The sequence below is a fragment of the Antarctobacter heliothermus genome (assembly GCF_900188425.1).
GTDB classification, from domain to species: Bacteria; Pseudomonadota; Alphaproteobacteria; order Rhodobacterales; family Rhodobacteraceae; genus Antarctobacter; species Antarctobacter heliothermus.
Genome location: NZ_FZON01000018.1, coordinates 1 through 82,703, shown reverse-complemented (window position 1 = coordinate 82,703; position 82,703 = coordinate 1). Strand labels below are relative to the sequence as shown.

The 82,703-nt window shown below is 62.0% G+C and carries 87 protein-coding genes and 1 pseudogene; 46 read left to right on the top strand and 42 right to left on the bottom strand.

Features of this window, described 5'->3' with window-relative positions; all coding sequences use genetic code 11:
- The first annotated feature begins 93 nt into the window (after positions 1 to 93).
- Positions 94 to 1,140 (top strand): DUF2254 domain-containing protein, encoded by a 1,047-nt coding sequence (locus CHB90_RS11465; protein ID WP_170941047.1) that lies wholly within the window; start codon positions 94 to 96, stop codon positions 1,138 to 1,140.
- Between the two features lie 43 nt (positions 1,141 to 1,183).
- On the opposite strand, the gene CHB90_RS11460 is transcribed toward CHB90_RS11465, so the two are convergent.
- The 6 genes from CHB90_RS11460 to CHB90_RS11435 form a co-directional block, all read right to left on the bottom strand.
- A complete protein-coding gene (locus CHB90_RS11460; protein ID WP_089278008.1) occupies positions 1,184 to 2,206 on the bottom strand; it encodes an AI-2E family transporter in 1,023 nt (340 codons plus the stop codon).
- A 16-nt stretch (positions 2,207 to 2,222) separates the two neighbouring features.
- Positions 2,223 to 2,588, bottom strand: a complete 366-nt coding sequence (locus CHB90_RS11455; protein WP_089278007.1) for a hypothetical protein — start codon at positions 2,586 to 2,588, stop codon at positions 2,223 to 2,225.
- Positions 2,581 to 2,976 (bottom strand): phage holin family protein, encoded by a 396-nt coding sequence (locus CHB90_RS11450; RefSeq protein ID WP_089278006.1) that lies wholly within the window; start codon positions 2,974 to 2,976, stop codon positions 2,581 to 2,583. The genes CHB90_RS11455 and CHB90_RS11450 overlap by 8 nt, the downstream gene beginning before the upstream one ends.
- Positions 2,963 to 3,247, bottom strand: a complete 285-nt coding sequence (locus CHB90_RS11445) for a hypothetical protein (RefSeq protein WP_089278005.1) — start codon at positions 3,245 to 3,247, stop codon at positions 2,963 to 2,965. Before CHB90_RS11445 ends, CHB90_RS11450 begins: the two co-directional genes overlap by 14 nt.
- 153 nt (positions 3,248 to 3,400) lie before the next feature.
- Positions 3,401 to 3,673: a DUF883 family protein gene (locus CHB90_RS11440; protein ID WP_089278004.1), complete on the bottom strand. Its 273-nt coding sequence runs from the start codon at positions 3,671 to 3,673 to the stop codon at positions 3,401 to 3,403.
- 149 nt (positions 3,674 to 3,822) lie between these two features.
- Positions 3,823 to 3,984, bottom strand: a complete 162-nt coding sequence (locus CHB90_RS11435; RefSeq protein WP_089278003.1) for a DUF1328 domain-containing protein — start codon at positions 3,982 to 3,984, stop codon at positions 3,823 to 3,825.
- A gap of 215 nt (positions 3,985 to 4,199) precedes the next feature.
- Here CHB90_RS11435 and CHB90_RS11430 point away from each other — a divergent pair, with 215 nt between their 5' ends.
- The 6 genes from CHB90_RS11430 (at position 4,200) to CHB90_RS11405 (ending at position 9,842) form a co-directional block, all read left to right on the top strand.
- A complete protein-coding gene (locus CHB90_RS11430; RefSeq protein ID WP_089278002.1) occupies positions 4,200 to 5,354 on the top strand; it encodes a GAF domain-containing protein in 1,155 nt (384 codons plus the stop codon).
- A gap of 299 nt (positions 5,355 to 5,653) precedes the next feature.
- Positions 5,654 to 7,300 carry a sensor histidine kinase gene (locus tag CHB90_RS11425; RefSeq protein WP_212591591.1) on the top strand — a complete coding sequence of 549 codons (1,647 nt, stop codon included), beginning with the start codon at positions 5,654 to 5,656 and terminating at the stop codon, positions 7,298 to 7,300.
- A 13-nt stretch (positions 7,301 to 7,313) separates the two neighbouring features.
- On the top strand, positions 7,314 to 8,789 hold the full coding sequence (locus tag CHB90_RS11420; protein ID WP_089278000.1) for a phospholipase D family protein: 1,476 nt from the start codon (positions 7,314 to 7,316) through the stop codon (positions 8,787 to 8,789).
- Between the two features lie 93 nt (positions 8,790 to 8,882).
- Positions 8,883 to 9,095, top strand: a complete 213-nt coding sequence (locus CHB90_RS11415) for a hypothetical protein (protein WP_089277999.1) — start codon at positions 8,883 to 8,885, stop codon at positions 9,093 to 9,095.
- Complete coding sequence (locus tag CHB90_RS11410; protein ID WP_089277998.1) at positions 9,082 to 9,549, top strand: baeRF12 domain-containing protein; 468 nt, start codon at positions 9,082 to 9,084, stop codon at positions 9,547 to 9,549. Before CHB90_RS11415 ends, CHB90_RS11410 begins: the two co-directional genes overlap by 14 nt.
- 95 nt (positions 9,550 to 9,644) lie before the next feature.
- Positions 9,645 to 9,842: a CsbD family protein gene (locus tag CHB90_RS11405; protein WP_089277997.1), complete on the top strand. Its 198-nt coding sequence runs from the start codon at positions 9,645 to 9,647 to the stop codon at positions 9,840 to 9,842.
- A gap of 68 nt (positions 9,843 to 9,910) precedes the next feature.
- On the opposite strand, the gene CHB90_RS11400 is transcribed toward CHB90_RS11405, so the two are convergent.
- Entirely contained in the window at positions 9,911 to 10,612 is a 702-nt protein-coding gene (locus CHB90_RS11400; RefSeq protein ID WP_089277996.1) for a gamma-glutamyl-gamma-aminobutyrate hydrolase family protein, read from the bottom strand.
- Positions 10,609 to 11,571 carry an amidoligase family protein gene (locus tag CHB90_RS11395; RefSeq protein ID WP_089277995.1) on the bottom strand — a complete coding sequence of 321 codons (963 nt, stop codon included), beginning with the start codon at positions 11,569 to 11,571 and terminating at the stop codon, positions 10,609 to 10,611. Before CHB90_RS11395 ends, CHB90_RS11400 begins: the two co-directional genes overlap by 4 nt.
- 270 nt (positions 11,572 to 11,841) lie before the next feature.
- Here CHB90_RS11395 and CHB90_RS11390 point away from each other — a divergent pair, with 270 nt between their 5' ends.
- Both CHB90_RS11390 and CHB90_RS11385 read left to right on the top strand, forming a co-directional pair.
- Positions 11,842 to 12,030, top strand: coding sequence for a PLDc N-terminal domain-containing protein (locus CHB90_RS11390; protein WP_089278014.1), 189 nt, complete (start codon positions 11,842 to 11,844; stop codon positions 12,028 to 12,030).
- A 164-nt stretch (positions 12,031 to 12,194) separates the two neighbouring features.
- A complete protein-coding gene (locus CHB90_RS11385; protein ID WP_089277994.1) occupies positions 12,195 to 12,692 on the top strand; it encodes a Dps family protein in 498 nt (165 codons plus the stop codon).
- 72 nt (positions 12,693 to 12,764) lie between these two features.
- On the opposite strand, the gene CHB90_RS11380 is transcribed toward CHB90_RS11385, so the two are convergent.
- A complete protein-coding gene (locus CHB90_RS11380) occupies positions 12,765 to 13,577 on the bottom strand; it encodes a response regulator (RefSeq protein WP_089277993.1) in 813 nt (270 codons plus the stop codon).
- Between CHB90_RS11380 and CHB90_RS26975 the strand changes: the two genes are divergently transcribed.
- On the top strand, positions 13,576 to 13,848 hold the full coding sequence (locus CHB90_RS26975; protein ID WP_141135857.1) for a NepR family anti-sigma factor: 273 nt from the start codon (positions 13,576 to 13,578) through the stop codon (positions 13,846 to 13,848). The two genes, CHB90_RS11380 and CHB90_RS26975, sit on opposite strands and share 2 nt — an antisense overlap.
- Positions 13,841 to 14,386 (top strand): RNA polymerase sigma factor, encoded by a 546-nt coding sequence (locus CHB90_RS11375; protein ID WP_089277992.1) that lies wholly within the window; start codon positions 13,841 to 13,843, stop codon positions 14,384 to 14,386. The genes CHB90_RS26975 and CHB90_RS11375 overlap by 8 nt, the downstream gene beginning before the upstream one ends.
- A gap of 118 nt (positions 14,387 to 14,504) precedes the next feature.
- Here the strand turns inward: CHB90_RS11375 and CHB90_RS11370 are convergent, their stop codons facing one another.
- From CHB90_RS11370 to CHB90_RS11355, 4 genes are read right to left on the bottom strand one after another with little or no spacing between them, the layout of a single operon-like run.
- Positions 14,505 to 15,431 carry a metal ABC transporter permease gene (locus tag CHB90_RS11370; RefSeq protein ID WP_089277991.1) on the bottom strand — a complete coding sequence of 309 codons (927 nt, stop codon included), beginning with the start codon at positions 15,429 to 15,431 and terminating at the stop codon, positions 14,505 to 14,507.
- Positions 15,431 to 16,648, bottom strand: coding sequence for a metal ABC transporter permease (locus CHB90_RS11365; RefSeq protein ID WP_089277990.1), 1,218 nt, complete (start codon positions 16,646 to 16,648; stop codon positions 15,431 to 15,433). The genes CHB90_RS11370 and CHB90_RS11365 overlap by 1 nt, the downstream gene beginning before the upstream one ends.
- Complete coding sequence (locus CHB90_RS11360) at positions 16,645 to 17,463, bottom strand: metal ABC transporter ATP-binding protein (protein WP_089277989.1); 819 nt, start codon at positions 17,461 to 17,463, stop codon at positions 16,645 to 16,647. Before CHB90_RS11360 ends, CHB90_RS11365 begins: the two co-directional genes overlap by 4 nt.
- Positions 17,460 to 18,416: a metal ABC transporter solute-binding protein, Zn/Mn family gene (locus tag CHB90_RS11355; protein ID WP_089277988.1), complete on the bottom strand. Its 957-nt coding sequence runs from the start codon at positions 18,414 to 18,416 to the stop codon at positions 17,460 to 17,462. Before CHB90_RS11355 ends, CHB90_RS11360 begins: the two co-directional genes overlap by 4 nt.
- Positions 18,417 to 18,788: 372 nt before the next feature.
- On the opposite strand from CHB90_RS11355, the gene CHB90_RS11350 reads away from it, so the two are divergent.
- From CHB90_RS11350 to acpS, 4 genes are all read left to right on the top strand, one after another.
- The gene (locus tag CHB90_RS11350) at positions 18,789 to 19,541 is read left to right on the top strand and encodes a pyridoxine 5'-phosphate synthase (RefSeq protein WP_089277987.1); all 753 of its coding nucleotides are present in this window, start codon (positions 18,789 to 18,791) and stop codon (positions 19,539 to 19,541) included.
- Between the two features lie 87 nt (positions 19,542 to 19,628).
- Positions 19,629 to 20,462: a 2OG-Fe(II) oxygenase gene (locus CHB90_RS11345; protein ID WP_245823227.1), complete on the top strand. Its 834-nt coding sequence runs from the start codon at positions 19,629 to 19,631 to the stop codon at positions 20,460 to 20,462.
- Positions 20,463 to 20,547: 85 nt separating this feature from the next.
- Positions 20,548 to 21,009, top strand: coding sequence for a hypothetical protein (locus CHB90_RS11340; protein WP_089277986.1), 462 nt, complete (start codon positions 20,548 to 20,550; stop codon positions 21,007 to 21,009).
- A 26-nt stretch (positions 21,010 to 21,035) separates the two neighbouring features.
- A complete protein-coding gene (gene acpS, locus CHB90_RS11335) occupies positions 21,036 to 21,437 on the top strand; it encodes a holo-ACP synthase (protein WP_089277985.1) in 402 nt (133 codons plus the stop codon).
- Here acpS and CHB90_RS11330 read toward each other — a convergent pair whose 3' ends face one another.
- Positions 21,438 to 23,183, bottom strand: a complete 1,746-nt coding sequence (locus tag CHB90_RS11330; RefSeq protein WP_170941043.1) for a right-handed parallel beta-helix repeat-containing protein — start codon at positions 23,181 to 23,183, stop codon at positions 21,438 to 21,440.
- On the opposite strand from CHB90_RS11330, the gene CHB90_RS11325 reads away from it, so the two are divergent.
- The 4 genes from CHB90_RS11325 (at position 23,175) to rnc (ending at position 26,427) form a co-directional block, all read left to right on the top strand.
- On the top strand, positions 23,175 to 23,834 hold the full coding sequence (locus tag CHB90_RS11325) for a hypothetical protein (protein WP_170941042.1): 660 nt from the start codon (positions 23,175 to 23,177) through the stop codon (positions 23,832 to 23,834). The genes CHB90_RS11330 and CHB90_RS11325 overlap by 9 nt on opposite strands.
- A gap of 100 nt (positions 23,835 to 23,934) precedes the next feature.
- Positions 23,935 to 24,768 carry a signal peptidase I gene (lepB, locus tag CHB90_RS11320; RefSeq protein ID WP_089277982.1) on the top strand — a complete coding sequence of 278 codons (834 nt, stop codon included), beginning with the start codon at positions 23,935 to 23,937 and terminating at the stop codon, positions 24,766 to 24,768.
- Positions 24,769 to 24,778: 10 nt separating this feature from the next.
- Positions 24,779 to 25,747, top strand: a complete 969-nt coding sequence (gene lepB, locus CHB90_RS11315; protein ID WP_089277981.1) for a signal peptidase I — start codon at positions 24,779 to 24,781, stop codon at positions 25,745 to 25,747.
- Positions 25,744 to 26,427: a ribonuclease III gene (gene rnc, locus CHB90_RS11310; RefSeq protein ID WP_089277980.1), complete on the top strand. Its 684-nt coding sequence runs from the start codon at positions 25,744 to 25,746 to the stop codon at positions 26,425 to 26,427. The genes lepB (CHB90_RS11315) and rnc overlap by 4 nt, the downstream gene beginning before the upstream one ends.
- On the opposite strand, the gene CHB90_RS11305 is transcribed toward rnc, so the two are convergent.
- Positions 26,414 to 27,082, bottom strand: a complete 669-nt coding sequence (locus tag CHB90_RS11305) for a thermonuclease family protein (protein WP_089277979.1) — start codon at positions 27,080 to 27,082, stop codon at positions 26,414 to 26,416. The two genes, rnc and CHB90_RS11305, sit on opposite strands and share 14 nt — an antisense overlap.
- A 138-nt stretch (positions 27,083 to 27,220) precedes the next feature.
- Between CHB90_RS11305 and CHB90_RS11300 the strand changes: the two genes are divergently transcribed.
- From CHB90_RS11300 to recO, 4 genes are all read left to right on the top strand, one after another.
- A complete protein-coding gene (locus CHB90_RS11300) occupies positions 27,221 to 28,120 on the top strand; it encodes a DMT family transporter (protein WP_089277978.1) in 900 nt (299 codons plus the stop codon).
- Positions 28,121 to 28,191: 71 nt separating this feature from the next.
- On the top strand, positions 28,192 to 29,100 hold the full coding sequence (gene era, locus CHB90_RS11295; RefSeq protein ID WP_089277977.1) for a GTPase Era: 909 nt from the start codon (positions 28,192 to 28,194) through the stop codon (positions 29,098 to 29,100).
- Position 29,101: 1 nt separating this feature from the next.
- Positions 29,102 to 29,431, top strand: a complete 330-nt coding sequence (locus CHB90_RS11290) for a DUF1491 family protein (protein ID WP_089277976.1) — start codon at positions 29,102 to 29,104, stop codon at positions 29,429 to 29,431.
- A gap of 133 nt (positions 29,432 to 29,564) precedes the next feature.
- A complete protein-coding gene (recO, locus tag CHB90_RS11285; RefSeq protein ID WP_089277975.1) occupies positions 29,565 to 30,296 on the top strand; it encodes a DNA repair protein RecO in 732 nt (243 codons plus the stop codon).
- Here recO and CHB90_RS11280 read toward each other — a convergent pair.
- A complete protein-coding gene (locus CHB90_RS11280; protein ID WP_089277974.1) occupies positions 30,265 to 30,666 on the bottom strand; it encodes an META domain-containing protein in 402 nt (133 codons plus the stop codon). The genes recO and CHB90_RS11280 overlap by 32 nt on opposite strands.
- Before the next feature lie 92 nt (positions 30,667 to 30,758).
- Here CHB90_RS11280 and pgsA point away from each other — a divergent pair, with 92 nt between their 5' ends.
- From pgsA to CHB90_RS11260, 4 genes are read left to right on the top strand one after another with little or no spacing between them, the layout of a single operon-like run.
- Positions 30,759 to 31,424, top strand: a complete 666-nt coding sequence (pgsA, locus tag CHB90_RS11275; RefSeq protein ID WP_089277973.1) for a CDP-diacylglycerol--glycerol-3-phosphate 3-phosphatidyltransferase — start codon at positions 30,759 to 30,761, stop codon at positions 31,422 to 31,424.
- Positions 31,424 to 31,669 (top strand): molybdopterin converting factor subunit 1, encoded by a 246-nt coding sequence (moaD, locus tag CHB90_RS11270; protein ID WP_089277972.1) that lies wholly within the window; start codon positions 31,424 to 31,426, stop codon positions 31,667 to 31,669. Before pgsA ends, moaD begins: the two co-directional genes overlap by 1 nt.
- A gap of 3 nt (positions 31,670 to 31,672) precedes the next feature.
- Positions 31,673 to 32,116 carry a molybdenum cofactor biosynthesis protein MoaE gene (locus tag CHB90_RS11265; RefSeq protein ID WP_089277971.1) on the top strand — a complete coding sequence of 148 codons (444 nt, stop codon included), beginning with the start codon at positions 31,673 to 31,675 and terminating at the stop codon, positions 32,114 to 32,116.
- A gap of 48 nt (positions 32,117 to 32,164) precedes the next feature.
- Complete coding sequence (locus CHB90_RS11260; RefSeq protein WP_089277970.1) at positions 32,165 to 32,935, top strand: FCD domain-containing protein; 771 nt, start codon at positions 32,165 to 32,167, stop codon at positions 32,933 to 32,935.
- Between the two features lie 46 nt (positions 32,936 to 32,981).
- Here CHB90_RS11260 and CHB90_RS11255 read toward each other — a convergent pair whose 3' ends face one another.
- The 4 genes from CHB90_RS11255 to CHB90_RS11240 all read right to left on the bottom strand — a co-directional run bounded on the left by CHB90_RS11255 (position 32,982) and on the right by CHB90_RS11240 (position 35,649).
- A complete protein-coding gene (locus CHB90_RS11255; protein ID WP_089277969.1) occupies positions 32,982 to 33,413 on the bottom strand; it encodes a c-type cytochrome in 432 nt (143 codons plus the stop codon).
- Positions 33,414 to 33,468: 55 nt separating this feature from the next.
- Positions 33,469 to 33,774, bottom strand: coding sequence for a hypothetical protein (locus CHB90_RS26160; protein WP_141135854.1), 306 nt, complete (start codon positions 33,772 to 33,774; stop codon positions 33,469 to 33,471).
- 152 nt (positions 33,775 to 33,926) lie between these two features.
- Positions 33,927 to 35,282, bottom strand: coding sequence for an ammonium transporter (locus tag CHB90_RS11245; RefSeq protein ID WP_089277967.1), 1,356 nt, complete (start codon positions 35,280 to 35,282; stop codon positions 33,927 to 33,929).
- Between the two features lie 28 nt (positions 35,283 to 35,310).
- Complete coding sequence (locus tag CHB90_RS11240) at positions 35,311 to 35,649, bottom strand: P-II family nitrogen regulator (RefSeq protein ID WP_089277966.1); 339 nt, start codon at positions 35,647 to 35,649, stop codon at positions 35,311 to 35,313.
- A 255-nt stretch (positions 35,650 to 35,904) separates the two neighbouring features.
- Here CHB90_RS11240 and CHB90_RS11235 point away from each other — a divergent pair, with 255 nt between their 5' ends.
- Positions 35,905 to 38,061: a transglycosylase domain-containing protein gene (locus CHB90_RS11235; protein WP_089277965.1), complete on the top strand. Its 2,157-nt coding sequence runs from the start codon at positions 35,905 to 35,907 to the stop codon at positions 38,059 to 38,061.
- A 92-nt stretch (positions 38,062 to 38,153) separates the two neighbouring features.
- On the opposite strand, the gene CHB90_RS11230 is transcribed toward CHB90_RS11235, so the two are convergent.
- Together CHB90_RS11230 and CHB90_RS11225 are read right to left on the bottom strand one after the other, a co-directional pair.
- On the bottom strand, positions 38,154 to 38,741 hold the full coding sequence (locus CHB90_RS11230) for an MlaC/ttg2D family ABC transporter substrate-binding protein (RefSeq protein WP_089277964.1): 588 nt from the start codon (positions 38,739 to 38,741) through the stop codon (positions 38,154 to 38,156).
- A gap of 15 nt (positions 38,742 to 38,756) precedes the next feature.
- A complete protein-coding gene (locus CHB90_RS11225) occupies positions 38,757 to 39,503 on the bottom strand; it encodes an MlaA family lipoprotein (protein ID WP_089277963.1) in 747 nt (248 codons plus the stop codon).
- Between the two features lie 195 nt (positions 39,504 to 39,698).
- Between CHB90_RS11225 and CHB90_RS11220 the strand changes: the two genes are divergently transcribed.
- On the top strand, positions 39,699 to 41,429 hold the full coding sequence (locus CHB90_RS11220; protein WP_089277962.1) for a type I secretion system permease/ATPase: 1,731 nt from the start codon (positions 39,699 to 39,701) through the stop codon (positions 41,427 to 41,429).
- The gene (locus tag CHB90_RS11215; RefSeq protein ID WP_089277961.1) at positions 41,426 to 42,730 is read left to right on the top strand and encodes an HlyD family type I secretion periplasmic adaptor subunit; all 1,305 of its coding nucleotides are present in this window, start codon (positions 41,426 to 41,428) and stop codon (positions 42,728 to 42,730) included. Before CHB90_RS11220 ends, CHB90_RS11215 begins: the two co-directional genes overlap by 4 nt.
- A 424-nt stretch (positions 42,731 to 43,154) precedes the next feature.
- Here CHB90_RS11215 and CHB90_RS11210 read toward each other — a convergent pair whose 3' ends face one another.
- The 9 genes from CHB90_RS11210 to leuS form a co-directional block, all read right to left on the bottom strand.
- Positions 43,155 to 44,282 carry an ABC transporter permease gene (locus CHB90_RS11210; protein ID WP_089277960.1) on the bottom strand — a complete coding sequence of 376 codons (1,128 nt, stop codon included), beginning with the start codon at positions 44,280 to 44,282 and terminating at the stop codon, positions 43,155 to 43,157.
- A gap of 4 nt (positions 44,283 to 44,286) precedes the next feature.
- Positions 44,287 to 46,494: an ATP-binding cassette domain-containing protein gene (locus CHB90_RS11205; RefSeq protein ID WP_089277959.1), complete on the bottom strand. Its 2,208-nt coding sequence runs from the start codon at positions 46,492 to 46,494 to the stop codon at positions 44,287 to 44,289.
- Entirely contained in the window at positions 46,494 to 47,510 is a 1,017-nt protein-coding gene (locus tag CHB90_RS11200; RefSeq protein ID WP_089278012.1) for an HlyD family secretion protein, read from the bottom strand. The genes CHB90_RS11205 and CHB90_RS11200 overlap by 1 nt, the downstream gene beginning before the upstream one ends.
- Before the next feature lie 43 nt (positions 47,511 to 47,553).
- On the bottom strand, positions 47,554 to 49,284 hold the full coding sequence (locus CHB90_RS11195; protein WP_089277958.1) for a PHA/PHB synthase family protein: 1,731 nt from the start codon (positions 49,282 to 49,284) through the stop codon (positions 47,554 to 47,556).
- Between the two features lie 132 nt (positions 49,285 to 49,416).
- A complete protein-coding gene (locus CHB90_RS11190; RefSeq protein WP_089277957.1) occupies positions 49,417 to 49,824 on the bottom strand; it encodes a MarR family transcriptional regulator in 408 nt (135 codons plus the stop codon).
- Positions 49,825 to 50,114: 290 nt separating this feature from the next.
- A complete protein-coding gene (locus tag CHB90_RS11185) occupies positions 50,115 to 50,702 on the bottom strand; it encodes a glutathione S-transferase family protein (RefSeq protein ID WP_089277956.1) in 588 nt (195 codons plus the stop codon).
- Positions 50,703 to 50,720: 18 nt separating this feature from the next.
- Complete coding sequence (gene holA / locus CHB90_RS11180) at positions 50,721 to 51,746, bottom strand: DNA polymerase III subunit delta (protein ID WP_089277955.1); 1,026 nt, start codon at positions 51,744 to 51,746, stop codon at positions 50,721 to 50,723.
- The gene (gene lptE, locus CHB90_RS11175; RefSeq protein ID WP_245823226.1) at positions 51,743 to 52,204 is read right to left on the bottom strand and encodes an LPS assembly lipoprotein LptE; all 462 of its coding nucleotides are present in this window, start codon (positions 52,202 to 52,204) and stop codon (positions 51,743 to 51,745) included. Before lptE ends, holA begins: the two co-directional genes overlap by 4 nt.
- A gap of 13 nt (positions 52,205 to 52,217) precedes the next feature.
- Complete coding sequence (gene leuS, locus CHB90_RS11170; RefSeq protein WP_089277953.1) at positions 52,218 to 54,773, bottom strand: leucine--tRNA ligase; 2,556 nt, start codon at positions 54,771 to 54,773, stop codon at positions 52,218 to 52,220.
- 289 nt (positions 54,774 to 55,062) lie between these two features.
- Between leuS and CHB90_RS11165 the strand changes: the two genes are divergently transcribed.
- Complete coding sequence (locus CHB90_RS11165; protein WP_089277952.1) at positions 55,063 to 56,322, top strand: glycosyltransferase; 1,260 nt, start codon at positions 55,063 to 55,065, stop codon at positions 56,320 to 56,322.
- A gap of 85 nt (positions 56,323 to 56,407) precedes the next feature.
- Here CHB90_RS11165 and CHB90_RS11160 read toward each other — a convergent pair whose 3' ends face one another.
- A complete protein-coding gene (locus CHB90_RS11160; RefSeq protein WP_245823225.1) occupies positions 56,408 to 56,920 on the bottom strand; it encodes a DUF3576 domain-containing protein in 513 nt (170 codons plus the stop codon).
- 290 nt (positions 56,921 to 57,210) lie between these two features.
- Between CHB90_RS11160 and CHB90_RS11155 the strand changes: the two genes are divergently transcribed.
- The 9 genes from CHB90_RS11155 to CHB90_RS27460 all read left to right on the top strand — a co-directional run bounded on the left by CHB90_RS11155 (position 57,211) and on the right by CHB90_RS27460 (position 65,134).
- Positions 57,211 to 58,173: a porin gene (locus CHB90_RS11155; protein WP_089277951.1), complete on the top strand. Its 963-nt coding sequence runs from the start codon at positions 57,211 to 57,213 to the stop codon at positions 58,171 to 58,173.
- 93 nt (positions 58,174 to 58,266) lie between these two features.
- Entirely contained in the window at positions 58,267 to 59,727 is a 1,461-nt protein-coding gene (locus CHB90_RS11150; protein ID WP_089277950.1) for a tetratricopeptide repeat-containing sulfotransferase family protein, read from the top strand.
- A complete protein-coding gene (locus tag CHB90_RS11145; RefSeq protein ID WP_089277949.1) occupies positions 59,718 to 60,377 on the top strand; it encodes a YggS family pyridoxal phosphate-dependent enzyme in 660 nt (219 codons plus the stop codon). The genes CHB90_RS11150 and CHB90_RS11145 overlap by 10 nt, the downstream gene beginning before the upstream one ends.
- Before the next feature lie 119 nt (positions 60,378 to 60,496).
- A complete protein-coding gene (gene pdxR / locus CHB90_RS11140; protein WP_089277948.1) occupies positions 60,497 to 61,963 on the top strand; it encodes a MocR-like pyridoxine biosynthesis transcription factor PdxR in 1,467 nt (488 codons plus the stop codon).
- Between the two features lie 48 nt (positions 61,964 to 62,011).
- Positions 62,012 to 62,944 (top strand): bifunctional riboflavin kinase/FAD synthetase, encoded by a 933-nt coding sequence (locus CHB90_RS11135; RefSeq protein WP_089277947.1) that lies wholly within the window; start codon positions 62,012 to 62,014, stop codon positions 62,942 to 62,944.
- Positions 62,941 to 63,411 (top strand): YcgN family cysteine cluster protein, encoded by a 471-nt coding sequence (locus tag CHB90_RS11130; RefSeq protein ID WP_089277946.1) that lies wholly within the window; start codon positions 62,941 to 62,943, stop codon positions 63,409 to 63,411. Before CHB90_RS11135 ends, CHB90_RS11130 begins: the two co-directional genes overlap by 4 nt.
- Positions 63,408 to 64,475, top strand: coding sequence for a threonine aldolase family protein (locus CHB90_RS11125; RefSeq protein ID WP_089277945.1), 1,068 nt, complete (start codon positions 63,408 to 63,410; stop codon positions 64,473 to 64,475). The genes CHB90_RS11130 and CHB90_RS11125 overlap by 4 nt, the downstream gene beginning before the upstream one ends.
- A gap of 63 nt (positions 64,476 to 64,538) precedes the next feature.
- Positions 64,539 to 64,838: a DsbA family protein gene (locus CHB90_RS27465; RefSeq protein ID WP_342744954.1), complete on the top strand. Its 300-nt coding sequence runs from the start codon at positions 64,539 to 64,541 to the stop codon at positions 64,836 to 64,838.
- Positions 64,835 to 65,134, top strand: coding sequence for a DsbA family protein (locus tag CHB90_RS27460; protein ID WP_342744953.1), 300 nt, complete (start codon positions 64,835 to 64,837; stop codon positions 65,132 to 65,134). The genes CHB90_RS27465 and CHB90_RS27460 overlap by 4 nt, the downstream gene beginning before the upstream one ends.
- A gap of 35 nt (positions 65,135 to 65,169) precedes the next feature.
- Here CHB90_RS27460 and hspQ read toward each other — a convergent pair whose 3' ends face one another.
- A complete protein-coding gene (hspQ, locus tag CHB90_RS11115; protein WP_089277944.1) occupies positions 65,170 to 65,496 on the bottom strand; it encodes a heat shock protein HspQ in 327 nt (108 codons plus the stop codon).
- A 249-nt stretch (positions 65,497 to 65,745) separates the two neighbouring features.
- Between hspQ and CHB90_RS11110 the strand changes: the two genes are divergently transcribed.
- On the top strand, positions 65,746 to 66,342 hold the full coding sequence (locus CHB90_RS11110; RefSeq protein WP_089277943.1) for a transglycosylase SLT domain-containing protein: 597 nt from the start codon (positions 65,746 to 65,748) through the stop codon (positions 66,340 to 66,342).
- Between the two features lie 21 nt (positions 66,343 to 66,363).
- Here CHB90_RS11110 and CHB90_RS11105 read toward each other — a convergent pair whose 3' ends face one another.
- The 4 genes from CHB90_RS11105 to CHB90_RS11090 form a co-directional block, all read right to left on the bottom strand.
- The gene (locus CHB90_RS11105; RefSeq protein ID WP_089277942.1) at positions 66,364 to 66,957 is read right to left on the bottom strand and encodes a LolA family protein; all 594 of its coding nucleotides are present in this window, start codon (positions 66,955 to 66,957) and stop codon (positions 66,364 to 66,366) included.
- Between the two features lie 278 nt (positions 66,958 to 67,235).
- Positions 67,236 to 70,388, bottom strand: coding sequence for a DNA translocase FtsK (locus tag CHB90_RS11100; protein WP_089278010.1), 3,153 nt, complete (start codon positions 70,386 to 70,388; stop codon positions 67,236 to 67,238).
- 22 nt (positions 70,389 to 70,410) lie between these two features.
- On the bottom strand, positions 70,411 to 71,589 hold the full coding sequence (locus tag CHB90_RS11095; RefSeq protein ID WP_089277941.1) for an aminotransferase class I/II-fold pyridoxal phosphate-dependent enzyme: 1,179 nt from the start codon (positions 71,587 to 71,589) through the stop codon (positions 70,411 to 70,413).
- 143 nt (positions 71,590 to 71,732) lie between these two features.
- Entirely contained in the window at positions 71,733 to 73,061 is a 1,329-nt protein-coding gene (locus CHB90_RS11090; protein ID WP_089277940.1) for an amidase, read from the bottom strand.
- A 47-nt stretch (positions 73,062 to 73,108) separates the two neighbouring features.
- On the opposite strand from CHB90_RS11090, the gene CHB90_RS11085 reads away from it, so the two are divergent.
- Both CHB90_RS11085 and CHB90_RS11080 read left to right on the top strand, forming a co-directional pair.
- Positions 73,109 to 74,356, top strand: coding sequence for an FAD-dependent monooxygenase (locus CHB90_RS11085; protein ID WP_089277939.1), 1,248 nt, complete (start codon positions 73,109 to 73,111; stop codon positions 74,354 to 74,356).
- Between the two features lie 59 nt (positions 74,357 to 74,415).
- Positions 74,416 to 75,168: an SDR family NAD(P)-dependent oxidoreductase gene (locus CHB90_RS11080; protein WP_089277938.1), complete on the top strand. Its 753-nt coding sequence runs from the start codon at positions 74,416 to 74,418 to the stop codon at positions 75,166 to 75,168.
- Between the two features lie 72 nt (positions 75,169 to 75,240).
- Here the strand turns inward: CHB90_RS11080 and CHB90_RS11075 are convergent, their stop codons facing one another.
- On the bottom strand, positions 75,241 to 76,761 hold the full coding sequence (locus CHB90_RS11075; protein WP_089277937.1) for a DUF2125 domain-containing protein: 1,521 nt from the start codon (positions 76,759 to 76,761) through the stop codon (positions 75,241 to 75,243).
- A gap of 154 nt (positions 76,762 to 76,915) precedes the next feature.
- Here CHB90_RS11075 and CHB90_RS11070 point away from each other — a divergent pair, with 154 nt between their 5' ends.
- The gene (locus tag CHB90_RS11070) at positions 76,916 to 77,671 is read left to right on the top strand and encodes an SDR family oxidoreductase (RefSeq protein ID WP_089277936.1); all 756 of its coding nucleotides are present in this window, start codon (positions 76,916 to 76,918) and stop codon (positions 77,669 to 77,671) included.
- Entirely contained in the window at positions 77,668 to 78,276 is a 609-nt protein-coding gene (locus tag CHB90_RS11065) for an enoyl-CoA hydratase/isomerase family protein (protein ID WP_089277935.1), read from the top strand. The genes CHB90_RS11070 and CHB90_RS11065 overlap by 4 nt, the downstream gene beginning before the upstream one ends.
- A 77-nt stretch (positions 78,277 to 78,353) precedes the next feature.
- Here CHB90_RS11065 and choV read toward each other — a convergent pair whose 3' ends face one another.
- Entirely contained in the window at positions 78,354 to 79,355 is a 1,002-nt protein-coding gene (choV, locus tag CHB90_RS11060; RefSeq protein ID WP_089277934.1) for a choline ABC transporter ATP-binding protein, read from the bottom strand.
- Positions 79,352 to 80,182, bottom strand: a complete 831-nt coding sequence (gene choW, locus CHB90_RS11055) for a choline ABC transporter permease subunit (RefSeq protein WP_089277933.1) — start codon at positions 80,180 to 80,182, stop codon at positions 79,352 to 79,354. The genes choV and choW overlap by 4 nt, the downstream gene beginning before the upstream one ends.
- A gap of 127 nt (positions 80,183 to 80,309) precedes the next feature.
- Between choW and CHB90_RS11050 the strand changes: the two genes are divergently transcribed.
- The gene (locus CHB90_RS11050) at positions 80,310 to 80,930 is read left to right on the top strand and encodes a glutathione S-transferase family protein (protein WP_089277932.1); all 621 of its coding nucleotides are present in this window, start codon (positions 80,310 to 80,312) and stop codon (positions 80,928 to 80,930) included.
- Positions 80,931 to 81,014: 84 nt separating this feature from the next.
- On the opposite strand, the gene CHB90_RS11045 is transcribed toward CHB90_RS11050, so the two are convergent.
- A complete protein-coding gene (locus CHB90_RS11045) occupies positions 81,015 to 81,731 on the bottom strand; it encodes a hypothetical protein (protein WP_089277931.1) in 717 nt (238 codons plus the stop codon).
- 147 nt (positions 81,732 to 81,878) lie between these two features.
- Positions 81,879 to 82,610 (bottom strand): annotated as a pseudogene (locus tag CHB90_RS11040) (glycine betaine ABC transporter substrate-binding protein); the annotation flags it as partial.
- Between the last annotated feature and the right edge of the window lie 93 nt (positions 82,611 to 82,703).

Here is an 82,703-nt window from a genome sequence, read left to right as displayed (position 1 = left end):
ATGGCTACACCGCATCGGGCCAGCTACCCCTGCGCAAAATAAGGGGGTCATTTTTGGGCGCCGATAGGGGGTCAGGATTGCGTGCCGATTGACATGTTGGCAGTAGCGACCTTTTCGCTGGGCATCATGGTGTCGACCCACCGCACCCTGGCACAGCAATCGACGCCACGCATCCACCGGCTACTGATGGAGGACACCTCGACCCAGACCATGCTGGCGACCTTTATCGGCGCCTTCGTCTTTGCGCTGTCCTCGATCATCCTTTACCGGGCTGGGTACTATAGCGAGAGCGCCTCGGTGATTGTCTTTGCCGCAACCGTCCTGGTGGTCGCTGCCATCGTTGTGTCGCTGGTGCGCTGGATCGGGCAGTTGTCAAAGATCGGCAGCGTGGAATACGCGCTGTTGCGGGCCGAACAGACCGCAAGCGAGATCCTGCGCCAGCAACGGCATCTGCCACGTCTGGGAGGCCGCCCGCTGGATCAGGTCGAACCGGGACAGGCGACCAAGATCATCGCCCCCAGCTCTGGCTTTTTGCGACGCATCGACATGGATGAACTGCAAAGCTGCGCCGTTGCGTGTGACGCGGCCGTTTGCCTGGAGGTGCTGCCCGGCGCGATCGTGTTGCGCGAACAGGTTTTGGGAACGCTGCGGGGCAGCGCTGAAACCGAAGGGTTTGCCGACTGCTTCCTGATCGATCCCGAGCGGACCTATGAACAGGATCCGGGCTATGCGCTTCAGGCGCTGCGCGAGTCGGCCTCCAAGGCACTGTCGCCCGGCATCAACGACCCCAAGACCGCCATCGACGTGATTGCCCGGCTGGAGCGGTTGCTATGGGATTGGGCACTGGCCGATACAGAACCGGCGGACCCCGAGTATGATCGGGTCTTTCTGCGTGAGGTCGGGGCCGATGCCCTTGTCGAGGCCGCGTTCCGCGACCTGTCTCGCGATGCGGCGGGGTTTGGCGACGTGCTGGACGCGGTGGCCACGGCGTTGTCACATCTGCGCAGACGAATGCCGACCTCCGGCGTCGCCGTGATCGATGATCTGGCCGCCGACCTGCGCGCCCACGGCGACGCCGGGCTGATGACCGACCGCGAACGCGCGCGCCTGACAGACAAACTGGACGCGCTGGGGTTGTGACGCTTTTGTGACGCAGGGTGACGGACCTAATGTGGCGCGGGGATCAGCTTTCGGCCGGATGCAGCCTAGATGCGGATTTTGCCTCGTTCAGCATGTCGGGACGCATCAACACTTCGAACCACAACATGACCGGCAAGGCGACAATGGCCCCGACCGGCCCCCACAGCCAAAGCCCAAAGACAATCGCCACAAAGATCCCCAGCGGGTTCATGGCCAGTCGTTGGCCCACCACCCACGGCGTGACAAAGTTCGCCTCCGAGAAATTGAGTATCAGATAGGCGGCGGCCGGCAGCAAAGAGAAGGCGCCAGCGAACTGCAAAAGTCCGGAAATGATCAGCCCGCAGATGATCATGAACGGCCCAAGGTACAGCATGTAGTTCAGCACCGCCGCTGCAAGCCCCCAGAGCATCGCGTATTCCACGCCGATGGTCAGCATCACCAAGGCGGTAATCACCCCCAGACAGGCATTGACCAGCGTCACAGCGGCGAAATAGCGGGCCACGGCACGATCTGCCCTGCGCAGTTTCGGTTCCAGATGGCCGACAATGGCGTAAATCTCGTTCCGGGTGAGGACGAAGAAAAACAGCGTCCCGATAAAAATGAAGAACTGCGCGCCAAAGTTGGGGGCAAGCCACAGCGCATCGCGCACCGACGGCAGCGCACTTTTGGTGTCGCTTTCACCGCCCCCGTTGGCTGCCTCGATTTCCTTGCTGATGGTTTCAATGCCACGCAGAACCCCGGACAGGGTGTCGATCCAGCGCGCCGCCGCTGCCTTGAGGCGCGGCAATTGCTCGATCAGCATGTTCAGCAGCGGCTCAACCATCAGGACCAACAACCCGATCAGGCTGGTGGTGACCAGCAGCAGCAGAATGGCGATGCCGACGCGCGGAACGCCGATCGTGGCCAGCCGCTCTGCCAGCGGCGAGACCACTATCCCGACGACAAGCGCGAACACGATTGGCGCAATCACCGGCTTGCCCAGATACAGGCCGATGGGCACGGCGATCATGGTCAGAATAAGAAGCATGACCCGCTGCGCGCGGTCGCTGAGGAAGGTGGTCAACATGTCGAGACCTTTTCGATCACTTGGACGGTTTATCCCGGCGGGTCGCCGGATAGAGCGCGGCGGCCAGTGCGCCGATCCCAAGAGCAAGCGCTCCGACAGGAAAACCGGAACTGGAGCTGGCGGCCTGTCCATCGTCCTTGCCTCTCCCCGACCCGGTCGCAAACAACGCGACACCGATCCCGATCAGGGCGGCAGCCCCGGGATTGCGCCGCGCCGCGCCAAGTGCGCCGCGCGTGATCCTGCCTGCCTGATGTTGCGCCACACCCGCCAAGGGGCCGGTCACGGCACTGCCCCGGGTGCTGCCGCCCAGCGCCTCCAGCGCGATTTTCAGTCGGGCGCGATCCTCGGCGGCGCGCATCTCCAGCTCTTCTATCTCAGCCACGGCGCATCTCCTGCAAGGTTTCAAGGTCGCGTTTCACGTTGTTCAGGCTGCGTTTTGGCGTCAGCTTTTTCGCATTGATCCGTCGACGGCCCGCCCAAGCCAGAACACCGGCGACAACAAGCAGCGCACCGCCCGTCGCCCCCGCCGCCTGAACTGCCGTCAGCCCCTGCACGGCCAGCCAGGCGACAACGCCGGAAGCAAGCACGTTCAGCGCGACAATCGCCAGCACCAGCGCCGCGACGTAGAACGCGATGCCGGTCCGGGCCTGCGACAGGCTTTGAGTCATTTCCGCCTTTGCAAGGCGGAATTCGCTCTGCGCCAGAGATGTCACGCGCTGCGCGACTTCGGACAACAGGCGCGGCGCGTCGCGCAGGTCAGGACCGGGCATCGCCGTGTCCCTTGTTCAGATCTGCCATGACGGAGGTCTCCGCCGCCTCAGCCCGCGTCGTGTCTGGATTTCGGCGCAGTGCCGCGTACCCTGCAAACGCCGCAGCCCCCAGCGTCAGCACAGGGTTCCGACCGGCAAAACACAGGCCTCGAAACACCAGCCCGACCTGGGCGGCAATGCCGAACCGTGACACAACCAAGTGGGATGCGACCAGAAACCCGGCTCTGGCAAGGGCCGGATTCGCACTGCTGGTGTCTGCCTTGTGGGTCATTGCGGCGCTCCTTCTGAGTCTGCGGGTCCCTTCAGGAACATCTGACGCGGAGAAAGGTTCCCCTCACATGCAGCCCGTTTCAACCAAACTATTGATATAAAAAATAAAGGGCGCCGCATCTGCGACGCCCTTCGACCTGGTGAATGGCCCGGATCACCTGTTGCTGCGCAAGGCAAGCCCAACCAACACCCCGACACCAACCGCGCCGGCAATCGCCAGCAGCGGGTTGTCACGCACCACTTGGCCCGATCGTGCTGCTGCGCGCTCGAACTCGTGGCGTCCCTCGGCAAATGCCCGGTCGATGTGTTCCTGCGCCTCTTCCAGCCGCTCGCTGGCGGCTTCTCGGGCTGCGCGAGCATAGTTTGCGCCGGCTTCGGCGGCGTCGGCGGCACCATTGGCGACGCGATCCTTGCTGTTGTCGGTCATGTCAGAACTCCATTGCTTGCGCGCGTTGCGTCTGCTTGCGCGCGGCGAGTCGCGACGCCCACATGGACGTCAGGGGCGTGGCGGCCCGATCCCCACGCACTGGCGATCGGGCCGCTTGTCAGGTCTGACCAGGCCATCGGCCCGGTCTGTCATCCTCGGACAGCGCGTGCCACCAGCGACAGCACAAACAGCGCGAGGAAAACGAAGAAGAGGATCTGCGCGATCCCGGCGGACGCACCGGCAATACCACCAAATCCAAGCGCCGCCGCAATCAGAGCGACAATGAGAAAAGTCAGGGCCCAACCAAGCATGGGAAGTCTCCTTGATGTTGTTCCGAACGATTTTTGAACGCGCCGTCTGAGGCGCTGTGCAAAGGAAACGTGCGCCACGGACAAAGGTTCCCGCCTATCCTTGCAAACTCTGCCCATGCAGCGCGCAAAACGGCACAAACACGCCGCTTGTCCAATTGCCTTTCTCATGCGCAACATACTTACCTTAAGTGAACTATTGCCGTGTGAGTTGACCCATGAAAGATAGTCCCACGATTGGTCTCAAGGGAGACGCCCGCATGGACGACGGACGACTTGGGGATGCAGAGCGATTGAAGGCCCTGGCACGGACGGGACTTATGGATGGGCCTGGACCGGGGGCGCATCAGCGCGCGGCCCGTATCGCGGCGCGCCTGCTGGATGTTCCGGTCAGTCTTGTGTCCTTTGTCGATGACACCCGGCAGTATTTCTCGGCTCATGTCGGCCTTGAAGGTGACGTGGCGCGCGAAAGCGGCTCTGGTCTCAGCCACTCGCTATGCCAATATGTGGTGAAATCCCAAGAACCGCTGATTGTCACCGATGCCCGTCACGACCCGAGGGTTTGCGAAAACGGCGCGGTGCGCGATCTGGGCGTGGTGGCCTACCTGGGCGTGCCGATCCGGTCGCCGGACGGCCATGTGCTGGGTTCTTTCTGCGTGATCGACCGCAAGCCGCGAAATTGGAGCGAGGACGATGTCGAACATATGCTCGACATGGCCGCAATGATCGAATCCGACATCCGGCTGCGCGAAACGCTCGAAGAGCGCGACATCATTCTTCAGGAAATGAGTCACCGGGTAAGAAACCTCTTCACCATCATCAACAGCATGTTGCGGATGGAACGCAGGACGCATGACACCGCGGATGAGCTGGCCGAAAGCATGGGCGCGCGTCTGAAGGCGCTGAGTGACGCGCATGAGATGATCGTGCCTGTTGTCAACGCCCGCCGCACCACAGGCGCAACGACCACGCTGGACGCCCTGACCCGCAAGCTGCTGGCCCCCCACGGGGCCGAGAGCGAGACGCGCATATCGATCAGCGGAGAACATGTGCCAATCGGGGCAAAGGCGGCCGTTTACCTGACGCTGGCCCTGCATGAACTGGCGACCAATGCCGCGAAGTACGGCGGTCTTTCAGCCGATGGCGGACGGCTGGCGATCACTTGGCGCCAGACCGACGATGACATGGTCGAGATCAACTGGGAAGAAACCGGAATCGATTGGAAAGCCAACGCCGAGCCACGGACCGGCTTTGGCGCACGGTTGTTGTCCATCGCGGTCGAGGGCCAGCTTGCAGGTGAGATCAAGACGCAGATCGACTCCGGGCGTTTCCAGCGCAAACTGCACATTCCGTTGCAACGCCTTCAGACCTGACCGAAAATAGCACCTCCCCGACAGGGAACCATATCCCGGCTGATGTGTTCACGAGGTGGAGGAGGGCGTCTCGGACGAGGAAAAGGCATGAAGCTGGTGCTTTGCGGCCAGTCGGTTCTGCGTATTTTCAGGAATGGCGTTGCTGTTCGTGAGCGGTGTGTCGAACCTCAGGCTCTGTATTTCTGTATCCCGACGTTTTCCCAAGTACCACGTTCGAGGATCGACCACTTTTCATGAAAACGCGCCTGAAAAACCTGTCCCGCGCATCTCGCAGTCTTTCAGCGCGGATTGCAGTCCTGATGACCATTGCCATGCTGCCGGTGGGCCTGATCGCCGTTTACCAGACGCAGGCCGTGATCGACAGCGCCCGCCTGCAAAGCCGCAACTCGTTGATGTCACAGATCCGGTCCGAAGCCGCTGCAGAGCGTGAGTTGATCGAAAATGCTGTTGCCGCGTCAAACGGGCTTTCCGTGCTTATTGCCAAACTGGGAGAGGACAACTGTGAGGACATTCTGCGCGGTTTTGTCGAGGGCAATGAAAACTACATCTTTGCCGGCTTTGTGCGCTCTTCCGGCTGGCTGGCCTGCAGTTCTTCCGGGGACACCATGGACTTGTCCGGGCGGGACACCGTTCGCAGGGCAATAGACCGGGGCGGTGCCAGTGTGCAAGTGGTGCAGAGTGGGGCCATCACGGGGCGCAGTATCGTGATTGTCACGCAGCCCGTGCGCAATGACGATGAGATCATCGGCTTTGTATCGCTGTCGATCCCGCATGCCACCGTACTGCGCAAGCTGGAAGATCCGGAGACGGAAAGTGGCCTGCGTATCGCTGCAATCGACATCGAGGGAGACCTGATCGCCGCCTCTCTGGGACTGGAAGCGGCTGAGGATTTCTTGCCGCGCGATGTCGCCCTCTCCGATCTTGTTCAGAGCCGGAACAAGACCTTTCGCGGCCCAAGCGGCACGGGAGAGGACCGCTATTACGCGGTCACGCCGATGATCGAGGGCAAGGTCATGCTGGTGGGCAGTTGGCCGCTCTCGTCCGTGCCCGGCACCGACACCCGGTTGCAAACCTGGATTGCCATTGCCCTGCCCGTCCTCATGTGGGTTGCCGGCGTCGGCGTCGCGCTGTTCGGCATTCAACAACTGGTGATCCGTCACGTCGCCAAGCTGCGCTCAGCCATGCGGCGCTTTGCCTTGGGCGAGCGCGCGGAAACTTCGCTGGAACTGACCGATCCGCCAGCGGAACTGGAAGAGGCGCAGCGCGCCTTCAACCGCATGGCGCTGTTGGTCACCGACGGCGAGTTGCGCCGCGAACAGGATCTCAAGGACAAGGAAGTCCTGCTGCGCGAGGTCCACCACCGGGTCAAGAACAACCTGCAACTGATCGCCTCGATCATGAACATGCAGGCGCGTGAGCTGGAAACCGATGAGGCAAAACACGTCGTCTCCGAACTGCAACGACGGGTGCGGGGCATGGCTGTGCTGCATCGCACCTTGTACAACACCCCGACCAGCACAACCGTGGACGCCGCCGCGCTGGTGCGCGCCGTAGTCCGCGATGTGCAGGACCTTGTTGGGGTCAAACTGGCGCCCAAGATCGATACAGATCTGGAAGAGATCGCCCTCTACCCCGATCAGGCAATCCCGCTGTCGCTGTTTGTCGCCGAGACGCTGTACAATACGATCACTCAGGCCTGCGCCGACACCCCTTGCGACTGGATCAGCGTCCAGTTGTTCTCTGAATCAGACGAAGACGTCTGCCTGAACATCGACAGCCCCCCGGTGGACGACGTCCGCAACATTCCCGCCGAATGTCTTGATGGCATGGGCCGCAAGATGATCTCTGCTTTCTTGCTGCAATTGGGGGGAAGGATGGAAACCTCGACCGAGGATGGGCGTTACACCACAACGGTAAGGTTTCCGCGCGCCACTTATGGCGCCTGACAGGGGGTGCAGAATGGCGGGCGAGTTCGAGGTGATGGTCACGGCCGACGAAGCGTGGCCCGTCTTTGAACGCGCCGTACTGCGGGCGCAGAATCGCATCACTGCCGGTTTCCGGATCTTTGACATGTCGACGCGGTTGCGCAGCGCTGAGGCCCGGGCAGTGGGGGATGACTGGTTTGACCTGTTGGCCGATGCCCTGCGCCGGGGCGTCCACGTTGACCTGACGGTCAGCGATTTTGATCCCGTCATGCGGACGGGACTGCACGCACTGTGCTGGCGCACCGTGCGTCAGGGCATTGCCCTGTCCGAGGTCACCGGCGCAGGCCCGGACCGCTTGCAAGTCCGCGCCCACCTGCATCCCGCGCAGGCCGGGATGGTGCCCTGGATCGCGTTTCTGCCCGCCGTCCTGCGCAAACGGTGGGATGGCCTGCGCCAGACTACGTCCGTACAACGCCGGTTTCAGGCTGTGGGTCTGAACCGAAACACGCTGCCACGGCTGAACACGGTGTCGCATCACCAGAAGATTGCCGTGATTGACGACGACTGGCTGTACATCGGCGGTCTGGACATGAACGAGCGCCGGTACGACACGCCCGCCCACGCCCGCCCTGCCAGTCAGACATGGTCCGATGTGCAGGTCATGGTGCGCGGGCCAGAGGCGCGCGCCGCGCGGCGGCATCTGGAAACGATGCGGGATGTCACCTCGGGCCGCATGAAGCCACCCGATTGCCCCGGCCTGAAACGCACCCTGTCCGCTCCGCGACGGGTGCAATTGCCCTATCTGTCGCCCCGCACATTGGTGTCCGAGATCGAGGACGCCCATTTGAAGGCCTTCCGACAGGCGCGCCACCTGATCCACATCGAAACCCAGTTCCTCCGCTCCAGCCGGATTGCCGAAGGACTGGCCAAGGCGGCGCAACACAACCGCGACCTGACGGCCGTGCTGATCCTGCCCGCCCTGCCCGAGGACGTGGCCTTTGATTCGTCCGACAGCATTGATGTGCGTTTTGGCCTTGGCTTGCGCCGAAGGGCGGTCAGTGCGCTACGGGACGGTTTTGGTCGGCGCCTGACCATCGCAACGCCCGTCCGTCCCGTTCTGGCCGCAAGAGAGATCCCGGAGACGCTGGCGGGCTCGCCCTTGATCCATGTCCACAACAAGGTGCTGATCCGTGACGATGCCTACGCCCTGATCGGGTCTGCCAATCTCAACGGGCGTTCGATGCATTGGGATACGGAACTGGCACTGGACGTGACTGATCCTGCCCGTGTGGCAATAGCCCGTGGTCGGCTGCTGTCGCATTGGTGGCACGCGCCCCTGCCTCCAGTGGCCATGGCCCCCGAAACGCTACAGCCTTGGTGGGATGCGGAAATTCGCCGAAACGGCGTTGTTCTGCCAGAGAACCGCAAGGGCTTTCTCGTGCCGTTCGACCCGGACCAGGGGGCCGATCTGGCCCAGACTCTGCCCGGCGTCACCGAAGACATCGTCTGAGCCTTTCCCGGAACGCCTGCCCAGCATCCCGCGTTATCCCTTCAGGTGGCGCGGGCATTGCCTGCCCCCGCCCGAACGGAAAGGAGGCGCATCATGGCGCAACGACACCGATCCAAAGACGGACACCGTGAAACAGAGGACATTCTTGGCGCAGAGGGCACGATCCCGCATGGCGGGCGCGAAGGCGGTCGTCTGGCCCGTCGTGTCGGCAGCAAAGATGAGCTGAAACGGGCCTATGAGCGGCCCGCAGGGGCCACCCGCGTGACCAAATCCATCGAAGAGGAGACCGGCGATGATGAAAGCTAAGGGCGTGCCGCATGGCACATGGGTGCTGATCGCCGATGGCGAAAAGGCGTTGTATCTGGTCAACAAGGGCGATGAGGTGCATTTGAACCTGCAGGTCCGCGACCGCGCCGAACAGGACAATCCCAAAGCGCAGGACTGGGCCGAAAACCGGCCCGGTCGCCAGAGCGACGGACCCGGCCCGCAACGATCGGCTCTCGACGATACCGACTGGCATCAGCTGGAAAAGACCCGGTTTGCCAAGAGCATCGCGGAAGACCTCTACAAATCCGCGCACAAGGGCAAGTTCAACACCCTGGTGATCGCCGCAAGCCGCCCGGTGCTGAGCGCACTGCGCGACGAGATGCACGATGAGGTTATGTCAAAACTTGTGCTCGACCTGCCCAAGGTGCTGACAAACCACCCGCTGGATGAGATCGAGAGCGCAGTCAAACGTGCGCTGGAAGAGGTCGATTGAGCCGTCCAGCGCGGAACGATTTCACGGCCACGGCGTTTGTTTGACAGAGGCCAGCGGGAGGACCGCAGGCCAAACAGAGAACCGGGAGAAGACCGATGGATAACGACAGCATCGAAGGTAAATGGACCGAAATCAAAGGCCGTCTGCGCGAAGCATATGGTGCGCTCACCGATGATGAGCTGGAAGAGGCGCGCGGCAACCGCGAGCAACTGGAAGGCAAGTTGCAACAACGTCTTGGCAAGTCCAAGGACGAGGCCCGCGAGGCGCTGGACAACATCCTTGCCAAGGTGTGACGCGTGACAAGACGCCCAATCAAAGACCCGCCTTTTCAGGCGGGTCTTTTTTTGTCGGTGCCTTCCGATCAAACGGGCGCAAAGACCTGACGGCGTCCTTGTGCATAGGCTTGCGACGCCTCGGCGAGGGCGCGAAAAATCGCGCGCTGGCGGCGGGCATAAAACAGGTGTTCGGGGTGCCACTGGACCCCCAACGCAAAGGGATCGCGGCACCGTTCGATGGCCTGCACCATGCCGTTGGTGTCCCGCGCCGCCACGCGAAAATTCTGTCCCAGTACATTCACCGCCTGCGTATGCAGCGCGTTCACCTTCATCGGTTTGGTCCCCAGCCGCGCCGCCAGCAGCGACCCTTGCTCAACACAGACTTCACGCTTGGGCAGGATCGTCTTGATAGGCTGCGCATCCGGGTAGAGGGACCAGGCATCCTGATGCAGTGTCCCGCCGGCGGCGATGTTCAGCATCTGCGCGCCACGGCAGATGCCCAGCACCGGGATACCCTCTGCCAGCGCCTGCACCGCGATGTCGTGTTCCATCCTGTCCCGATCCGGGTCCAGACGCGCGGTCAACTCCAATGCACCGCCATACAGTTCGGGCGAGATGTCGTCACCGCCGCCGATGATCACGCCATCGACCCGGTCCAGATCAACATCGGACCGCGCGGTCCATCGCACGGCGCGCGCTCCGGCAAGCCAGAGATTGAACCGCACAAGCGGAAAGATCCGCCACCCCGACCGGGTCGAGGTGGTAACGCCAATCAAGGGTCTACTCATTTGAACAGTCCCTCTCCGTTCTGGCCGATGTGCTGCGACACAACACGGGTCCAGCCCGCTCCGTGACCCGCGCCGTTGCGCCAGGCCGCGCAGAGCGCGTCGAACCGCACCTCATCCGCCGCCAGTGCCTCGACCAGCCACCAACGGTCCCATTCGTCGGCAATACTCCACGCCGGTTCATCCAGGCGGCAATCCGGCAATCGCACATGAAAGGCCGGCCGGGCGCCGCTGGCCTCGGCGCCAAACATTACGTCAAAACCTTTGGGATCGTGGGCATGCAGGATCGGCAGCAGGTCCAGCCCATAGTTGCGCCCGCTGAGATGGCTGTGGACCAGTCCCGCCATCTTTGTCAGATCAAGTTCCGGTGCCAGCAAAAGCGCGTCAATGAAATGCGCGGGCCACGGATCGACAAAGGGCAGAATCCGGCGAGAGACGTTCAACGGACGCCATTCACGCAACCAGCCTTCGAGCAGGCCATAGGCGATGATTGTGCGGATCAGGAAAGGATCGTCAAAGCCGGTGATCTCAGGGTTGAAATGAATACCGAACCCGGCGAAGAGGCTGTCCGACGTGCCCTTGGCCCCGGCGTCGCGCAGCGCCGTGGTCAGGTCGATCACGCGGTCCCATTGCTCGGGTGGCAATGGCGCGGTGATGATCTCGACCGGGACAATGACCCGCGCTGCGTCCAGAACGCTTTCTGGCACTAACTGGTGACCGGGCTTGGCGTAACGTGTGTCCAACTCGACACCGATCGCCCCGATGTCCGTGTCCTCCACAGTATGAAGATGCGGACCCTTTTGCGAAACACGGCCCCCCAATGTGCGGGCAGTGATCTGCGCCGCAGACTCCTCATCCATGCCGGAAAACTCTATTTCGATACCGCAGCGCCGAGGCTGGCCAGCGCAGGTTTCAGGGCGGGGCAAATCGCGGAAACCGCGCTCGTCATTCAAATGATTCATGCGTGTGAAACGCGATGACCCCTGTCCCGGTTCCCATGGAAATTCGCGCCCCGAACCAGGGCCGCCATGGAACCCATTGCAGACTTACTGCGTTCACTTCCCAGATCACACGCACCGGAAAGGAGATGGACACTGTCCGACTGCCACAGCCGCGCAACCGCAGAACCGGCCCCCGCCAAACAACCGACCGGGGCCGAATGACCGCTGCGCCTGGCAGGCACCCTTTCCGATCCAGACCACCACCTTTCAAGAGGAGACATCACAATGGGAATTGAATTTGCAGGCATCGGCGGACTGATCCTTCTTGGTCTCGCCATTTGGGCCATCGTCAACATCGTCAACTCGAACGCCAGCACCGGCGGCAAGGTGATCTGGACACTGTTTGTGTTGCTGTTGCCCCTGCTGGGCTTCATCGTCTGGCTGATCGCCGGTCCGCGCTCTGGCCGCCGTCTGGCCTGACCAACCCGCGAATGACACCACCTAAGGAAACGCCCGCGCACCATTGCGCGGGCGTTTCCACATCTGCCCCGAGGCAAACGCAATGTGCCTATTCGTGACGTTTCACAGGAACGATTTGTCCGCCCCCCCGTTGACTATGTGAACAAGCAATCAGGAGGTTTTCCATGACCGACTCGCTCAAAGTCGTCCCAAGCACAGATTCAGTATCGACCGGAGTACGCGACATCGGACCGCTGGCCAGCGGCCTGTCGGACGTGCTGGCAGACACCTATCGCCTGCTTTTCAAGACCCACGCCATTCACTGGAATGTTGAAGGTCCGCTGTTCTTTTCGGTGCATAATCTGACCGAAGAACAGTATCAGGATCTGTTCACCGCCGCCGATGATCTGGCAGAGCGCATCCGCGCGTTGGGCCATCTTGCGCCGTCCCGCCTGGATGACATCACCAAACGGTCGCGCGTCGAAGACGTGACAGACGGCCTGAGCACCGCAGGCATGATCGAACAACTGGCCGCCGACCACGAAAAGCTGGCACATCGCCTGCATGCCCTGATCGAGATGGCCGGCAGCCGCAAGGATCCGGTGACTGAAGACCTGGCAACCGCCCGCAGCGCCTTTCATGAAAAGGCCGCGTGGATGTTGCGGGCACTGTCCAAAGGCTAAACCCACACATCCAGTCGATACAAAAAAGGCCCGCCAATCCGGCGGGCCTTTTCGTGGTCGGTGTGATGGGTCTCAGCGGATCAGCGTCTCGGTCGAGGCAAAGAACAGCGCCTGACTGACAGCGGAACGTACCTGGTTTTCGGAATACGGCTTGGAGATCAGGAAGGCCGGCTCTGGCCCCTCGCCGGTCAGCAACCGCTCGGGGAAGGCGGTAATAAAAATCACCGGGAGATCGCCATCACGTTCGATGATCCGGTTGACCGCGTCGATACCACTGGAATCGTCGGCCAGCTGGATGTCCGACAGGATCAGGTCCGGCCGTTCCTTGGTGACCAGATCAAGAGCATCTCCCTCGGTGCGGGCCACACCGGTCACCCGGTGACCCATGTCCATCACGATGCCTTCGAGATCCATGGCGATCACTGCCTCGTCCTCGATGATCATGATCTTGCCGGAAATCGCATCGCGCATTTCAAGGAAAGCGGTTTCAACGTATTGGCCGGCTTCGTCGCTGTCGACCTGCATGATCGTCGCCACCTCGTCGATGGAAAACTCTTCGATCGTGTGCAGCAGCAGCGCCTCACGCGTATTTTCTGTCAAGCGCGACAGATGCTGTTGCGCGCGCGCTGCCAGACCCACCTCACCGCCGTCCGCGACCGGCATGCCGGACGAACTCCAGATCGCGTGGAACACGCGGAACAGGGCCACCTTGTCGGACAAACTGGCATCATAGAGCTCTGGATCGTTCAGAATAGCCTCCAGCGCGGCCGCCGCATAGCGGTCCCCGCTGTCCTGCTGCCCGGTCAGGGCCCGCGCGTAGCGGCGCAGGTACGGAAGGTTGCCACCGATTGCGGATGTCATATCCGGGGAAGACGGGCCAGTCATGCTTGTCGCTCCAATTATTGACGTTAGTATGGAACCTAACGCAGGTTGCAGCGTTTTGGTTCCGTACCAAGGCGCTGCGAGGCAAAAGATGACAGAACAGATGACGCGGAAAAAGATCAATTCAAGGATTGCCGAGGAAATCGACCGCAACCTGCGGCAGGCTTTTGATGATATGGCAGAACAACCTGTCCCTGACCGCTTCACCGACCTTCTTGCCCAACTCAAAGCCGCCGAGTCTACGCGCAAGGGCGGGGGCGAAAAGGATGCCTGATCCCAGAGAGGAACTGACCGAGCATATCGGGTCGTTGCGCGCCTTTGCCCTCAGCCTGACCCGAAACTCGGCCACCGCCGATGACTTGGTGCAAGAGACACTGGTCAAGGCGTGGACCAACATCGAAAAGTTCGAGTCCGGCACCAACATGCGTGCATGGCTGTTCACCATCCTGCGCAACACCTTTTATTCCCTGCGCCGCAAGCGCAAGCGCGAGGTCGAGGATGCGGACGGCACGATGGGCGAAAGCCTTGCCACCAAGCCGGACCATGATGGCCGTCTGAACCTGCGCGACTTCAAGGTGGCCTTTGACCAATTGCCCGACACCCAACGCGAGGCGCTGGTTCTGGTCGGTGCGCAGGGTCTGGCCTATGACGAGGCGGCAGAGGTCTGCGGCGTGGCCGTCGGCACCATCAAGAGCCGCGTTGGACGCGCCCGTGCTCGGCTGGCCGAACTGATGCATCTGTCCGAGAACGAAACACTGGAGATTACCGATGCGGTGACTGTCGGTGTGGTCGGTGCCCGCCCGGCAGCCTGAACTGGCAACCTGAACCGGCGATCCTGCTACGACGCGGATCACTCTGTAAGTATCACACAGCGCCGTATCGCCTTTGCGATACGGCGCTGTCTTTTGATAGGATGAAATCAGGCTGCCGTCACGCCTCGGCTTGGGCGCCCACACGCGACCGATGTGGACCAAACAGACACGCCAATGCAAGAATCGCGCCCGATACAGTGGCAATCATGCCTGCCGCGCTGACCGCATCCTCTGCACCAAGCCACAGCGGTCCATACCCCGCCAGCACATACCCCGCCACAGCCGATACGACGGCAAACAGCACCGACCACAAGACCTGTCGTTCCAGCCCGTTGGTCATCAGCCGCGCTGCGGCAGGCGGGCAAATGAACATGGCAATCACGATGATAGAGCCAACCGCGTCAAAAGCCGCAACCGCCGCAACCGCCGCCGTGATCACCAGCCCCATGCCGATCATCCCCACCGGCAAGCCCAGGGCCTGCGCAAATCCCTCATCAAAGGTCGAAATCTTCAGCCAGCGCCAGAACACCAGCGTCAGCAGGATCACCGCGAAACAGACCACCGCGATGCGCGGCAGTTCCTCAGGCAAACCGGCCAGCGCCCATGGGTCCATCAACGATGACCAATCCGTCGCCCGCAACCAGACCAGTGACTCCAGGTTGCCCATCAATGCGTGTTCCACGTCCAGATGCACGCTGGAGGTGTCGCTTTGCTCCAACAGCAGCACGCCACCGGCAAAAAGCGTGGTAAAGGTCACGCCCATGGCGGCGCCCGGCTCTATCCGGCCCAAACGTTTGATCGCCTCGATCAGGATCACCGCCAGAACCGCCGCGCCCGCCGCGCCCAGCAGCATCGGCAGGGCCGCGACCACTCCGGTCAAAAGGAACGCGACGACAATCCCCGGCAGCACAACATGGCTGATGGCATCGCCGATCAGCGCCTGCCGCCGCAAAATCAGGAAATTGCCCGGCAAGGCGCAGGCAACAGAGGCAAATACCCCGATCAGCATCGGCGTCAGCGAAAACATCACAAATTCACTGCCCATTACACGCCCCCAGCCACGGCCCGGGGCCCGCCGATCCGCCGATCAAATTCAGCGATTTCATCCGGGGCAAAGACCTGCTCGATCGGCGTCAGACCGTCGTAGCGCCCGGTCAGCCCGGTATCCTGATGGATCTCCCGCGCGACGTCCCAGCGCCGCTCATCGCGGGCGATCTTGGCCGCTTGCGCGCGTCCCGTTTCGGTGGCCACGCCGTCGGCACGGATCAACGCCTCAGCCCGCAGAACGCGCAGGGTCAATTCGTCGTGGATCGGCTCGGACCGGGACAATGCCAACAACCCTTGCCGCCGATGCACACGACGTTGAAACCTGCGATGCCGCAGGACCGCAGCCGCCAGTCCCCGCACGGGGGCAAACAACAGCGACACCAGAAACAGCGTCGCAGAGACCAGCACGATGATCGGCCCGGTCGGCAGATCGGGGGCAGAGGCAGACAGTGCTGCGCCCAGATACCCCGACAGACCGCCCAGCGCGCCCGCGTACCAGATCACGGCATTGCTGCGTTCGGTCCAAAAGCGCGCGGTCACCGGCGGGATGATCAGCAGGGCAACAATCAGGATCAGCCCCACGATTTTCAGTCCGATCACTGTCACCGCCATGACAAGACCCATCATCAACCGGTCCACCGCGGGCACGTTGACCCCGTTGGCTGCCGCGTATTCGGCGTCAAAGGCCACCAGCGTCATCGGCCGGCGCATGATCCATGTCGCCAGCACGGCCAGCGATCCGCCCACCGCAATCACCACAGCGTCCTGAAACAGCATTCCAGCCGTCGATCCCAGCAAAAACGATTCAAGCCCCGCCTGACGCCCTGACCCCATGGTCTGGATCACCGTCAGGATCACGATGCCAAAGCCAAAGAACACCGACAGCACTGCGCCGATGGCCGCGTCCTCAGCCAGCCGCGTCCGCCGCGCCATCCACTCGACCGCAAGCAGCCCGATACCGGCGGTCACCGCAGACCCCAGCAGCAGACCCAGCAGGTTTCGGCCATCGCCTCCAAACGACACCATGATAATAAAGGCCAACCCGACACCGGGCAGGGTGGCATGGGCCACCGCGTCCGAGACCAGCGCGCGTTTGCGTAAAAACAGGAACGTCCCCGCCGCACCTGCGGCAAAGCCCAGCAGGGTGGCCCCCACGGCGACCAGCGCCGCGTTGTAGCCTGCCTGCAACAGCAGCGCCTCGATCAAGGGGGTCACGCGCCTTCTGCCAGCCGCAACTGGTCAATGTGCGTCGCGGCCAGCCGCCCGCCGTAGGTGGCGTTCAACGCCTCGGAGGTGAATGTGGTATCGACCGGGCCTTCGGCGATCTTGCGGACATTGATCATGAAGACGTGGTCAAAATAGTCGCGCACGGTGGCAAGATCGTGGTGCACGCAGACCACGGCCTTGCCCTCGGCCTTCAACGATTTAAGAACTTCGATGATGGCCCGCTCTGTCGCGGCATCCACACCGGCAAAGGGTTCATCCAACAAATACAGGTCCGCATCCTGCGCCAGCGCGCGGGCAAGGAACACCCTTTGTTGCTGACCGCCGGACAGTTGCCCGATCTGGCGATCCGCAAACCCGCCCATTCCGACGCGGTCCAGACAGGCCAGTGCACGGGATTTCAGACGCCCGGTGAAGCGACCCAGCAGACCCACCTGACGGTAAAGACCCATCATTACCACATCGATCACTGTGGTCGGGAAATCCCAATCTACGCTGGCCCGCTGCGGCACATACGCAATGCGGGCACGCGCGGTGTCGATCGGTTCGCCAAAGCTGGTCACCTCACCCGACAGGCGCGGGATCACGCCCAGCGCCGCCTTGAGCAAAGTCGACTTGCCCGCCCCGTTCGGCCCGATGATCGCCGTCATCTGCGCCGCCGGAAAGGTGGCATCGACAGAAAATATCGCAGGTTTCTCACCATAGGACACGGTCAGGCCACGCAGCGCCAAAGGTGCATCGGATTTCTGCGGCAGGCGCGCTGCCCGGCCGTCCGTGGCGGCAAGTGTCACTGGCGTGTCCGTCATCCGTTCAACAATCCTTTCATGCCCGCCTTTGGGGTGTCCCCCCCCAGCGCGCGCGCAATCACAGTCGCGTTGTGATCGATCATACCAATATAAGTGCCGACATAGCTGCCGGGTTCCCCCATGGCGTCCGAGAACAGCTCTCCGCCAATCTGCACCTTGTGGCCGCGCGCTGCGGCACCTTCGATCAAGGCGCGGATGTTGCGATCAGAAACCGAGCTTTCGACAAAAACTGCTGCGATGTCTCGGTCCACCAACACGTCCACCAGATCGGCGATGCGCCGCAAACCGGCCTCGGATTCGGTCGAGATGCCCTGAATGCCCATGACGTCAAACCCATAAGCTTCGCCGAAATAATTGAACGCGTCGTGGGCCGTGATCAGCACACGGCGCTCTGCCGGTACGGTGGCCATGATTTTTGCGGCGTAGGCTGCCAAATCCTTTAACGCATTCAGATGCGTGGCGGCATTGGCGGAGAATGCGTCTGCCTGTTGGGGCTGTGCTGCCGCCAGTGCCGCGCGCACATTTTCCACGACATGTACCCAGAGATCCGGCACCATCCAGACGTGCGGATCAAACTTGTCGGCATAGTCCTCATGCGCCAACAGCAATGCGCGCGGCAGGCTTTCGGCCACGGCGGTGACTGTGCCCCGCTCACTCAGCTCATGCAAAAAGTCCTGCATTTGCGCCTCAAGGTACAACCCGTGCCACAGAACCACGTCGGCGCGGGCCATGGCCACGATGTCACTGCGGGTCTGACGATAGCTGTGCGGGTCAACCCCCGGTCCCATCAACGCCTTGACCTCGACCAGATCGCCACCCACCTGCCGTGCCGCATCCGCAATCATGCCTGTGGTGGCCACTACGGACAATTTGCCCTGCGCCACAATGGGCGTGCTTGCCAGTGCAAGCGGCGTGGCGGCAAAGCCGGTCAGAAAGGATCTTTTGGTCAGCATCACGCCTTTGGCTCCTGAATGGCGCACATCGGGCATCGTTAGAAGACACCCGGAGAGCCTGTTTCATCCAACCTATATTGCGACCAACTCGCAAAAGTCAACGCTATTGCGAGGCATTCTCAATTAGTCCGGGCAAAGGAACCAGAGCCTGAGGCAGCCTGCCTGTTTTTTGGGCATTTAGACATCGCCCATACAAGGTTCTCGGTGGACACAATGTGTCAAGGGACACGCTTCGCAGACCGACGCCCTTCAAGCTGATCGGCGGCGATGCCGGTTTGACAAGAGAAGTGGCCGGACGCGCGCTGAATTCGCACTTTCCTTTCTGCCGTCGCCAATCTAGCTTTTGATCAAATTGCAGATCGGGAGAGCGCCATGACCCCCAACGCCGGACCCTTGCGCCTTGGCGTCAACATCGACCACGTTGCCACCGTGCGCAACGCGCGTGGCAGCGCCTATCCCGACCCGGTGCGCGCTGCGAAACTGGCCGAAACCGCCGGTGCGGACGGCATCACCGCGCATCTGCGAGAAGACCGCCGCCACATCTCGGACGCGGATATCGACGCGCTTATGGAGCATCTTACGGTGCCGCTGAACTTTGAGATGGCCGCCACCGACGAGATGCAAAAGATTGCCCTGCGTCACCGCCCCCATGCTGTGTGCATCGTGCCGGAAAAGCGCGAAGAGCGGACAACCGAAGGCGGGTTGGAGGTCGCACGCGAGGAAAACAAGCTGGCGCATTTCATCGCACCGCTGCGCGAGGCGGGATGCCGGGTGTCTATCTTTATCGCCGCCGACCGCCGTCAGATCGAGGCGGCGCACCGGATTGGCGCTCAGGTGATCGAATTGCACACGGGTGCCTTTTGCGATCTCCACGCCGAAGGCCGGTTTGACGAGCGCGACACCGAACTGGAGCGGATGCGCGAGATGGCCGGATTTGCCCACTCGCTGGGTCTGGAGGTGCACGCGGGCCACGGGCTGACCTATGACACGGTCAAGCCGGTTGCCGCCTTTCCCGAGGTGATGGAATTGAACATCGGCCATTTCCTGATCGGCGAGGCGATCTTTCTGGGACTGGGCCCGGCCATTGCCGAGATGCGGCGTTTGATGGATGACGCGCGCGCCTGACGCGGATTCGATAAGTTTGTCACCATTTTCTTGCCGCAAACGGGCTGTATGAACGCTGCATCGCGCCTGTCAGAAAAGGGTATCGCCATGCCAGTCATCCAGATGGATCCCGAAACACTTGCCATCGACGCCGCTGTGGCCAAGGCCGCTGGCGCGCGGGTTGGCGCCGAGTACCAAGCCCGCCAGCCCTATCCTTACGGCTGTTTCGACGACTTCCTGCCCGAAGAGGTTCTGGACCGCGTGCTGCAAGAGATCCGCACCCTGCCCGAGGCGGAAACCATGTTCGACAGACCGCAGGAAAAGCTGAAGTCCAGCTACCTGCCCGAACGCCTGCCGCCCTACACGCGCAACCTGTTCTATGTGCTGAACTCGCGCCCGTTTGTGCGCTTTCTCGAAGAGATGACAGGCATCAGCGGGTTGATCCCCGATCCGTACTTTGCGGGTGGCGGTGTACATGTGGTGGCCAATGGCGGGCATCTGGATATTCACGCGGATTTCAATCACAACGCCAAGCTGAACCTGGAACGCCGCCTGAACATCCTGATTTACCTGAACAAGGACTGGAAAAAGGACTACGGCGGATCGTTCGAGATCTGGAACACCGACATGACCGCGCAGGTCGACAGCTTTGTCCCGATCTTCAACCGGATGTGCTGTTTCAACACCGGGTCTGATACATGGCACGGCAATCCGGAAACGGTGAACCATCCCGATGGAGAGCCGCGCATGTCGATGGCGTTGTACTATTACACCGCCACCTGGGACTACACGCGCAAATCCCACACCACCCTGTTCAGGCCGCGGCCGGGCTCGCAGGACCAGATCGACAAACAGGTAAAGCGCGCCGACAGGTTGCAGGAAATTCTGCCGCCGGTGATTTTTCGTAAGGTGATCGGACGCCTGCAACGGCTGGGCTTTTAGGGCAGGTCGGGAAAACCCGTCCTCGCTTTGCCACACGGATCGGCCTACGGTTTCACGGAACCCCAGACAGCCCTGGTGATCCGCGATGCTCCGTTTTCTGACCGTCCTGCCCCTTGTCCTGTTGCCCGCGCTCGCAGCCGCACAAGAAGACCCCGTTGCCACTGTATCGGACTGCGAGTGGCAGGCGAGCGCGTGGAACCTTGCCGAACCATGGGAACAGAACACCCGCACGTTTTCCAACGGCAAGACGCGGCTGGCGGTGCTGGACACCATCGAACCCGCCATCGCCTGGGCGCATATCCTTGTTCTGTCCCCGCCCTACAGCGAAATTGGCGACCGTCAGTGCAAGACGATCGGTTTGGATGGCATGGGGTTTGGCGGGATCAGGTTTGAAGAACTGACCTCCAGCTATGATCCGGCAACGGGGCTGAGTTTTACCGTGCCGGTGCAGGCCTATAACATGGCCATTGGCGATATCGACTGGTACAGCCTGCGCTTCACGCTGAATCAGGCAACGGGTGAGATCTCAACCGGCTTGTCGCAGTAAATCACCCGCGCAGGGACATATTGCAGATGATTCTTGGCATCGGCACCGATCTGGCCAACATCGACCGCATCGCCGGCACGCTGGAGCGGTTCGGTGACCGCTTTCGCAACCGCGTCTTCACCGAGGTGGAACAGCACAAGGCAGAGCGCCGCCGCGATGTGGCAGGCACCTACGCCAAACGCTGGGCCGCGAAAGAAGCCTGTTCCAAAGCGCTGGGGACAGGCCTGCGCATGGGCATCGCGTGGAAGGATATGGCCGTCAGCAACCTGCACACCGGCCAGCCGGTAATGGAGGTGACAGGCTGGGCGCGCGAACGGCTTGACGCGATGACCCCTGCGGGGCACGAGGCGATCATCCATGTTACCCTGACCGACGATCACCCCTGGGCGCAGGCCTTTGTGGTGATCGAAGCGCGGCTGAAGGGCTGACTATTCCTGATTGTCGCGGCGGATGACATCGCCGGCCGTTATTTCGACATCAAACGCGCCACGCACGTTGCCGCGCAGATCATTGCCGACGATGGTGCCTTTGCCACCGTCATAGATCTCAATGGCATGGTAGGTATTGCCAGAGATCACGTTGCCGCGCAGTTCCGGATCTGCCTCGGACCCGATCGAAACGCCATTTTGGGCATTGCCGTAGATCTCATTCTCTTCCAGCAGGCCACGGCCCTTGTCGTGAATAAAGACGCCGCTGTATTTACCACCACGGATTACATTGCCGCGCAGCACCGGATCCGCCGCTATTCGGATCTCGACGTTAGAAAAGGCATTGCCGAAAATCTCATTGTTCTCCAGCAGGCCACGGCCCCTTTCATAGATCATGGCCCCTCCCTGCTTTCCATCGCGGATCACATTGCCGCGCAGCACCGGGTCAGCATCGGTCTTGATAGAAACCCCTGCAAGGCCATTGCCGTAGATCTCATTCTTCTCCAGCAGGCCACGGCCCTTGTTAAAAACCAAGACACCTCCCTGCTTTCCATTGTGTATCACGTTGCCGCGCAGCACTGGATCCGCCCTTTTGTGGATTGCCACAATGGCCCACCCCAGCGAGGTGAGATCGCAGTCTTCCAGCAGTGCAGAGCCGCCGTCAAAATTGACGCTGTGGAATTTTCCGCCCAACTGACGCAGGCTTAGATTGGCGATGCGGCCGGACCCGGCAGTCCAATGGATGACAGCATCGTCCTTGGCCTCCCAGATGATCTTGTCCCGATCTCCGATCCCGACAAGGTCAAGAGCTTTGTCAACATCAACACCTCCTTGATAGGTGCCGGGGTAAATCTCTATCCGTGCGCCCGGTTCAGCTGCCTTGACCGCATCAGCGATGGTGCGGAAATCGCCGGACCCATCCTGTTTGACAGTCATCGCCACAATTGGGCCGATTGAGGGGTTGGGCTCAACCACCTGTTTGGGTACGCGATTGGCCACAGCCATCTTCGCCAGCATGGCCGCCGCGCTCCCGGCCGCCGCCGTCCCGTCAAACTCCGACACGATTGCCTCCAGCAGTGCACGCTGCCAGGCGTCATCGGTGATCTGCAGAGCCAATACGAGCCAGTCGGTCGCATGTTCGTCGCGCGTTTTCTGCTTGGGCTGCATTAGCGCCAGCAGGCGTTTGGCCTGTCGCGCGGCCTGCGTGCCGTCAAAGTCACGCCCGACCTGATCCAGCGCCGCCTTTCGTCGCGCAGGATCGGCGATCTTCCCGACCGCCTCCAGCGCCGCAAGCGCCTCGGAGTCGATGTCCCGTTCGGGCAATGCCTGCAACATTCCCGCGGCCCTTGCCGCCACCTTTGTGCCCGGATAACGCGATGCAACGTCTTCCAGAACGGTCCTTTTCCGGTCCAGTCCCCGCAGCGCCAGGACTCCGTCCAGCCTGCCCTCGACCACGTTTAGCGGCTCGAAGGCCAGTCCCAGCGCCAAGTTCACCGGGTCAAACTTGAACCCGATGTTGAACCCGTCCAGCCTGCCCCGGGCATCGGGTTTCACATCTGTGCCCTGATGCAGGCCCACCACGACGCGTTCATCCGCATCCAGAATCAATGCGCCCGAAGACCCACCGAAAGTTTCACACATGTGCCGCAGGTTGGGGGCATGATCCGGTAGGTCCGATTGCTCTCTGGCCACGGCGCAGGTGCCCGAGGAAAACTGCGTGGGCTGGGCAATCGGGTGATGAATCATCAACAGTGCATCCCGCGGCTGTGTTCGCGTTTGAAAAATCAGTGGAATATGCCCGCCCATCGCTCCGTTGGCGTCGCCGTTGACTTGCAGGATAATCGCATCAACGTCCGTGACAGAAGCAACTTCGACAGGCAACACATCAAAGCTTTGGACATCGCCAATGAAGTCCACCTGACGAAAGTCGAAGTGCACCTTCACTGCCTCGATTTCGGTGAATCCCAACGCGGCGACACGGTCATCAAAATAGCAGTGCCGGGCCGTGATCAGCTGGTTGTCGGGCAAAAGGGTGGCCGTGCAGAGTCCGACGAACTTGTCACTCTTGACCCTGAACCCGCCGACCGGATCAAGGTATTCGACCTGCCGCCCATCGGACGTCCGCAGGCAAACATCCAACCGCCCGACAAATCGCGCCAGATCCTTGACCTCTTTCTGGGCCCTGCGAATAGGCTGCCAGAGGCCCCCAGCCTGCTCTGCCTCGTCAAGAAGGAGTTGTTTGAAGGTGGCTTCGAATTGCTTGGTTCTGTCCAGCCGGAAGTCACATGCGTCCTAGGCATGGGCCTGAACACCCAAACCCGCCAGAAGCAAGGCAAGCAACAAACAAAATCGAATCACCGCAATTACTCCGGCTTGGAAATCACTGACGCAGCGTAAGGTCCACCCGGCCATCCGGTCAACGGCGGGACCTCCCGCCTTGACACGCCCTGCCCTGCCGCCCATGAAACGGCGGAACGACAGGCAAGGGGCTCGCCATATGGCAACCGAAGAGAAAAAAGGCGGTCTCTGGGAGACCATCAAGACGATTGTCTACGCGCTGCTGATCGCCGGCGTCTTTCGAACCCTCCTGTTTCAGCCGTTCTGGATTCCATCGGGGTCGATGAAGGACACGCTGCTGATTGGCGATTTCCTCTTTGTGAACAAAATGGCCTATGGCTATTCCTACGCCTCCTGCCCCTCTGTCATCATTCCGCGCATCGGCATCAACGTGGACGCGCAGGATCTGTGCGGTTGGGCCGACGGCGACAACAAGCGCCTGTTCGGCGGTGAACCGCAGCGCGGCGATGTGGTGGTGTTCCGTCACCCGGTTTCCGGGCGCGACTTCATCAAGCGACTGGTGGGCCTGCCGGGAGAGCGTATACAGATGCGCAACGGCGTGCTGCACATTGACGGCCAACCGGTCGAAATCACCCCGGACGGCACATTTGAAGAGCTCGCCGCCCCGCAAGGGCCGCAGGGTCTGCGGCCGCGCTGTGCCAATGGCACGGTTGGTGACGGCGCCGCCTGCATCAAGGAAAAGCTGATCGAGACGCTACCCGGCGGGGTCAGCCATTCTATCCTGAATATTTCCATGCAGGGATCGGACAACACGCCGATCTATACGGTCCCCGAAGGCCACTACTTTTTCATGGGGGACAACCGGGACAATTCCTCTGACAGTCGCGTTCCCAGCATCGCCAACGGCGTGGGCTTTGTCCCCTATGAGAACCTGATCGGCCGGGCCGACCGGGTGATGTTCTCATCGGCGGGCCGCTCGATGCTGTACTTCTGGACATGGCGCGGCGATCGGTTCTTTGAAAAGATCGACTGAGCCAACGACCATGGGCTTTGTCCGCGAGGCACTGCACTGGCACGGCCTGACAGGGCGCGGGCGGTTTGCACTGGCCGTCATCCCTGTTGCGGGGCTGGTGGCGGCACAAACTCAGGCGCCGCCCCTCAGTATTGCGGGGGCCGGCATCTCCTTGGTGTCGGCGCTGGCGATCATGCTGTTCTTTGGCCATGCCCGTCGGCGGTTGCGCGCCATGGGCTGGTCCGGCAAATGGATGTGGGCGCTGGTGGTCCCGCTGCTGTCGCTGATCCTTGTCATCGTCATGCTGGCGCGCCGCACTCGACCCGAGGCCGCTCCGGGCCCGTTCAACCGTGGTGGTCGCGCACTGGTCTGGGGTCTGGTCGCGTTGATGGCCAGCCGGGCACTCTGGGCTCCCTTCATCATCCCGACAGGCAGCATGTCGCCAACCCTGCAACCCGGTGACTATGTGCTTGCCACCCGCAGATTCGCAGCCCCACGGCGCGGCGATGTCGTGATCTTCCGTCATCCGGTCTCGGGGCAGGATTTTCTCAAAAGAGTGATCGGCTTGCCGGGTGACACGGTGCAGATGCGGGACGGCCTTGTGATCCTGAACGGCACTCCGGTGCCGCAGGCCACAGCCCCGGACTGGACCGAACCTTATCGCGCCACCGCAATGGGCACCCGCCCTCTATGCGTCACGCCGGTGATCGAAGGTGACATTTGCAGCAAACTAGCCGCAATCGAAACATTGCCCGGCGGCCCGTCCTACACTGTGCTCGATGTCGGGGGCATGGCCACCGATTTCACTGCCTTGGTAGAGATCCCCGAGGGGTTTGCCTTTGTCCTCGGAGACAATCGCGACAACTCACTGGACAGCCGGATCGCGCAAAGTGCGGGAGGCGTCGGCCTTGTCCCGGTTGCGGCGGTTGCGGGCCGGGTCCGTCTGGTGCTCTATTCTCGTGAAGGGCGCGACGGGCGCGTGCTGAGGACTGTCGAATGAAATTATCCGCAGAACTGACCACTTTACAGGGCGCGCTGGGCCATCATTTCGCTGACCCGCGCCTGCTGCTGCGCGCGGTGACACACGCCTCGCGCTCGGGTCCGGGACGCGAAGACAACCAGCGGCTGGAGTTTCTGGGCGACCGTGTTCTGGGTCTGGTCATGGCAGAGGCGCTGCTGGAACGGGATCGTGCCGCCGCCGAAGGCCAGCTTGCGCCACGCTTCAACGCATTGGTGCGCAAAGAGACCTGCGCCGATGTCGCGCGTGAGATTGGGCTGGGGGACGCGTTGAAACTGGGCCGCTCGGAACAGTTGTCGGGCGGGCGGCGCAAGCAGGCATTGCTCGGCGATGCGATGGAGGCGGTGATTGCAGCCGTATATGTCGATGCGGGCTTTGACGTGGCGCGAGCCTTGATCCTGCGCCTCTGGGGCGCGCGGATCGACGGCGTGGACGAAGACGCCAAGGACGCCAAGACCAGCCTGCAGGAATGGGCACAGGCACGCGGCCTGCCGCCGCCCGCGTATGTCGAAACCGGGCGCAGCGGACCGGACCACGCGCCCGTTTTTACCATCGAGGCAAGGCTGCCATCGGGTGAGACGGCGCAGGCCACGGCAGGATCGAAACGGCAGGCCGAGCAGATGGCCGCCAAGGCGCTATTGGAGGAACTCACGAATTCTTGACACCTTTTTCGGCTTGGCGATTTTCGAAGGCTTCCCAGACATGCATCCGCCCTTTCTGGCGCGCGTCGGCCAACCACATCTTCTTTCGGGCGTTGGGGATTTCAAACTTGGAATAAACCCCACCTGAAAACTTCGGCCAATCAATCGCCAACCCCTGCTTCACCATCTCCGCAGATAAATCGCGTCCGTCCGGCAGATGACATCTAGCGACAGTGCGTCCATGGGCATCCTGAGAGAGTATTTCGGCCTGCACAGATTGCCCTTTGCACATCCGAATTAGTGCCCATTTGGCCTTTTTCCCAAAAGGATGGTTCATTTCGGGTGCATCAATGCCATACAGCCGGATCTGCGTCTTCCTAACCACGACTGTATCTCCGTCCACGACATAGGCTGGCCCCTCTATGACCACCGGGGGCTCTTCAACCTCTACATCATCGTCTGGATCAAAGGGCTGGGTTGTAACCGGAGCCACCCAATCTGCAACCTCAACATTTTCTTGCGTCGAAGGGCTAGATGGTGCGGTCGAAGTGGCCCTCGGCGAGGACCAGGAATCACGACCCCGTTTCGCCGCTCGCGCCGCTCGTTTAACTCTCTGGACAATCGCAATCACAAAAACCACCAGGATAATTGTTAGCAGGCCCCCAAATTCATTCATAAAAGTCAGTCTCCTGAAACTCTGTCTGACATCAAACAGAATCAGATAACCCCGCAGGATGCAAAGGGCTTGCCGATAAACTTGTCCGCTCTGTCAACCGCCACCAACATGAATTGTCCCCGCTCACCGGAGTTCCCAATGACAGACAACCAGCGCGGCGCGCTCTACATGATCCTCGCCATGCTGGGATTCGGAATCGAGGATGCCTTTTTCAAATCCGCCACCGGCTCTGGCGGGATCACCCCCGGAATGGGCACCTTACAATTCGGGTTGCTGGCCATGGCACTTTACGCCCTCTACGCCCGTCTGAGCGGCGTGCCGGTCTGGACGCGCGACTACCTGCGCCGCGGGCTACTTGTCCGCACTGCGTTTGAGATCACGGGCCGTCTCTTCTTTGCGCTGAGTCTTGCCTACACACCGCTGTCGACCACTTCGGCCATCCTTCAGGCCGCACCGCTGTTTGTCATGCTGGGCGCGGCGGTTGTCCTAAAGGAACGCATCGGCCCGCGCCGCTGGGCCGCCATGGCCGTGGGGTTTCTGGGCGTACTGCTGATCGTGCGCCCCTCGCCTTCCGGGATCGAAGCGAACGCTGTCCTTGCCCTGCTTGGCATGATCGGCTTTGCCGGACGCGATCTGGCAACCCGCACCGCGCCAATGCATGTCCACGCGGCGCAACTGGGGGTGCTGGGCTTTGCCGTGGTCAGTGTCGCGGGCCTCGTGATCCTTGCCTTTGAACCCGGTGCCCCGACCCTGCCGACACCCTGGGCCGCCGCGCTGATCTGCGGCACCGCGCTGTGCGGCGTTGCGGGCTACACCGCGATGACCTTTGCCATGCGCACCGGAGAGGTCGGCGTCGTCGCCCCCTTCCGCTACAGCCGCCTGATCGTGGCTCTGATCCTGGCCTACACCCTGTTTGGCGAACGCCCCGATACAATGACCCTTGCCGGGGCGGCGCTGATCGTCGGCGCGGGGATCTACTCGCTGCTGCGCGAAAGACGCGCGCACGGTCAGACAAGCGTCACACCACGGCACCGCTAGGAATTTCGCTGGCCTTGACGCCGCAAATCCCCTAACACACGTTTTTCCTTGGCCCATCTCCGGATTCCCCTATGACCACACGCGCCGGTTTCATCGCCCTGATCGGAGAGCCCAATGCGGGCAAATCCACGCTCACCAACTACATGGTGGGGGCCAAGGTCAGCATTGTCACCCACAAGGTGCAGACCACCCGCGCCCGCATTCGCGGCGTGGCCATGGACGGTGACAGCCAGCTGATCTTTGTCGACACGCCGGGCCTGTTCAAACCGCGCCGCAGGCTGGACCGCGCCATGGTCGCCGCCGCTTGGGGTGGGGCTGCGGATGCGGACGTGATCGTCCTGCTGATAGAGGCCCATCGCGGCGTGACCGAAGGGGTGGAACGCATCCTCGAAGGGCTCGCCGACCTGCCCAAGGGACGCAAGATCGCCCTTGCCATCAACAAGATCGACCGAGTCGAGGCCCCCGTCCTGCTGGCCCTGACCAAGGACATGAACGACCGGTTCGCCTTTGCCCGGACCTTCATGATCTCCGCCGAAAAAGGCTACGGCATTGACGAGTTGCGCACATGGCTCGCCGCCGAAGTGCCCGAAGGTCCATGGCTCTATCCCGAAGATCAGATCGCCGACCTGCCCATGCGCATGATCGCGGCTGAGATCACGCGCGAAAAGCTGACCCTGCGCCTGCATCAGGAACTGCCCTATCAACTGACGGTCGAGACCGAGAACTGGGAAGAGCGCAAAGACGGCTCTGCCCGCATCGATCAGATCGTCTATGTCGCCCGCGACGGCCACAAGGGCATCATCCTTGGCCACAAGGGCGAGACGATCAAGGCAATCTCCAAGGCATCGCGTGAGGAACTGACAGAATTCCTTGGCCGCCCCATCCACCTGTTCCTGCAAGTCAAAGTCCGCGAAAACTGGCTGGAAGAAAAAGAACGCTACTCGGAAATGGGGCTGAACTTCAAAGACGGCAACGCCTGACATGGTACGCCTCACCGCGCGTTTCTGGGTTGATGCCTACCTCGCCCGGCTGCGTCTGATGGATATCCCTGCTTTCGTCATCGCCCATGGCGATGACAATGCTGGCGCCGTTCTGGTCAAGCTGAACACGCTCGACGGACAGGCCCGCGCCTTTACCCGTGGCTTCGACTTGATGACCGGCGACCGTAAATGGACCGACCTTGCCAAGGGTGCCGAACGCGATGTCGACGAGTCGATCACCCGCCAACGCCGTTTCGACCCCGACCTCTGGGTGATAGAGGTTGAGGACAGACAAGGCCGCCACCTGCTCGACGATCCCTCTCTCGCCTGACCTGCAGGCTTCTTCCTGGTCCAAATACTCACCCCCCGAGGCCCCGCAAGGGGCCGAGACAAACAGCGCAGCCGCAGGCTGCTCCGCTGGATCACCGCTTGCCAAAGCATGCCCGTATCCCGATCCTGCAACCATGGACTGGCGCGACACCGGCATCTTGCTCAGCACGAAAAAGCACGGCGAAACGTCGCTGATCCTCGACGTGTTCACGCCCGGACATGGCCGTCACGCGGGCGTTCTGCGCGGCGGAACCTCGCGCAAACTGGCACCGCATCTGCAACCCGGCGCGCAACTGGATCTGGCATGGCGCGCACGGCTGGAGGATCACATCGGCAGCTACACTGCGGAACCGCAACGTTCGCGCGCTGCGGCGGCGCTTGGCGACCGGGTGGCGCTGGCGGGGCTCAATGCGGTGACCGCGCTGCTGGCGTTCTGCCTGCCGGAACGAGAACCGCACCCCGCGCTCTACCAGCGCTCAGAGGTGCTGCTGGACCTGCTCGACCGCCCAGATCTCTGGCCGCTTGCCTATCTGCAGTGGGAACTCGCCCTGCTGGATGAAATGGGCTTTGGCCTTGATTTGACCTCTTGCGCCGTCACCGGCGCAACAGAGGGCTTGGCGTTTGTTTCCCCCAAGACCGGCCGTGCGGTGACGTCCATCGCCGCCGGTGACTGGGCCGACCGCCTGTTGCCTCTGCCGCCGATCCTACTGGGACAGGGAGAGGCCGAGGACACGGAAATCCTCGACGCTTTGGCCACAACCGGGTTTTTCATGGAAAACCGTCTGGCCCCGGACCTGCGCGATAAGCCACTGCCTGCCGCGCGATCGGCGCTGATCACTCGTCTGAGGGCGCGGGCAGCCGGATGAACACCAATTCGCGGCCTGCGGGATCGGTCAGCACCAGATCATCTTCACGCATCGCGCCGTGCTGCACGGACTGCAAGGCCATGAAAAACAGATGCTCCTGCCCCAGTTCCGGACAGGCCCGCCGGGTCGACCGCAGAGGGCCCACCGAAATCTTGGGCCAATCGCCCTCCACCCGTCCGGAGAACCCGTTGCACGGGCCAGAGCCGCTCACGCGCCCGGCCTGTGACAGGTCCAGCTCCGCGCGCGCCGCAAAGGGCGCATCGCCGATCCGTTGCAGGGCCCAACGGCCATCCACCGGGCCATCCATCATATCATCCTGCGCAATGGCAGGGCCCGCCAGAACCAGCAGGGCAAACAATGCTTCACGCATAGACACCTCATTGCCATCCCGATCAATTTGGGTCTTTCGACTCCTTTCGGCAAGCCTTCCCCCTCCTCGGAGAACGGGTTAGGAAGGCGTCGATGAAACTCACATTGCCCAACCTCCTGACCATCCTGCGCCTGCTCGCCGCGCCCGGCGTTGCGGTGATGTTCCTCTATTTTTCGCGCCCACTGGCCGACTGGGCGGCGCTGATCCTGTTTGCCGGGGCCGCCATGACCGATTGGCTGGATGGCCATCTGGCCCGCAGCTGGCAACAAGAAACCAAACTGGGCGCCATGCTGGACCCGATTGCCGACAAGGCGATGGTGGTCATCGCTCTGATGGTCATCGTCGGATTTTCGTCATGGTCCCCGTGGCTTGTTCTGCCAGCGACCATGATCCTCTTCCGTGAGGTCTTTGTCTCGGGGTTGCGGGAATTTCTGGGTGACACGGCGGGCACACTGAAGGTGACCAAGCTGGCCAAGTGGAAGACAACCGCGCAGATGGTCGCCATTGCGGTGCTGTTTGCACAGGGTATTTTTGAACACTACCTTGTGATGTCCAGTATGGGGATGGGCGATGAGATCATCGGTCAGATTCTTGACGGCGAACGCGCCGACGAATTTGGCCTGCGCTGGAAATTGCAGGGCATGATCTGGTCCGGCAACGGCGGATTGGCTCTGCTCTGGCTGGCGGCGGCTTTGACGTTGATCACCGGATGGGATTACTTCCGCAAGGCTCTGCCGCATCTGAGGGAGGACAAGTGATGGACGTGCTGTATTTCGCATGGGTGCGTGAACGCATTGGGCTGCCGCGCGAAACGGTCCAGACCCAGGCCACAACCGTGGCCGATCTGGTTGCCGAGTTGCGCGCGCGCGAAGACCGTTACGCCGCCGCCTTCGAGGATCTGAGCGCGCTGCGCGTGGCCGTCGATCAGGAACTGACCGATTTCGACGCGCCGCTGGCCGGTGTCCGCGAGGTGGCCTTTTTCCCGCCGATGACGGGGGGCTGAGCCATGCGCATCGTTGTGCAGGACGCCCCGTTTGACTTTGGCGCAGAGGCCGCCGGTTTTGCCGCCGGGCGTCACGACATGGGGGCTGTTGTCACCTTCACTGGCATCGTGCGCGACCGTCCAGGCGGCGGCTTGCAGGCCATGGAGATCGAACACTACCCCGGCATGACCCAAAAGGCGCTGGAACAGATCACGGTTGAGGCCATTGATCGCTGGTCATTGGGCGACGCGCTGGTGATTCATCGCTTTGGCCGATTGGAGCCGGGCGAACAGATCATGATGGTCGCAACCGCCGCGCCGCATCGCAAGGATGCCTTCGAGGCGGCGGAATACCTGATGGACTACCTGAAATCCCGCGCGCCGTTCTGGAAAAAGGAATACTGCGCGGAAACCGGCACATGGGTCGCCGCCAAGGATGAGGACGAAGCGGCGCTGACGCGGTGGTAAGACCCCCGTGGTTTTGGTAAAAATCCCTTACCGTGCGAAGGAACCACCATGCCGTTCGAAAAAGTCCAATCCGAAAAGCTTTCGCATGCCGTCGTTCGGCAAATCGAAAAGCTGATCCTGCGCGGGGTTTTGCGCCCGGGCGAGCGCTTGCCGTCCGAGCGAGACCTGTCGGAACAGATGGGCGTCTCTCGCCCTTCGCTGCGCGAAGCGGTGGCGGAATTGCAGGCACGCGGCCTGCTGACCTCCCGCGCAAGCGCGGGCATCTTTGTGACAGAGGTTCTGGGCAGCGCCTTTTCGCAACCCTTGATCCAGCTATTTGCAAACCATGACGAAGCCGTGTTCGACTACCTGTCCTTCCGCCGCGACATGGAAGGACTGGCCGCAGAACGCGCTGCGATCTACGGCACCGACTGCGATCTTGCGGTGATTGCAGCGGTCTTTGCCAAGATGGAAACCGCACACACCAAGCGCAACCCGACCGAAGAGGCGGGTCTGGACGCGGAATTCCACCTGGCGATCATCGAGGCCAGCCATAACGTCATCATGCTGCACATGATGCGGTCGATGTATCAACTGCTGCGCGAAGGTGTGTTCTACAACCGCCAGATCATGTTCAAGCAACGCACGAGGCGCGACACCCTGCTGGAACAGCACCGCGCCGTGAACGATGCGTTGCAGGCCCGCGATCCCGCCGCAGCGCGCACCGCCGTCGAGGCGCATCTGAACTTTGTCGAGGCCGCGCTAAGCGACAACCGCGAAGCCGAAAAGAACGAGGCCATCGCCCGTCAACGCCTGCGCCGCGAGACGGAGCGGGGCTGACCCCGCTCCTCACCTTTCACATGCCTCTGCTTCTCGGGCTCTGCGGTCAGTTGATGCCGTTGGCGCGTTGCATCTCACGCACATAGGCGACGATAGCGCTGACATCGGCGCGGGTCAGGCCCTGTTGCGCGGGCATGTTACCAAACGGCCAATGGTGGGCGCGCACGCCGCGCTGTACCGCCAGTTGGAACGATTCGTCGCCGTGGTGAGACGGCTCATAGATCTTGTGCACCAGCGGCGGCCCCATACCTTTGCGCCCGTCAGCGTTTTCGCCGTGGCAGTCTGCGCAAACGGCGTCATAGCCATTCTTGCCGATCTGCGCATTGGCGGACAGTGTTTCCGGCAACTTGACCTGTGCCAGAGGTGCCCCCGCCGCGGCGGGTGTCTGGGCGTCGACGCTGCCCGGTGAGGTGAACTGATAGGCGGCGGCGGCGGCCCCAAGGGCAAGCGCACCGGCCAGAATGTATCCGGTTTTCATACAGGTCTCCAAGTGTGTCTGACAGATTGGCCCCCTTCGGATGCCACGTTCCTTGTCAGCCGCGCGGAGGCGGAGGATCGGACACCAGAGTTGGCTCTGCAACCAGTAGCCGCCCCGGCAGGGCAGGCACGGCACGATGCTCTACCGACACCGGCAGCCCCAAGGAGTCGGGTAAAATGGACCCGATCACAGGGCATGCGCCACAGATCGAGTCGTGGTCTTGCTTGGCAGGATCGGATGCACCGCAGTCCATGCAGATTTCCATGCAGGGATCGGACAGGCTGCCATGGTTGGCCATGACCGGCACCGCCGCCCAAATCAGGAAGGCCGCCGAAAAGAGCAATGCGATCAAACTCGGCATCTGTCACGACCCTCCACAGATACGCAATCTTAGCGCAGCCAACGGCGGATGACAGGCCCCTTGGCAATGATCAGCATATCAAAACCGCTGCACGAAAAAACCCGGGCGCGAACGCCCGGGCCAGTGGTCAAAGACTGAGTGGAAGGAGAAGCTCAGCCCTTGGAAAACTCCGGATAGGCCTCCATGCCCAGTTCGGCCATGTCGAGACCGGTGATCTCTTCCTCTTCCGACACACGGATGCCCATGATCGCCTTGAGGATGAACCAGATCACGCCCGACACCACGAAGACAAACACGCCGACGATGAGGATCGAGATGATCTGACCGCCAAAGGTCGCGTCCGGGTTGGTGAGAAGGACCGCCAGCGTGCCCCAGATACCCGCAAAGAGGTGTACCGGGATCGCACCGACCACGTCGTCGATCTTGAGCTTGTCCAGGAAGGGGACTGCAAAGACCACGATCACGCCGCCCACGGCACCGATCAGGGTGGCCTCGCCCAGCGTCGGGGTCAGCGGTTCGGCGGTGATGGACACCAGACCCGCCAGCGCGCCGTTCAGCACCATGGTCAGATCGACCTTCTTGTAGATCACCTGTGTCAGGATCAGCGCGGCGATGGCACCACCGGCAGCGGCCGTGTTGGTGTTGGCAAAGATGCGCGACACGTCAGCGACGTCACCCACAGTGCCCATGGCAAGCTGCGAGCCGCCGTTGAAGCCGAACCAGCCCAGCCACAGGATGAACGTGCCCAGCGTGGCAAGCGGCAGGTTGGAGCCCATGAACGGAACGGTCCGGCCATCTTTGGCGTATTTGCCGATGCGCGGACCAAGGATCAGCGCGCCTGCCAAAGCAGCCCAGCCACCGACCGAGTGCACAACAGTCGAACCGGCGAAATCAAGGAAGCCATACTGGCTGTCAAGGAAACCGCCGCCCCACTTCCACGACGCCTGGATCGGATAGATCAGGCCGGTCAGGATCACGGTGAAGATCAGGAAGGGCCACAGCTTGATGCGCTCGGCCAAGGTGCCGGACACGATCGACGCGGTGGTGGCGCAGAACATCAGCTGGAAGAAGAAGTCAGAGCCGGTCGAGGCATAGCCGTAATCGTCCGCCGCATCGCGGCCAACGCCAACAGTCTCAAGAACGGCAACGCCGAAGGCACCAAGGTAGCCGCCGGTTTCATCCGTCCCGATCGACCAGTTGCCCAGTGGGTACATCACGTTGTAGCCGATCAGGTAGTACATGATCGCCGCAATCGCGAAGAGCGCGATGTTCTTGGTCAGCTGCATGGTCACGTTCTTGGACCGCACCAGACCGGCTTCGAGCATGGCAAAGCCCGCCGCCATCCAGAACACCAGAAAGCCACCGATCAGAAACAGCAGCGAGTTGAAGATAAAAATCGAATCCGTCGAGGCGTCGATGCCCGGCACGGGTGTCGCGTCCTGTGCGAACCCGATGCTTGGCAGGGCCAGCAGCAGGGCCGCCGGCGCAAGCGTCTTGAGAAGTTTCATGTCCGTTTCCCTCATGATGAGCGGCGCGTCACAGCGCGTCTGCGTCGGTTTCGCCGGTGCGCACACGCACGGCCTGAAGCACGTCGAGCACAAAAATCTTGCCGTCGCCGATCTTGCCGGTCTGTGCGGTGGTCTTGATGGCCTCGATCACCTGATCGGCCATCGACGCCGAGACGACGATCTCCAGTTTGATTTTCGGCACAAAATTTACGGCGTACTCCGCGCCGCGGTAGATTTCGGTATGGCCGGACTGAGAGCCGAAGCCCTTGATTTCCGTTACCATCATGCCGCGCACGCCGATGCCGGTCAGTGCTTCGCGCACTTCCTCCAGCTTGAACGGCTTGATCGTTGCAATGATCAGTTTCACCTTGGTCCCCTTCGGTCTGGCAGGGCAGCGCCTGCATTTGCACCTGCAGCAGAACGATGAGAGAGGGCAAATTTGAAGGGATCAGCCCGGAATTCGGGCGGCTTGATGAGTGATTGTGTCTATTTTTTATGCACGCACAGGTTTGTGCACAACTTTTGATCTCAAAATAAACCCGGCTCCGCTACGGGGATGGTCAACATTCCCTCTCAGGTTCGGTAGAGTCGCCTTCAAAGAAAAACGTGACGGGCAGAGTTGATGAGTTCCTCGAAAGGTAAATCCAAGCGGCTGGTGGCTGACTCGCGCTATCCGCGTGGTGGCGCGAAATCCGCTGCCAAACCAACCCGGACCCGCAAACCTGCGGCCCGGCGTAAAACGACACCACGGCGCAAGCGCGGCGGAATCCTTGGCTTCTTTGGCGGGTTGTTGCGCTGGATTTTTCGGCTGGTCTGGCGCGTGACGCTGTCGGCCACAGTGGTTGTGGCGCTGATCCTTGGCGCGGCAGTGCTGTATGTCTACAACACCCTGCCAGAGTTGAACACGCTGCTGGACGGACGGGCGCGCGGGTCTGTCACGCTGCTGGATCGCAATGGAGATGTCTTTGCTTTGCGCGGCGATCAGTTCGGTGGCGTTGTAACCGCCGAAACTGTCTCCGAGCATCTCAAGAACGCGGTTGTGGCGACAGAGGACCGTCGGTTCTACTGGCATTTCGGGGTCAGCCCGCGCGGTGTGGCCAGCGCGGTCCGGATCAACCTGCGCGAAGGGCGCGGTCCGCTGTCGGGCCACGGCGGGTCCACCATCACGCAACAGACCGCGAAACTGGTCTGCCTCGGCGTTGAATATGACCCCGACGTCTGGAAGTCCGAGGCCGACTATGTGTCCGACTGCCGGGCAAGCTCGCTGACACGCAAAGCGCGCGAGGCGATCTACGCGCTGGCGATGGAGGTCAAATACTCCAAGGATGAGATCCTCTCTATCTACCTCAACCGGGCGTATATGGGCGGCGGTGCCTACGGTGCCGAGGCCGCCTCGCAACGGTATTTCGCCAAACCGGCGGCGGCGCTGAATCCGGCTGAGGCGGCGATGCTGGCCGGATTGCTGACCGCGCCGTCCAGCCTTGCCCCTACCGCAAACCTGAGTCGCAGTCAGGACCGCGCTGCGACCGTGCTGCGCCTGATGTACGATCAGGGATATCTTACGGAAGCAGAGATGCGCCAGTATCAGGCCGACCCGGCGGTGCTGTCGAGCGGTGCGCAGCAATTGGGCGGCGGCTATTTCGCTGACTGGGTCATGCAGTCCGGGCCGGATTTCTTTACCCGCGACACAACCGAGGATGTGGTGATCGAAACCACGCTGGACCAACGCATCCAGCAGGTGACAGCGACGGCTGTGGAAAAGATTTTTGCCGAAAAGGTAAAGTCCGGGTCCAAGGCGCAGGTGGCCGTGGTGGTCATGTCCGCCGATGGCGCCGTGCGCGGCATGGTCGGCGGGCGCGACACGGACGCAACCGGCTTGTTCAACCGCGCATCGCAGGCAGTGCGCCAGACGGGGTCAGCCTTCAAACCCTTCGTCTACGCCACCGCGCTGGAACTGGGGTATTCGCCGCTGGATACGGTCGAGGACGCACCCTATTGCCTGAACATTCCCGGGTCGGGCGAGTGGTGCCCGGAAAACTACTCACGCCGCCACTATGGCGTGGTGACCCTGACCGAGGCGTTGAAAAAGTCGCTGAACGTACCTGCTGTCAAGGTGTCAGAAACCGTGGGCCGCGATCTGGTGATCCGGGTGGCGCGCGATTTTGGCATTTACCGCGAATTGACGGACTCGCCGGCCTTGGCGCTTGGCGCGTCCGAGGCGACGCTGCTGGAGATGACCGGCGCCTATGCGGGTATCCTGAACGGCGGGTCTTCGGTGACGCCTTACGGGCTGCGTGTCTTGCGCCTGAAGGGACAGAGCGAGCCGCTGATGGGCTCTGGTGGCGGCATCGGAGAACGCGTGGTTCGCGAAGAGGCGGCGCGGCAACTTGTCTGGATGATGCACAAGGTGGTGACCGAAGGGACCGGAGGGCGCGCCGCCCTGCCCGACCGTCAGGTTGCGGGCAAGACCGGCACCAGCCAAGAGGCGCGCGACGCCTGGTTTGTGGGCTTTACCGCCGAGTATGTCACCGGCGTCTGGATGGGCTACGACGACAACACGCCGCTGACCGGCGTGACCGGCAGCGGCCTGCCTGCGGAAATCTGGCACGAGGTGATGCTAGGCGTTGAAGAAGGTCTGCCGGTGCAGCCCTTGCCGATGTCAGAGCCGGTACCGCCCAAGGTGCCAGAGCCACAGCCACAGCCCGAACCACAAGACCGCAGGCGTCAAAATCAGTCCATTCTGGAACAGGTTCTGCGTGATATTCTGGGCGGAAACTGAGGCGCATTCATACCGCTGAAGACGAATGTGCCGGGAACCTGTCAGGTTCCCGGCACATTTCATTGCTGGAGATACCGCCGTTTCGGCCTGTATCAGCCTGCGGTGCGCAGATCTGCGATCAGTCTGTCCAGATCGCCGCGACGGGCGTCCAGCATGGAGCCGATCTCGCTCCGCTCGGTCAGCAGCATGTCCACACCTTCGATGAACAGGTTGTAGAACCGATTGGCATCCGAGACATGAAAGGAAATCTGGAACGGATCGGTACCGCGCAGGAAGGCAGTACAGCGCACCTCATAGCCGCGCCGAATAGAACCAACCGATTTCACCTCAAGCCGGCCACCGATGAATTCACGGAAACGCTTGCCGTACTTGCGAGAGATGTAGCCGGTGAACGCCTCGGTAAAGGCCTTTTTCTGTGCGCCCGATGCGCGGCGCCCGTCGACGCCCAGCGCATTGGCCGCGATCAACGGTGTATCGCCGTATTTCTTGAAGATGCGCTCAAACTCCCGGTACATCGACGATTCGGACTTGCCCGAAGAGATCACCGTATTGATCTCATCCACCATCTTGCTGATCAGGCTGGACGCCTGTCCGCTTGTCAGGGCGAATGCGGGAAGTGCAGGCAACGCGGCTGCGGCGGTGCCGACCGCGAGGAAGTGGCGGCGTGAAAAAAGCGTCATGACAAGGCTCCTTACCTAGAATCCTTCAGTGTCCACGGCCAACGGATCGAAATCCGCCCCCGGAGCGTCTTCGCCCAGTTCGTATCTGCGGTTTTGCAGATACATCAACCGGAACTGCAAATAGCTGTCGGCGCTGCCGTGCAGGATCGAATCGACGGTGCCGCCGAATTTGCTGCGTTCCCCGACCGTGTCCAACCCTTTGGCCACCGTGCCGATGTAGCGTTCTGGCGTTGGAACCACATATTTCAGCGGGTCAGTGAACAGGTCTACAACGTCTCCGGCCGTATCCCGTTCCGTTGATGGGCCAAGAACCGGCACTTCGAGGTACGCGCCCTCTGGCACGCCCCAAACAGCCAGCGTCTCTCCAAAATCGGATTCGTCAGGGTCCAGCCCCCATTCCTTCGCCACATCGAACATTCCGCCAACGCCAATGGTGGCATTAAGGGTAAACCGCAGAGAACTGCTGGTAGCGCGCACCAGTCGCCCTTGAAGCAGTTGGTTCACAACCGTCTGCGGCAAAGAGACCGTGTCGGCAAAGCTCGAAACACGTTCCTGCACAAATGGCGGAACAGTTCCGGCATAACCCGGGCCATCGCCGCTGAACAATTTCTTGTCCAGATTCCTATTGAAATCATGGACTTTGCGGTTTTTTTCCTCATAGGGATCGTGAATCCCATCGGGTGCTCCGCCGGGTCCCGGCACGGAACAGCCCGCCACAGCCAACGCGACTGCCGTCAGAACGACCGGCCTTAAATCCACCATGACGCACAGTCCTTTTCAAACCACTTGGGAAAGCTGCGCAGCTTCCCTAAAAGGGTAGATAATTTCATCTCCGAATGATCCCAACGCAGGATGCCGGAATCCCTGCCCATGTGGCACAATGGCGACATGAGGCACGACAGGATACCACTGTCACAGATTCCGGCCCGTGACACAACGAGGGGCTGACACAGGCGTATGAGCACCACACAAAAAGACACCGGGCGCGACGAACTTCTCGCCGCCCGAAGACAGAGTCGGCCCTACTACTGGTTCGTCGGCATTTTCAGCCTCTTCGTGAACATTCTGATGCTCACGGGACCGATGTACATGTTGCAGGTCTACGACCGCGTGCTGGGATCGCGGTCCGAGGCGACGCTGATCGCGCTCTCGGTGCTCGTGATCTTCCTCTATTCGATGATGGGTCTGCTGGATTACGTCCGGGGCCGAATCATGGGCCGCGTGGCGGCGCGGTTCCAGTCGGCATTGGACTTGCGGGTTTTCGACGCGGTGCTGCGGCGGGCGGCGGTTCAGAACGATGAACTGGCCCAGACCGGGTTGCGCGACCTCGAATCGGTGCAGCGTCTGATGTCTTCGCCGGTGTTGATGGCCCTGTTCGACATCCCGTGGACGCCCCTGTTCATCATCGGGATCATGATCTTTCATCCCTGGATGGGCTATCTGGCAATTGCCGGTGGACTTGTGCTGATCGCCGTGACGCTGGTCAACCAACTGGTCAGCAAGACGCCAACGCTGAAATCCAACATGGCTGTCATGCAGGCCGAACGCACGGCCGACCAGATCCGACAGGAGGCGGAGATGGTGCAGGCGCTGGGAATGCGTGGCGATGCGTTCAAGCGTTGGATGAAGGCGCGCTCGCAGGCGTTGTCGGGCCAAATCGCCTCGGCCGACCTGACCGGCACCTTTTCCACCATGACCAAGACGCTGCGGATGCTGTTGCAATCCGCGATGCTGGGCCTTGGTGCTTACCTCGTGCTTCAGGGTGAACTGACGCCCGGCGCGATGATCGCAGGGTCGATTCTGATGGGCCGCGCCCTGGCCCCGATCGAACTGCTGATCGGCCAATGGGCGCTGGTGCAGCGCGCGCGCAAGGGTTGGGACAACCTGTCCCAACTGCTGAGCGAAGTGCCAGAAGCCAACCAGCCCACCCAACTGCCGAAACCGGCGGCGAAACTCGAGGTGCAGCAACTGACCGTGGTCGCGCCGGGCGAACAGCAGGCGGCGCTGCGGCTGGTGTCGTTCAATGTCGGGCCCGGGCAGGCCTGCGGCGTGATCGGGCCGTCGGGTGCGGGCAAGTCGACATTGGCGCGCGCATTGACCGGCGTCTGGCGGCCTGCGGGCGGCAAGATCCGGCTGGATGGCGCCTCGCTTGATCAATACGGAGCTGAGACGCTGGGCCAGCACATCGGCTATCTGCCACAGCGGGTGACCCTGTTTGACGGCACCATCGCCGAGAACATTGCGCGCCTGTCGCCCAATCCCGACCCCGAACAGGTGGTCGCGGCTGCGATGAAGGCCGACGCGCATGCGATGATCCTGAAACTGCCACAAGGCTATGACACACGGGTCTCCGCCTCTGGCGGGCGGCTGTCGGGTGGCCAGATGCAACGCATCGGGCTGGCGCGTGCGATGTATGGCGACCCGGTCCTGTTGGTGCTGGATGAACCGAACTCGAACCTCGACAATGAGGGGTCCGAGGCGGTGAACAAGGCGATCAAGAGCTTTAAGGACGCGGGCAAAGCGGTGCTGATCATGGCGCACCGGCCCGCCGCGATCCGGGAATGCGACCTGCTGTTGATGCTGGAGAACGGCGGGCGCGCGGCCTTTGGTCCAAAGGACGAGGTGTTGCAGAACATGGTCAAGAACCACCAGCAATTGCAAAAAGCCGGACCGGGAGGTGTGCGATGACCACTGAGACACAGTTTTCCCTGCGTGGACCGATGATCGCGGGCATCCTCGGTCTGGCGATCCTTGTGGGCGGCTTTGGCACTTGGGCGGCGACCACCAATATCTCGGGCGCGATCGTAGCCTCCGGGTCAATCGAGGTGGATCAAAACCGCCAGATTGTCCAGCACCCTGACGGCGGCGTTGTGGCAGAGATCCTGGTGGATGAGGGCGACACGGTCAAATTGGGCCAGCCGCTGATCCGGCTGGACCCGACGTTGCTGTTGTCTGAACTGACCATCATCGAGGGCCAGTTGTTCGAAATCATGTCCCGCCGCGCCCGCCTTCAGGCGGAACGCGACGGACATGACGAGATTGTCTTTGCCGAGGAAGTCCTGCAACGCGCCTTGGCCGACGCAGAAGTGGCCGAACTGGTCGAAGGCCAGCGCAACCTGTTTTTCGCCCGCCGCGATTCGATCGAAAGCGAGATCGGGCAGCTGCGCAAACGATCCGACCAGATCACCGATCAGGTCATTGGCATCGACGCCCAACAGACGGCGCTGACTCGCCAGTCCGATCTGATCAAACAGGAATTGGTCGGCAAGGAGGAATTGCAAAGACAGGGCCTTGTCCGTGCCCCGGAAATTCTGGCCCTGCAACGCGAAGAGGCCCGATTGGCCGGTTCGGTCGGTGAGTTGAAAGCGCAAAAGGCACAGGCAGAGGGTAAGATCACCGAGATCGACATCCAAATCCTTGGCCTGGAGACCCGCCGCCGCGAAGAGGCCATCACCACGCTGCGCGACCTGCAGTTTCAGGAACGTGAACTCGCCGAACAACGCCGCGCCATTAAGGAACGGCTGAGCCGGATGGTCATCACCGCGCCGGTCAGCGGCATCATCTACGGACTGACGATCTTCACCCCCCGTTCCGTCATCCGGCCCGCCGATCCGGTGTTGTACATCGTACCGCAGGACCGTCCGCTGGTGATCGCGGCCCAGGTCGAACCCATCCACATCGACAAGCTGTTTGTCGACCAGGAGGTCAGCCTGCGGTTTTCCTCATTGGATCAACGTCAGACGCCCGAACTGTTCGGGTCTGTGGTGCAGATCTCTGCCGATGCCTTTGAGGATCAGAACTCTCGCGTGCGCTATTACCGCGCCGAGATCGTGCTGAACGAGGGTGAGATAGACCGCCTGCCAGAGGGTGCGGCGCTGATCCCCGGCATGCCGGTCGAGACGTTTATCCGCACAGATGACCGCACCCCGCTGGGCTATCTGGTGAAACCGTTCATGGACTATTTCGCCAAGGCCTTCCGCGAGAGTTGAGTCGGCACATAGGGGGCGGTGCCCTCATTGTTGCCTCTCTGCCTGACATGCTGACTTCGGTGGGTCTGCTCCCGGGCGATCTTGATCCGCTGGGCGGTCCCGCATTTGGCTGCCCAGCGTTTGCTGCCAACGTCGATTGCCACCCGCATCACGTCTGTCGCAATCGTGGCGTGATCAGGTTTTCACTTGGCGTGGCTGGACAGCGGCAGGGAGGTTCGGGCGCTGATCAAGATCAAGCCTTTTGGCGGCTTCGTTCCTGGCACCGTGACCGATGAAGGCTGGCTCAAACCCTAGCTTGAATTTGCCGTGTCGATCTCGGGGATAGAAGTAGAGCTTTGCCCGATCGCCGAATAAATGGCCGCATGGGATTGGATGCGCGCCCGCCGGCACAGTCGCTGAACGCAAATGGTCGTCGCATGACGCCCTACCCGCCTGAAACCGAGCGGCGGAACAGGATCAGGCTAACGCCAAGAAACAGCGCGCCCAGAAGAAAGGTCCACAGGAACGACGACCAGACAATGGCGAAATCCGCGCCGCGATAGGTGATGGCCTGAGCAAATTCCATGTAGTGCCGGGAAGGCAGAAGAAAGGTGATCGGTTGCAGCCAGATCGGCTGGCTCTCGATCGGGGTCATGCCACCCGAAAGGATCATGATCGGCATGATGACCAGCATGATCAGCAGCGCCAATTGCGCCATGGTGCGCGCAACAATCCCCAGAAGGATGCCGATAGACGCGGCCGCAAAGAGGTAGATCAGGGTACCGGCCATCAACAGCGTCTCGGACCCGGCAAAGGGAATGTCCAGCGCCCCCTGCACAACGACAAATAGCGAAAACACAAAAGCCACGAAGATCACCAACGCATTGGCGGATATCTTGGCCAGCGCGATCTCGACGGCGCTGATCGGCATCACCATCAGATGTTCGATGGTGCCATGTTCCCGCTCACGGATCAGCGCAGCGCCCGTCAGCACGATGGTCAGCATCGATAGCTGGTTCAGCAGGCCAGAGATGGCCGACAGCCACACGTTGTTGCCCGCCGGATTGTAGGCGCGACGCACAACCAGATCGAGCAGCGGGCTCGCCGCCAGATCGGTGCGCGCGGCGAACCGCTGAACCTCTGCTGTCAGGATTGCGGTCAGATAGCCGGTGCCGACGCTGGCCTGCATCGTCTTGGTCGCGTCGATATTGACCTGAAGCGTTGGCGTCCGACCCGCGCGGACGTCTGCCTCGAACCCCGCCGGAACGACAACGACAAAGGTCGTCTCGCCCCAATCGAGCATACGCTCCACCTCGTCCGGGCGCGCCTCGTTCGGGGGCAGAAACATGGGCGGAAACAGCGCCGTTTGCAGCGCCCGTGACAGACTGGACCGATCCTCGTCCACAAAGGTGACGGCGGTGTTGTTGATCGTCCCGCTCCCGCCCGCGCCAGAGCTTTCGATATACATGCCCGGCCCGAAGGAATAGACGACCAGCAATAGCAGGACCAGATCCCGCCAGAGCACGCGCAATTCCTTGCCCATCAACCAGAAGACATTGCCGATTCGCCGCATCGCCTCAGACCTCCTGTTTCTTGAGCAGAAGGACCGCGATTCCGACAAAAACCGGCATGAAGGCCGAAATCGACAGGATGTTCGGCCACAACTCGGCAAAGGTCAGCCCCTTGTTGAAGGCCCCCACGCTCATTTGCATGAAATAGTTTGTCGGCCACATGGCGGCCATGACCCGTGCTGCGCCTTCCAGCGTCTCGACCGGCTGCGTCAGGCCGGAAAACTGCACCGTTGGCATCATGGCGATGATCGTGGTGGCAAAAACGGCGGCGACCTGGCTTTTGGTAAAGACCGCGATGATCAGGCCAAAGCCGGTGGAGGCAAACACATAAGCAATCGCCCCCAGTGCCAGCGCCGTGGCACTGCCCTGCAATGGCACGCCGAACAGGAACACCGCCATAGCCGTCAGGATCAACCAGTTGGCCAGACCGATCCCGACATAGGGCAGTTGCTTGCCCAACAGGAACTCCAGTTTGCCTGTCGGTGTGACATAGAAGTTTGTGATCGTCCCGATTTCGCGCTCGCGGCTGATGGAGACAGCCATGAGGATCGCCGGAAACAGCATCAGCAGGATGGCAGGCACCGAGGGCGCCATGGGCGGTAGCGACGCAAATGTCGGATTGTAGCGATAGCGCGGTTCGATATTGACCAGCGCCGCGCCCGCCGCCTGCCCTTCGCGCGTCATGCGGTCCGTCAGGAACGCCCCGTGCGCGCCCTGCACATAGCCCTCGATGGTCGCCGCACGGGAGGTATCGGACCCGTCGATCCAGGCCGCAACGCTGACCGGCTGCCCTGAGGTGACAGCGCGGCCAAAACCTGCCGGGATTTCGATGGCAAGCGCCACCTCACCCGCGCGCATCCGCTCGCGCAATTGCGCCAGAAGATCCCAGAAATCGTCCCGCGCCACCGGGTCCACACCCGATGTCGGCTCATCCAGGATCAACATGTCGGGCGAATGGATAACCGCACAGGCCAGCGACAGCCGCTGCTTCAGGCCCAGCGGCAAGTCGCCCGCAAAGGCTTCTGCATGGGGACCAAGGTCAAAATCCTTCAGCAATGTTGCGATGCGCGGGCCGATCGTATCGCTTGGCATATGGAACAGACGCGCGTGCAGAGCCAGGTTTTGCCGCACCGTCAACTCACCCCAGAGCGAAAAGTTCTGCGACATGAAACCGACACGCTTGCGGGTCTCGATGTTGTTGGCATCCGCCTCCTTGCCGAACAGCCACGCCTCTCCTTCCGAGGCCGGTAAAAGGCCGGTCAGCATCTTCATCGTCGTGGTCTTGCCGCAACCGTTGGAGCCGAGAAAGCCAAAGATCTCGCCGAGCTCGATCTCGAAACTGACATCGTTGACGGCGGTAAAGTCGCCAAAGCGCCGGGTCAGCCCTTTGGCCACGATGGCCGGGCCGCCGGGTTGGGAGTCGCGCGGCGGAATGACCAGAGGGCCACCGATCCGCTGCTTGTCAGGGGGCAAGAGCGAGACAAACGCCGCTTCCAGATTGTCCTTGCCGGTCTGCGTTCGCAATTCCGCAGGCGTGCCAGTGGCCAGCACGCGGCCCGCATCCATCGCGGCCAGCCAGTCAAACCGCTCTGCCTCTTCCATATAGGCGGTGGAGACCAGCACGCTCATCCCCGGACGTTCGGCGCGGATCTCGTCGATCAGATCCCAGAACTGCCCGCGCGACAGCGGATCGACGCCGGTGGTCGGCTCATCGAGGATCAGGAAATCGGGGTTGTGGATCAGCGCGCAGCACAAGCCCAGTTTCTGCTTCATGCCGCCCGACAATTTGCCCGCCGGTCGGTTCAGGAACGGGTCAAGGCCGGTGGCGCGCGTCAGACGGTCGATGCGGCGACGGCGCTCTGGCCCGTCATGGCCAAACAGCCGTCCGAAAAAATCGAGGTTCTCGAAAACGCTGAGTTCCTGATAGAGGTTTTTGCCAAGGCCCTGAGGCATGTAGGCGATACGGTGAAACACGCTCTCGCGATGTGCCTTGTCGGCCATCGAGCCGCCAAGAACTGTGACAGTCCCCACCTGCATTTTGCGCGCGCCCGCCAGAAGCCCGAGAAGGGTGGATTTGCCCACGCCATCGGGCCCGATCAAACCCAGCATTCTGCCCGGCTGCAATTCAAGGTTGTTGCCGTCCAGCGCCTTGGTGTCCCCGTAACGGTGACGCAGGTCCGTGACCTGCGCGACGGCATCGGCGCTGGGTGGCATCACTCGGTCCCGCTTGCATCAGGCGCGGCGGTCGGGATCGGTTGGCCGACATAGTCCGCCGGCCACGGCAGGCCCTCTGCCCCCGCCAGCCGCACATAGGCCATGCCGCGCAGACCTGTGCGCACCAGTTCGATATTCTGCAGGACCAGCTCTTCGGGGACAAGCACCTTGACGCGGAACATCAGGTCGGCGCGTTCCTCGGCCGTCTCAACCGTGCGCGGGGTGAATTGCGCCTCGGGCGAGACAAAGCTGACAAAGGCGGGGATCGCGTAGGGAATGCTGTCCAGGCGCACCCGCGCCTCGGCGCCGATGCCCGTCAGCATGGCCTGATCGGCGGGCAGGAACATCTCCATATAGACGTTGCTCAGGTCCAGCATCGTCACCACGCGCCCTCCGCCGCCCAGAACCTCACCGGGCTGTGCCAGCCGGTACAGGACGCGGCCCATGACCGGCGCTGTCAGCGTGGCATCGGCAATCTGCGCCTCGTACAGTTGCACCAGCGCCGCTGCCGCCTCGACGCCGCGTTCGGCGGTGTGCAGTTGCGCTGTTGTTGCGTTCAGAGCGGCCCGTGATGTCGCCTGCCGCGCTTCTTGTTGGTCGGCCACCGCCCGCGACGTGACACCGCGTTCCGCCAGCTGCACAGCACGGGCGTATTCCTCTTCCGCAAGGGCCAGCTCTGCCTCGCGTTGTGCGATCAGTGCCTTCACCTCTTCGATGCGGCTTTCGGCGCTGGCCACATCGGCCTGCGCGCGGGCCAACTGTGCCTCCAGCTCACGGGTGTCCATGACGGCCAGAACCTGCCCTGCCTCGATCAGGTCGCCCTCTTTTGCCAGGATACGGTCAATGCGGCCCGGCGTTCGCGTGGCGATATCGATCTGCTCAGCCTCGATCCGGCCGTTTCCGCTGGCAAAACCGTCAGGCAAACCGCCTGTGTTCTGATCCCAGACATACCAGCCGATGGCCGCACCCGCAGCAAGGGTGCCGACCACGGCGACAAGCAGGCGCACATATTTCATTTTTTTCCAATCTGCGGCAATCACGGCGCGTCGCATCGCGCCATCAATCCTGGAAAACGTAGGTTCCCGGAGCTGGGCAAACGGAGGCGAGATTCATCACCGGCCTCTTGATCTTCGCCAAGGATCTCGCGTCAAGCCACTCGGCCCAGGCCGTCCACCAAGACCCATCTCGCTGCTCAGCCAGTTTCAGCCACTCCTCGGGTCCGACATGGCCAGCATGTTCAGCCGTCGTGTGAATGCGGAAATGTCGGCGCGGATGTCCGGGCTCCGAGACGATTCCACCGTTATGCCCGCCGCTGGCCAATGCAAAGGTCACCTCTGCATCACTCATCGACTGGATTTTATAGGCGGATTTCCAAGGGGCCACATGATCCCGTTCGGTGCCAACCGCAAAGACGGGCACCCGGATGTCGGACAGGGCAACCGGCTTGCCGCCAACATCCAGCCGCTCTTCGGCAAGGTCATTGTTCAGATAGAGCCGCCGAAGATACTCTGAATGCATCCGGTAGGGCATCCGTGTCGTATCAGCGTTCCACGCCATCAGGTCGTTCGGTTCTGACCGTTGCCCCATCATGTAGTCGCGCAGCACCCGGCTCCAGATCAGGTCATTGGACTTCAGCAGCTGGAATGTGCCAGCCATCTGTTCAGCCTTCAGCACCCCCTCTTTCCACATCATGTCCTCCAGCAGTGCCAACTGACTGTCGTTGATGAACAGGCTCAGTTCACCGGCTTCGGTAAAGTCGGCCTGCGCGGCCAAAAGGCTGACCGTTGCCAGCCTGTCGTCGCCGTCGCGCCCCATCGCCGCCGCAGCAATGCTCAGGAGCGTGCCACCAAGGCAATAGCCGACCGCGTGAACGCGCGTGTCGGGACGATCCTCCTCAATAGCGTCAAGCGCCGCCATGATACCGCTCGACAGGTAGTCGTCCATTCCCAGATCGCGATCCTCTGCATCCGGGTTGCGCCATGAGATGCAATAGACCGTGTGGCCCTGTCCCACCAGAAACCGGACCATCGAATTGTGGGGGGACAGATCGAGGATATAGAATTTCATGATCCATGCCGGGATCAGCAGGATCGGTTCCGGGTGCACCGTGTCAGTGGTCGGCGCGTAGCGGATCAATTCGATCAGATGATTGCGGAACACCACGTCTCCCGGAGTCGCCGCCACGGTTTCGCCAACCACAAAGGCCGAAAGATCCGGCGCGGGTTCGCCCGAACTCAGATGTTCCAGGTCTTCCAGAAAATGCCGCCCGCCCCGCACAAGGTTCCGGCCTGCCTCGCGCAGGGTTTGCCGCTGCACCTCGGGGTTTGTCGCCATGTAATTCGAGGGTGACGCCAAGTCGAGCATCTGGCGGACAGCAAAGGCATTCACCTTTTCATGGTCCACGCTTTGGCCGCGCAGACCGGCAACCGCTTCGGCCCACCACTCTTCTTGCGCCTTGTGTGCAGCCGCCCAGAAACTGAAGGGCCAGGTGCGCCACGCGTCGTCGTCGAACCGCACGTCTTGGCCTGCCTTTTCGGCGTATCCTCCGGCTGCAGGGCCGGACAAGACTGCTGCGCTCTTGGTTACGGCACTTGCCAAAAGGTCTGCGCGCCGTCCGGGGGAGGACGACAGATGCGCCGCCCAATCCCACCAGGCCTGACTGAGCGCGATGGGGGAAAGACCGGCGGTATAGCGCGCAACGGCGGCATGAAGGCTGCGATCAAATGCGTCAGATTTGGAAGGAGAGTCCGAACCGGACCGAAATTGCCCCGTGGGTGCAGGCTTTGTCATAGTGGAATCTCCTGTCGTGACCGACTCAAACGCAGGCGATCTATATCGTTTGTTTAGTTACGGCTGAACAGAAGAATACGGGTATTCGCTTTGATGCGGCGTCATGGCTCACCACATCGGGTCTGACGGCACTTAGGACTTGCGCAGGGTTTTGGCTGTTGCGTCCAACCCATCGCCCATTGCGCGGTAGTAGGCCGCATAGCCTGCGACGCGGTCGCGCGGTCCCTGCTCCGACGCGGGAATACCATGCAGCGATTCCTCGATATCCGCTGCGGCTCGCCTTGCCCGCGTGACTGCGGCTTCGACCATGTTTGCAAACGCGTCGTCGACCATCTGAAAATAATCCTGCCGGTCCCCGGCTATGGCAACGCGCTTGATTAATTGCTGGCTCTCCAGCATTCGCACGCTGGAACTGACGCTGCCACGGCTGACCTGCAAGGCCTCCGCAAGCTGTCCGAACGACACACGTTCGCCATCGTAAAGCAACATCGCCAGAACCCGGCCAGCGATGCGTGGCAACCCTTCGGATTGGGCGATCACACCGATTTTCTCAATGAAATCCGTCCGCGCCGTTTGCGCGGGGCGTCCTGTTTCCTCCTTGGTCAGCTCTTGTCTCCTTCAATACCGGATGATGACAAATTATTCGGCCTCATGGCATACGCCCATATTGTTCTGTCGGGATTGAACATTGCGTCAACAAGTTTTGCATGAAGAAGAATACCCTTTCAACCAAGGGTATCACCAAATTTCGCCGTGACGGGCGAACTGCCGGTCGCGCGTGAGGACATCGGCCTGATGAGGACGTTTGTCCTCGTAAACAGCGCGCTGGCCTACAACGCCGCCGCACGCTGAAAGGCGGGACGCGCGCGCAAGGCAGACAGGTAGGTGCCAAAACGTTCCGGGCCTTTGGGGAATTTCGCCGACTGCGCCCAGCCGCCACAATGGCACAGGATGATGTCCGCCACGCAAGGCGCGCTGCCCATCAGGTAAGGCCCCTCCATCTCATCCATGATCCGCGCGACATTGCGGGCATATTCAGCCCGGCACGGATCCTTGATCTCTGGCACCCGCTCATCTTCTGGCAGGACAAATGTATGCTTGGACGCGGTCCAGAGCAGGCTTTCGACCTCATCCAGGATGCGAAAGGTCCAGGCGTCCTGCTGCGCACGCGCCAAGGTTCCGGCGGCTGCGGTGAACGCGCCGTGCTTGTCCGCGAGATAGGTCAGAATGGCCGAGGAATCGCGCAGGACAGCATCGCCCTCGACCAGCACCGGGATCTTGCCCAGCGGGCTGATCTTGCGCACCTCTTCGGACTGCGGTCCGGCGGCGACATGGGTGTAGGGCACGCCCAGCTCTTCCAGCAGCCACAACACGCGAAACGCGCGGCTGCGGACCGCGCCGTAGACGGTATAGGTCATTCTCAATCCTCCCAGAAATCAGCGGCGCGCCAAAAAGGCCAACCGCACAAAGGCGCGCTCCACCAGCGCCATCTGCGGCGCCTTCTGTCCGGCAGAGCGCAGTGTCAGATCCGTATCCATCAACAACGTCAGCGCGCCTTCCAGCCGCGAGGCCGACCAGTTCTGCGCCTGCCGCAACATCCGGTCACGGCGCGGGCCAAAGATGGGCGGACGCAGCTTGCCAATGCCCTGTGCGGGACCACCGGGGGCCGACGCAATCGCAAACAGCGTCCGGAAATGCCGCGTGCCCATGATCAGCAGCGTCACCGGGGCAACCCCCTGCGCGGTCAACCGCCGCATGACGGGGGCAATGTCGCCGGTGCGCCCCTCTGCCAGAACGTGAAAGATCTCATCCATCTGCGCCTCGACCGAGGCGGGGGCATTCAGCGTGACCTCATCCGGGGTCAGCGGCGCGGTGTCCTGAAATTTGTACAGTGCGATCTTTTCCAGCGTCTGGCGAAAGTCGCCCGGCGTCAGCTCACGGGACAGATGCTCCAGCGCGCCCATCGCGTCCCGGTCGACCCCGGCCAGCCCGGCGCGGGCCAGTTCCGCTTCTATTTCGGCCCGGCCCATCGGGTCATTATACAGCGCGGCGGCATAGGCGTTTTTCGCCCCTTCAAACAACTTGCGCAGTGAGGACCGCGCGGCCAGCGACCCGGCGGTGACAATGATCTGCGCATCCCCTTTGTGCCACTCAGACAGAGCGGATTTGACCGCCTCGGACACCCCATCTGCGGCCTCTTCGACCAGCACCGCACGCGGACCAGGGAAAAAGCCGGTGGCCTTGACCGCATCCATCAGTTGCGCCGGATCGCGGCGTAGATCACCGCCGTTCATCCGGGTCAGACGCATTTCGGCCTCTCCTTCCGGGCCGGTGATGGCGGAAATCACCTCTTGCCGTTTCATCGCCACGCGCATCACGTCTTCGCCGTAGATCAACAATCCTGCGATGGCAGGATCGGGTTTACGGAAAAACCCGTTCGCGTCACGCGGCGACAGCTTCATGTGTTTGCGATGTCGGACAGCAGAAGATCGTCAATGACCTGATCCGCCAGCAGGGTCATCAGCCGCTCCATGGCGTCGGTCTCAGCGGCGCGGGTCGCCACCGTAGAGCCGGTGGTGGAATAGCCGGTAAACGCGTTTGTCCGGCCTTCAAACCGCGTTTCCCCGGTGGCGGTATCGACAAGGCTGAAAAACGCGCGCCCGATCAGGCGATACCGCGTGGTATTGCCTGCCGAGGTCGAGCCGATGTCCTGATCATCCGTCTGGATGCGAAGACTGAGACTGTAGGGCGCTCCCGCCGGTGCGCGTCCCATCCGCTCTTCAAAACGACGGTTGAAATGATAGGTGTCCTCATTGCTTGGCTGTGGCAGTAGAATTGCGTTTTGCAGTGCAGTACCACCGCCCTGCGGTCCGTAAACCGGGGTGAACCCGCAGGCGACAAGCGCCAGCGGGCTGAGCAACAAGGTTCTTCGGTTACACCACGACATTCACGATCCGCCCCGGCACTACGATCAGCTTTTTCGGTTGTGCCCCATCAAGGGCACGCACCACAGCTTCGTGCGCCAGCGCCAGCTTTTCAACCTCTTCCTTGGGCATGTCCCTTGGCACCTCCATCTCACCGCGACGTTTGCCATTGACCTGGATCGGCAGGGTCACGGTATCCTCGACCAACATGGCCTCATCGGCCTCGGGCCATGTGGCGTTGGCGATCAGCCCCGCGCCGCCCAGCAACTGCCAGATCTCTTCGGACAGATGCGGCGTCATCGGCGCCATCAGCTGGGCCAGCGTCTTCGCGGCAAAGGTCTTGGCCTCCTTGCCCGCGCGCGATTTCGACAGCGCATTGGTAAAGGCATACAACCGCGCGATGGCAGCGTTAAAGCCAAAGGATTCGACCCCCATGGTCACGTCATGGATACACTTGTGCGTTTCCTTCAGAAGCGCGTCGTCCTCTCTGGTCTCGGGCGCGTCCGACGCTGCAATGTCCGCCGCGATCCGGTAAACGCGCGACAGGTGGCGGTGCGCGGCCTCTGCCCCGCTTGCGGTCCATTCCACGTCCCGCTCAGGGGGAGAGTCGGACAGCACAAACCAACGCGCGGTGTCAGCGCCATAGGTGGCAATAATGGCCTGCGGATCGACGACGTTGTTCTTGGACTTCGACATTTTGGCCGAGGGGATGATCTCCACATCTGTCCCGTCCTTCAGCCGCGCGCTCCCACCTTCTACCGTCACATCCTCGGGGTAGTGATAAACCCGGCGGCCATTGGCATCCTTGGTCTGATAGATCGCATGAGTCACCATGCCTTGGGTAAAGAGCGCGTTGAACGGCTCTTTCGCGGTTTGCGGCAAATGCCCGGTGGCAATCATCGCGCGGGCGAAGAAACGCGAATAGAGCAGGTGCAGGATCGCGTGTTCAATACCGCCAATGTACTGATCAACGTTCATCCAGTAGGCGGCGTCTTCAAGGTCGGTGGGCGTTTGGGCATGCGGTGCGGTGAAGCGAGCGTAGTACCACGAACTGTCCACAAAGGTGTCCATCGTGTCGGTTTCCCGTTTGGCGGGCGCTCCGCATTTCGGGCAGGCACAGTCGCGCCATGTGGGATGCCGGTCCAAAGGGTTGCCGGGAATGTCGAAAGTGACATCGTCGGGCAGCGCAATCGGCAGGTTTTCCTTTTTCTCGGGCACCACGCCGCAAGTCTCGCAATGCACCACCGGGATCGGACAACCCCAGTAGCGTTGGCGCGAAAGGCCCCAGTCGCGCAGTCGGAACTTCTCGACGCCGGTGCCAAGCCCCTTGGCCTGCATCCAGTCTATGGTCGCGTCAACGGCCTCCTGGCCGGTGGCCTCGTCGAGACCGGCAAAATGGCTGATCCATTTGACCTTCTCTGTCTTGGGCGGAACAAAGGCCGCAGCCTCGACCGGCGCCGGCTCATCGAGCGCAACAAAGGTATCGATCACCGGCAGGTCGTACTTGCGGCAGAAATCAAGGTCGCGCTGGTCATGCGCCGGGCAGGCAAAAATCGCGCCGGTGCCGTAGTCCATGAGGATGAAATTGGCCACCCAGACCGGAATTTCCCACGATGGATCCAGCGGGTGCCGGACGGTCAGCCCGGTGTCAAAACCCAGCTTTTCAGCCTTCTCCAATGCCTCTTCCGTGGTGCCGCCTTTGCGCATTTCAGCCAATGCCGAAGCCAACTCCGCGTTGTCTTTTTCCAACATCTTGACCAGCGGATGATCCGGCGACAGCCCCAGAAATGAGGCCCCCATCAAGGTGTCGGGTCGGGTCGTGTAAACGTCAATCTTGTCAAAGCCATGTACCGGCGCACTCAGGTCCCACGCGAACTCCAGACCGCGCGACCGACCGATCCAGTTGGCCTGCATCAACTTGACTTTTGCCGGCCAATCCTCAAGTTCGTCAATCGCGTCCAAAAGCTCTCCGGCCATGTCGGAAATCTTGAAGAACCACTGCGTCAGCTCTCGCCGTTCCACGACGGCATCCGACCGCCAGCCCTTGCCGTCGATCACCTGCTCGTTGGCCAGCACGGTCATGTCGACCGGATCCCAGTTCACCACCGCGTTCTTGCGATAGACAAACCCCTGCTCCAGAAAGTCGAGGAACAGCGCCTGTTGCTGGCCGTAATACTCCGGGTCGCAGGTGGCGAACATCCGCGACCAGTCCAGGCCAAAGCCCAGCGGCTTCATCTGCGCGACCATGTCGTCAATGTTGGAATAGGTCCAGGTCTTGGGGTGGATGCCCCTGTCCATCGCGGCATTCTCGGCGGCCAAGCCAAAGGCGTCAAACCCCATCGGATGCAACACGTTGTGCCCGGTCGACAGCTTGTACCGCGCGATCACATCGCCCATGGTGTAGTTGCGCACATGGCCAATATGAATGCGCCCGGACGGATACGGAAACATCTCCAGCACATAGTACTTCGGCTTGTCGCCGGTCCGGCGGGCCTTGAATGTCTCGGCCTCAGTCCAGGCAGCTTGCCATTTGGGCTCGATGGTAGCGGGATCGTAACGCGACATGGGTCATCTCCGGCGGGCAATTCTTCGGGCGGGTGATAGGGCGCGCGGAACGGATCGTCCAGAGGCTCAACGGATTCGAAGGAGTCGCGAGGCAATCCATCCGCGCATCGCACCCGGCTTCTTCTGGCCAAAAATATCCCGGGGGAGGCGACCGAAGGGAGACGGGGGCAGCGCCCCCCCCTTCTTGCGACTGCGACATGCGCGCAAGCGATTCCCTTTTGTCCCGCGCCGTTTATACTGCCGTGCGAGGCACACCAAAAAAGGGCGGGACAGCCCAAGGGACGCGCAGATGAACATTCTCCTGATTCACCAGAATTTCCCTGGGCAGTACAAACATCTGGCCCCCGCACTGGCCGCGCGGGGCCATCAGGTTGTCGCACTCACCTGCAAGGTCAAGGAACCGCAGACCTGGCAAGGCGTGCGGATCGTGCCCTATGAGGTCAAGGGCGCTTCGACCAAGGGCGTCCACCCCTGGCTGGCGGATTTCGAAACCAAGATCCTGCGCGCCACCTCTTGTTTTCGCGGCGCCGTCGCGCTGAAAGAACAGGGGTTTGAGCCGGATGTGATCTGCGCCCACCACGGCTGGGGCGAGAGCATGTTCCTCAAGGATGTCTGGCCGACCGCCCGCCTGGGCCTGTACTGTGAACTGTATCACCTGACCACCGACACCTTTATCAACTTTGATCCCGAATTCCCGACCAGGAATCCCGCCGGGGATAAGCTGAGGATCAGGATGAAGAACCTCAACAACCGGATGCACGAAGAGGTCATGGACGCCGGCATCTCACCGACGCGGTTTCAGGCGTCGACCTTTCCCGACCGTTGGCAGGACAGGCTGACCGTGGCGCATGACGGGATCGACACCGACCTGGTGCGCCCCGATCCAAACGCGCGCTTGCAAATCGACGACAGGCTGACCCTGACCCGTGACGATGAGGTCATCACCTTTATCAACCGCAATCTGGAACCTTACCGGGGGTATCATGTCTTCATGCGCGCCCTCCCCGATCTGCTGCGGCGACGTCCCAAGGCCCATGTGGTCTTGTTAGGGGGAGACAGCACATCGTACGGGTCGAAACCGCCCAAGGGCCAAACGTGGAAGCAGATCTTCATCGACGAGGTGCGCGGCCAGATTCCCACGCCGCACTGGAATCGTGTGCATTTTCTGGGCCGGGTCCCCTACGACAGGTTTCTGGCCATGATGCAGGTCAGCCGGGTGCACGTCTATCTGACTTACCCGTTTGTGCTGTCATGGTCGCTGCTGGAGGCCATGAGCACCGAGGCCGCGATTGTCGCCAGTGATACAGCGCCGGTGCGTGAGGTCATGACAGAGGATGAGACCGGCTGGATGGTCGATTTCTTCGACCGGACTGCGCTGATCGACCGGATCTGCGCCTTGCTGGATGATCCCGAAACCCGGGCGCGGTTGGGCACCAATGCGCGCGCAATGGTGCGCGACAGGTATGACCTGCAAAGCATCTGCCTGCCGCAGCATTTGACCTGGGTCGAACAGTTGGGCGCGTCGCCCGCCCGGCCACCGCGCGACTGAGCCTGCCTGCCGGCCACAAAAAAACCGCTCCCGGTGTCGGAAGCGGTTATTGCATATGGCCTCGGCGCCCCTTTGGACGGCAGGTTCAGAACCTGCTGTCTTCCTTGCGCAACTGACGGGCGCGGGTCAGGATCGCATCCTCGATCGCGCGCACCGTCGCCGGATCGACGGGGCCGGCCCGGGTATTTAGCGCAAGGTTCAGCGACCGCGCGTCCAAAGCTGGATCGCTGATCAGAATCGTTGCACGGTAAGCCCGACCGCCGCCCGGAGGTGTGCCGTATCCCGTGGTGATCACACCTGAGAACGGGTCGATCGTTTCCACCGGAAGGAAATCCAGCACATCCAGCGCGGAATTCCACAGATAGCGGTTCACCGCACCGACCCGACCGGGATCCTCACGCTTCTTGAAGATGTCCCATATCGTGCTTTCCGGCCCCGTATCGCCCTTCTCGGCGTCCAGTTCCTTAAAGATCTCATCGGCAGAGCGGGTTTCGACGGGTTGGCGCGGTTTGCCGTTCCCACCGAATGTGCCGCAACCCGAGGTCACAAGCATGATCGCCACCAAAGAGGTGCCAACAAGGATTCGCGACATGGTCATGACAGGCCCTCTTGTATCGAAAACATCGATGCCCTCCATACAAGCGCGCGACACCTGCGGCAAGCGCGGATCATCGGCGGGTTTTCGCCCAAAAAACGCCGCAAGACGCTGCTATAGCGTATAAAGATAGAAGGGGCAGAAAACCCTTGTGGCAATATCGCATCACTGGCGTCCTTGTTGCGAACACCAATTCCCGATGGCTTGCATTGGCCACCTGCCAAAGCGCATAGAAAGCTCATCAAGGCCGGAGCATCGGTCTGGTACGTGCCTTTGAACACATGAGGGAAACAATGAAAAAGATCCTTTTGGCGACCACCGCCCTGGTTGCAACCGCCGGCTTCGCCGCGGCAGAAGTTAAAGTCTCCGGCAGCGCCGAAATGGGTATCGTCGATGGCGACCACCTCTTAACTGCTGGCTTCCACACCGACACATCCGTCACCTTCACCCTCTCGGGCGAAGCTGACAACGGCCTGACCTTCGGCTCGAAGATCCAGCTGGAAGAAGCAGCCGGCGGTATCGCAACCACCATCGAAGATGACTTCGCAGTCTTCATCGCTTACGGCGGCGCAACGCTGACCATGGGCGACACCGACGGTGCGTTCGACTGGGCCATGAAAGAAGTTGGCATCGGCGGTTCCATCGCTGACGACCACACCACTCACGCCGGCTTCAACTTCAACAGCGGCCTCGACGGCACCTTCGACGGTCAGATCGCTCGTTTCGATTACTCCTTCGACGCGTTCTCGTTCGCGATCTCGGCTGAAATCGACGACACCGACACCTTTGACCCGGTTTGGGGCATCGGCTTCAAATACTCGGGTGAGCTTGCTGGCCTCGACCTCGGCGTTGGCCTTGGTTATCAGTCCGTCGACCTCGGCGCAGGCATTGACATCGAAGTCGTTGGTATCTCCGTTGACACCACGTTCGACAACGGCCTCCAGGCCATTGTGAACTACTCGGAAACCGACGTCGCGGGCACAACCGTTGACCATTGGGGCCTCGGCGTGGGTTACTCCATGAACGCCCTGACCCTGTCGGCCAACTACGGTGAGTTCTCCGGCCCCGGCTTCTCGAACAGCGGTTTCGGTATCGCAGCCAACTACGATCTGGGTGGCGGTCTGGAAGTTCAGTTCGGCTACGGCTCGAGCGATGCGGACATCCCGCTGGCAAGCTTCGGTCTCGGCGGCGGTCGCTTCGGTGCGGTTGCTGGCGACAACGACAGCTACTCGTTTGGTCTGGCAATGTCCTTCTAAGGACGCCAAACCAACTGGTTCAGGGAAGAGCGGGCGCTTGCGTCCGCTCTTTTCTTTTGGAACAACGGGCGCACAGCGGAAAAGAGAGCTTTCATGACGCCCCAACAGATCAAGGCGCAATTCGCCCGTGCGCTTGCCCAAATCGAGAAAGGGCAACTCGGTCCCGCCGAAAGCACCCTGAAAGGGCTTCTTTTGCCCACCAAGGGCGCTGCGGAGATTCATTTCCACCTCGCCCGCGTCGCCGAGGCCCGTGGAGACACCGCCGCGCAAATCCGGGAACTGGACCGCGCGCTGGAAAAAAAACCCAACGAAAAACTGGTGCTCAAGTCCGCGATCGAGGCCAATGCCCGGCTTGGCAATTCTGCGCGCGCGTTGGAATGCCATGACCGGTTGATCATGTTGGAACCAAACCAGTTCCAGCCTCGTGCGGAAAAGGCCGTCTACCTTCAGCACATAGGCGAATTTGCCGAAGCCGAAGAGATCCTCCGCTTTCTGATCAAACGTGCCCCCAAAGAGGGCGAAACCTACCGCGTGCTGACCGCCGGTCGGAAGATGAAAAAGGACGAGGCGCTGATCGGCCAGATGCAGGCGCTCTGGAAAGACAGTTCCATCACTGAAATGTCGCGGATGCACCTGGGCTATGGCCTGGCCAAGGCGATGGAAGAGATCGGCGCGCAGGACAAGATCTTTGGCTATCTCGAACCCGCCAATCAGTTGCAGCGCAAGATTGCGCCATTCGACGCCGCCGAACGCGACTCGGAATGGCGGGCGTTTCTGGACGCGCAGGAGACCGACGATTACTCCCCTGTCGGGCAAGAACAGGCTCCGCGCGCAGTTTTTGTCACCGGGATGCCACGCTCTGGCACAACGCTTGTTGAACAGATCATCGCCAGCCACAGCCAGGCCCATCCGGGCGGCGAGCTGGGCCATGCATTGAAACAGGCGGTCTTGCAATTCGGTCCGGCCCATCAGATGGCCCCGCTGGCCAAGCTGTCGCCGATGAAACTGGCCCGCTGGGCCGAGGCCTATACCCGATTGGTGCGCCGCGACACCGGACAGACCTCCGGGGTTGTCACCGACAAGTCAATCCAGACGCATATGATCTTTGGCCTTGTGTCGCGCGGCTTGCCCGGCGCGCGGATCGTCGTGGTTCACCGCGACCCGCGCGACACCGCGCTGTCGATCTACAAGAACCACTTCAAGTTGGGAACGCATCGCTACGCCAACGATCTGGCCGACATCGCCCATGCCATCAAGATGTTCCGCCGGTCTGTCGCGCATTGGAAGACCCGCCTGCCCGGCCGCATCCACGAAGTGCGCTATGACGAATTGGTCGGCGATCCCGAACCGCAGGCGCGCGCATTGGTGGCCGCAGCGGGGCTGGACTGGGAAGACGCCTGCCTCAATTTCCACACCTCAAGGAAAAATGTGAAAACACTGAGCCTGACACAGGTGCGCCAACCAATCCACGCCGGACGACGCGAGGCGTGGCGGAAGTTCGAAACTGAACTGGCCCCCTTTATCGAAGCCTGGGGAGACGATCCATGGGACTGAGTGACGTTCATGCGCGCATCGCAAAAGCCTGCGCCGAGGCGAACAGGCCGACCGATGATGTACACCTGATTGCAGTCAGCAAGGTTCAACCGCTGGACCGGGTCGAGGCCGTTCTGAACGCGGGGCACCGGCTGTTCGGTGAAAACCGCGTGCAGGAAGCGGCAGGCAAATGGCCCGATTTCCGTGAGCGTTTTGCGGACGTGTCGGTGCATTTGATTGGTCCCCTGCAGACCAACAAGGCGCGGCAGGCATTCGACCTGTTTGAGGCAATCCATTCGGTGGACCGGCCCAAGCTGGCGCAGACCATCGCCCGCCTGGCGCAGGAAGAGGGGCGCTGCCCCGATCTGTTCATTCAGGTGAACACCGGGGAGGAGCCGCAAAAAGCGGGCATTCTGCCGGACGAGGCCGATCCGTTCATTGCCAAATGCCGTGCATTGGACCTGCCCCTGCGCGGACTTATGTGCATTCCGCCGGTCGAGGAAACCCCAAGCCTGCATTTCGCGCTCTTGAAAAAGATCGCAGATCGCAACGGACTGGACGGATTGTCGATGGGCATGAGCAGCGATTTCGAGCAGGCCATCGCCTTTGGCGCGACGCATATCCGCGTCGGATCGGCGATTTTTGGGGAACGCGTCCCGCAAACCGAGTGAACAGAAAGGGGGCTTTGCCCCCTGACCCCCAGGGGTATTTGGACAAAGAAGAAGCCAGCCCGTCCGCGTGGGAATCGGTCCAGATTGCGCCTATGTTCGGTCCAGTCTAGCTTTGTGAAATGGCCATCCCTGTCGAGACATTTCATCTTTCCCCCAGTGCGCAAGGCACATTGCAGGCGCGTATTCAGCAAATGGTGGCCGAAGGCATTCTTGCCGGTCGGTTTCGGAAGGGCGAAAAGCTGCCCTCGACGCGCAAGCTGGCCCAGCACCTGAAGGTCAGCCGGATCACCGTGACGCTGGCCTATACCGAACTGCTGGCCAACGACTTTCTGATCGCGCGCGGGCGGTCGGGCTATTTCGTCAGCGACAACGCGCCCGAGCCGCCGGTTTTCGACACACCGCCGGAACGGGCCGACCGCGTTGACTGGACCTCCGCCTTGGCGCAACGGTTTGACGACGGGCAGCCATTGGGCATGGGCAAGCCCGCCGACTGGACCCGCTACCGCTATCCTTTCATCTACGGTCAGGCCGATCCGACGTTGTTTGACCATGCCAACTGGCGTCTTTGCGCGTTGCAGGCGATGGGCGCGCGGAACTTCGATGCCTTGACGCAGGACCAATTCGATGCGGACGATCCGGAACTGGTAAGTTTTATCGCGCGCCACACCCTGCCCCGGCGTGGCATTCTTGCGCGACCCGATGAGATCCTGATCACGATGGGGGCGCAGAATGCCCTGTGGATCGCGGCCCAGGTGCTGGCGGCTGGACGGCCAGTGGCGGTTGAAGACCCGTGCTATCCGGCCCTGCGCCAGATCCTGCGGCAAGCAGGCAGCCCGCTGCGCAGCGTGCCGGTGGATGAATGCGGGTTGCCGCCAGAACAGGTGCCCGAAGGCACGCGGGTCATTTTCACCACGCCCAGTCACCAGTGCCCGACCTCGGCCACGCTGCCGCTGGCGCGGCGCAAGGCCCTGTTGGCACGCGCGGCGGAGTTGGGCGCGCTGATTGTCGAGGATGATTACGAATTTGAGATGTCCTATCTGACGCCGCCCAGTCCTGCGCTGAAAAGCCTCGATGAAGACGGGCGGGTGATCTATGTCGGCAGCTTTTCCAAGTCGCTGTTTCCGGGCCTGCGGCTGGGCTATCTGGTGGGCGCCGCCCCCTTTATCCGTGAGGCGCGCGCCCTGCGCGCCAGCGTGCTGCGCCATCCTCCGGGCCATATCCAGCGCACGACGGCGCATTTCCTGAGCCTTGGTCACTACGACGCACTGATCAGGCGCATCGGCAAGGCGCTGGCAGCGCGGCGGCAGGTGATGGAAGAGGCGGTGGCACAGCACGGATTGCGGGTGGCCGGGCGCGGCGCCCATGGCGGGTCCAGCCTGTGGATGCGGGCCCCGGATGGCATCGATACAGCCGTTCTGGCAGAGCGATTGCGCGCGGACAGCGTGATGATCGAGCCGGGCAAGGCATTTTTTGCCGGTACTGTCCCGCCACGACAGTTCTATCGGTTGGGCTACAGCTCTATCCCGTCAGAGCGGATCGGTGCGGGCATAGGGCGGATCGCGGCGGCGCTGGAGTCGATGTCCTGACCCGGCTTGCGCTTGCGCGCAGCCCCGTGGGCCGGTAACGGAAGCCCCATGCGGATCATACGAGATTATCAGTACACACGGGCCGAAGACCGAGGCGCCAGCGCCGCCATCGGCAATTTCGATGGCGTTCATCTGGGCCATCAGGCAGTGATCGACCTGGCGCGGCGGGCGGTCCCCAATGCGCCGTTGGGTGTGATGACGTTCGAGCCGCATCCGCGCGAAGTATTCGCCCCCGACGCCCCGCCGTTTCGCCTGATGAGCGCCGAGGCGCGCGCCGCCCGGTTGGACAAACTGGGGGTCGAGCGACTGTACCAGTTGAATTTCAACACCGCGCTTGCGTCGCTGACACCGCGCGACTTTGCCGAGCGGGTGATCTGCAAGGGGTTCGGGCTGGTCAATGTGGTGGTCGGCGCGGATTTCTGCTTTGGCAAAGGGCGCGCGGGCAATGTCACGGACTTGCAGCGCTATGGCAAAGAAATGGGGTTCGGGGTCACCGTCGCGGATTTGCTGGAAACCGGCGGTGTGCAGGTCTCATCGACCGCGATCCGCGAGGCGTTGAGCGAGGGGCGCCCGCGCGATGCCGCCGCTCTGTTGGGCCATTGGCACCGGATCGAGGGCGAAGTGATCGGCGGCGAACAACGCGGTCGCGTGCTGGGCTATCCGACGGCGAACATGTCCATCGACGGGCTGCACCCGCCGCATTTCGGTGTTTATGCCGTGCTGGTCGATGTGCGCGACGGGCCGCACAAGGGCAGCTATCACGGCGCGGCCAGCATCGGCACCCGCCCGATGTTCAACGGTGAGGTGCCCAATATCGAGACGTTCCTGTTCGACTTCACCGGCGACCTGTACGGAGCGACGCTGTCGGTGGGTCTGGTGGACTACCTGCGGCCAGAGCTGAAATTCGACGGGCTGGACGCGCTGATCACCCAGATGGACGCGGATTGCCTGCGCGCCCGCCAGATACTGGCCGCGCTATGAGCGATCCCATCGACCGCAGCGGGCTGACCCCGCGTTTCTGGGAGCGCAAACGCCTGCGCGACATGGACCCGCGCGAATGGGAGGCGCTGTGCGACGGCTGTGGCAAGTGCTGCCTGAACAAGCTGGAAGACGAAGAGACTGGCGAGGTCGATCTGACCCGCGTGGCCTGCCGTCTGTTCGACGATGCCACCTGCCGCTGCGCGCAGTATGAAATCCGCCACCAGTTCGTGCCGGAATGTATCGTCATGTCGCCGTCGAACATCCACAAGCACGTCTACTGGATGCCGGAAACCTGCGCCTACAAGCTGCTGTGGAACGGCGAGCCGCTGTATGACTGGCACCCGTTGATTTCCGGCACGCCAGAGTCGGTGCACGGCGCGGGTGTGTCGGTGCAGGGCATGACGGTGCCCGAATTCGAGATCGACGAAGACGACTGGGAAGACCACATCATCGAGGAGCCGAGATGAACTTTGCATCCGACAATGCCGGGCCGGTCCCGGCGCAGGTTCTGGACGCCTTGACCCGCGTGAACACAGGCTACGCGGCGAGTTATGGCGGCGACGAGGTGACGGCTGAGGTGGCCGATCGGGTGCGCACCCTGTTCGAGGCCCCCAAAGCGGCGGTCTATCTGGTAGCCACCGGGACGGCGGCAAACTCGTTGGCTCTGGCGACGCTGTGCCCGCCGTTCGGGACGATCTTTTGCTCGGAACATGCGCATATCCATGAGGATGAGTGTAACGCGCCCGAGTTCTACACCGGCGGGGCCAAACTGACGCTCGTGCCCGACGGCGACGTGATGACGCCGGACGCCCTGCGCGCGGCGATCGCGGGAGAGGGCAACCGGGGTGTCCACGGGCCGCAGCGCGGTCCGGTATCGATCACCAATGTGACCGAGGGCGGCAATGTCTACACGGTGGATGAGGTGGCGGCGCTGTGCGATGTGGCACGGGAATTTGGGCTGCCGGTGCATCTGGACGGAGCGCGACTGGCCAATGCCTGCGTCAAGCTGGGCTGCACCCCGGCCGAGATGTCGTGGAAGATCGGCGTCGACATTGCCGTCTTTGGCGGCACCAAAAACGGCTTGATGGACGCAGAGGCGGTGGTGATCTTTGACCCCGACACCCCAGCCAGCAGCGGCTATACCCGCGCGCAGGAATTCGAACTGCGGGTCAAGCGGGCGGGCCATCTGTATTCCAAGCATCGCTATGTGGCGGCGCAGATGCTGGCCTATCTGGAAGAAGACCTGTGGCGCGATCTGGCGACAAGAGCCAATACGCGCGGCGCGGCGCTGGCAGAGGGGCTGACAGGTCTTGGGCTGGAGATCGTGAACAAAACCCACGCCAACATGCTGTTCTTTCGTGCGCCGCGCCGGGTGCACGACGCGGTCAAGGCGGCTGGGGCAGTTTATCACCTCATGGGCAACGCGCCCGCCGCGCCAGAAGCCTTGGCAACCGGGCGGTTGGTGTGCAGCTGGTCCACGACAGAGGCCGATGTGGCAGATTTCCTTGCCGCGGTGCAAGCCGCGCTCTGACGCGCGGCTTTTGCGACTCGGTCTCTTGCCTGTACCCTTGACCTGAACGGGAGGGGGAGACACATGGCAAAGCTGGATTTCTGGTATTCGATTGGCAGCACCTACAGTTACCTGACAGTGATGCGCATGGGCGATTACGCCCGCGATAACGGGCTGGACGTCACATGGCGGCCCTTTGACGTGCGCCACATCATGGTGGCGCAAAAGAACATTCCATTCCGCGACAAACCGGTCAAGACCGCCTACATGTGGCGCGATATGGAGCGGCGGGCAGAACTATACGGCCTGCCAATCCGGGTGCCCCGGCCCCCTATCCGCTTCCGCACCTGCCGCTGGCCAACAGAATCGCGCTACTGGGCATGAAAGAGGGCTGGGGCGTGGCCTATACGGTGGACACCTATCGGCGCTGGTTTCAGGACGGGCAGGAAGCGGGCAGCGAGCCGAACCTGAGCGACAGCCTGCACGCAGTCGGGCAAGATCCGGCAGAAGTTCTGGTCCGCGCGCGCAGCGAAGAGATAGGTCAGGCACTGGATCGTCAGACTGCGACCGCGCAGAACATCGGGGTTTTCGGCTCACCCAGTTTCGTGGTCGGACGCGAGGTGTTCTGGGGGGATGATCGGCTGGACGATGCCGCAGGCTGGGCACGGCGCAACGGCTGACGGGGCTGCGCAATCGCCGACACCCCGGCCCCGCCTCAATTCATCTGGAAGTGTAGTTCATAGGCACCGTCTTCGAACGCGCCGAACAGATCCGGGATATCCGGATGATCCACAGGTTCACCGGAATAGTCGGCAACAAGGTTTTGTTCGGACACATAGGCCACATAAAAACTTTGGTCGTTCTCAGCCAACAGATGATAAAACGGCTGCTTCTTGGAGGGGCGGCTGTCCTCGGGAATCGATTCATACCACTCTTCGGTGTTCGAAAATTCCGGGTCCACGTCAAAGACCACCCCCCGAAAGGGGTGCTTGCGGTGACGGACGACCTGACCAAGGTGATACTTCGCGCGATTGTGCAACATGACAGACCTCTTCATACCCCTTGATACCGTCAACGCCGGGGCGTTGTCCAACTTTCGCCTCAAATTGCCGAGAAACACACTGTGACTCACACGCCGACAGTGCAGTCCGCAGGCCTTTACCCTACACTGGCCAAAGGTGCGAGGCCCGCGCGGCGGCGATGCGCTTTCTGGAGGAAATGTGATTCCCTCCAAAGGCGCAATCAGCTAAAATAACGCACAACAAAAAAGACAAAACGAGGCGAGTGGCAAATGAGCAGAGTCCTTCGCGCCTTGGTGATCGTGTTGCTGGCTGCCTCCTGCGGGGGCGGCGGTGGCGGCTCGGGGTCATCACCGCGCAACCTGGACAACGCCTGTTCCATTTTGGAGCAGCGACCGGGGTACTTTAGAGCGTTCCGCAATACAGAGCGCCGTTGGGGCGTGCCTGTGCATGTGCAGATGGCGACCATCTATCAGGAAAGCAAATTCGACAGCGATGCGCGGACCCCGTTCCAGTACAGTCTGGGCGTGATTCCGATCGGTCGGCAAAGTTCGGCCTTTGGCTATAGTCAAGCACTGGACGGCACCTGGAAAGAATACCTTGCCGATGGGGCCCGCCGAGGTGCCCGCCGCGATGACATCCGTGACGCGACCGATTTCATGGGCTGGTACATGAAACAGTCGCACGAAGAACTGGGCATTCCGATGTGGGACGCGCGGCGCCACTATCTGGCCTATCACGAAGGGCGCACAGGCTATCGCCGGGGCAGCTACAACGCAAAGTCCTGGCTGCTGCGGGTCTCATCGCAGGTTGGCGAGCGGTCGGTTCTGTATCAGCAACAGCTCAAGGGATGCCGGGCCGCGCGCTAACGCGGCCCAACCCAACCCGCATCACGGTTTCAGCTTGGCCAATTCCGCGTCGATGGAAAACTGGCTGTTCGGCACGTTGCGTTTTTGCAGACCGCCCAGGATCACAGTGGTTTTTGACCCGTTGCCATCGGTGATCACCCACTGCCGCAACTCCACTGGCCCACCGGTAAACTTCAGCTGGATGGTGCCGTATTCGGGATGGTCCGGATCTTGCGCGGTCACCGTTGTGGCGGTGCCATCAAAACCGTGCCCTACCACCATGCCCGCGCGTCCCAGATCAACCTGGCGATCCAGGATGATCGACAGCGGTGTCTGACGCAGCGGATAGGTGTCGGGACGCGCGTTCAGCTTGCGATCCAGGATATAGACCGCACCGGCGGTGGCCATGACCAGCGCCCGTTCCGGCGGGTTGTAGTCGAACCGCACCTTGCCCGGCCGCTTGATGGCGATTTCCCCGGTCGAGATCGTGCCGTCGGAATTGATCTGGGTAAACGTCCCGGTCGCGGAGGTGATTCCGTTGAGGTACTTTGACACCTCGTTCAATGAAAGTTGCTGGGCGCTGGCGGGCAGCGCAAAGGTCACCAACGTGACAAGGGCGAGTAGCGTGCGGATCATGGTTTTCCTTCCTGCTCGTTTGTAGGGTATGTGGCATGAAGCATGTCGTCATGCGATAGCAGCCCCGTTTGGCCCGATATCATCAGCCATATCCCGCCAATCAACCCCCCGGATTGAAATGACTCTTGCCAAAGGCGTGACCAAACCCTCCCCCAGTGTGAGAACCCGGACACAAGCTCACGCCGTCGGACACCACCAGGAATGAACAGGGCCGCCCCCGTTTGCAGGGGCGGCCCATGTGGTCAGGGTGGCGGCGGGCATCACTGCCCGGGCCTGCCTTATTGTTGTTCGGGCACCAGAATCTCACGCTTGCCGACGTGGTTGGCGGAAGAGACGACCATTTCGTCCTCCATCTGTTCGACCAGTCGCGCGGCCTTGTTGTAGCCGATGCCCAGTTTGCGCTGGATGTAGGAGGTCGAGCATTTGCGATCCTTGATGACAATCCCCACAGCCTGATCATACAGCGCGTCCTCGCCGGTGGTATTGCCGCCGGTGTTGAGACCAAGAACCGCGTCAATGTCGTCGGCCTTTTCGTCGTCAGGCCCCTGTACCACGCCGCCAACATAATCCGGCGGGCCGTAAGCCTTGAGGTGGTTGACGATTTCCTCAACCTCTTCGTCGCTGACAAAGGGGCCGTGGCAACGGGTGATCTTGGCCCCGCCTGCCATGTACAGCATGTCGCCCATACCCAACAGTTGTTCGGCCCCCATCTCACCCAGAATGGTTCGCGAGTCGATTTTGGACGTCACCTGAAAGCTGATGCGCGTGGGGAAGTTCGCCTTGATCGTGCCGGTGATGACATCGACCGACGGGCGTTGCGTGGCCATGATCAGGTGAATGCCAGAGGCCCGCGCCATCTGCGCCAGTCGCTGGATGCAGGCCTCGATCTCTTTGCCCGCGACCATCATCAGGTCGGCCATCTCGTCGACGATTACCACGATATAAGGCATCTTCTTGGGCTCGAATTCATCCGTCTCGAACACCGGTTCTCCGGTGTCGTCGTCAAAGCCGGTCTGCACTGTTCGGCTGAACATCTCGCCCTTGGACAGCGCATCCTCGACCCGGCCATTGTAGCCGTCGATATTGCGTACGCCCATCTTGGACATCTTGCGATAGCGGTCTTCCATTTCGCCCACGACCCACTTCAGGGCGACAACCGCCTTTTTCGGGTCGGTGACAACCGGGGACAGCAGGTGCGGAATGCCGTCATAGACTGACAGTTCCAGCATCTTGGGGTCGATCATGACCAACCGCAGATCCTCGGGCGTCAGCTTGTAGAGCAGCGACAGGATCATGGTGTTGATCGCCACCGACTTACCCGACCCGGTGGTCCCGGCGATCAACAGGTGAGGCATCTTGGCCAGATTGGCCACCATCGGCGCACCGCCGATGTCCTTGCCCAGCGCCAAGGGCAGCTTGTGCTTGCCGTCGCCATAGTCACGCCCGGCCAGGATTTCGCGGAACGACACCATTTCGCGGTTGTCGTTGGGCAGTTCGATACCGATCACGCTGCGGCCCGGAACGGTAGAAACACGGGCGGAGAGCGCTGACATGGACCGCGCGATATCGTCGGCCAGACCGATCACGCGGCTTGCCTTGAGACCCGGCGCGGGTTCCAGTTCGTACATGGTGACAACGGGACCGGGGCGGACGCTGACAATCTCCCCCTTTACGCCGTAGTCATCCAACACGGTTTCCAGCATCCGGGCGTTTTCTTCCAGTGCCTCGTCGCTAAGGACGTGGCGCTCGATCTTGTCGGGTGACATCAACAGCGACAGCGGCGGCAGTTCATAATCCGGCGTGTTGTCGTCAAAGCTGAGCGAGGGTTGCGCCTCTGCCTGCGCGCGCTTGGACGGCTGGATCGGCTTGCGGATCGGCTGCTGGACAACCTTTTTGGGTTCGGGCAACGGCACCGCGACCCGCGCTTGCGGTTCGGGGGCGGGTTCGGGCCGGTAGTCGTCGGTCAGAATTTCGGCATCGTCGTCGTCGCCATAGTCATCAAAATCGCTGAGGTCGGAATAGAGGTTTGTATCCACCTCTGCGTCCAACTCTGGCGCACGCGGCATAACGCGGGGCTCTGCGTCAACCATCGGCGCGTCAACCATCGGCCCTGTCTCAGGTTCAACGTCATCCCAGGCGGCATCCGGCTGACTTTCAGGCAAGACCTGCGGCGACGGCGGTGCGGCCGTCAGCGGCGGCTGGGCCGGCATCGCGCGGGCAGAGGCCGTCAGCGGCGGTTCGGGCGGCAAGGCCCCCACGCGGGGCGTATCGCGGAAGACGATGGGTTGCGGGCCATGCCCCCTGCCCCGCGTCAGCGGTTTGGTAACGTCGATATTGGGGGTCGGACGGCCCGGCAAAACGGTATGGCGCGACTTGACCGCCTTGGCGATCTTGGCGCGGATGCGATCCTCTCCGGGCACCTCGACATCATGGTCGATCTGGCGGTCGACCAGTTCCGGTTCGGGCATTGGACCCGGCTCTGACCGGCGGATCATGCGCGACAGAAATCCCGGCTTTTCGGGCTGCGTCGCCGGGGCCAGTTCGATCAGATCCTCGTCGGGGTCAAAAAGGTCGGCTTCGGGTGAGGGCGGCACACCGATGTCCGCCCGCAGCACCCGCGCGGCAGTGGGCGCAGAGGGCACAGCGGCGAGGGTCGACGGCTCGGCCAGGGTTTGCGCATCTGCCAGAGCGATGGCATCAGCCGCGCGGCGCTCCGCCTTGGCGGCGCGACGGTCGGAACTGGCGGCCTGCACCCGTTGTGCCGCACCCATTGCACCACTGGCTCCGTGCCCCAGCAACCTCAGCAGCGTGACATAGACCATGACAAGACTGACCACCAGAAAGCGCGCGATCCGCTTCAGCTCATACCGGGTAAAGCCCAGCACAAAGGCCCCCAACACGATGATCCCCGCACCAAGGCCCAGTTGCACGACCTTCAACCCGATTGCGGGCGAGACCGGCAGCACGTTCAGGGCAGAGCCCATCATCATGTCGCCGAACAGCCCGCCAAGGCCGAAATCATGCGTCCAGCCTGCGGATTCCGGCAGGCCAGAGGCATAGACCGCCGACAGCGCCACCCAGATCGGCGAAAAGATCAGGCAGGTAAAGGCGCGGCCATTGCCCTTGTGCAGGGCCATACGCGCGCCCCAGACGGTCAGAACCGCAGCCAGAGACCACGCGCCAAGGCCGATGATCATGAACAGCGGCGCGGCGATATAGGCCCCCAGACGGCCCATCCAGTTCTGCACCGGCGCATCCGTTGCCGATAGCCACGACGGGTCATCCGGCGTGTACGAGGCGATCATGGCAGCCACCATCAACCCCAGCGCGATCAGCGCCAGACCGATCAGTTCGCGGCCCCGCTTTTCCAGCGTGGCGGCCGTATTGGTGTCGAACAGGGGATCGCGTCCCCGTGCCTGAAAAGTTGCCATCTTCGCCTCGTCGGTCTTGTTTTTATACAAACAGGCAGTCCCGGATTCGGGTCAGCCCGTCTTTGGTTTCTTCGTAGGGCGCCACAAGCGCCACGCGGACATACCCCTCCCCGGGGTTCCCGCCGTCGGTATCGCGGGACAGATAGGCACCGGGCAGCACCCGGACGCCTGTTTCGTACCACAGCTTTAGCGCCGCCGCCTCGCCGTCCTGAACCGGCAGCCACAGGAACATGCCCGCCTCAGGCGACATGTAACCCGGCACGTGGCCCAGGATCTCATCCGCCAGAGCGTACTTACGGGCCCACAGCGCGCGGTTTTCGACGACATGCGCCTCATCGGTCCAGAGCTCCGCTGACACCCGCTGCAACGGCAGCGGCACCGGCGCGCCTGAATAGGCGCGCAACTGGCGCAGGCGGGCGATGCTGTCCGGCCCACCGGCCACAAAGCCCGAGCGCAGGCCGGGCAGATTGGAGCGTTTCGACAGCGAATGCAAGGAGACGACCCGCTCTGGGTTTGCGCCCATTGCGGCGGACACCTCCAGCGCGCCTTTGGGCGGTTCACTGCGGTACAGTTCCGCGTAACACTCGTCAGCGACGATCTGAAAGTCGTGTTTTTCGGCCAGCGTGATCAGGTCGCGCCAATAGGTTTCGGACGCCATGACGCCCTGCGGATTGGCCGGCGAACAGATGTAACACAACGCAGCCCGGTCCAAAACTTCGGCGGGCAATCCGGCATACTCCGGCAGGTGGCCGGTTTCAGCGGTGGCTGGGGTAAAGACCGGCTCTGCGCCCACCGAAATTGCCGAGATCATGTAGACCTGATAAAATGGGTTGGGCATCAACACGGTCGGACGCCGACCGTTCTTTTGCTCAGGGCACAGCGCCATGCCGGTGTTGTACAGCCCCTCACGGGTGCCGTTCAGCGACATGATCTGCGTGTCGGGGTTCATCGTCACCCCGTAGCGGCGATTCAGCCAGCCCGCGATGGCGGTGCGCAGTTCCGGCGTGCCCTCGTTCGACGGATAGCGCCCGAACTCTGCCGCGTGATCCGTGATGATCTGCGTGATCCACGGCGGAAAGGCGTGTTTCGGCTCTCCGATGGACATGTGCAGCACCGGACCGCCGGGTTCTTGCGAATCCAGAAGGGCCCGCAGACGCGGGAACGCATAGGCCGGTAGGTTCGAAAACCGTTCGGGGAACATCTGCCAGTACTGCCTCAAGGTATGCGGGATCATTGCGTGCCCCGCGTTTGTTCGCAGGATACGGAAAAACAGGGGGTTCTGTCCAGAATCAAGGACCCGCCAGAGTCGGATGTGACGCGAAAGCCGCAGTGCCGTGGGATTTGTCAGGCCAGAGCGGCCTCGGCGGCGGCGGCAAGGCGCAGCAACCTGTGCTCTCCCATGGCTGTCCCCATCAGTGAGATGCCACAGGACGGCGTGCCGGTGGGCAGGGTAACGATCGCGCCCCCCAACAAATTGCCGATCCGCGTGTTGCGCAGGGTGCGCAGGTTGGCCTGCACATAGGTGTCCCCCAGTTCCATCAGCGCCTCAACCTTTTCGGGCAGGTTCGGCGCAGTCGGGCACAGGACGGCATCGAACCCGGCGGTCGCCACGGCCCAGTCGGCGCGCATGGCATGGATGCGCTGCCATGCGGCGATGAAATCGGCGGCACTGTGGGCGGCCCCGGCCTCGAACCGTTCCCGGATGGGCGCGAACATGACGTCGGGCTGCGCGATGATCGCGTCGCGCCATGTGGCCCAGGCCTCGGACGTGTAGAGCATGCCGGAATCCGCGTGCGGCTGCGCAATCTGTGGAAAATCAAGCGGTTCGATAGTGGCTCCGGCGGCGCGCAGCCGGTCCAGGGATTGAGCATAGGCGCGGGCCGGGGCCGCATCCAGATCGTCCATGACAATGGTCTGAAGCGCGGCAAAGCGTCGGCCCTGCAGGGTGGCCCCGGTCAGGTCGGGCGCGGGCGCTCCCTCCAGCGCGGAGAGCATCAGCGCGGCATCCTCAACCGTGCGGCACAGCGGGCCGACCGTGTCAAAGCCGGCGATCAGCGGCACGACTCCGGTCAGACTCAGCCGCCCGGTGGTGGTTTTCAGCCCCACAAGATCGCTCCAGCAGGCGGGCAAACGCACCGATCCGCCGGTATCCGACCCGACTGCCGCAGGGGCCAGACGAAAGGCAACAGAGGCCGCCGCCCCAGAGGAGGACCCGCCCGCCACAGCATCAGGGTCATTCACACATGGGGCCGTCGCGGTGACCGGGTTCAAACCCAGACCGGAAAAGGCCAGTTCGGACATATGGGTCTTGCCCAGACAGACCAGCCCGTTCTGGGTTGCGTTGCGCAGCACCTCTGCATCGCGGTCGGGAATACGGCCCGCCAGCAGGCCAGATCCGGCCTCTGTCACGGTTCCTGCGGTGTCATACAGGTCTTTCCAGCTGATCGGCACGCCGTCCAGCGGATGACGGCGCAGGCCCAGATCGGCGCGGGTCTTAGCGGCCTGCGCCTCTGCCAAGGCGCGGTCCGGGGTGAGTCGGGCATAGATTCGGTCGCGCATGGGGTGCGCGTTGATCTCATTCAGGAAGTCCTCTGCCAATGTAACCGGGTCAATCTCACCTTTGGCGATGCCGCGTCCCAAATCGGCGGCGGTCTGTTCGGTCACTTTGGTCATGCTACGTCCCCTTCATCTACCGCGCGACGGTAGCGGCAGGCGGGCGCATGGACAATCCCGTGCGGACGGCCATATTGCGGCCCATGGAACATGACCTGATCATCGTTGGCGGAGGCCTGAACGGACCCGCTCTTGCGCTGGCCGCTGCACAGGCGGGGCTGACCTCTTGTGTGGTGGATTCGCTGCCGCTGGCCACACGGCAAGACGCCGATTTTGACGGCCGGTCCTACGCGCTGGCGCGGTCCTCTCAGCGGATGCTGGACCGGCTGGGGCTGTGGGACGCGTTGAAAGACCACGCGCAGCCGATGAACCAGATCAAGGTCTCGGACGGGCGTGTGGGGGATGCGGGGGTGTTCCTTGGCCTGCATTTCGACAGTGCCGAAATCGAAGACGGGCCGATGGGATTCATGGTCGAGGATCGGTATTTGCGCCGTGTCCTGCTGGCGGCGCTAGCGGAGTCCGACCTGATCACCCAGCGGGCCGAGGCGATGGTTGTGGCGCAAGAGACCCGGCCAGAGGGCGCGTCGGTAACGCTGGCCGATGGAGAGGTTCTCAAGGGCCGCTTACTTGTGGGCGCGGACGGACAAAAAAGCGGTGTCGCCACCCGCGCGGGCATCCGTCGGATGGGCTGGGGCTATGGGCAGACCGCACTTGTTTGTGCGATTGCTCATGAGGAACCGCATGACGGCGTTGCACATCAGCTGTTTCTGCCAGCCGGGCCGCTGGCGATCCTTCCTCTGACGGGCAACCGCTCATCCATTGTCTGGAGCGAGCGGGACAGTCGCGCACAGGCGATCAACGCCTTGTCGGATGACGACTACCTAGAGGTCTTGCGGCCACGATTTGGCGATTTCCTTGGTGAGATTTCCTTGGCGGGTGCGCGATATACCTATCCGCTGACCTTGTCGCTGGCGCGGGCCTTTACCGCCGAGCGTGTGGCGCTGGTGGGCGACGCGGCGCACCGGATGCATCCGATTGCCGGTCAGGGACTGAACGCGGGGCTGCGCGATGTGGCGGCACTGGCGCATGTGATCACACACGCGGCGCGGCGAGGGGAGGATTTTGCTTCTCCGGCGGTTCTAAGCCGCTATGCACAGTGGCGCCGGTTTGACACGGCGTCGCTGGCCACCTCGACAGACCTGTTCAACCGCTTGTTTTCGAACGACAACCCCCTGCTCCGGCTGGGCCGTGACCTCGGCATGGCGGCGATCAACGCCGCGCCCGGATTGCGCCGCAGCTTTATCCGTGAGGCCGCCGGGCTGACCGGGGATCTGCCCGACCTGATGCGCGGCTGAGGGGGCTTTCCCCCGGCACAGGCCCTGCCTAAGCTGCGGCCAAAATCGGGAGGACATTTATGGACAAGAAATGCGCAATCGTCACCGGGGCCGCGCGCGGCATCGGGCTGGCCACGGCGGACCTGTTTCTGGAAAACGGCTGGTGCGTGGCGATGCTGGACCGCGACGGTGAGGAACTGCTGAAGCAGACAGCCAAGCGCGAGAACGTACTGGCACTAGTGCGCGACGTATCAAACCCTCAGGACGTCAATGCCGCGATGCGCGAAACTCACGGCTGGGCCGGACGGGTCGACGCGCTGGTGAACAATGCAGGCGTGGCGGAATTTGGCCCCATCGAAGGCTGTGACTTTGAGATGTGGCGCCGGGTGATGGAAACCAACCTTGATGGTGTTTTCCTGTGCTCACAGGCCGTTACGCCTCATCTGAAGGAAACGCAGGGGGCGATTGTCAATATCGCCTCGATCAGCGGCTTGCGCGCCTCGACGCTGCGGGTGGCCTATGGCACGTCAAAAGCAGCGGTGATCCAGTTGACCAAACAGCACGCCGCAGAACTGGGCGAATATGGCATCCGCGTCAACTGTGTGGCCCCCGGCCCGGTCAAGACAAAGCTGTCGATGGCGGTTCACAGTCCTGAAATCATCAAATCCTATCACGACTCCATCCCGCTGAACCGCTACGGATCTGAACGCGAACTGGCAGAGGTGATCGTCTTTCTGGCCTCGGAAAAGGCGTCTTATGTCAGCGGGCAAATCGTTGCCGTGGACGGCGGATTTGAATCGACCGGCGTCGGTCTCCCGGCGTTGCGCAGCTAGACCAAGCTGGACCCAATCGGCACGAAAAAGGGCGGGGTCTCCCCCGCCCTTTCGCGTTCCGGATCAGACGCGTTACTGGATGCGCTGACCGTTGGCCAGGATGTGGCCCTCTTCGTTGATCTCGATGGTCGAGGTCATGGTGTCCGGCTCTTCGCCCGGCACGGTGAACATCGACAACATCATGCGGAAACCCATCGCATCTTGTTCTGGCAGCAGGCCCATCGAGATCAGGTTGTCGATCACCCCGTTGGCGCCCGACACTTGCAGATCAAGCTGGCCATTCGGACGCGGCAGACCGTCGAATGTTTCCAGGTCGCTGTTGTCGAAAGTGAATGAGCCCGATCCAAGAACCGCAGCACCGACCACGTCGATCACAAAGTCGCTGAGCGTCAGCGAGTTCAACTCACCCGGCATACCGCCGGTGCGGCCCAAATCCTCTACCGCCTTGGTATCGAGCAGGCTGACAAAGGGCGTGACCTGTGCGTCCAGATTGAACGCGATGGTGGCAGGGGCACGCGACAGCACCTCTGCGGGGTCAAAGATGTTCCACAACATGTCCGCCATGGCGAAATCGCCGATCACAACCGACAAGGACGCATCCTGCGGAGTTTCGGACGGGGCCAGCGGCATTTCCAGCGCAAAGCCGACCTCTCCCAGTTCCGCATTGATCGGCAGCGGCAGTTCCGGGCCGGAAAGCGCGACAGTCTGTCCGGTGCCCGAGAGGGCATAGGTCAGCGCCGACTCAGAGACGGCAATGGCAAATTCGCCGCCGGTCGATGTGAACTGACCTGCGGTCGGACCATCGCCTTCGTCAAAGGTGAACTGCGTCGCGCCGCCGGTGTGCTTGAGCACGGCATCCACAGACCCGCCGTTCTTGAACATTGAGGTCGGATCTTCGTAATCCAGTTCCGTCGGCAACACGGTCTTGCCCGTGCTGGACAGCCCGGTGAGTTGCATGTTGAACATGCCGCCCTCGTCGCTTTCGGGATCGTCAAAGATCAAGTCGAGCGCCAGCGTGCCCATCGACATGTCCTGGTCGATCGAGCGCATGCCGCCGACCGTCAGGATATGCGACGTGCCGGACAGCGGACCCATGTTCATGGTCATGCTCAGCATGTCGCGCGTGATCTCTTCGCCTTCGGCCATGAACTTGATCAGTTCCAGCGCGATGTTGTCGCCGCTGTAGGTATAGGTCAGATCGCCGGGCGTGCCCGAGACGTTCAGCGCCATGTTGGATTGCATCATCTGAACGATGGCTTCGCCAACGGTTTCCTCACGTTCGATAAAGGAAACCGCGATCTCGCCGACGTCAGGGTAAGAGATGTTGACCGAACCGTCGCCCGCGTCGGCAAAGGTAATGTCAGGCATAACCACATGGACAGTACCGTCTTCTTCGGGAATCGTGATGACCATGGTCAGGTCGGATACAACCAGATCAGAGCCTTCCATCATTTCGGTGGCGGTGACTTCGTATCCGAAGTTGCCCATGTAGGCGTCGAAGTCGTCCCAGACCTGCTGCGGCGTGACATCGGCCCAAGCCTGCCCGGCCATGGCAACGATGGCCAGCGCCGAGGCTGTAACGTAGCGGTTCATAATTTTTTCCTCTCTGTCGGTGCAAACGAATTTTCGCAGTCTCAAGGGCTTCCCCCGCCCGGTCAAGGGACTGGATTCCATACTATTGAGCGATTACGACAGTGGCGAGACGCCATTTGTGGCGCAACCCACGATTTATCGGAGAGACCCCGGGATGAGCGGTAGTCTGCAAAACAAGACGGTGATGATCACTGGCGCAAGCCGGGGAATCGGGGCAGAGGCGGCGCGGGCCTTTGCCGCCCAGGGCGCCCGGGTGGCGCTGGTGGCGCGCACCGCCGAGGCGATCGCCGATCTGGCCGGAGAGATCGGACCGCAGGCGGTGGCGATCCCTTGCGATATCGCCCGCTACTGGGAAGTCGAAAAGGCCGTGAGCAACTGCGTCGCCGCGCACGGCGGGCTGGACATTCTGGTGAACAACGCCGGTGTGATCGAGCCGGTCTCGCGCCTGGCGGAGGTCGACCCGAAAGCCTGGGGAGAGGTGATCGACATCAATCTCAAAGGCGTGTTTCACGGCATGCGCGCGGCGCTGCCGGTGATGCTGGCGGCGGGTGGCGGCACGGTACTTACCATTGGATCGGGGGCCGCACATGGCCCGGTCGAGGGGTGGTCGCACTACTGTTCGTCCAAGGCGGGCGCGCTGATGCTGACCCGGATGCTGGACAAGGAATACAGCCAGCAGGGGATCCGCGCGCTGTCGCTGTCGCCCGGCACGGTGGCCACGCAAATGCAGCGAGAGATCAAGGCAAGCGGAATAAACCCGATCAGCCAGCTGGACTGGTCCGATCACATCCCGCCCGAATGGGTGGCCCGGGCTTTGGTCTGGATGTGTTCCGACGCGGCGGAAGCCTACCTGGGCGGTGAGATATCGTTGCGTGATGAGGGCGTGCGCGCGGCGGTCGGGCTGGCATGATCCGCCTGACCCAGGAAGACGGATTGTGGATCGCCACAATTGACCGGCCAGACAAGGCGAACTCTCTGACAGCGCCGATGCTGGAGGACTTGTGCCGGATTGCCGAGGACGCGCTGACCGGCGCGCGGTGTCTGGTGTTGACCGGCGTGGGCAAAGTGTTCTCTGCCGGAGCCGATCTGGAGGCCGCGCGTGCGGGGCTGGCGGTGTCACCTCTGTGGGAACGTCTGTCCGGGGCAATTGTCCGCCACCCGGGACTGACCATTTGCGCGATGAATGGGACGGTGGCAGGCGGGGCCATGGGCATGGCGCTGGCCTGTGACCTGCGCATTTCAGTGCCCGGAGCCAAGGTGTTCTATCCGGTGATGAAGCTGGGCTTTCTGCCACAGCCGTCAGATCCGACGCGCCTTGCCGCGCTGGTGGGTCCGGCGCGGGCCAAGATGATCCTGATGGCCGGGCAAAAGGTGCCGGTGGACGAGGCCGTGGCCTGGGGGCTGGTCGATCGCCTGGTCGAGGGGGATCTGCTGGAAACGGCGCGCGCGCTGGCCGCAGATACTCTGGGGGCCGAGGCATCCCATGCACGGGCGATCAAGGCACTGATCGTGTAAAGGGGGCGCTGCCCCCGTCTCCCTGCGGTCGACTCCCCCGGGATATTTTTGGCCAGAAGAAGCTGGAGGATAGTCTTTTAGCCCGCAAGGCGCGCGACAATGCTGTCGGCGGTCACCCGGCCAACTGGCGCGCCGTCCTGTATCACGGTCAGCGGGCCGTCCTTGAGCATTGGCATCAGATCGCGGATCGGGGTTTCGGCGGCGACCTCGGACCCGCCTGTGCCGGGCTCCATAACGTCACGCGCGGTCAGAACGCCCAGCGGGTTCATGTTGGCCACGAAATCCGCCACATAGTCAGAGACCGGGGCCGAGAAAATCTCACGCGGGGTGCCGGTCTGGACGATGCGCCCGCCTTCCATGATGGCGATGCGGTTGCCGATCTTGAACGCCTCGTCCAGGTCGTGGCTGACAAAGAGGATGGTGCGCTTGAGTTCGCGTTGCAGGTCGAGCAATTCGTCCTGAAGGCGGGAGCGGATCAACGGGTCAAGCGCAGAGAACGGTTCATCCATCAGCAGGATCGGTGCCTCTGTGGCAAAGGCACGGGCCAGACCGACGCGCTGCTGCATCCCGCCCGACAGCTCGCTGACCTTGCGGTCGCCCCAGTCGGAAAGGCCCACCAGCGCCAGTTGGCGTGTTACGGTTTCCATCCGTTGCGCTGTCCCCTGCCCCGCCAGTTCAAGGCCAAAGCCGACGTTTTCGGCCACGGTTCGCCATGGCAGCAGGCCGAATTGCTGGAACACCATCGCGACATGGCCCTGACGGACCCGGCGCAGGGCGCTTGCGGAACAATTGGTGACTTCTGTGACCTCGTCACCGCAGGTCACGCGCACGGTCCCCCGGCTGACCGCGTTCAAACCGTTGACTGCGCGCAGCAACGTGGATTTCCCGGACCCCGACAGCCCCATGAGTACGACAATCTCACCCTCTTCGACGTCGAGCGAACAGTCGTGCGCCCCCAGCACCTGGCCGGTTTCGGTCTGTATCGCGGCCCGGTCCCGGCCCTGATCCGCCAAGGGCAAGGCGCGATCGGGGTGATCGCCAAAGACAATCGAGACGTTTTCAAAAGCGACAGCGGTCATTTTTCCCACCTTAGCGCTCGGTCCAGCATGATGGCGACGACAACGATGATCAGGCCGGCCTCAAAGCCCAGCCCGGTATCGACACGGTTGAGGGCGCGCACCACCGGCACGCCCAGCCCGTCCGCGCCCACCAGCGCAGCAATCACCACCATCGACAGCGACAGCATGATGGTCTGGTTCAGCCCGGCCATGATCTGAGGCAGCGCAGAGGGCAGTTCGATCTTCCACAGCTTCTGGCGTGGCGTCGCGCCAAAAGCATCCGCCGCCTCCAACAGCGCCTTGGGGGTCGAGGAAATGCCCAGATGGGTCAACCGGATCGGGGCGGGGACGACAAAGATCACCGTGGCAATCAGGCCGGGGACCATGCCGATGCCAAAAAACACGATGGCCGGGATCAGGTAGACAAAGGTGGGCAGCGTCTGCATCAGGTCCAGCACCGGACGCATGAAGCGGTACAGCCCGGGTCTGTGCGCGACCATGATGCCAATGGGCACGCCAACGCCCATGCAAACCACGCAGGCCGACAGCACCAGCGTCAGGCTTTCGGTGGTTTCCTCCCAATAGCCCTGATTGAGGATGAACAGAAAGCCGAGGAAAACCAGCGCCGGCACTTGCCAGCGGCGGTGCACCGCAAAGGTGGCCGCCGTTAGCACCAGCACCACGATCAACGGATGCGGTTCTTGCAGCACCCAGAGGATCGCGTCGATCAGCGCCTCCATCGCGACGGCCATACCGTCAAAGAACCAGCCGCCGTTCTTCTGCAACCAGTCGAACCCCGCCTCGGCGCCGTCACCGATAGGTATCTTGTGATTTGTCAGCCAGTCCACCGGCCCACCCCCCTGTTTTCCCATTCATGCGGGGTTTGGCCAGGTTTGTGAAGCCGATCGATGGCGATTGGAGTTTGTCGAACGGACGCAGGGATGGCACCCTGATCCAGAAGCAAGGAGCGATGCCATGTCAGAAATCGTGTTTTACACCAATCCCATGTCGCGCGGGCGTATCGCCCGTTGGATGCTGGAGGAATGCGGCGCGTCCTATGAAACGCGCGTTGTGGCCTATGGGCCAGAGATGAAGGGTCCCGACTACCGCGCAATCAATCCGATGGGCAAGGTACCCGCGCTGGAGGATGGCGGCGCGGTGATCACCGAAGGCGCGGCAATCTGCTGCCATCTGGCAGAGCGTTTCCCCGAGGTCGGTCTGATCCCGGCACCGGGCGCGCGCGGCGCGTTTTACCGCTGGATGTTCTTTGCGGCCGGTCCGCTGGAGGCGGCGGTTGTGAACCAATCCTTTGGATTTGAACTGCCCGACGATCCAGAGGCCCGTGGCCGCGCCGGTTGGTGTTCGCTGGAGGAAGAGGCCGACATCCTTGCCGCGCTGTTGTCAGATGGGCGCACATGGCTGTTGGGGGACGCGTTTTCCGCGCTGGACGTCTATCTTGGGTCGCAGATCGCCTGGGGTCGTCAGTTTGGCACCCTGCCCGCACGTGCGGGCTTTGACAGCTACATCGGCCGGATCATGTCCCGCGACGCGGCGGTGCGGGCGCAGGCATTGGATGATGCGTTGATGTCGGGATGATCGGCGGCACCTGGACCAGATAAAAAACTGCGCGTCACGTTGGCGGCACCCGGATTGCGGTCCCCGGCTTGCTTGCTGCGGGGCCTAGAACTTGGCGTCCGTCGCGGCCAGAACCCGCAACCTGCCAACGGTCTGGAACCCCGCTGAAAGGGCATGCTCCAACTCTGCCCCGGATTCGTAACCAACCAAGGAGCAATGTCCCCCGACCCAGCTTGCAGCATTTGCCGCCGCCTCAAAACGCTCTTGTGTCGGGTTTTCTGCAAAGACATTGGACAGCCCGACGCACTCGTTGGACAGGTTTGCAATACACCCGTCCGTGAAACGCCCCGCCTCGCGCCGACCCAGAAACAAGACGTCCTCTCTTTCCAATAGCATGTCGGGGAACATGCGGCGGTCCGTGGGCGAACTGTTCTGCCGCCAACTGTCTTCCCACATCTGCAACCCTCTGGCGTCCTTTACAATGTCCCAGCCGTTCGGCAAATCGACCTGCACTGGATCGCGCCATATCCAGAACGCCTCAAAAAGCGCCCGGAACCCGTTCCGCTCAAGATCAAGCTGGCAAAAACTGTCCTTGACCACAACACGGTCAAATCGGGACGCCAGCCCTGCCAGCTCCAGGGCGATGGCTTCTTCTTGATCTGGTGCAAAAACCGTCAGGTTGGAATGGTAGGGCGGCGCACTGTCCTGGCCGACAAAGGCGAAGGGTCGTCGCACATAGCGCAGGCCATGCGCGGCAAAGACCGCCTCGTACCAGCCCGCATTGTTTCTGGCCGCGATCATTGCACGTTCGTCGACAGACATGCGACCCCATCTCAGGTAGACATGAAGCGATCAGCCATGGCGGTGTATCAGTCAACCAAAACCCAACAAGGGGTGCAGGCACCATCCTCCGGGAAATAGGCCCCGCCTATGGCGGAACCTTCCAGATCGCGGGTTGCAATCCCCTGCTTACTCCAGCGCGGCCTTGACCGCCGCCATCGCGTCGCCGCCGTCCAGGGCGGTCACACCCGCCAGCCAGCCGTCCAGCACACCCATGTTCGACGACAGCCATGCCTTGGCGGCGTCTTCGGGGTCTTCGCCATCGTCAAGGATCGCGCCCATGATCTCGTTTTCCATCGCCAGCGTGAATTCGAGGTTCTTGAGCAACGCGCCGACATTCGGGCACTCCTCGACGTAGCCCGCGCGGGTGTTGGTGTAGACCGTCGCCCCGCCCAGATCGGGACCAAAATAATCGTCGCCGCCGGTCAGATAGGTGAGATCATAGTTGGCATTCATCGGGTGCGGTTCCCAGGCAAGAAAGATCACCGGCTCGTCGCGGTTCACCGCACGGCCGACCTGCGCCAGCATCCCCTGTTCACTGCTTTCCTTGACCTCGAATGCGCTCAGGCCAAAGGCATCGGCGTCGATCATGTCGATGATCAGGCGGTTGCCGTCATTGCCCGGCTCGATCCCATAGATCGTCTCATCCAGCGCATCTGCATGGGCCGCGATATCGGCGAAATCGGCAATCCCCAGCGCGGCCCCCACGGCATTGGTGGCCAGTGTGTATTTCGCGCCCTGCAGGTTGTCGCGCACGGTATCGACGGTGCCTGCCTCACGGTAGGGGGCGATATCTGCCTCCATCGTCGGCATCCAGTTGCCAAGGAACACATCAATGTCGCCCGCCGCCATCGAGGTATAAGCCCGGCTTATTCATCCAAATCAGGGGAAATAGCTGGCGTGCCCGCGAAAGCTTTGTAGAATCAAGCTGCTAGACAAAATCCGACAGCAGCC

Coding starts and splice junctions, on each gene's coding strand:
- CHB90_RS11465 (WP_170941047.1), top strand. CDS start 94: ATGTTGGCAGTAGCGACCTTTTCGCTGGGCATCATGGTGTCGACCCAC.
- CHB90_RS11460 (WP_089278008.1), bottom strand. CDS start 2,206: ATGTTGACCACCTTCCTCAGCGACCGCGCGCAGCGGGTCATGCTTCTT.
- CHB90_RS11450 (WP_089278006.1), bottom strand. CDS start 2,976: ATGCCCGGTCCTGACCTGCGCGACGCGCCGCGCCTGTTGTCCGAAGTC.
- CHB90_RS11445 (WP_089278005.1), bottom strand. CDS start 3,247: ATGACCCACAAGGCAGACACCAGCAGTGCGAATCCGGCCCTTGCCAGA.
- CHB90_RS11440 (WP_089278004.1), bottom strand. CDS start 3,673: ATGACCGACAACAGCAAGGATCGCGTCGCCAATGGTGCCGCCGACGCC.
- CHB90_RS11435 (WP_089278003.1), bottom strand. CDS start 3,984: ATGCTTGGTTGGGCCCTGACTTTTCTCATTGTCGCTCTGATTGCGGCG.
- CHB90_RS11430 (WP_089278002.1), top strand. CDS start 4,200: ATGAAAGATAGTCCCACGATTGGTCTCAAGGGAGACGCCCGCATGGAC.
- CHB90_RS11425 (WP_212591591.1), top strand. CDS start 5,654: ATGACCATTGCCATGCTGCCGGTGGGCCTGATCGCCGTTTACCAGACG.
- CHB90_RS11420 (WP_089278000.1), top strand. CDS start 7,314: ATGGCGGGCGAGTTCGAGGTGATGGTCACGGCCGACGAAGCGTGGCCC.
- CHB90_RS11415 (WP_089277999.1), top strand. CDS start 8,883: ATGGCGCAACGACACCGATCCAAAGACGGACACCGTGAAACAGAGGAC.
- CHB90_RS11410 (WP_089277998.1), top strand. CDS start 9,082: ATGATGAAAGCTAAGGGCGTGCCGCATGGCACATGGGTGCTGATCGCC.
- CHB90_RS11405 (WP_089277997.1), top strand. CDS start 9,645: ATGGATAACGACAGCATCGAAGGTAAATGGACCGAAATCAAAGGCCGT.
- CHB90_RS11400 (WP_089277996.1), bottom strand. CDS start 10,612: ATGAGTAGACCCTTGATTGGCGTTACCACCTCGACCCGGTCGGGGTGG.
- CHB90_RS11395 (WP_089277995.1), bottom strand. CDS start 11,571: ATGAATCATTTGAATGACGAGCGCGGTTTCCGCGATTTGCCCCGCCCT.
- CHB90_RS11385 (WP_089277994.1), top strand. CDS start 12,195: ATGACCGACTCGCTCAAAGTCGTCCCAAGCACAGATTCAGTATCGACC.
- CHB90_RS26975 (WP_141135857.1), top strand. CDS start 13,576: ATGCTTGTCGCTCCAATTATTGACGTTAGTATGGAACCTAACGCAGGT.
- CHB90_RS11380 (WP_089277993.1), bottom strand. CDS start 13,577: ATGACTGGCCCGTCTTCCCCGGATATGACATCCGCAATCGGTGGCAAC.
- CHB90_RS11375 (WP_089277992.1), top strand. CDS start 13,841: ATGCCTGATCCCAGAGAGGAACTGACCGAGCATATCGGGTCGTTGCGC.
- CHB90_RS11370 (WP_089277991.1), bottom strand. CDS start 15,431: ATGGGCAGTGAATTTGTGATGTTTTCGCTGACGCCGATGCTGATCGGG.
- CHB90_RS11360 (WP_089277989.1), bottom strand. CDS start 17,463: ATGACGGACACGCCAGTGACACTTGCCGCCACGGACGGCCGGGCAGCG.
- CHB90_RS11355 (WP_089277988.1), bottom strand. CDS start 18,416: ATGCTGACCAAAAGATCCTTTCTGACCGGCTTTGCCGCCACGCCGCTT.
- CHB90_RS11350 (WP_089277987.1), top strand. CDS start 18,789: ATGACCCCCAACGCCGGACCCTTGCGCCTTGGCGTCAACATCGACCAC.
- CHB90_RS11345 (WP_245823227.1), top strand. CDS start 19,629: ATGCCAGTCATCCAGATGGATCCCGAAACACTTGCCATCGACGCCGCT.
- CHB90_RS11340 (WP_089277986.1), top strand. CDS start 20,548: ATGCTCCGTTTTCTGACCGTCCTGCCCCTTGTCCTGTTGCCCGCGCTC.
- acpS (WP_089277985.1), top strand. CDS start 21,036: ATGATTCTTGGCATCGGCACCGATCTGGCCAACATCGACCGCATCGCC.
- CHB90_RS11325 (WP_170941042.1), top strand. CDS start 23,175: ATGAATCATCAACAGTGCATCCCGCGGCTGTGTTCGCGTTTGAAAAAT.
- CHB90_RS11330 (WP_170941043.1), bottom strand. CDS start 23,183: ATGATTCATCACCCGATTGCCCAGCCCACGCAGTTTTCCTCGGGCACC.
- lepB (WP_089277982.1), top strand. CDS start 23,935: ATGGCAACCGAAGAGAAAAAAGGCGGTCTCTGGGAGACCATCAAGACG.
- lepB (WP_089277981.1), top strand. CDS start 24,779: ATGGGCTTTGTCCGCGAGGCACTGCACTGGCACGGCCTGACAGGGCGC.
- rnc (WP_089277980.1), top strand. CDS start 25,744: ATGAAATTATCCGCAGAACTGACCACTTTACAGGGCGCGCTGGGCCAT.
- CHB90_RS11305 (WP_089277979.1), bottom strand. CDS start 27,082: ATGAATGAATTTGGGGGCCTGCTAACAATTATCCTGGTGGTTTTTGTG.
- CHB90_RS11300 (WP_089277978.1), top strand. CDS start 27,221: ATGACAGACAACCAGCGCGGCGCGCTCTACATGATCCTCGCCATGCTG.
- era (WP_089277977.1), top strand. CDS start 28,192: ATGACCACACGCGCCGGTTTCATCGCCCTGATCGGAGAGCCCAATGCG.
- CHB90_RS11290 (WP_089277976.1), top strand. CDS start 29,102: ATGGTACGCCTCACCGCGCGTTTCTGGGTTGATGCCTACCTCGCCCGG.
- recO (WP_089277975.1), top strand. CDS start 29,565: ATGGACTGGCGCGACACCGGCATCTTGCTCAGCACGAAAAAGCACGGC.
- CHB90_RS11280 (WP_089277974.1), bottom strand. CDS start 30,666: ATGCGTGAAGCATTGTTTGCCCTGCTGGTTCTGGCGGGCCCTGCCATT.
- pgsA (WP_089277973.1), top strand. CDS start 30,759: ATGAAACTCACATTGCCCAACCTCCTGACCATCCTGCGCCTGCTCGCC.
- moaD (WP_089277972.1), top strand. CDS start 31,424: ATGGACGTGCTGTATTTCGCATGGGTGCGTGAACGCATTGGGCTGCCG.
- CHB90_RS11265 (WP_089277971.1), top strand. CDS start 31,673: ATGCGCATCGTTGTGCAGGACGCCCCGTTTGACTTTGGCGCAGAGGCC.
- CHB90_RS11260 (WP_089277970.1), top strand. CDS start 32,165: ATGCCGTTCGAAAAAGTCCAATCCGAAAAGCTTTCGCATGCCGTCGTT.
- CHB90_RS11255 (WP_089277969.1), bottom strand. CDS start 33,413: ATGAAAACCGGATACATTCTGGCCGGTGCGCTTGCCCTTGGGGCCGCC.
- CHB90_RS26160 (WP_141135854.1), bottom strand. CDS start 33,774: ATGCCGAGTTTGATCGCATTGCTCTTTTCGGCGGCCTTCCTGATTTGG.
- CHB90_RS11245 (WP_089277967.1), bottom strand. CDS start 35,282: ATGAAACTTCTCAAGACGCTTGCGCCGGCGGCCCTGCTGCTGGCCCTG.
- CHB90_RS11235 (WP_089277965.1), top strand. CDS start 35,905: ATGAGTTCCTCGAAAGGTAAATCCAAGCGGCTGGTGGCTGACTCGCGC.
- CHB90_RS11230 (WP_089277964.1), bottom strand. CDS start 38,741: ATGACGCTTTTTTCACGCCGCCACTTCCTCGCGGTCGGCACCGCCGCA.
- CHB90_RS11225 (WP_089277963.1), bottom strand. CDS start 39,503: ATGGTGGATTTAAGGCCGGTCGTTCTGACGGCAGTCGCGTTGGCTGTG.
- CHB90_RS11220 (WP_089277962.1), top strand. CDS start 39,699: ATGAGCACCACACAAAAAGACACCGGGCGCGACGAACTTCTCGCCGCC.
- CHB90_RS11215 (WP_089277961.1), top strand. CDS start 41,426: ATGACCACTGAGACACAGTTTTCCCTGCGTGGACCGATGATCGCGGGC.
- CHB90_RS11210 (WP_089277960.1), bottom strand. CDS start 44,282: ATGCGGCGAATCGGCAATGTCTTCTGGTTGATGGGCAAGGAATTGCGC.
- CHB90_RS11205 (WP_089277959.1), bottom strand. CDS start 46,494: ATGCCACCCAGCGCCGATGCCGTCGCGCAGGTCACGGACCTGCGTCAC.
- CHB90_RS11200 (WP_089278012.1), bottom strand. CDS start 47,510: ATGAAATATGTGCGCCTGCTTGTCGCCGTGGTCGGCACCCTTGCTGCG.
- CHB90_RS11195 (WP_089277958.1), bottom strand. CDS start 49,284: ATGACAAAGCCTGCACCCACGGGGCAATTTCGGTCCGGTTCGGACTCT.
- CHB90_RS11185 (WP_089277956.1), bottom strand. CDS start 50,702: ATGACCTATACCGTCTACGGCGCGGTCCGCAGCCGCGCGTTTCGCGTG.
- holA (WP_089277955.1), bottom strand. CDS start 51,746: ATGAAGCTGTCGCCGCGTGACGCGAACGGGTTTTTCCGTAAACCCGAT.
- leuS (WP_089277953.1), bottom strand. CDS start 54,773: ATGTCGCGTTACGATCCCGCTACCATCGAGCCCAAATGGCAAGCTGCC.
- CHB90_RS11165 (WP_089277952.1), top strand. CDS start 55,063: ATGAACATTCTCCTGATTCACCAGAATTTCCCTGGGCAGTACAAACAT.
- CHB90_RS11160 (WP_245823225.1), bottom strand. CDS start 56,920: ATGACCATGTCGCGAATCCTTGTTGGCACCTCTTTGGTGGCGATCATG.
- CHB90_RS11155 (WP_089277951.1), top strand. CDS start 57,211: ATGAAAAAGATCCTTTTGGCGACCACCGCCCTGGTTGCAACCGCCGGC.
- CHB90_RS11150 (WP_089277950.1), top strand. CDS start 58,267: ATGACGCCCCAACAGATCAAGGCGCAATTCGCCCGTGCGCTTGCCCAA.
- CHB90_RS11145 (WP_089277949.1), top strand. CDS start 59,718: ATGGGACTGAGTGACGTTCATGCGCGCATCGCAAAAGCCTGCGCCGAG.
- pdxR (WP_089277948.1), top strand. CDS start 60,497: ATGGCCATCCCTGTCGAGACATTTCATCTTTCCCCCAGTGCGCAAGGC.
- CHB90_RS11135 (WP_089277947.1), top strand. CDS start 62,012: ATGCGGATCATACGAGATTATCAGTACACACGGGCCGAAGACCGAGGC.
- CHB90_RS11130 (WP_089277946.1), top strand. CDS start 62,941: ATGAGCGATCCCATCGACCGCAGCGGGCTGACCCCGCGTTTCTGGGAG.
- CHB90_RS11125 (WP_089277945.1), top strand. CDS start 63,408: ATGAACTTTGCATCCGACAATGCCGGGCCGGTCCCGGCGCAGGTTCTG.
- CHB90_RS27465 (WP_342744954.1), top strand. CDS start 64,539: ATGGCAAAGCTGGATTTCTGGTATTCGATTGGCAGCACCTACAGTTAC.
- CHB90_RS27460 (WP_342744953.1), top strand. CDS start 64,835: ATGAAAGAGGGCTGGGGCGTGGCCTATACGGTGGACACCTATCGGCGC.
- hspQ (WP_089277944.1), bottom strand. CDS start 65,496: ATGTTGCACAATCGCGCGAAGTATCACCTTGGTCAGGTCGTCCGTCAC.
- CHB90_RS11110 (WP_089277943.1), top strand. CDS start 65,746: ATGAGCAGAGTCCTTCGCGCCTTGGTGATCGTGTTGCTGGCTGCCTCC.
- CHB90_RS11105 (WP_089277942.1), bottom strand. CDS start 66,957: ATGATCCGCACGCTACTCGCCCTTGTCACGTTGGTGACCTTTGCGCTG.
- CHB90_RS11100 (WP_089278010.1), bottom strand. CDS start 70,388: ATGGCAACTTTTCAGGCACGGGGACGCGATCCCCTGTTCGACACCAAT.
- CHB90_RS11095 (WP_089277941.1), bottom strand. CDS start 71,589: ATGTTCCCCGAACGGTTTTCGAACCTACCGGCCTATGCGTTCCCGCGT.
- CHB90_RS11090 (WP_089277940.1), bottom strand. CDS start 73,061: ATGACCAAAGTGACCGAACAGACCGCCGCCGATTTGGGACGCGGCATC.
- CHB90_RS11085 (WP_089277939.1), top strand. CDS start 73,109: ATGGACAATCCCGTGCGGACGGCCATATTGCGGCCCATGGAACATGAC.
- CHB90_RS11080 (WP_089277938.1), top strand. CDS start 74,416: ATGGACAAGAAATGCGCAATCGTCACCGGGGCCGCGCGCGGCATCGGG.
- CHB90_RS11075 (WP_089277937.1), bottom strand. CDS start 76,761: ATGAACCGCTACGTTACAGCCTCGGCGCTGGCCATCGTTGCCATGGCC.
- CHB90_RS11070 (WP_089277936.1), top strand. CDS start 76,916: ATGAGCGGTAGTCTGCAAAACAAGACGGTGATGATCACTGGCGCAAGC.
- CHB90_RS11065 (WP_089277935.1), top strand. CDS start 77,668: ATGATCCGCCTGACCCAGGAAGACGGATTGTGGATCGCCACAATTGAC.
- choV (WP_089277934.1), bottom strand. CDS start 79,355: ATGACCGCTGTCGCTTTTGAAAACGTCTCGATTGTCTTTGGCGATCAC.
- CHB90_RS11050 (WP_089277932.1), top strand. CDS start 80,310: ATGTCAGAAATCGTGTTTTACACCAATCCCATGTCGCGCGGGCGTATC.
- CHB90_RS11045 (WP_089277931.1), bottom strand. CDS start 81,731: ATGTCTGTCGACGAACGTGCAATGATCGCGGCCAGAAACAATGCGGGC.